The sequence below is a fragment of the Modestobacter sp. VKM Ac-2986 genome (assembly GCF_026967795.1).
GTDB lineage: Bacteria > Actinomycetota > Actinomycetes > Mycobacteriales > Geodermatophilaceae > Modestobacter.
This window is the reverse complement of record NZ_JAPVBH010000005.1, coordinates 124,771-236,677: the sequence shown is the minus strand read 5'-3', so window position 1 is coordinate 236,677 and position 111,907 is coordinate 124,771. Positions and strand designations below refer to the sequence as shown.

General features: G+C 75.7%; 112 protein-coding genes, 1 tRNA gene, 1 pseudogene and 2 riboswitches (1 of these 116 cut by a window edge). Of the genes and pseudogenes, 46 read left to right on the top strand and 68 right to left on the bottom strand.

Going from position 1 to position 111,907, the window contains the following annotated elements:
* The 8 genes from lysS to O2W14_RS14545 all read right to left on the bottom strand — a co-directional run.
* Window positions 1-1,457: the 5' portion of a lysine--tRNA ligase gene (lysS, locus tag O2W14_RS14580; protein WP_269176828.1), read on the bottom strand. The gene continues 124 nt to the left of window position 1, outside the view; the window shows 1,457 of its 1,581 coding nt (coding positions 1-1,457); it begins with the start codon at window positions 1,455-1,457; its stop codon lies beyond the left edge, outside the window.
* 10 nt (window positions 1,458-1,467) lie between these two features.
* Window positions 1,468-2,280, bottom strand: a complete 813-nt coding sequence (locus tag O2W14_RS14575) for a type III pantothenate kinase (RefSeq protein WP_269176827.1) — start codon at window positions 2,278-2,280, stop codon at window positions 1,468-1,470.
* Between the two features lie 3 nt (window positions 2,281-2,283).
* Window positions 2,284-3,195: a carboxylating nicotinate-nucleotide diphosphorylase gene (nadC, locus tag O2W14_RS14570; RefSeq protein ID WP_269176826.1), complete on the bottom strand. Its 912-nt coding sequence runs from the start codon at window positions 3,193-3,195 to the stop codon at window positions 2,284-2,286.
* Window positions 3,196-3,244: 49 nt separating this feature from the next.
* The gene (locus tag O2W14_RS14565; RefSeq protein ID WP_269176825.1) at window positions 3,245-4,891 is read right to left on the bottom strand and encodes an L-aspartate oxidase; all 1,647 of its coding nucleotides are present in this window, start codon (window positions 4,889-4,891) and stop codon (window positions 3,245-3,247) included.
* Window positions 4,888-5,313 carry an aspartate 1-decarboxylase gene (gene panD, locus O2W14_RS14560; RefSeq protein WP_269176824.1) on the bottom strand — a complete coding sequence of 142 codons (426 nt, stop codon included), beginning with the start codon at window positions 5,311-5,313 and terminating at the stop codon, window positions 4,888-4,890. The genes O2W14_RS14565 and panD overlap by 4 nt, the downstream gene beginning before the upstream one ends.
* Window positions 5,310-6,167 (bottom strand): pantoate--beta-alanine ligase, encoded by an 858-nt coding sequence (gene panC / locus O2W14_RS14555; protein ID WP_269176823.1) that lies wholly within the window; start codon window positions 6,165-6,167, stop codon window positions 5,310-5,312. The genes panD and panC overlap by 4 nt, the downstream gene beginning before the upstream one ends.
* Window positions 6,164-7,126: a Rossmann-like and DUF2520 domain-containing protein gene (locus O2W14_RS14550; RefSeq protein ID WP_269176822.1), complete on the bottom strand. Its 963-nt coding sequence runs from the start codon at window positions 7,124-7,126 to the stop codon at window positions 6,164-6,166. Before O2W14_RS14550 ends, panC begins: the two co-directional genes overlap by 4 nt.
* Window positions 7,127-7,369: 243 nt before the next feature.
* Window positions 7,370-9,178 (bottom strand): DUF6779 domain-containing protein, encoded by a 1,809-nt coding sequence (locus tag O2W14_RS14545; RefSeq protein ID WP_269176821.1) that lies wholly within the window; start codon window positions 9,176-9,178, stop codon window positions 7,370-7,372.
* Between the two features lie 91 nt (window positions 9,179-9,269).
* Between O2W14_RS14545 and O2W14_RS14540 the strand changes: the two genes are divergently transcribed.
* On the top strand, window positions 9,270-9,875 hold the full coding sequence (locus O2W14_RS14540) for a DUF1684 domain-containing protein (protein ID WP_269176820.1): 606 nt from the start codon (window positions 9,270-9,272) through the stop codon (window positions 9,873-9,875).
* Between the two features lie 99 nt (window positions 9,876-9,974).
* Here O2W14_RS14540 and O2W14_RS14535 read toward each other — a convergent pair whose 3' ends face one another.
* From O2W14_RS14535 to O2W14_RS14525, 3 genes are all read right to left on the bottom strand, one after another.
* Window positions 9,975-10,991: a glycine betaine ABC transporter substrate-binding protein gene (locus O2W14_RS14535; protein ID WP_269176819.1), complete on the bottom strand. Its 1,017-nt coding sequence runs from the start codon at window positions 10,989-10,991 to the stop codon at window positions 9,975-9,977.
* Between the two features lie 152 nt (window positions 10,992-11,143).
* Window positions 11,144-11,866: an ABC transporter permease gene (locus tag O2W14_RS14530; RefSeq protein ID WP_269176818.1), complete on the bottom strand. Its 723-nt coding sequence runs from the start codon at window positions 11,864-11,866 to the stop codon at window positions 11,144-11,146.
* Window positions 11,863-12,537, bottom strand: a complete 675-nt coding sequence (locus O2W14_RS14525) for an ABC transporter permease (RefSeq protein ID WP_269176817.1) — start codon at window positions 12,535-12,537, stop codon at window positions 11,863-11,865. The genes O2W14_RS14530 and O2W14_RS14525 overlap by 4 nt, the downstream gene beginning before the upstream one ends.
* A gap of 41 nt (window positions 12,538-12,578) precedes the next feature.
* On the opposite strand from O2W14_RS14525, the gene O2W14_RS14520 reads away from it, so the two are divergent.
* Window positions 12,579-13,757 carry an ABC transporter ATP-binding protein gene (locus O2W14_RS14520; protein ID WP_269176816.1) on the top strand — a complete coding sequence of 393 codons (1,179 nt, stop codon included), beginning with the start codon at window positions 12,579-12,581 and terminating at the stop codon, window positions 13,755-13,757.
* 60 nt (window positions 13,758-13,817) lie between these two features.
* On the opposite strand, the gene O2W14_RS14515 is transcribed toward O2W14_RS14520, so the two are convergent.
* The 10 genes from O2W14_RS14515 to dacB form a co-directional block, all read right to left on the bottom strand.
* On the bottom strand, window positions 13,818-14,303 hold the full coding sequence (locus O2W14_RS14515) for a DUF3180 domain-containing protein (RefSeq protein WP_269176815.1): 486 nt from the start codon (window positions 14,301-14,303) through the stop codon (window positions 13,818-13,820).
* On the bottom strand, window positions 14,300-14,791 hold the full coding sequence (gene folK, locus O2W14_RS14510) for a 2-amino-4-hydroxy-6-hydroxymethyldihydropteridine diphosphokinase (RefSeq protein ID WP_269176814.1): 492 nt from the start codon (window positions 14,789-14,791) through the stop codon (window positions 14,300-14,302). Before folK ends, O2W14_RS14515 begins: the two co-directional genes overlap by 4 nt.
* Window positions 14,788-15,150: a dihydroneopterin aldolase gene (folB, locus tag O2W14_RS14505; protein WP_269176813.1), complete on the bottom strand. Its 363-nt coding sequence runs from the start codon at window positions 15,148-15,150 to the stop codon at window positions 14,788-14,790. Before folB ends, folK begins: the two co-directional genes overlap by 4 nt.
* Before the next feature lie 58 nt (window positions 15,151-15,208).
* On the bottom strand, window positions 15,209-16,072 hold the full coding sequence (gene folP, locus O2W14_RS14500) for a dihydropteroate synthase (protein ID WP_269176812.1): 864 nt from the start codon (window positions 16,070-16,072) through the stop codon (window positions 15,209-15,211).
* Window positions 16,069-16,740 carry a GTP cyclohydrolase I FolE gene (gene folE, locus O2W14_RS14495; protein ID WP_269176811.1) on the bottom strand — a complete coding sequence of 224 codons (672 nt, stop codon included), beginning with the start codon at window positions 16,738-16,740 and terminating at the stop codon, window positions 16,069-16,071. Before folE ends, folP begins: the two co-directional genes overlap by 4 nt.
* On the bottom strand, window positions 16,737-18,746 hold the full coding sequence (ftsH, locus tag O2W14_RS14490) for an ATP-dependent zinc metalloprotease FtsH (protein ID WP_269176810.1): 2,010 nt from the start codon (window positions 18,744-18,746) through the stop codon (window positions 16,737-16,739). The genes folE and ftsH overlap by 4 nt, the downstream gene beginning before the upstream one ends.
* Before the next feature lie 223 nt (window positions 18,747-18,969).
* Window positions 18,970-19,569, bottom strand: a complete 600-nt coding sequence (hpt, locus tag O2W14_RS14485; protein ID WP_442928840.1) for a hypoxanthine phosphoribosyltransferase — start codon at window positions 19,567-19,569, stop codon at window positions 18,970-18,972.
* A 4-nt stretch (window positions 19,570-19,573) separates the two neighbouring features.
* Window positions 19,574-20,587 carry a tRNA lysidine(34) synthetase TilS gene (gene tilS / locus O2W14_RS14480; RefSeq protein WP_269176809.1) on the bottom strand — a complete coding sequence of 338 codons (1,014 nt, stop codon included), beginning with the start codon at window positions 20,585-20,587 and terminating at the stop codon, window positions 19,574-19,576.
* A 15-nt stretch (window positions 20,588-20,602) separates the two neighbouring features.
* A complete protein-coding gene (locus O2W14_RS14475) occupies window positions 20,603-21,697 on the bottom strand; it encodes a zinc-dependent metalloprotease (protein WP_269176808.1) in 1,095 nt (364 codons plus the stop codon).
* Between the two features lie 39 nt (window positions 21,698-21,736).
* Window positions 21,737-24,658 (bottom strand): D-alanyl-D-alanine carboxypeptidase/D-alanyl-D-alanine endopeptidase, encoded by a 2,922-nt coding sequence (dacB, locus tag O2W14_RS14470; RefSeq protein WP_269176807.1) that lies wholly within the window; start codon window positions 24,656-24,658, stop codon window positions 21,737-21,739.
* A gap of 300 nt (window positions 24,659-24,958) precedes the next feature.
* On the opposite strand from dacB, the gene O2W14_RS14465 reads away from it, so the two are divergent.
* A complete protein-coding gene (locus tag O2W14_RS14465; protein WP_163611250.1) occupies window positions 24,959-25,447 on the top strand; it encodes an inorganic diphosphatase in 489 nt (162 codons plus the stop codon).
* 89 nt (window positions 25,448-25,536) lie between these two features.
* On the opposite strand, the gene O2W14_RS14460 is transcribed toward O2W14_RS14465, so the two are convergent.
* Entirely contained in the window at window positions 25,537-26,562 is a 1,026-nt protein-coding gene (locus tag O2W14_RS14460; RefSeq protein WP_269176806.1) for an aldo/keto reductase, read from the bottom strand.
* A gap of 111 nt (window positions 26,563-26,673) precedes the next feature.
* Between O2W14_RS14460 and O2W14_RS14455 the strand changes: the two genes are divergently transcribed.
* Window positions 26,674-27,234 carry a TetR/AcrR family transcriptional regulator gene (locus tag O2W14_RS14455; RefSeq protein WP_269176805.1) on the top strand — a complete coding sequence of 187 codons (561 nt, stop codon included), beginning with the start codon at window positions 26,674-26,676 and terminating at the stop codon, window positions 27,232-27,234.
* Window positions 27,235-27,290: 56 nt separating this feature from the next.
* Here the strand turns inward: O2W14_RS14455 and O2W14_RS14450 are convergent.
* The 3 genes from O2W14_RS14450 to tmk form a co-directional block, all read right to left on the bottom strand.
* Window positions 27,291-27,363 (bottom strand) — tRNA-Thr (locus tag O2W14_RS14450).
* 69 nt (window positions 27,364-27,432) lie between these two features.
* Entirely contained in the window at window positions 27,433-28,611 is a 1,179-nt protein-coding gene (locus O2W14_RS14445) for a DNA polymerase III subunit delta' (protein WP_269176804.1), read from the bottom strand.
* 84 nt (window positions 28,612-28,695) lie between these two features.
* Window positions 28,696-31,014 carry a dTMP kinase gene (gene tmk / locus O2W14_RS14440; RefSeq protein WP_269176803.1) on the bottom strand — a complete coding sequence of 773 codons (2,319 nt, stop codon included), beginning with the start codon at window positions 31,012-31,014 and terminating at the stop codon, window positions 28,696-28,698.
* Between the two features lie 225 nt (window positions 31,015-31,239).
* Here tmk and O2W14_RS14435 point away from each other — a divergent pair, with 225 nt between their 5' ends.
* Window positions 31,240-32,040: a trans-aconitate 2-methyltransferase gene (locus tag O2W14_RS14435; protein ID WP_269176802.1), complete on the top strand. Its 801-nt coding sequence runs from the start codon at window positions 31,240-31,242 to the stop codon at window positions 32,038-32,040.
* A 3-nt stretch (window positions 32,041-32,043) separates the two neighbouring features.
* Here O2W14_RS14435 and O2W14_RS14430 read toward each other — a convergent pair whose 3' ends face one another.
* The 5 genes from O2W14_RS14430 to O2W14_RS14410 all read right to left on the bottom strand — a co-directional run bounded on the left by O2W14_RS14430 (window position 32,044) and on the right by O2W14_RS14410 (window position 38,226).
* Complete coding sequence (locus tag O2W14_RS14430; protein WP_269176801.1) at window positions 32,044-32,562, bottom strand: DUF1990 family protein; 519 nt, start codon at window positions 32,560-32,562, stop codon at window positions 32,044-32,046.
* The gene (locus O2W14_RS14425) at window positions 32,559-33,302 is read right to left on the bottom strand and encodes a class I SAM-dependent methyltransferase (protein ID WP_269176800.1); all 744 of its coding nucleotides are present in this window, start codon (window positions 33,300-33,302) and stop codon (window positions 32,559-32,561) included. The genes O2W14_RS14430 and O2W14_RS14425 overlap by 4 nt, the downstream gene beginning before the upstream one ends.
* A 5-nt stretch (window positions 33,303-33,307) precedes the next feature.
* Complete coding sequence (gene topA / locus O2W14_RS14420) at window positions 33,308-36,175, bottom strand: type I DNA topoisomerase (protein WP_269176799.1); 2,868 nt, start codon at window positions 36,173-36,175, stop codon at window positions 33,308-33,310.
* Between the two features lie 195 nt (window positions 36,176-36,370).
* A complete protein-coding gene (locus O2W14_RS14415) occupies window positions 36,371-37,906 on the bottom strand; it encodes an alpha/beta hydrolase (RefSeq protein ID WP_269176798.1) in 1,536 nt (511 codons plus the stop codon).
* Window positions 37,903-38,226 carry a hypothetical protein gene (locus O2W14_RS14410; protein WP_269176797.1) on the bottom strand — a complete coding sequence of 108 codons (324 nt, stop codon included), beginning with the start codon at window positions 38,224-38,226 and terminating at the stop codon, window positions 37,903-37,905. Before O2W14_RS14410 ends, O2W14_RS14415 begins: the two co-directional genes overlap by 4 nt.
* A 223-nt stretch (window positions 38,227-38,449) precedes the next feature.
* On the opposite strand from O2W14_RS14410, the gene O2W14_RS14405 reads away from it, so the two are divergent.
* Window positions 38,450-40,984 carry a DEAD/DEAH box helicase gene (locus tag O2W14_RS14405; RefSeq protein ID WP_269176796.1) on the top strand — a complete coding sequence of 845 codons (2,535 nt, stop codon included), beginning with the start codon at window positions 38,450-38,452 and terminating at the stop codon, window positions 40,982-40,984.
* 150 nt (window positions 40,985-41,134) lie between these two features.
* Here the strand turns inward: O2W14_RS14405 and O2W14_RS19960 are convergent.
* From O2W14_RS19960 to ssd, 7 genes and pseudogenes are all read right to left on the bottom strand, one after another.
* Window positions 41,135-41,533: pseudogene (locus O2W14_RS19960) on the bottom strand (Rv3654c family TadE-like protein); the annotation flags it as partial.
* 26 nt (window positions 41,534-41,559) lie between these two features.
* Window positions 41,560-41,928, bottom strand: coding sequence for a TadE family type IV pilus minor pilin (locus O2W14_RS14395; RefSeq protein WP_269176794.1), 369 nt, complete (start codon window positions 41,926-41,928; stop codon window positions 41,560-41,562).
* Window positions 41,929-41,942: 14 nt separating this feature from the next.
* Window positions 41,943-42,170, bottom strand: coding sequence for a DUF4244 domain-containing protein (locus tag O2W14_RS14390; RefSeq protein ID WP_269176793.1), 228 nt, complete (start codon window positions 42,168-42,170; stop codon window positions 41,943-41,945).
* A 126-nt stretch (window positions 42,171-42,296) separates the two neighbouring features.
* Window positions 42,297-43,022 (bottom strand): type II secretion system F family protein, encoded by a 726-nt coding sequence (locus O2W14_RS14385; RefSeq protein WP_269176792.1) that lies wholly within the window; start codon window positions 43,020-43,022, stop codon window positions 42,297-42,299.
* Window positions 43,019-43,795 (bottom strand): type II secretion system F family protein, encoded by a 777-nt coding sequence (locus O2W14_RS14380; RefSeq protein ID WP_269176791.1) that lies wholly within the window; start codon window positions 43,793-43,795, stop codon window positions 43,019-43,021. Before O2W14_RS14380 ends, O2W14_RS14385 begins: the two co-directional genes overlap by 4 nt.
* Entirely contained in the window at window positions 43,792-44,946 is a 1,155-nt protein-coding gene (locus O2W14_RS14375; protein ID WP_269176790.1) for a TadA family conjugal transfer-associated ATPase, read from the bottom strand. Before O2W14_RS14375 ends, O2W14_RS14380 begins: the two co-directional genes overlap by 4 nt.
* Window positions 44,943-46,034, bottom strand: a complete 1,092-nt coding sequence (ssd, locus tag O2W14_RS14370) for a septum site-determining protein Ssd (protein ID WP_269176789.1) — start codon at window positions 46,032-46,034, stop codon at window positions 44,943-44,945. The genes O2W14_RS14375 and ssd overlap by 4 nt, the downstream gene beginning before the upstream one ends.
* Before the next feature lie 126 nt (window positions 46,035-46,160).
* Here ssd and O2W14_RS14365 point away from each other — a divergent pair, with 126 nt between their 5' ends.
* Complete coding sequence (locus O2W14_RS14365) at window positions 46,161-46,994, top strand: HAD family hydrolase (RefSeq protein ID WP_269176788.1); 834 nt, start codon at window positions 46,161-46,163, stop codon at window positions 46,992-46,994.
* 32 nt (window positions 46,995-47,026) lie between these two features.
* On the opposite strand, the gene O2W14_RS14360 is transcribed toward O2W14_RS14365, so the two are convergent.
* On the bottom strand, window positions 47,027-48,016 hold the full coding sequence (locus O2W14_RS14360) for an aldo/keto reductase (protein ID WP_269176787.1): 990 nt from the start codon (window positions 48,014-48,016) through the stop codon (window positions 47,027-47,029).
* Between the two features lie 61 nt (window positions 48,017-48,077).
* Here O2W14_RS14360 and O2W14_RS14355 point away from each other — a divergent pair, with 61 nt between their 5' ends.
* The 3 genes from O2W14_RS14355 to O2W14_RS14345 are packed head-to-tail and all read left to right on the top strand — an operon-like array spanning window position 48,078 to window position 50,021.
* Window positions 48,078-48,641, top strand: coding sequence for a histidine phosphatase family protein (locus O2W14_RS14355; RefSeq protein WP_269176786.1), 564 nt, complete (start codon window positions 48,078-48,080; stop codon window positions 48,639-48,641).
* 46 nt (window positions 48,642-48,687) lie between these two features.
* A complete protein-coding gene (cobU, locus tag O2W14_RS14350) occupies window positions 48,688-49,254 on the top strand; it encodes a bifunctional adenosylcobinamide kinase/adenosylcobinamide-phosphate guanylyltransferase (RefSeq protein WP_269176785.1) in 567 nt (188 codons plus the stop codon).
* The gene (locus O2W14_RS14345) at window positions 49,251-50,021 is read left to right on the top strand and encodes an adenosylcobinamide-GDP ribazoletransferase (RefSeq protein WP_269176784.1); all 771 of its coding nucleotides are present in this window, start codon (window positions 49,251-49,253) and stop codon (window positions 50,019-50,021) included. The genes cobU and O2W14_RS14345 overlap by 4 nt, the downstream gene beginning before the upstream one ends.
* A 21-nt stretch (window positions 50,022-50,042) precedes the next feature.
* On the opposite strand, the gene O2W14_RS14340 is transcribed toward O2W14_RS14345, so the two are convergent.
* Entirely contained in the window at window positions 50,043-50,417 is a 375-nt protein-coding gene (locus tag O2W14_RS14340) for a VOC family protein (RefSeq protein WP_269176783.1), read from the bottom strand.
* Window positions 50,418-50,478: 61 nt separating this feature from the next.
* On the opposite strand from O2W14_RS14340, the gene O2W14_RS14335 reads away from it, so the two are divergent.
* Window positions 50,479-50,922 carry a MarR family winged helix-turn-helix transcriptional regulator gene (locus tag O2W14_RS14335; protein ID WP_269176782.1) on the top strand — a complete coding sequence of 148 codons (444 nt, stop codon included), beginning with the start codon at window positions 50,479-50,481 and terminating at the stop codon, window positions 50,920-50,922.
* 13 nt (window positions 50,923-50,935) lie between these two features.
* On the opposite strand, the gene O2W14_RS14330 is transcribed toward O2W14_RS14335, so the two are convergent.
* From O2W14_RS14330 to O2W14_RS14310, 5 genes are all read right to left on the bottom strand, one after another.
* Window positions 50,936-51,220 carry a MoaD/ThiS family protein gene (locus O2W14_RS14330; RefSeq protein WP_269176781.1) on the bottom strand — a complete coding sequence of 95 codons (285 nt, stop codon included), beginning with the start codon at window positions 51,218-51,220 and terminating at the stop codon, window positions 50,936-50,938.
* A 22-nt stretch (window positions 51,221-51,242) separates the two neighbouring features.
* Window positions 51,243-52,322: a WD40/YVTN/BNR-like repeat-containing protein gene (locus tag O2W14_RS14325; RefSeq protein ID WP_269176780.1), complete on the bottom strand. Its 1,080-nt coding sequence runs from the start codon at window positions 52,320-52,322 to the stop codon at window positions 51,243-51,245.
* 71 nt (window positions 52,323-52,393) lie between these two features.
* A complete protein-coding gene (locus O2W14_RS14320; protein WP_269176779.1) occupies window positions 52,394-53,890 on the bottom strand; it encodes an NAD(P)/FAD-dependent oxidoreductase in 1,497 nt (498 codons plus the stop codon).
* Window positions 53,891-54,122: 232 nt separating this feature from the next.
* Entirely contained in the window at window positions 54,123-57,746 is a 3,624-nt protein-coding gene (gene cobN / locus O2W14_RS14315) for a cobaltochelatase subunit CobN (RefSeq protein WP_269176778.1), read from the bottom strand.
* Between the two features lie 51 nt (window positions 57,747-57,797).
* Window positions 57,798-57,865, bottom strand: a riboswitch (cobalamin riboswitch).
* A 43-nt stretch (window positions 57,866-57,908) separates the two neighbouring features.
* Window positions 57,909-58,940, bottom strand: coding sequence for an ornithine cyclodeaminase (locus tag O2W14_RS14310; RefSeq protein ID WP_269176777.1), 1,032 nt, complete (start codon window positions 58,938-58,940; stop codon window positions 57,909-57,911).
* Window positions 58,941-59,043: 103 nt separating this feature from the next.
* On the opposite strand from O2W14_RS14310, the gene O2W14_RS14305 reads away from it, so the two are divergent.
* Window positions 59,044-59,475 (top strand): Lrp/AsnC family transcriptional regulator, encoded by a 432-nt coding sequence (locus tag O2W14_RS14305; protein ID WP_269176776.1) that lies wholly within the window; start codon window positions 59,044-59,046, stop codon window positions 59,473-59,475.
* Between the two features lie 3 nt (window positions 59,476-59,478).
* On the opposite strand, the gene O2W14_RS14300 is transcribed toward O2W14_RS14305, so the two are convergent.
* Window positions 59,479-60,030 carry an FKBP-type peptidyl-prolyl cis-trans isomerase gene (locus O2W14_RS14300; protein ID WP_269176775.1) on the bottom strand — a complete coding sequence of 184 codons (552 nt, stop codon included), beginning with the start codon at window positions 60,028-60,030 and terminating at the stop codon, window positions 59,479-59,481.
* Between the two features lie 252 nt (window positions 60,031-60,282).
* Here O2W14_RS14300 and O2W14_RS14295 point away from each other — a divergent pair, with 252 nt between their 5' ends.
* Complete coding sequence (locus O2W14_RS14295; RefSeq protein ID WP_269176774.1) at window positions 60,283-61,206, top strand: epimerase; 924 nt, start codon at window positions 60,283-60,285, stop codon at window positions 61,204-61,206.
* Between the two features lie 122 nt (window positions 61,207-61,328).
* On the opposite strand, the gene O2W14_RS14290 is transcribed toward O2W14_RS14295, so the two are convergent.
* The gene (locus O2W14_RS14290; RefSeq protein ID WP_269176773.1) at window positions 61,329-61,670 is read right to left on the bottom strand and encodes a tetratricopeptide repeat protein; all 342 of its coding nucleotides are present in this window, start codon (window positions 61,668-61,670) and stop codon (window positions 61,329-61,331) included.
* Between the two features lie 194 nt (window positions 61,671-61,864).
* Here O2W14_RS14290 and O2W14_RS14285 point away from each other — a divergent pair, with 194 nt between their 5' ends.
* The 5 genes from O2W14_RS14285 (at window position 61,865) to O2W14_RS14265 (ending at window position 67,240) form a co-directional block, all read left to right on the top strand.
* The gene (locus O2W14_RS14285) at window positions 61,865-62,548 is read left to right on the top strand and encodes a DUF4383 domain-containing protein (protein ID WP_269176772.1); all 684 of its coding nucleotides are present in this window, start codon (window positions 61,865-61,867) and stop codon (window positions 62,546-62,548) included.
* Window positions 62,549-62,609: 61 nt separating this feature from the next.
* Window positions 62,610-63,788, top strand: coding sequence for a precorrin-3B synthase (locus O2W14_RS14280; RefSeq protein ID WP_269176771.1), 1,179 nt, complete (start codon window positions 62,610-62,612; stop codon window positions 63,786-63,788).
* A complete protein-coding gene (locus O2W14_RS14275) occupies window positions 63,788-64,408 on the top strand; it encodes a precorrin-8X methylmutase (protein WP_269176770.1) in 621 nt (206 codons plus the stop codon). The genes O2W14_RS14280 and O2W14_RS14275 overlap by 1 nt, the downstream gene beginning before the upstream one ends.
* The gene (locus O2W14_RS14270) at window positions 64,405-65,901 is read left to right on the top strand and encodes a precorrin-2 C(20)-methyltransferase (RefSeq protein ID WP_269176769.1); all 1,497 of its coding nucleotides are present in this window, start codon (window positions 64,405-64,407) and stop codon (window positions 65,899-65,901) included. Before O2W14_RS14275 ends, O2W14_RS14270 begins: the two co-directional genes overlap by 4 nt.
* Before the next feature lie 97 nt (window positions 65,902-65,998).
* Entirely contained in the window at window positions 65,999-67,240 is a 1,242-nt protein-coding gene (locus tag O2W14_RS14265; protein WP_269176768.1) for an MFS transporter, read from the top strand.
* A gap of 116 nt (window positions 67,241-67,356) precedes the next feature.
* Here the strand turns inward: O2W14_RS14265 and O2W14_RS14260 are convergent, their stop codons facing one another.
* The 4 genes from O2W14_RS14260 to O2W14_RS14245 are packed head-to-tail and all read right to left on the bottom strand — an operon-like array spanning window position 67,357 to window position 71,940.
* Window positions 67,357-68,949 (bottom strand): YfjP family GTPase, encoded by a 1,593-nt coding sequence (locus O2W14_RS14260; protein WP_269176767.1) that lies wholly within the window; start codon window positions 68,947-68,949, stop codon window positions 67,357-67,359.
* Window positions 68,946-70,652, bottom strand: a complete 1,707-nt coding sequence (locus O2W14_RS14255) for a GTPase domain-containing protein (protein ID WP_269176766.1) — start codon at window positions 70,650-70,652, stop codon at window positions 68,946-68,948. Before O2W14_RS14255 ends, O2W14_RS14260 begins: the two co-directional genes overlap by 4 nt.
* 53 nt (window positions 70,653-70,705) lie before the next feature.
* The gene (locus O2W14_RS14250; protein ID WP_269176765.1) at window positions 70,706-71,194 is read right to left on the bottom strand and encodes a hypothetical protein; all 489 of its coding nucleotides are present in this window, start codon (window positions 71,192-71,194) and stop codon (window positions 70,706-70,708) included.
* A gap of 59 nt (window positions 71,195-71,253) precedes the next feature.
* Window positions 71,254-71,940 (bottom strand): HAD hydrolase-like protein, encoded by a 687-nt coding sequence (locus tag O2W14_RS14245; RefSeq protein ID WP_269176764.1) that lies wholly within the window; start codon window positions 71,938-71,940, stop codon window positions 71,254-71,256.
* A 24-nt stretch (window positions 71,941-71,964) separates the two neighbouring features.
* Here O2W14_RS14245 and O2W14_RS14240 point away from each other — a divergent pair, with 24 nt between their 5' ends.
* Window positions 71,965-72,360, top strand: a complete 396-nt coding sequence (locus tag O2W14_RS14240) for a hypothetical protein (protein WP_269176763.1) — start codon at window positions 71,965-71,967, stop codon at window positions 72,358-72,360.
* On the opposite strand, the gene O2W14_RS14235 is transcribed toward O2W14_RS14240, so the two are convergent.
* Window positions 72,345-73,085, bottom strand: a complete 741-nt coding sequence (locus O2W14_RS14235; RefSeq protein WP_269176762.1) for a cobalt-precorrin-6A reductase — start codon at window positions 73,083-73,085, stop codon at window positions 72,345-72,347. The genes O2W14_RS14240 and O2W14_RS14235 overlap by 16 nt on opposite strands.
* A 173-nt stretch (window positions 73,086-73,258) precedes the next feature.
* Between O2W14_RS14235 and O2W14_RS14230 the strand changes: the two genes are divergently transcribed.
* Entirely contained in the window at window positions 73,259-74,341 is a 1,083-nt protein-coding gene (locus tag O2W14_RS14230) for a cobalt-precorrin-5B (C(1))-methyltransferase (protein WP_269176761.1), read from the top strand.
* 20 nt (window positions 74,342-74,361) lie between these two features.
* Here the strand turns inward: O2W14_RS14230 and cobM are convergent, their stop codons facing one another.
* From cobM to def, 3 genes are read right to left on the bottom strand one after another with little or no spacing between them, the layout of a single operon-like run.
* The gene (cobM, locus tag O2W14_RS14225) at window positions 74,362-75,126 is read right to left on the bottom strand and encodes a precorrin-4 C(11)-methyltransferase (protein ID WP_269176760.1); all 765 of its coding nucleotides are present in this window, start codon (window positions 75,124-75,126) and stop codon (window positions 74,362-74,364) included.
* Window positions 75,123-76,343, bottom strand: coding sequence for a precorrin-6y C5,15-methyltransferase (decarboxylating) subunit CbiE (gene cbiE / locus O2W14_RS14220; RefSeq protein ID WP_269176759.1), 1,221 nt, complete (start codon window positions 76,341-76,343; stop codon window positions 75,123-75,125). Before cbiE ends, cobM begins: the two co-directional genes overlap by 4 nt.
* Before the next feature lie 34 nt (window positions 76,344-76,377).
* Window positions 76,378-76,935 carry a peptide deformylase gene (def, locus tag O2W14_RS14215; protein ID WP_269176758.1) on the bottom strand — a complete coding sequence of 186 codons (558 nt, stop codon included), beginning with the start codon at window positions 76,933-76,935 and terminating at the stop codon, window positions 76,378-76,380.
* A 119-nt stretch (window positions 76,936-77,054) separates the two neighbouring features.
* Here def and O2W14_RS14210 point away from each other — a divergent pair, with 119 nt between their 5' ends.
* From O2W14_RS14210 to O2W14_RS14195, 4 genes are all read left to right on the top strand, one after another.
* Window positions 77,055-77,984, top strand: coding sequence for a cobalamin biosynthesis protein (locus tag O2W14_RS14210; RefSeq protein ID WP_269176757.1), 930 nt, complete (start codon window positions 77,055-77,057; stop codon window positions 77,982-77,984).
* Between the two features lie 318 nt (window positions 77,985-78,302).
* Window positions 78,303-78,917, top strand: coding sequence for a PAS and ANTAR domain-containing protein (locus O2W14_RS14205; protein WP_269176756.1), 615 nt, complete (start codon window positions 78,303-78,305; stop codon window positions 78,915-78,917).
* A gap of 99 nt (window positions 78,918-79,016) precedes the next feature.
* Window positions 79,017-79,682 (top strand): lysophospholipid acyltransferase family protein, encoded by a 666-nt coding sequence (locus tag O2W14_RS14200; protein WP_269176755.1) that lies wholly within the window; start codon window positions 79,017-79,019, stop codon window positions 79,680-79,682.
* Window positions 79,683-79,701: 19 nt separating this feature from the next.
* Complete coding sequence (locus O2W14_RS14195) at window positions 79,702-81,186, top strand: cobyric acid synthase (RefSeq protein WP_269176754.1); 1,485 nt, start codon at window positions 79,702-79,704, stop codon at window positions 81,184-81,186.
* Between the two features lie 62 nt (window positions 81,187-81,248).
* Here O2W14_RS14195 and O2W14_RS14190 read toward each other — a convergent pair whose 3' ends face one another.
* Window positions 81,249-81,626, bottom strand: coding sequence for an acyl-CoA thioesterase (locus tag O2W14_RS14190; RefSeq protein ID WP_269176753.1), 378 nt, complete (start codon window positions 81,624-81,626; stop codon window positions 81,249-81,251).
* A gap of 24 nt (window positions 81,627-81,650) precedes the next feature.
* On the opposite strand from O2W14_RS14190, the gene O2W14_RS14185 reads away from it, so the two are divergent.
* On the top strand, window positions 81,651-82,247 hold the full coding sequence (locus tag O2W14_RS14185; protein WP_269176752.1) for an MSMEG_1061 family FMN-dependent PPOX-type flavoprotein: 597 nt from the start codon (window positions 81,651-81,653) through the stop codon (window positions 82,245-82,247).
* 46 nt (window positions 82,248-82,293) lie between these two features.
* Here O2W14_RS14185 and O2W14_RS14180 read toward each other — a convergent pair whose 3' ends face one another.
* Window positions 82,294-82,509 (bottom strand): hypothetical protein, encoded by a 216-nt coding sequence (locus O2W14_RS14180; RefSeq protein WP_269176751.1) that lies wholly within the window; start codon window positions 82,507-82,509, stop codon window positions 82,294-82,296.
* Window positions 82,510-82,745: 236 nt separating this feature from the next.
* Here O2W14_RS14180 and O2W14_RS14175 point away from each other — a divergent pair, with 236 nt between their 5' ends.
* On the top strand, window positions 82,746-83,303 hold the full coding sequence (locus O2W14_RS14175; RefSeq protein WP_269176750.1) for a type II toxin-antitoxin system PemK/MazF family toxin: 558 nt from the start codon (window positions 82,746-82,748) through the stop codon (window positions 83,301-83,303).
* A gap of 95 nt (window positions 83,304-83,398) precedes the next feature.
* Here the strand turns inward: O2W14_RS14175 and O2W14_RS14170 are convergent, their stop codons facing one another.
* Genes O2W14_RS14170 through O2W14_RS14150 form a run of 5 tightly spaced genes read right to left on the bottom strand, consistent with a single transcriptional unit; the run spans window position 83,399 to window position 86,041 of the window.
* Window positions 83,399-83,659, bottom strand: a complete 261-nt coding sequence (locus O2W14_RS14170) for a hypothetical protein (protein ID WP_269176749.1) — start codon at window positions 83,657-83,659, stop codon at window positions 83,399-83,401.
* A gap of 44 nt (window positions 83,660-83,703) precedes the next feature.
* Window positions 83,704-84,762 carry an AbrB family transcriptional regulator gene (locus O2W14_RS14165; protein WP_269176748.1) on the bottom strand — a complete coding sequence of 353 codons (1,059 nt, stop codon included), beginning with the start codon at window positions 84,760-84,762 and terminating at the stop codon, window positions 83,704-83,706.
* Window positions 84,763-84,816: 54 nt separating this feature from the next.
* Window positions 84,817-85,113 carry a transcriptional regulator gene (locus O2W14_RS14160; protein ID WP_269176747.1) on the bottom strand — a complete coding sequence of 99 codons (297 nt, stop codon included), beginning with the start codon at window positions 85,111-85,113 and terminating at the stop codon, window positions 84,817-84,819.
* The gene (locus tag O2W14_RS14155; RefSeq protein ID WP_269176746.1) at window positions 85,110-85,559 is read right to left on the bottom strand and encodes a hypothetical protein; all 450 of its coding nucleotides are present in this window, start codon (window positions 85,557-85,559) and stop codon (window positions 85,110-85,112) included. The genes O2W14_RS14160 and O2W14_RS14155 overlap by 4 nt, the downstream gene beginning before the upstream one ends.
* A 35-nt stretch (window positions 85,560-85,594) precedes the next feature.
* Window positions 85,595-86,041: a hypothetical protein gene (locus O2W14_RS14150; protein ID WP_269176745.1), complete on the bottom strand. Its 447-nt coding sequence runs from the start codon at window positions 86,039-86,041 to the stop codon at window positions 85,595-85,597.
* 77 nt (window positions 86,042-86,118) lie between these two features.
* Window positions 86,119-86,238: riboswitch (cobalamin riboswitch) on the top strand.
* Between the two features lie 37 nt (window positions 86,239-86,275).
* Here O2W14_RS14150 and O2W14_RS14145 point away from each other — a divergent pair.
* The 14 genes from O2W14_RS14145 to O2W14_RS14080 all read left to right on the top strand — a co-directional run bounded on the left by O2W14_RS14145 (window position 86,276) and on the right by O2W14_RS14080 (window position 100,719).
* On the top strand, window positions 86,276-88,348 hold the full coding sequence (locus O2W14_RS14145; protein WP_269176744.1) for a putative cobaltochelatase: 2,073 nt from the start codon (window positions 86,276-86,278) through the stop codon (window positions 88,346-88,348).
* Between the two features lies 1 nt (window position 88,349).
* Window positions 88,350-88,964 carry a cob(I)yrinic acid a,c-diamide adenosyltransferase gene (gene cobO / locus O2W14_RS14140; RefSeq protein WP_269176743.1) on the top strand — a complete coding sequence of 205 codons (615 nt, stop codon included), beginning with the start codon at window positions 88,350-88,352 and terminating at the stop codon, window positions 88,962-88,964.
* A gap of 103 nt (window positions 88,965-89,067) precedes the next feature.
* Window positions 89,068-90,441: a cobyrinate a,c-diamide synthase gene (locus O2W14_RS14135; protein WP_269176742.1), complete on the top strand. Its 1,374-nt coding sequence runs from the start codon at window positions 89,068-89,070 to the stop codon at window positions 90,439-90,441.
* A complete protein-coding gene (locus O2W14_RS14130) occupies window positions 90,428-91,111 on the top strand; it encodes an energy-coupling factor ABC transporter permease (RefSeq protein WP_269176741.1) in 684 nt (227 codons plus the stop codon). Before O2W14_RS14135 ends, O2W14_RS14130 begins: the two co-directional genes overlap by 14 nt.
* Complete coding sequence (locus O2W14_RS14125) at window positions 91,108-91,416, top strand: energy-coupling factor ABC transporter substrate-binding protein (protein WP_269176740.1); 309 nt, start codon at window positions 91,108-91,110, stop codon at window positions 91,414-91,416. The genes O2W14_RS14130 and O2W14_RS14125 overlap by 4 nt, the downstream gene beginning before the upstream one ends.
* Window positions 91,413-92,147: a cobalt ECF transporter T component CbiQ gene (gene cbiQ, locus O2W14_RS14120; RefSeq protein ID WP_269176739.1), complete on the top strand. Its 735-nt coding sequence runs from the start codon at window positions 91,413-91,415 to the stop codon at window positions 92,145-92,147. The genes O2W14_RS14125 and cbiQ overlap by 4 nt, the downstream gene beginning before the upstream one ends.
* On the top strand, window positions 92,144-92,989 hold the full coding sequence (locus tag O2W14_RS14115; protein ID WP_269176738.1) for an energy-coupling factor ABC transporter ATP-binding protein: 846 nt from the start codon (window positions 92,144-92,146) through the stop codon (window positions 92,987-92,989). Before cbiQ ends, O2W14_RS14115 begins: the two co-directional genes overlap by 4 nt.
* A 5-nt stretch (window positions 92,990-92,994) precedes the next feature.
* Window positions 92,995-94,434 carry an Rv2231c family pyridoxal phosphate-dependent protein CobC gene (gene cobC, locus O2W14_RS14110; protein WP_269176737.1) on the top strand — a complete coding sequence of 480 codons (1,440 nt, stop codon included), beginning with the start codon at window positions 92,995-92,997 and terminating at the stop codon, window positions 94,432-94,434.
* Complete coding sequence (gene cobA, locus O2W14_RS14105; RefSeq protein WP_269176736.1) at window positions 94,434-95,684, top strand: uroporphyrinogen-III C-methyltransferase; 1,251 nt, start codon at window positions 94,434-94,436, stop codon at window positions 95,682-95,684. Before cobC ends, cobA begins: the two co-directional genes overlap by 1 nt.
* Window positions 95,685-95,773: 89 nt before the next feature.
* Window positions 95,774-96,934 carry a GTPase HflX gene (gene hflX, locus O2W14_RS14100; RefSeq protein WP_269176735.1) on the top strand — a complete coding sequence of 387 codons (1,161 nt, stop codon included), beginning with the start codon at window positions 95,774-95,776 and terminating at the stop codon, window positions 96,932-96,934.
* A 220-nt stretch (window positions 96,935-97,154) separates the two neighbouring features.
* Window positions 97,155-98,099 carry an ABC transporter ATP-binding protein gene (locus O2W14_RS14095; RefSeq protein WP_269176734.1) on the top strand — a complete coding sequence of 315 codons (945 nt, stop codon included), beginning with the start codon at window positions 97,155-97,157 and terminating at the stop codon, window positions 98,097-98,099.
* Window positions 98,096-98,950: an ABC transporter permease gene (locus O2W14_RS14090; RefSeq protein WP_269176733.1), complete on the top strand. Its 855-nt coding sequence runs from the start codon at window positions 98,096-98,098 to the stop codon at window positions 98,948-98,950. The genes O2W14_RS14095 and O2W14_RS14090 overlap by 4 nt, the downstream gene beginning before the upstream one ends.
* A gap of 12 nt (window positions 98,951-98,962) precedes the next feature.
* Window positions 98,963-99,208 (top strand): helix-turn-helix transcriptional regulator, encoded by a 246-nt coding sequence (locus O2W14_RS14085; protein WP_269176732.1) that lies wholly within the window; start codon window positions 98,963-98,965, stop codon window positions 99,206-99,208.
* A gap of 350 nt (window positions 99,209-99,558) precedes the next feature.
* A complete protein-coding gene (locus tag O2W14_RS14080; protein ID WP_269176731.1) occupies window positions 99,559-100,719 on the top strand; it encodes a serine hydrolase domain-containing protein in 1,161 nt (386 codons plus the stop codon).
* A 62-nt stretch (window positions 100,720-100,781) separates the two neighbouring features.
* Here the strand turns inward: O2W14_RS14080 and O2W14_RS14075 are convergent, their stop codons facing one another.
* Window positions 100,782-101,255 carry a MarR family transcriptional regulator gene (locus tag O2W14_RS14075; RefSeq protein WP_269176730.1) on the bottom strand — a complete coding sequence of 158 codons (474 nt, stop codon included), beginning with the start codon at window positions 101,253-101,255 and terminating at the stop codon, window positions 100,782-100,784.
* Window positions 101,256-101,343: 88 nt separating this feature from the next.
* Between O2W14_RS14075 and O2W14_RS14070 the strand changes: the two genes are divergently transcribed.
* Window positions 101,344-102,222: an alpha/beta fold hydrolase gene (locus O2W14_RS14070; RefSeq protein WP_269176729.1), complete on the top strand. Its 879-nt coding sequence runs from the start codon at window positions 101,344-101,346 to the stop codon at window positions 102,220-102,222.
* A gap of 40 nt (window positions 102,223-102,262) precedes the next feature.
* On the opposite strand, the gene O2W14_RS14065 is transcribed toward O2W14_RS14070, so the two are convergent.
* Window positions 102,263-103,015, bottom strand: coding sequence for a (2Fe-2S)-binding protein (locus O2W14_RS14065; RefSeq protein WP_269176728.1), 753 nt, complete (start codon window positions 103,013-103,015; stop codon window positions 102,263-102,265).
* A 123-nt stretch (window positions 103,016-103,138) separates the two neighbouring features.
* Here O2W14_RS14065 and acs point away from each other — a divergent pair, with 123 nt between their 5' ends.
* The 3 genes from acs to O2W14_RS14050 all read left to right on the top strand — a co-directional run bounded on the left by acs (window position 103,139) and on the right by O2W14_RS14050 (window position 106,828).
* On the top strand, window positions 103,139-105,127 hold the full coding sequence (gene acs / locus O2W14_RS14060) for an acetate--CoA ligase (RefSeq protein WP_269176727.1): 1,989 nt from the start codon (window positions 103,139-103,141) through the stop codon (window positions 105,125-105,127).
* 248 nt (window positions 105,128-105,375) lie between these two features.
* Window positions 105,376-105,876 (top strand): phage holin family protein, encoded by a 501-nt coding sequence (locus tag O2W14_RS14055; protein ID WP_269176726.1) that lies wholly within the window; start codon window positions 105,376-105,378, stop codon window positions 105,874-105,876.
* 19 nt (window positions 105,877-105,895) lie between these two features.
* Window positions 105,896-106,828, top strand: coding sequence for an alpha/beta fold hydrolase (locus tag O2W14_RS14050; RefSeq protein ID WP_269176725.1), 933 nt, complete (start codon window positions 105,896-105,898; stop codon window positions 106,826-106,828).
* Window positions 106,829-106,891: 63 nt separating this feature from the next.
* Here the strand turns inward: O2W14_RS14050 and O2W14_RS14045 are convergent, their stop codons facing one another.
* Genes O2W14_RS14045 through nth form a run of 5 tightly spaced genes read right to left on the bottom strand, consistent with a single transcriptional unit; the run spans window position 106,892 to window position 110,761 of the window.
* Window positions 106,892-108,073, bottom strand: coding sequence for a MarP family serine protease (locus O2W14_RS14045; protein ID WP_269176724.1), 1,182 nt, complete (start codon window positions 108,071-108,073; stop codon window positions 106,892-106,894).
* 51 nt (window positions 108,074-108,124) lie between these two features.
* The gene (locus O2W14_RS14040; protein ID WP_269176723.1) at window positions 108,125-108,613 is read right to left on the bottom strand and encodes a plastocyanin/azurin family copper-binding protein; all 489 of its coding nucleotides are present in this window, start codon (window positions 108,611-108,613) and stop codon (window positions 108,125-108,127) included.
* Window positions 108,610-109,347 (bottom strand): NUDIX hydrolase, encoded by a 738-nt coding sequence (locus O2W14_RS14035; RefSeq protein WP_269176722.1) that lies wholly within the window; start codon window positions 109,345-109,347, stop codon window positions 108,610-108,612. Before O2W14_RS14035 ends, O2W14_RS14040 begins: the two co-directional genes overlap by 4 nt.
* Complete coding sequence (locus O2W14_RS14030) at window positions 109,344-109,928, bottom strand: TlpA family protein disulfide reductase (protein ID WP_269176721.1); 585 nt, start codon at window positions 109,926-109,928, stop codon at window positions 109,344-109,346. The genes O2W14_RS14035 and O2W14_RS14030 overlap by 4 nt, the downstream gene beginning before the upstream one ends.
* Entirely contained in the window at window positions 109,925-110,761 is an 837-nt protein-coding gene (nth, locus tag O2W14_RS14025; RefSeq protein ID WP_269176720.1) for an endonuclease III, read from the bottom strand. Before nth ends, O2W14_RS14030 begins: the two co-directional genes overlap by 4 nt.
* 154 nt (window positions 110,762-110,915) lie before the next feature.
* Between nth and O2W14_RS14020 the strand changes: the two genes are divergently transcribed.
* On the top strand, window positions 110,916-111,215 hold the full coding sequence (locus O2W14_RS14020) for a hypothetical protein (protein ID WP_269176719.1): 300 nt from the start codon (window positions 110,916-110,918) through the stop codon (window positions 111,213-111,215).
* 161 nt (window positions 111,216-111,376) lie between these two features.
* Window positions 111,377-111,907, top strand: a 531-nt coding sequence (locus O2W14_RS14015; RefSeq protein WP_269176718.1) for a Crp/Fnr family transcriptional regulator, incomplete at its 3' end; no start/stop codon positions are given.

Genomic DNA, 111,907 nt, shown 5'->3' with positions numbered 1-111,907 from the left:
AGGGCCTCCAGGAAGTCCTCGTCCAGGGCCATCGCCTCGGCGTCCCCGGCCGCTCCCAGCTGCGACTGCTGGGTGAGCCGCTCCCGCTGGACCACCGGGTCGACGAGCTCGGAGTAGCCGGTGCCGCGCTCGATCCCGCCGATGTAGAGGTCCCACTTCTCGGCCACACCGGGATCGGTGCGGTGGGCGCGGGTCAGCGGCGAGGTGTCGACCGGGTAGTCGATGACGAAGGTCGGCGACTGCAGCGTGTGCTGGACGAGGGCCTCGAACAGCTCCTCGACGACCTTCCCGGGCAGCCACGCGGGGTCGACGCCGATCTCGTGCGCCTCGGCCAGCTCCCGCAGCCGCTCGATCGGCGTCTGCGGGGTGACCTCCTCACCGACCGCTTCCGAGACCACCGAGTACAGCTTGACCTGCGGCCATTCCCCGGAGAGGTCGACCTCGGTGCCGTCGTGGTGCCGGGCGACCTGGTCGCCGAACAACGCCGTGCAGCATTCCTGGATCAGTTCCCGGGTGATGCGCGCACCGTCGGTGTAATCGCCGTAGGCGGCGTAGAACTCCAGCATCGCGAACTCCGGCGAGTGCGAGGAGTCCGCACCCTCGTTCCGGAAGTTGCGGTTGATCTCGAAGACGCGGTCGAGCCCGCCGACGATGCACCGCTTGAGGAACAACTCCGGCGCGATGCGCAGGTACAGATCGAGGTCGAAGGCGTTCATGTGCGTGCGGAAGGGCCGCGCGGTGGCACCGCCGTGCACCGTCTGCAGCATCGGGGTCTCGACCTCGAGGAAGTCGCGGGCGGCGAGCCCGGCGCGCAGCGCGGTCATCACCGCGGCGCGCTGCCGGACGGTGCGGCGGGCCTCGTCGCGGACGATGAGGTCGACGTAGCGACGGCGGACCCGCAGCTCCTCGCTCATCGGCTTGTGCGCCACCGGCAGCGGGCGCAGCGACTTGGCCGCCATCTCCCACGTGTCGGCGAAGACCGACAGCTCGCCGCGCCGCGACGTCCCGACCTCACCGGTGACCAGCACGTGGTCACCGAGGTCGACGTCGGCCTTCCAGGCGGCCAGCGCCTCGGGACCCACCCGGTCGACCGAGAGCATGACCTGCAGCTCGGTGTCGCCCTCGCGCAGCGTCGCGAAGCAGAGCTTGCCGGTGTTGCGGGAGAAGATGACCCGGCCGGTGACACCGACCTGCTCACCGGTCATGGTGTCCGGCTCGAGGTCGGGGTGCGCGGCGCGCACGTCGGCCAGGGAGGTCGTGCGGGCGACGGTGACCGGGTAGGGGTCGGTGCCCGACTCGCGCATCCGGTCGAGCTTGGCCCGGCGGACGCGCAGCTGCTCGGGCAGCTCGTCGTCGGGCAGGCCGGCGGTGGGGTCGGACTCCGCGTCCCGGACCGCGCCTCGCTCGTCCGACGCGGGGGTGGCGGGGCGGTCGTCGGACGGGGGGTGCTCACTCACGGCCACGAGACTACGGGCGCCGGGACGCCGTCCCGCCACCGCTGGCCTGATCGCGCCCGAACGCCAGGCGCAGGCCGTGCACGGTGAGATCGGGCTCACGCACCCCGATCGAGGAGCAGCTGTCGGCCACCAGCGGGTGCAGGCCCCCGGTGGCGACCACGACCGGCTCGGTGCCGAACTGGGCGACCAGCTCCGCGGCGATCCGGCCCACCAGCCCGTCGACCAGCCCGGCGAAGCCGAGCACGAGGCCGGACTGCAGCGCGGCCACGGTGTTCTTGCCGATCGCCTGCGGCGGCACCCGCAGCTCCACCGAGCGCAGCTGGGCCGCGCGGGTGGCCAGTGCGTCGTGGCTGACCTCGACCCCGGGGGCCAGCGCGCCGCCCAGGAACTGCCCGTCGGGGCCGACGGCGTCGACGTTGGTCGAGGTGCCGAAGTCCACGACCACCACCGGCCGCCCGTGCCCGTCGGGTGCGGTGCCGTACAGCTCGTGCGCGGCGAGCGCGGTGACCACCCGGTCCGCGCCGACCTCGCGCGGGTTGTCGACGTGCAGCGGGACGCCGGTGCGCACCCCCGGCCCGATGAGGGTGACCGGGACGGCGAGGGAGCCCAGCAGCTCGCGCAGGGCCGGCAGCAGCGCGGGGACCGTGGAGCAGGCCGCGACCCCGGTGAGCTCGGTGCCGGCCAGCAGCCCACGCCAGAGCAGCCGCAGCTCGTCGGCGGTGGCGTGCGCGTGCGTGGTGACCCGCCAGCCACCGACCCGCCGGTCGCCGTCGAAGGTGGCCAGCACGGTCTGGCTGTTGCCCACGTCGACGGCGAGCAGCACGGCTCAGCCCACCCGCAGGTCGAGCGCGAGGTCCAGGATCGGCGAGGAGTGGGTCAGCGCGCCCACGGACAGGAAGTCGACCCCGGTCTCGGCGTACTCCCGCGCGACCGCCAGCGTGAGCCCGCCGGTGGCCTCCAGCTCGACGTCGCGGTCGCCCACGACCGCGACGGCCTGGCGCAGCTGGTCGGGGGTCATGTTGTCCAGCAGCAGGAAGTCCGCGCCGGCCGCCACCGCCTCGGTGACCTGCGCGAGGGTGTCGCACTCGACCTGCACCGGCACCCGCGGGGCACGCTCGCGCACCATCGCCACGGCCGCGGACACCGAGCCGGCCGCGGTCACGTGGTTGTCCTTGACCATCGCCACGTCGTAGAGGCCCATCCGCTTGTTCGACCCGCCCCCGCAGCGCACCGCGTACTTCTCCAGCGGCCGCAGGCCCGGGGTGGTCTTGCGGGTGTCGAGCACCGTGGCCCCGGTGCCGGCGATCGCGTCGGCCCAGGCGCGGGTGTGGGTGGCGATGCCGCTGGCCCGGCTGGCGATGTTCAGCGCGCTGCGCTCGGCGGCCAGCAGCGCCCGCACCGGCCCGCGGACGGTCAGCAGCACGTCCCCACGCCGCACCCGGTCGCCGTCGGTGGCCGCGGCGGTGAGGGTCGCGCCGGGGGCCAGCCGGCGGAACACCCGTGCGGCCACCGGGAGACCGGCGAGGACGCCGTCCGCGCGGGCGACGAGGTCCGCCGTCCCGAACTGGGTGCCGGGCACGGTGGCGGCGCTGGTGACGTCGTAGCCCACCGCGACGTCGGGTGCGCTGGGCAGCGGCGGGCCGCCGGTGAGGTCCTCGGTGAGCGTGCGCTCGATCAGCTCGTCGACCCAGGCCGCGCTCAGCCCGGTGCCGGTCAGGTCGGTGGGGTGGCTGGTCACGCCGTCCATCCTGCCGGGCACCGCCACTGCGATCCCGCTCCCCGCCCGCTCACCACCGGACGGCGACGGGCTCGCCGACCGGGCGGCGGGCCAGGGTGACCCGCCCGTCGTCGTCCAGCCGGACGTCGAGGTGCACCCGCCAGGCGTCGGCGGCGTCGGGGTGGTCCTCCCGCCAGTGGCAGCCGCGGGTCTCCTCGCGGGCGGCGGCCGCGGCGGTGATCGCGGTGGCCACGGTCAGCAGGTCGGTGGCCTCCCAGCCGGGCACACCCGGGACGGCGGTGGTGCGCTCCTCCAGGCCGGCCAGCTCGCCGGCCGCGGTCGCCAGCCCCGGGCCGGTGCGCAGGGCGCCGACCAGGGCCGACATGGTGGCCGTGAGCGGGCCGCGCGCCGCGGCGTCGACCAGCCCCTGCGGGCGCGGGTCGACCGGTGCGGGGGCGGCCGGGACGGGCAGCTCGCGGGCGAGGGCCTCGCCGATCCGGCCGGCGAACACCAGCCCCTCGAGCAGTGAGTTCGACGCCAGCCGGTTGGCCCCGTGCACGCCGGTGCAGGCGACCTCGCCGCAGGCGTAGAGCCCGGGGACGGTGGTGCGCCCGTGCAGGTCGGTGGCCAGCCCGCCGGAGGCGTAGTGCGCGGCCGGGGTGACCGGGACCAGGTCGGTGACCGGGTCGACGCCGGCCTCGCGGCAGCGGGCGACGATGGTCGGGAACCGCTCAGCGAGGCCCGGGATGCCGCGGGCGTCGAGCCAGACGTGGTCGACGCCGTCGCGCAGCTGCACCCGGGTGATGGCCTTGGCCACGACGTCGCGGGGCGCCAGCTCGGCGAGCTCGTGCGCGCCGACCATGAACCGCTCCCCCGCGTCGTCGCGCAGCACCGCGCCCTCACCGCGCAGCGCCTCGGAGACCAGCGGCTGCTGCCCGCGGGAGTCCGGCCCGAGGTACAGCGCGGTGGGGTGGAACTGGACGAACTCCAGGTCGGTGGCGACCGCCCCGGCCCGCAGGCCCAGCGCGACACCGTCGCCGGTGGACACCGAGGGGTTGGTGGTGGCGGCGTAGACCTGGCCCATGCCGCCGGTGGCCAGCACCACGGCCCGGGCGCGCACGGCCCCGACGCCGTCGGCGCTGCCCTCGCCGAGCACGTGCAGGGTCACCCCGGCAGCCCGGCCGTCGACGTCGGTGAGCAGGTCCAGCACCATCGCGTGCTCGACCAGGGTGATGCCGGGGTCGGCGGAGACGGAGTCGTGCAGTGCCCGCTGCACCTCTGCGCCGGTGGCGTCCCCGCCGGCGTGCACGATCCGGTCGGTGGAGTGCCCGCCCTCGCGGGTCAGCAGCAGCCGGCCGTCGCCGTCGCGGTCGAAGGCCGCGCCCCAGCTGATCAGCTCGTGCAGCCGCTCCGGGCCCTCGGTGACCAGCGCCCGGACGGCGTCGTCGTCGCAGAGCCCCACGCCGGCCACCTCGGTGTCCCGGGCGTGCGCACCGGGGGTGTCGGTCGCGGACAGCACGGCGGCGATCCCACCCTGCGCCCAGCGGGTCGAGCCGTCGTCCACCTCGACCTTGGTGACGACGGCGACCGACAGCCCGGCGGTGCGGGCGTGCAGCGCCACGCACAGGCCGGCCACGCCGGAGCCGACCACGCAGACGTCGGCGGTGAGCTCCCAGCCCGGCTCGGGCGCGCTCAGCCGCGACGGCAGGCCGGTCATCGGACCGGCACGCCCTGCGGGCTCCGCTGCATCTCGTCCGACCCCGGCACCGGGGCCGAGGGGTCCGCGCCCAGCTCGACGACCCGGTTGGCGGCGTCGACGTGCACGACCTTCGGCAGGTACGACTTCGCCTCGGTCTCGTCCATCAGCCCGTAGGTGATGAGGATGACCAGGTCGCCGGGGTGCACCAGGTGCGCGGCGGCACCGTTGATGCCCAGCACGCCGCTGCCGCGCTCGCCGGGGATCACGTAGGTCTCCAGCCGGGCGCCGTTGGTGACGTCGACGATGGCCACCTGCTCACCGGCCAGCAGGTCGGCGGCGTCCATGAGGTCCTCGTCGACGGTCACCGAGCCGACGTAGTGCAGGTCGGCCTGGGTCACCGTGGCCCGGTGGACCTTGCTCTTGAGCATCGTGCGCATCATCGGTGGCTCCCCAGGGTCACGGCGAGGTTGTCGATCAGTCGGGTGCTGCCGGCGCGGGCGGCGACCAGCAGGCGGGCGGGTCCGGCGGCCGGGGGCGGGCCCAGCTCCGGGTCGGTGAGCTCCAGGTAGTCCGGCACCAGGTCCGGTGCCCCGGCGAGCACCGCCCGGGCGGCGGTCAGGACGGCGTCGGCCCCGGAAGGACCGGCTGCCGCCCCGGCGCGCAGCGCGGCGGACAACGCCGCAGCGGTGGCCCGCTGTTCCGCGGACAGGTAGCGGTTGCGGCTGGACAGCGCCATGCCGTCGTCCTCCCGCACGGTGGGGACGCCGACGACGTCGACGCCCAGCGCGAGCTCGCGGGCCATCGCCCGGATCAGCGTCAGCTGCTGGTAGTCCTTCTCCCCGAAGACGGCGACGTCGGGACGCACCAGGCCGAACAGCTTCGCCACCACGGTGAGCACGCCGGCGAAGTGACCGGGGCGGACCGCGCCCTCGAGCACGTCGCCCAGCGGACCGGGGTGCACGGTCACCCCGACGGCGCCCGGCGGGTACACCTCGTCGACCGGCGGGTGGAAGACCAGGTCGGCGCCCTCGGCGGCCAGCGCGGCGAGGTCGGCGTCCCAGGTGCGCGGGTAACGGTCGAAGTCCTCCCCCGGCCCGAACTGCGTCGGGTTGACGAAGACGGAGACCACGACGCTCCCGCCGCGCTCGCGGGCGGCGCGCACCAGGGTGCGGTGGCCCTCGTGCAGCGCGCCCATGGTCGGCACCAGCACGACCGGCCCGGGCAGGGCGGCCCGCAGTCGGTGCAGCTCCGCGGTGGTCTCGGCGACGGCGGGGAGGCCGGACGACGCGCTCATCGGGTGACCTCCTCGGACGGGCGGTGCAGCAGCTCCAGCAGCGGGGCGCCCTCGTGGGGGCGCAGGCGGCCGGCGGCCAGGGCGCGCTCGGTGGTGCGCCGGGCCAGCGCGACGTAGGCGTCGACCGCCGCCGGTGCCCGCTCGCCCAGCGTCTGCAGGTGGCCGCTCACGGTGCCCACGTCCCCGCGGCTGACCGGGCCGGTGAGGGCGCGGTCGCCGCGGCGCAGGGCACCCTCGAGTGCGGCGGTGAGCAGCGGGGTCAGCATCCGGGCGGGGTCCTCGACCCCGGCGGTGCGCAGCAGGTCGGCGGCCTCGGCGACCAGCGTGACCAGGTGGTTGGCGCTGCCGGCCAGGGCCGCGTGGTACAGCCCGCGGTCGGCCTCGGCGGCCCAGGTGGGCTCCCCGCCCATCTCGAGCACGAGGGCCTCGGCGACCGGGCGGTGCTCGGGACGGCTGGTCACGCCGAAGGGCGCGGCGAGCAGGCGGTGCACGTCCTCGGGGGCACCGGTGAAGGTCATCGCCGGGTGCAGGGCCAGCGGCAGCACGCCGGCGTCCTCGGCGGGGGCGAGCACGCCGATGCCGGCCGCACCGGAGGTGTGGAAGGCCAGCTGGCCGCGGCGCCAGGCGCCGGTCTCGGCGAGCCCGGCGACCAGGCCGGCGAGGGTGTCGTCGGGGACGGCCAGCACGACGAGGTCGCTGGCGGCCAGCACCTGGTCGGCGCGCAGCAGCGGGACCCCGGGCAGCAGCCGGGCGGCGCGCTCGCGGGAGGCGGCGGACAGGCCCGAGGCGGCGACCACCTCGTGGCCGGCGGTGGCCAGCGCGGCCCCGAGGACGGCGCCCACCCGGCCGGCGCCGATCACGCCCACGCGCAGGCGGGCGGGGGCCTCGGCGGCCGGGGGCAGCCCGGCGGCGGGCACGGCGGTGGGCGCAGCGGCGGCCGCGCGCGGACGTGGGGACATCCCGGTGCACCTCTCGTTCCAGTCCCGTGCGGGTACCGGACTCAGGTCGCGTCGGCCCACGTCGTCGTGGACCGCTGGGTGGTGCGGGTCGAGCGGGTGCTCGTCGAGCGGGCGGGGACACCTGCTGCAACCACCCGGGCGGGTGTGTCACACACGTGATCCGTCTGTGCCGAGTGTGTTACCGGCACGGGCGGCGCGGCAACGTCCCCCAGGTGTGTCCTGGCTCACCGGCCGGCGGGCGGGTCAGTCGCGGCCGAGCACCCGGGCCAGCACGTCGTCGCCGTCCTCCTGGCCCTCCTCGCGGTAGCGACGCCGCCTCGACCGGCCGCCGCTGGGCGCTGCGACGCCGCTCTCGGCCAGGATCTGCTCCAGGCGGGCGTGGCCGGCGGGCTCGGGTGGTGCGCCGGTCGCCGCGGGAGCGTCGTCCTCGCGGGCGGCTGCGCCCTCGGACGGTCTCCAGGCGGTGCTGCCGGTGCCCGCGTCGTCGGTGCGGGCGTCGCGGTCCAGCCAGGACGGCGGCTCGTGGGCGGCACCCTCCCGGGAGGAGCGCACGTCCGAGGGGCTCTCGTAAGCGGGGCTGTCGTGGGACGGCAGTTCGTACGACGACGGCTCGTACGACGGCGGCTCGTACGACCGCTCCTCGTACGGGGCGGGCTCGTACGCCGGTGTCCCGGACGTCGAGGGCCCGTCGAACGGGTCCGGGTACGCCGGGCTCCGGTCCGACCACGCCCCCGACGGGGAATCGCCGGAGGACGGCACCTCGTCCGGCCCGGTGCCGCGGAGCCGGTCGGTCCAGGAGACGAGGTCGTCCTCGTCGGGCTCGGCAGCACGGCGGTGCCGGCGCGGGGGCTCCGGCGCCGACGACCAGGCCGACGGGCGGTCGGGCACCCCGGCGACCGGCAGCTCACCGGTCGCGTCGCCCGCGCCGACCAGCGACTGCTGGTCCAGCCACTCCCGCGGGGACTGCAGGGCCGGCTCGGCCGGCGGCTCCACCAGCGACTCGCCCACCAGCCACTCGACCGGCGAGGGCGGCCGGTGGCGGGACACCTGCTCCTCGTCGACCACGGCGAAGGTCCGCGTCGGCTCGGCGGGCGGCGGGGTGAGCGGCCAGGAGGCGGGGGCGTCGTCGTCCGCGGCGGGGCCGGCCTCGACGCGGGTGGTGGTCCAGGAGTCGACGTCCCAGCCGCCCGGGCGCAGCGACGGCTCCGCCGGCCAGTCGGGGCTGCCCTCCAGCGTCCGGCCGCCACCGACGGCGAAGGAGTCGGTGGCCTGCGCGGGTCCGCGCACCGACTGGGCGCGCATGACCGTGCGCTCGACCAGCACCTCGCCGGACAGCTGCTCGGTGACCTCGCTGCGCAGCCGCCCGAGCTCGGCCCGCAGGTCGCCGACGCCGGCGAGCTGGGCCCGCAGCTGGGCCAGCCCGGCGAGCTCGCCGCGCAGCTCGCCCAGGTCGTCGAGCTGGGCGGACAGCCCGGTCAGGGCGTGCAGGTCGGCGCGCAGCCGGCCGACCGCGGCGAGGTCCTCCTGCAGGCGGTCGAGGGCGCCGAGCTGGGTGCGCAGCTGCCGCAGCTCCTCGCGCATCGTCTCCTCGGACTCCCGCCGCAGCCGGCCCTCCAGCTCGGCCTCGTGGGCGTGCCGGGCGGCGACCTCACGCTCGAGCTCGAGGTCGTAGGCGGCGCGCAGCTCGGCCTCCCGGGCGGCGGCGGCCACCCGGTCACCGTCCCGGCTGCCCCCGAGGAACGCGGCGACGACGAAGGCCCAGCAGACCGCGAGCAGCACGATCCGCAGCACCAGCGGGTTGTCGGTGAGGAAGACCGCGGCGGTCGCGACGGCGGCCAGCACCAGCCCGACGGCCAGCCAGACCCGACGGCCGGGGCTGGCCGGGTCCGCGACCGCACGGGGCTGCACCCGACGGGGCCGGTCGGGCGCAGCCCGCTCGACCGCGGGCGGGTCGACCACGGCCGGTGCGGGGCGGGGCGGCGGCGGGGCCGGGCGCGGTGGCAGGGCCGGCAGGGCGGTGCGGGCAGGCGCGTCGTCCCGGCGACCTCCCATGCCGTCACTCTACGGTCTGGAGGGGTTCCGGCGAGTGGTTGCCGGTCGAGCCGCGCACCGCCGTCCCGGCGCCCGGTGACAGGGTGGTCCGGTGACGCTCACCCTGCTGGACTGGCGACGACGCGTCGCCGCCCTGTACGCCGACGTCCGGGCGGCCGAGGACCCCGAGTCCGGCTGGACGCTGTGGCGCACCGGCCGCGACGCCCTGCTGGGCACCCACCCGGACTCCCCGCTCGACGCCGCGGCCCGGTCCGGCTTCACCGGGGTGCCGATGGCCCCCTACGACCCGGCGCTGCGCTTCGACGCACCCGTGGACACCGACGTCGAGCCGCTGCAGCTGGGGGTGCCGACCGGCGAGGGCGGTCTGGTGCTGCACCGGGTCGGTCGGGTCACCCTCGGCGACGTCGGCCGGCTCGACGTGTGGTGGACGGGCGGGTACGGCGGCGGGGTGTTCCTCCCGCTGCGCGACGGCAGCGCCGGCACGACCACCTACGGCGGCGGCCGCTACCTGCTCGACACGGTCAAGAGCGCCGACCTGGGCGGCACCGGGGGCCGGCTCGTGGTCGACCTCAACTTCGCCTACCACCCCTCGTGCACCTACGACCCGCAGTGGACCTGCCCGCTGGCCCCCGAGGGCAACCGGGTGTCCACCGTGGTCGCCGCCGGCGAGCAGCTGCCCCCCGGAGGCTGGTACTGACACGACGAGGCCCGCTCCCTTGCGGGAGCGGGCCTCGTCGTGTCGGCCGCCCTGCAGGGCCCCGCCGCGAGCTCGCTCGTGGTGGGGGGCAGGGGGGTCCTACTGCTGGGCGAGGGCGCCGTCGGAGCTGAAGACCAGGCCCATGGCCACGTCACCCTGCTGGATGGCGGCCTTGGTCAGCGGGCCACCGGCGTCGTACTCGCTGAAGCCGGCGAAGGTGAGCCCGTAGGTCTCCTCCAGGCCGAGCTGGCACTGCGGCCGGGTCGGGCACTCGCCCGGGCCGCCGAGGGTCAGCGAGCCGTCGCCGCACTTCTCGGCCAGCTCGGACAGGGTGGTGACCCCGAGGCCCTCGGCGAACGCGGTGGTGACGGCGAAGGCGTTCTGGTCCGTCGCCTCGGCCGGGGTGCCGAACACCAGCCCGTACTGCTGCGCGATCGGCTCCAGCGCGGTCAGCGTCTCGTCGGCGTCGCTGGTGGCGATGCCGGTGGAGGCCGGGTCGACGTTCTTGGCGATGATGTCGGCGACGGTGGCCAGGTACTCGGGGAACACCTGGATCTCACCGCTCTTGAGCGCCGGCAGGTACAGCTCGCGGTTGCCCACGGTCTGCACGGTGGCCTGGAAGCCGGCCGCGTTCAGGGCCTGGGCGTAGACGTTGGCCAGCACCTGGGACTCGCTGAAGTCGGCCGCACCGACGACGACCGGGCCGCTGCCGCCGGTCACGCCGGAGCCCAGCTGGTTCTCCGCGGCGTACGCGGCGGCGACGTCGGTGGCGGTCTGCCGGTCGATGTCGACGGCCTTGTTCATGCCGATCAGGTCGTCCTCGGTGAGGGCGGCCGAGACCGTGTCGAGCGCCTGGACGAGGGCCGGGCTGGCCGCGGCGGCCGCGGCGTTGACCGCCGGGACGACGTTGTCGGCGTTCTGCAGGCCCTTGTCGTCCTCGAGGACGACGAGCTGGTCGCCGGCGACGGGCGCGCAGGCCTCGCCCGAGGCGGACCCGGTGGCGGCGGCCGGGCCGCCGGTGCCCGAGGACCCGGACTCACCGCACGCGGCGGTGGCGAGGACGGCCGCGAGGGCGGCGACGGGGAGGATGGTCTGGAAACGGGGACGCGTGCGCATCAGCTCCGCCTTCTGTGTCCCGTGGCGCCCACTGCTGGACGGCCACGCGTGTCTGGCGGGGGGTGCCCCGCACCGACCACTCAACCCCTGCAGGACCTCCCAGGGCAAGTCCGTCGTGCCCAACCGTTACCCGCCGGTGATCACGGTCCCGCTCAGGGGGTGGCCGCCACCGTCCCGGCGCCCACCTGCCGGGTGCGGACCCGGCCGAACGCGAGCCGCCGCGGGCCGGGGGTGACCGCCCAGGACACCAGGGCCAGCAGGAGCTCGGTGGCCACCGCCAGCAGCGCGACGAGCAGGGCGCCGGCCAGCACGGCGCCGTAGTCCTGCTGCCGGAAGCCGAGGGTGATGATCCGGCCCAGGCCGCCGCCGGCGACCAGCGCGGCCAGCGTGGCGGTGGCGACCACCTGCACCGCAGCCGTGCGGACACCGGTCATCAGCAGCGGCACGGCGAGCGGCAGCTCGGCGCGCAGCAGCACCTGCCGCTCGCTCATCCCCATCGCCCGGGAGGCCTCGACGACGTCCCGGTCGACACCGCGGAAGCCGACGTAGGTGTTCGTGAGCACCGGCGGCAGCGCGAACAGCGCGAGCGCGATCGTGGTCGCCGTGGGCCCGAAGCCGATCGGGGTGACCGCGAAGACCGTCAGCAGGGCCAGCGTCGGCACAGCGCGGGAGACGTTGGACAGCGCGACGGTGAACGCCCCGCCCCGGCCGGTGTGGCCGAGCAGCGCGCCGACCGGGACGCCGACGGCCACCGCGACGGCGACGGCGATCACCGAGATCTGCAGGTGCTGCAGCAGGAGGTCGACGATCCCGTTGGTGCGCGTCCAGTTCAGCGGGTCGTTGAGGTAGCGGAGGGCCGCCTCGAGCTGGTTCATGCCCGCGCCCGCCGGGTCCAGGGGGTCAGCGCCCGCTCGGCGCCGGCCAGCAGCAGGTCCGCGACCAGCGCCAGCAGCACGCAGCCGACGGCGCCGGTGACGATCTGCGCCCGGTAGAAGTTGGCGTTGAACCCGCCGGTGATCAGCTGGCCCAGTCCGCCGTGCCCGACGATCACCCCGACGGTGACCAGCGCGACGGTGGAGACCGTGGCGACCCGGATGCCGGCCATGAACGACGGCAGCGCCAACGGCAGCTCGACCTGCCAGAACATCCGGACCGGCCCGTAGCCCATCCCGCGGGCCGCCTCCTGGACGTCGGCCGGGACCGACTGCAGGCCGGCGAGGAAGTTCCGCACCAGCACGACCAGCGAGTAGAGGACCAGGCCGATCAGCACCGTGGTCGCGGACAACCCGGTGATCGGCGCCACGAAGGCGAACATGGCCAGCGACGGGATCGTGTAGATGAGCGTCGAGAGCCCCAGCACCGGGCCGGCCAGCCAGCGGCTGCGGCGCGCCAGCAGGGCGAGCGGCAGCGCGATCGACGCGCCGAGGAGCACCGCGGCGACCGTCAGCCGCACGTGCTCGCCGAGGTGGGCGAGGATGGTGCTCCAGTTCGACGTCACGTACGAGGGGTCGAACCAGGGGTTCGGCGCCGCATCGGCAGCGAGCACCGCCGCGCTCAGCACCGGGCGCCCGTCAGGAAGGCCACGCCGTGGACGTTAGTGCCAAGCCCGCCGAGACCACAGCGTCCCCCGCCCAGGCCATCCGGCTGGAGGGGGTCAGCAAGACCTACCCCGACGGCAGCGTCGGCGTCCGCGCGCTGGACCTGACCTTCGCCGCGGGCGAGCTGACCGTGCTGGTCGGGCCGTCAGGCTGCGGCAAGACGACCACGATGAAGATGATCAACCGGATCATCGAGCCGACCACCGGCCGCATCCTGCTGGGCGAGGACGACGTGACCCGGGTCGACCCGGTGGAGCTGCGCCGGCGGATCGGGTACGTCATCCAGAACGTCGGGCTGTTCCCGCACCAGACCGTGCGCCGCAACGTCGGCACCGTCCCGCGGCTGCTGGGCTGGGACAAGCGGCGCACCGCCGACCGGGTCGAGGAGCTGCTGGAGCTGGTGGGCCTGGACCCGGCGACCTTCGGGGACCGCTACCCCCACCAGCTCTCCGGTGGACAGCGCCAGCGCGCCGGCGTGGCCCGCGCGCTGGCCGCCGACCCCGCCGTCCTGCTGATGGACGAGCCGTTCTCCGCCGTCGACCCGATCGTGCGCGAGCGCCTCCAGACGGAGTTCCTGCGGCTGCAGGACACCGTGCGCAAGACGATCGTCTTCGTCACCCACGACATCGAGGAGGCCGTGCGCCTCGGTGACCGGATCGCGGTCATGAGCACCGGCGGCAAGGTCGAGCAGTTCGCTGCGCCCGCCGAGCTGCTGGGCTCCCCCGCCACCCCGTTCGTGGCCGACTTCGTCGGCGCCGACCGCGGGCTGAAGCGGCTCGCGGTCACCGGCATCGACATGGCCGACCTCGAGCAGCCGCCGGTGGTGCACGTCGACGACGGCCTGGCCGACGCGCGGGCGGCGCTGCTGCGCGCCGGGGCCCGCTGGGCGGTCGTGCTCGACGACCACCAGGCGCTGCACGGCTGGATCTCCGCCGAGCGCGCCGCGGGCCCGGGCACGGTGCGGGAGGCCTGCAAGCGGATGGAGGCCTGGGTGCCCATCGACGCCACGCTCAAGACGGCGTTCTCCACGATGCTGCAGCTGGAGGCCGGCTGGGTCGCGGTGCTCGACGGCGACCGCTTCTGCGGTGTCCTCACCCCCGAGTCCCTGCACGCGGCCCTGCGCCGCTCCGTCGAGGGCACCGTCCCGGAGACCGCCGGCGCCGTCTAGGCCCCCGTGCACGGGCCCGCCGCGAGCTCGCGAGCGGTGGGGGGCACGGGGGTCCTCCAACTACGTGCGGGCGCCGGCCGGCCCGTCGTCGTCGTCCAGCGGGATCTTGGTGACGTGCTCCAGCCACAGCGCCGCGACGGTCAGCGCGAGGGCGAGGACGACGCCGAGCACCGCGGTGCCGGTGTCGCCGCGGGCGGCGGTGAGCTGGTCGAGCGCGGGGACGGTGTGCAGCAGGACCCCGGCCCAGCAGCCGGCGAGGACCGCGCCGACGTAGGCGCTGGCCTGGGCGAGCACCACCAGCCGGGCGACCAGCAGCGGCTCGACCGGTCCGCCGCCCGGGATCGGACGCCGGTCGCGCTGGGCCGGCAGCCGGGCGCCCAGGGTGCGGGCGGCACCGGCCTCGGCCAGGGCGAGCAGCCCGACGGGGACCGGCAGCCACCAGCGCAGCGCGGGGAGGTCGCCGTAGGCGGCCCGTACGACGAGCCAGCTGGCGACGGCCAGACCGAGGGCCAGGGCGACCAGGTCGCGACGGCTGACCGGGTTCACGCCGGGACCACGGCGGCCACGTCCGCGAGCGGCAGCGCGGCCACCAGGTCGGCGACCGGGCCGTGGCCGGGCAGCGTCGCCGCCGGGTCGAGGGCCAGCCACGGCACCAGGACGAAGGCGCGCTCGGCAGCCCGCGGGTGCGGCAGCAGCAGGTCCGGGTCGTCCGAGTGCACCGGTGTGCCGTCGTCCGCGGTGACGGTGACGACGTCGACGTCCAGGGTGCGCGCGCCCCAGCGCACCTCCCGGGTGCGCCCGGCCGCCCGTTCCAGCTCGTGGGCCAGGGCCAGCCACCCCGCGGCGTCCCGGTCGCCGGTCAGGACGGCGACCGCGTTGAGGTACGGCGGCTGCTCGACCGGCCCCCACGGCGGGGTCTCGTACAGCCCGGAGGCGGCGACCAGCCCGTGGCCGGCCAGCGCGGACAGCGCCGTGTGCAGCGTCGCCGACCGGTCGCCGAGGTTGCCGCCGAGGGACAGGACGGCGGTGGTCACGGCCGGGTGCGGCGGATCGCCACCGTGACGTCGTCGGCGGGCACGCCGAGGTCGGCGTCGGGCTTGTGCACGGTGATCTCCACGGCCTGCACCAGCGGGTCGGCCAGGCACAGGTCGGCCAGCCGCTGGGCGAGGGTCTCCAGCAGGTCGACCGGCTCGCCGACCAGCACCGCGTGCAGCGCCTGGGCCAGCTCGGCGTAGTTGACCGTGCGGGCCAGGTCGTCGGTGGCCGCAGCCGGCGCGGTGTCCAGCTCCAGCGCCGCGTCGACCCGGAAGGTCTGGCCGTGCTCGCGCTCGGTCGGGTAGACGCCGTGGAAGCCGTGGCCGGTGAGCCCGTGCACGGTGATCCGGTCGGGCACGGCCCCGTCCAGAGGCTCGCGCCGAGCCTGCGAGGGGTGAGGGGGACGGGGTCCTTCGTCAGCCACGGGTTCCTCCTGCGGTTCGGGCGGCGCGCACGGCGTCCACGGTGGCGATGGCGTCCAGCGACTGCAGCGGGTCGTGCACGCGCACTCCCCAGGCCCCGGCCTGCGCGGCGAGCACCGAGATCGCCACGGTGGCGGCCTCCCGGCCCTCGACCGGGCGCACCGTGCCGTCGGGGTCGGCCAGCAGCCGCCCGAGGAAGGTCTTGCGGGAGGCCCCGACGAGGACCGGCAGCCCGAGCCCGACGAGCCGGTCCAGCCCCGCCAGCAGCGCCCAGTTGTGCTCGGCGTTCTTCGCGAAGCCCAGCCCCGGGTCCAGCACCAGCTGCGCGGGGTCGACCCCGGCGGCCACGACGTCCTCCACCCGGGCGGTGAGCTCGGCGGCGACCTCGGTGACGACGTCGCCGTAGCGGGCCGCGGCCTGCATCTCCCGGCTGTGTCCGCGCCAGTGCATGAGCACCCACGGCACGCCGGCCTCGGCGACCAGCCGGGCCATGCCCTCGTCGGCCAGCCCGCCGCTGACGTCGTTGACCAGCGCCGCACCGGCCTCCAGCGCGGCGGCCGCCACCTCCGCACGCGTGGTGTCGACGCTGACCCGCACACCGGCGGCCACCAGCTCGCGGACCACCGGCACGACCCGGCGGCACTCCTCGTCGGCGTCCACCCGGTCGGCACCGGGGCGGGTCGACTCCCCGCCCACGTCCACGTAGTCCGCACCGGCGGCGTGCATCCGCAGCCCGTGCTCGACCGCCACGGCCGGGTCGGCGAACGTGCCGCCGTCGGAGAAGGAGTCCGGGGTGACGTTCAGGACGCCCATGACCAGGCAGCGCTGCGGGCGGGGCAGCGGGACGGGTCCGGTCACCGGCCCAGGATGAGGCTCATGGCCTCGCCACGGGTCACCGCGTTGTCCCGGAAGGCACCGCGCACCGCGGAGGTCACCGTGGTCGTGCCGGGCTTGCGCACGCCGCGCATCGCCATGCACAGGTGCTCGGCCTCGACCACGACGATGACGCCCATCGGCTTGAGCACCTCGAACAGCGAGTCCGCGACCTGCCGGGTCATCCGCTCCTGCACCTGGGGGCGCCGGGCGTAGACCTCGACCAGCCGGGCCAGCTTGGACAGCCCGGTCACCCGGCCGTCGGCGCCGGGGATGTAGCCGACGTGCGCCTTGCCGTGGAAGGGCACCAGGTGGTGCTCGCAGGTCGAGTAGACCGGGATGTCGCGCACCAGCACGAGCTCGTCATGACCCTCGTCGAAGGTCGTGGCGAGCACGTCGACGGGGTCCTGCGACAGCCCGGCGAAGGTCTCCGCGTACGCGCGGGCGACCCGCGCCGGGGTGTCGGCCAGCCCCGGGCGGTCGGGGTCCTCACCGATCGCGAGCAGGATCTCGCGGACGGCGGCCTCAATCCGGGGGGCGTCGAACCGGCCCTCGGCCAGGTCGGCGACCGGGTCACCGGTCACCGGGTCCAGGCCGAGGCCGTCGACCTGCGGCGTACCGCCCTGACCTGCTCCCCCGGGTCCGGCGGTCACCGGCCGGGCGTCGGGCTGCCGACGTCCCCGGTCGGGGACGGCGCAGCGCCGTGGCCGTTGGCCGAGACCGCCGTGGCGCCGTTGAGGCCGGACACCTCGGCGGGGGTGAGCACCGGCGGGCGCTGCGACGGGGTGCGCTTGCCGAACCCGTTGTAGGGGGCCATCGACGGGCGCTTGACCACCCCGGCACAGATCCGGTCCATGTCCTCGCGGGACAGCGTCTCCTTGTCCAGGAGCTCGAGCACCAGCTGGTCCAGGGTGTCCCGGTACTCGACCAGGATCTCCCACGCCTCGTCGTGCGCGGTCTCGATCAGCGCACGCACCTCGCCGTCGATGTCGGCGGCGACGGCGTTGGAGTAGTCGGGCCGCGCGCCCATGTCCCGGCCCAGGAAGGGCTCGGAGTCGGTGCTGCCGTACTTGACCGCACCCAGCTTGGCGCTCATGCCGTACTGGGTGACCATCGCCTTGGCCACGGAGGTGGCCTTCTCGATGTCGTTCCCGGCGCCGGTGGTGGGCTCGTGGAAGACGAGCTCCTCGGCGGCGCGACCACCCAGCATGTAGGCCAGCTGGTCGATCATCTCCGAGCGCGTCTGGGTGTACTTGTCCTCGGTGGGCAGCACCAGCGTGTGCCCGAGCGAGCGGCCGCGCGGCAGGATCGTCACCTTGTGCACCGGGTCGGTGTTGGGCAGTGCGTGCGCCACCAGGGCGTGGCCGCCCTCGTGGTACGCGGTGACCTTCTTCTCCTTCTCGCTCATCCCCCGGGTCTTGCGCTCCGGGCCGGAGAGCACGCGGTCGATCGCCTCCTCGAGGGTGGCATCGGTGATCTGCGTGCCGCCGGTGCGGGCGGTGAGGAGCGCGGCCTCGTTCAGCACGTTGGCCAGGTCGGCACCGGTGAAGCCGGGGGTGCGACGGGCGAGCGTGGTCAGGTCGACGTCGCTGGCCAGCGGCTTGCCGGTGGCGTGCACCTTCAGCACGGCCACCCGGCCGAGGAGGTCGGGGCGGTCGACGGCGATCTGCCGGTCGAACCGGCCCGGTCGCAGCAGCGCCGGGTCCAGGACGTCGGGCCGGTTGGTGGCGGCGATCATGATGACGCCGCCCTTGACGTCGAAGCCGTCCATCTCCACGAGCATCTGGTTCAGCGTCTGCTCGCGCTCGTCGTGCCCGCCGCCCATGCCGGCGCCGCGCTGGCGGCCGACGGCGTCGATCTCGTCGATGAAGATGATCGCCGGGGCGTTCTCCTTGGCCTGGGTGAACAGGTCGCGGACACGGCTGGCGCCGACACCGACGAACATCTCGACGAAGTCCGAGCCGGAGATCGAGTAGAACGGCACCCCGGCCTCGCCGGCGACGGCGCGCGCGAGCAGCGTCTTGCCGGTCCCAGGCGGGCCGAACAGCAGCACGCCCTTCGGGATCTTCGCGCCGATCGCCTGGTACTTGACCGGGTTCTGCAGGAAGTCCTTGATCTCGTGCAGCTCCTCGATGGCCTCGTCCGCGCCGGCGACGTCGGCGAACGTGGTCTTCGGGGTGTCCTTGCTGACCAGCTTGGCCTTGGACTTGCCGAAGGCGGCGACGCCCCGGCCACCACCCTGCATCGAGTTGAACAGCCAGAACAGCAGCAGTAGGAGCAGCACGAACGGCAGGAAGCTCACGAGGAGGCTGACCAGGAGGTTGTCCTGGCTCACCTCGGTGTCGAAGTCGACCGGACCGTCGCCGTCGGAGGCGTCGCGGACGGCGGTGAAGACGTCGTCGGCGGCCTCGGCCGGGTAGGAGGCCGTGACCTGGGACGTCCCGTTGACGGGGTTCCGCAGGTCGAGCTCGAGCGTCTGCTCGCGGTCGTTGATCGTCGCCTTGGTGACGTTGCCGTCGGAGAGCTGGGTCAGCGCGGTGGACGTGGGGACCTCGTCGTACTCGCCGTCGCCCTGCAGGAAGCTGGAGCCGACGAGGGCCAGCACGAGGACGATGACGATCCAGAACCAGACGCTCCGGACGATCTTCTTACGTTCCATACACCGTGTCCGGGCACCGGGGCGAGCCCGGCCTTGCCCGTCGACCCTCCTGATCGTCGCAGGACGCGGCCCGCGACCCCGGGTGGCACCCCGCGGCAGGGCGACGTCGTTGGGTCGACGGTACACCGCGTGACCTGTGAGACAGCTGCGTGCGCACCGCCCCGGCCCCGCTGCAGGGTCCCGCCCCGAGCTCGCGAGGGGTGGGGGGCAGCGGGGTCCTCCGTCAGCTGGAGTAGACCTCGGGCTTGAGCGTGGCGATGTAGGGCAGGTCCCGGTAGCGCTCGGCGTAGTCCAGGCCGTAGCCGACGACGAACTCGTTGGGGATGTCGAAGCCGACGTACTTCACCGGGACGTCGACCTTCACCGCGTCGGGCTTGCGCAGCAGCGTGCAGACCTCCAGGCTCGCCGGCGCCCGGCCGCCCAGGTTCTTCAGCAGCCACGACAGGGTCAGCCCGGAGTCGATGATGTCCTCGAGCACCAGCACGTGCTTGCCGGTGATGTCGCGGTCGAGGTCCTTGAGGATGCGGACGACGCCGGAGGAGCTCGTCGAGCTGCCGTAGGAGGAGACCGCCATGAACTCCATCTGCGTGGGCAGCTGCAGCGTGCGGGCGAAGTCCGACATGAACAGCACCGCGCCCTTGAGGACGCCGACCAGCAGCACCTCACGGCCGGCGTAGTCCACGGCCACCTGCGCGGCGAGCTCGGTGATCTTCTCCTGGATCTGCGCCTCGCTCAGCAGCACGTGGTCGATGTCCGGCCCGTAGCCGTGATCGTGGCCCAGTGGTCCGGCGGCCTGCGCTGCGGGGGTGGCGGGCTCGGTCACGGGCTCAGGGCTCCTCAGGGGGGACGGCGGTGGTGGGGTGGGGCGACGGGCGGGTGGCGCCGCGCTGCACCACCACCAGCCTGCCAGACGTCCTGACCACCCCCGTACCGCCCGGCAGGTCCGCCTGCCCCTGCCCCCTCCAGCGGGTGAGGAGGGCGTCGACGGCGGCCAGGTGCACCGCCTGCAGGTCCCGGACGCCGGACCGGTGCAGCCAGCCGCGCAGCACCCGCCGGCGCAGGGCGGCGGGCAGCGCGGTCAGCGGCCCGGCCGGCAGCGCGCCGTCCGGGCCCTGCACGGCGTCCAGCTCGGTGGCGGCCAGGGCGTCGAGGGCGTCCAGGTCCTCCCGGAGCATCGCCGCGGTGCGGCCCAGCGCCGGGGCGACGCCGCCGCCGAGCACCTCCTCGAGCAGCGGCAGGACCTCGCTGCGCAGCCGCACCCGGGTGTAGGCCGGGTCGGTGTTCCACGGGTCGTCCCAGACGGGCAGCTGCTGGGCGTCGCACGCGGCGCGGGTGGTCTCCCGGCGCAGGCCCAGCAGCGGGCGCCAGAACGGCGGGCGGTGCTCGACCATGCCGGCCACCGACCGGGGCCCGGACCCGCGGGCGAGCCCGAGCAGCACCGTCTCGGCCTGGTCGTCGAGCGTGTGACCCAGCGCGACCGTCGCCCCGTGCTGCCGGGCCGCTGCGGACAGGGCGGCCGACCGGGCGTCCCGGGCGGCGCCCTCGGGTCCACCGGCGGCGCCGACGGTCACCGGCACCACGAGCACCGGCGACAACCGCAGCGACCGGAGCAGCTCCGCGGTGCGGTGCGCCTGGTCCGCCGAACCGGTCTGCAGCCCGTGGTCGACGGTCACCGCACCGACCGCCCGCCCGGCGCGGGGCGCCTCGAAGGCCAGCGCCGCCGCCAGGGCGACGGAGTCCGCTCCCCCGCTGCAGGCCACCAGGACCGGGCCGGTGGTCGCGGCCAGGCCCGGCCGGACGGCGCTGCGCAGCGCGGCGACGGCGGGGTCGGGACCGGCCATCAAGTCGGGGTGCGGTCAGCCCGGGAAGGCCGGCCGGGTCTCCAGCACCCGGGTGACCCAGCGGGCGGGCTCGGTGAGCTCGTCGCGGTACGGGAGGTTCGCAGGCTCCGCCCACACCTGGTTGAACCCGTCCATGCCGACCAGGTCGACCACGCCGGCGACGAACACCCGGCCGTCGGCGTACTGCTGCATCTTCTGCTCCAGGCCCAGCAGCCGGCGCAGCACCCGGTCCAGCGGGCTGCGGCCCTTGCGGCGCTGGGCGAAGCGCTTGCGCAGCACGCGCACCGACGGGACGACGTCCGGCCCGACGTTGTCCATCACGTACTCGGCGTGCCCCTCGACCAGGCTCATCACCGCGGTGATCCGGTCGAGCACGGCGCGCTGCTCGGGGTGGGTGACCAGCGCCATCAGCCCCTGCGGCGCGTCGGCGTCGGTCTCGCTGCCGCGCACGGCGCCGACGACGCTGCGCAGGACCTCCTGCAGCCGGTCGAGCAGGACGTCGGAGTCCAGGTCGGTGGCCTCGGCGAAGAGCGTCATCTGCTCCTCGAGGTAGCCGCGCAGCCACGGGACGGCGGTGAACTGCAGCTGGTGGGTGGCCTCGTGCAGGCAGACCCAGAGCCGGAAGTCGGTGGGGTCGACGCCGAGCCGACGCTCGGTCTCGACGATGTTGGGGGCGACCAGCAGCAGGCGGCCGCCGCTGCCGAACACCTCGTACTGGCCCAGCACCCGGGAGCACAGGAAGGCCAGGACGCCGCCGGCCTGCGCGCCGGTGACCCGGGAGCCGACCGCGGTGGCCAGGGCGCCGGGCGTCTTGCCGGTGGCGGCCTGGATGCCGGCGGCCAGCGGGTCGAGCAGGGCGCTCATGCCGGCGGTGTTGGCGTCGACCCAGCCGGGGCGGTCGACGACGGCGACGGTGGGCTGCGGGCCACCGGGCACCGGGCGGAGGCCGGTCAGCCCCTCGACGTGCGCGACGGCGGTGGCGGCGGCGCGGTGCAGCTCGGCGACGACCGCGGTGGCCTCGGTGCGGGTGGTCTGCGGACCGGGCTTCACCAGGCGGCGGGCGGTGCGCCCGGCGAGGTCCCAGTCGACCAGGGACGAGGGGCGGCTCATGGTCCGACCGTACCCACCGGACCTGTGCCCGGCGCCCCGTCAGCGGCAGCCGCAGCCGGCCAGCGCGGCCACCACCCGGTCCAGCGCCGTCTCGCTGGCGACCAGCCCGCCGGTCGTGCCGTCGGCGAGGACGGCGAAGGCGAGCAGCCGGCCGTCGGCGGTCAGCACGGTGCCGGCGAGGTCGTTGACGCCGCCGAGGGTGCCGGTCTTGGCCCGCACGGCGGCGGGCGCGCCCGCGCCGTCGGCCGAGCGCTCGGCCAGGGTGCCGTCGTACCCGGCGACCGGCAGCCCGGACAGCAGCGCGTCGACGCCGGGGATGCTGCCGGCGGCGGCGCCGCGCAGGACGTCGACCAGCAGGCGGGCCGGCACGCGGTCGTCACCGGAGAGCCCGCTGCCGTCGGCCAGCGAGACCCCGGTCGTGTCCAGGCCGGCCTCGGCGAGCGCGGCGGTCACGGCCTGGGCGCCCCCCTCGAAGCTCGCCGGCAGGCCGCGGCGCAGCGCCACCTGGCGGGCGAGCGTCTCGGCGAGCAGGTTGTCCGAGGCGGTCAGCGCCTGCTCGACCAGCCGGGAGACCGGTGCGGACTCCACCCGGCCCAGCGTGCGGGCGCCGGCCGGTGCGGTGCCGGGCTCGACGGACACGTCGGGGGCGCCGAGGGCCGCGGCCAGCGCCGCGCCGGCGTCGGTGGCCGGGTCGCCGCTGCGCGGGTCGCGGCCGGGGCGGACCCGGGCGCCGTCGACGGCCGCGGCGGTGACCGGTGCAGCGTAGGTGGAGGGCGCGTCGCCGGGACCCCACCCCGGGGCGGTCTCCGGGCCGGTGAACAGCGAGGTGTCGACGACGACGCGGATGACCGGGGCGCCGCCGAGCGCGGCCTGCACCTGGGCGGCGAGGTCGGCGACGGTCGCCGCGCCCGGGTAGTCGGCCGAGGGCACGGTGGTCGACAGCGTGGGGTCGCCGCCACCGACCAGCACGACCTCACCGGGGGCGCCGCCGGCCACGACGGTGGTCGGGATCGTGTCCGTCGGCTCCAGCGTGGTGAGCGCGGCCAGTGACGTGAGCAGCTTGTTGGTCGACGCCGGCGTGCTCGGGTCGACGGCGTCCCGGTCGAGGAGCACCTGGCCGGTGGCGACGTCCACGACCTGCGCGGACAGCCCGCTGCCCAGCGCCGGGGCGTCCAGCAGCGGCGACAGGGTCGCCGACAGGGCCGCCGGGTCGGGCACCGGTGCGGTGCTGGCGAGGGCGGCGAGGACCGGCTGCGGACCGGTCAGCTCGGGCAGGACGGCGTCGGGCACGGGCTCGGCCTGCGGGGCCGCGGGGCCACTGCCCCGACCGCCGGTGAACTCCAGTGCCAGCAGCACACCGGCGGCCACCAGCACGGCGGCGAGCAGGGCGGCGACCAGGACCCTGGCCCGCCGCCCGCGGCCCCCCGCTGCCGCCGCACCGGCCCGGCGGCGACCCCGGGCCGGGGCCGCTGTCGCCCCGCGCTCGGCCGGCCGCGGCGCCGGTACGGACCGGGCAGCCTGCCGCGTCCGCCGGGCGGCCCGCCCGGCCGCGGCCTGTCCTGCTGCGGCCTGCTCGGCCGCTGCCTGGTCCGCTGCTGCCTGCTCCTGGGCCGCCCGCCGGGCTGCGAGCTGCTCGGCGGCGAGCCGGTCGGCGTTCTCCCGCTCGCGGGCCGCCTGCTCGGCCGCCGCTGCGGCGCGCTCGGACTCGGCCTGCTGCGCGGCGGCCCGTTCGGCGGCCAGGCGGTCGACCTCGGCCTGGGCGGCTGCGGCCTGCGCAGCCGCGGCCCGGTCCTCGGCGTCGCGCTCCGCGGCCCGCCGGCCGGCCTCGATCCGCTCGACCGCTGCCCGCTCGGCTGCTGCCTGGGCGGCGGCGGCCTGCTCCTCGGCGGCGCGCTGGGCCGCCCACTCCCGGACGGCGGCCAGGTCGGCCGCGGCCTGGGCTGCGGCGCGCCGCGCGAGCTCGGCCTCGTCCGGGACCGTCTCGTCCGCGGCGGCCTGCTCTGCGGCGGCCTGCTCCGCGTCGGCCTGCCCCGCCGCGCGGCGGGCCGCCCACTCCTTCACCGCGGCCAGGTCGGCGGCGGCCTGGGCCGCGGCGGCGGCGCGACGGGCGGTCTCCTCGGGGTCCTCCGGCGGGACCGGGTCGACTGCGGGCGGGACGGCGTCGGCCAGGGACGCCGAGGCAGGCGACTCGTGTTCGTCGTGCCCGTGCTCGAGGTGTCCGTGCTCGAGGTGTCCGTGCTGGACCGGCTCGTGCTCGACCGGCTCATGCCCGACCGGCTCGGCGCTGGCACGGTCGAGACCGTCCGGGCCAGCGCCGTGGACGTCGTGGCCGTCGTCGTCGCCGTAGAAGTCGTGCTCGTGGTCGCCGTAGACGTCGTGGTCGTGGACCTCGTGGTCGGACACGAGTGGCGCGGCCTCGGGCTGTTCGACGGCGGACGTCGCGGAGCCGATGGCTCCTGCCTCGCCTTCGGGCACCTGGGTGAAGCCGACGTCGGCCGACGTGTCCTCGGCGGCTGCAGGTCCGGCCGACGGGTCCTGCTCGGCAGCGGGCTCGCCCGCCGTCGCATCTCCGGCGACGTCCTCAGGCGTGGCGGCGGGCTCGGCGGGTGCGACCTCGACGGGCACGTCGTCCACCGGGGTGTCCTCCCCGCGCACGTCCTGAGCGGGGAGGACCTGGGCGCGCGCGTCCTCGGCAGTCAGGTCGACGCCGGTCAGGTCCTCGGCGGCTGCATCCGGCACCCCGGTTGCGGCCTCCTCGTCCTCGGGCACGCCATCGGCGAGCACGTCGTCCGGGTCGGCGTCGTCCGCGAGCACCTCGTCGGAACGGGCGCCCTCGTCCGGCCCGTCGTCCGGCGACGTGTCCTCGCCCGGCAGGTCGCCGGCAGGCGCGTCGACGGTGTCGGCTCCCTCGACAGGGGCGTCCGACGGCTCGCCGGTCGTGGGCTCGCCAGTCGAGTCCACGTCGTCCACCGGCTGCGACACGCCGTCGGCGGATCCCGCTCCGGCGGCCGTCGCCCCGGCGGGCAGCACGTCGGGGGTGGGCGGGGACGGGTCCGCGGCGGGGGTCCCACCGTCCTGCGGACCGGGGTCCACCGGCGCGGCGACCTGGGCAGGGGACGTCACGGCCGACTCGGGAACGGTCCCATCGACACCCGACCGGGTGACGTCCGCGGGCTCATCGCGCGGGCCTGACGAGATCTCCTCCACCCCCTGGGGTGACCTCCGCCCACACGACGGCCGGTCGTAGGTCACACTATCGGCGTGCAGTTCGACGTGACGGTAGAGATCCCCAAGGGCCAGCGGAACAAGTACGAGCTGGACCACGCCACCGGACGCATCCGGCTCGACCGGATGCTGTTCACCTCGACCCGGTACCCCGCGGACTACGGGTACATCGAGGAGACGCTCGGGATGGACGGTGACCCCCTGGACGCGCTCGTCCTGCTGGAGGAGCCGACCTTCCCTGGGTGCCTCATCACCTGCCGGGCCATCGGGATGTTCCGGATGACCGACGAGGCGGGTGGGGACGACAAGGTCCTCACCGTCCCGGCGACCGACCCGCGGGTGGCCCACCTGCAGGACATCACGGACGTCTCCGAGTTCGACCGGCTGGAGATCCAGCACTTCTTCGAGACCTACAAGGACCTCGAGCCGGGCAAGTCCGTCGAGGGTGCCGAGTGGGTCGGCCGGGCCGAGGCCGAGGCCGAGATCGAGGCCTCCCGCAAGCGCGCGCTCGACGCCGGCTACTGACCTCTCGGCGGACCCTCCGCCGAACGCGCACCGACCAGACGGCGGCGCACCCCACCGGGGTGCGCCGCCGTTCCGCATCTCCGGGCCGGTCAGGCGGCGGCGCGCTCGCCTGCCGACCGACGGCGCAGCGCGACCTGCTGGACGGCGGGCGGGTCGTAGGCCATGTCGAGCCGGCCCACGTCGGTACCCGGCGGCACGATTGCGTCGATCGCGTCCAGCAGGTCGTCGGTCAGGACGACGTCCACGCCGGCGAGCAGGTCGTCGAGCTGGTCCATGGTGCGCGGACCCATCAGGGCCGACGTGACGCCCGGGTGCGCGATCGCGAAGGCCATCGCCAGGTGGGTGAGCGAGATGCCCGCCTCGGCGGCGACCGGGACCAGCTGCTCGACCACGTCGATGCGCCGCTCGTCGCTCAGGTGGCGGAACCGGGTCGCGCGTCGGAGGTCGGTCTGCTGCCCCCTGCGCACCCGTCCGGTGAGCATCCCCTGGGCGAGCGGGCTGTAGACGATGGTCCCCATCCCGTACCGCTGGGCGACGGGCAGGACCTCCCGCTCGATGCCACGGGTCAGGATCGAGTATGTGGGCTGCTCGGCGCGGAACCGTTCCAGGCCGCGGCGCTCGGACACCCACTGCGCCTCGACCATGTCCGAGGCCGGGAACGACGACGTGCCGATCGCGCGCACCTTGCCGCTGCGCACCAGGTCGGTCAGGGCCGACAGCGTCTCCTCCACGTCGGTGACCGGGTCGGGCCGGTGCACCTGGTAGAGGTCGATGTGGTCGGTCTGCAACCGGCGCAGGGAGTCCTCGACCGCGGTCATGACCCAGCGCCGGGAGTTCCCGCGCCGGTTGGGGTCCTCCCCCATCGGCAGGTGGAACTTGGTGGCCAGGACGACGTCGTCCCGACGGCCCTGGAGCGCCTTGCCGACGATCTCCTCCGACTCCCCGTGGGAGTACATGTCGGCGGTGTCGACGAGGTTGATCCCGGCGTCGAGGGCCCGGTGGACGATCCGGGTCGCCTCGCCGTGGTCGGGGTTGCCCATCGCGCCGAACATCATGGCGCCGAGGGCGTAGGGGCTGACCTGGATGCCGGTGCGGCCGAGCGTGCGGTACTGCATGAGACCTCCAGGCGACACCGCCAGGTGCCGTAGAGTGGGGTGAAGTGGGACGTCGTCCCGGTACGTCCAGGAACATACGGGACAGTGTCCCGTTTCGCCAGGAGGTCTCCCGTGCCCCGCGTCGACGCGCAGCGCAACATCGACGCCCTCGTCGAGGCGGCCAAGCAGGAGTTCGCCGCATCGGGCGTGGACGTCAACGTCCGGGCCATCGCCGCCCGGGCGGGCGTGGGGACGGCGACCCTCTACCGGCACTTCCCGCTGCGGTCGGACCTGGTGGCCGCGGTCTTCCGCCGCGAGGTCGACGCCTGTGTGGCCGAGGCGCCCCGGCTGGCCGCGAGCCACGCACCCGGCGAGGCCCTGGAGCTGTGGCTGCAGCGGTACACCGAGTTCGTGGCCACCAAGCGCGGCCTGGCCGCAGCCCTGCACTCCGGCGACCCGGCCTTCAACGGTCTGAGGGCCTACTTCGAGGACAGCGCCGGCCCCGCACTGCGGACGCTGCTCGAGGCCGCCGCCGCCGCCGGCGCCGTCCGGTCAGGAGTGGACCCCCTCGACCTGCTGGGGGCGGTGTCGAACCTGAGCGTCTCCTCACCCAGGACCGAGGACGCCGCGCGGGCCCACCGGATGGTCGCGCTGCTCGTCGACGGTCTGCGGTACGGCGCAGGGAGCCCGTGACCGACCGGGAACGACACAGCGGCCCCGCCCGGGAGGGGCGAGGCCGCTGGGGTGAGAGCCGCCTGTCGGAATCGAACCGACGACCTTCTCATTACGAGTGAGACGCTCTACCGACTGAGCTAAGGCGGCGGACTGCGCGGGTGAGCTTACGGCACCGCCCCGGCCCCGCTGCGACGCCCCCGCCGGACCGGGCGCGCCTCAGCTGGGCAGCCGGAGCGCCACGGTGAGCGCCTCGACCGCGATCTGCGGCTTCACGTTCTGCTCCAGCGCGGTGCGGGCGGCCAGGACGGCGTCGATCCGGCGCAGCGCCCCGTCCGCGCCGATCCGGCGGGCCAGCTCCACCGCGTCGGCGCGCCGGTCGGGGTGGGCCAGCGGCACGGTCAGCTCGACCGAGGCCGCCGACGCCGCGCTGACGACCAGGGCGTCGCGGTACATCGCCGCTAGGTCGACCAGCGCCCGGTCCAGGGAGTCGCGGCCGATGCGGGTCGCCCGGGACTTCTGCCGCTTCTCCAGCTCCTTGAGCTGACCCGCCCCCCGGCTGGCCGCAGCCACCCCGGGTCCGCGGGCGCCCATGCCCAGGCTCGCCTTGACCGCCTCGGTCTCCGGGACGTCGACCTCGGCCACGGCCTTGTCGGTCTCCTCCTTGGCGGTGCCGACCAGGTCGTCGGCGGCGTTGAGGCAGGCGGCCAGCGAGACCAGCGACAGCGGGATGTCCAGCACCGCCTTGCGGGCCAGCCGGGCCGACTCGTCGCGGGCCAGATGCCGGGCGCGGCCGACGTGACCGGCGGCGGCCGCTGCGGCCCAGGCCGCCAGTGCGGGGTCGACGCCGTCCCGGCGGACGAGCACCTCGGTGACCGCCTCGATCGTCGGGGTGCGCAGCGGCACCACCCGGCAGCGCGAGCGGATGGTGACCGAGACGTCGTCGGGGTGCAGCGAAGGCGCGCAGAGCAGGATCACCGCGCGCGCCGGCGGCTCCTCCAGGGTCTTGAGGACGGCGTTCGACGCTGCCTCGGTCATCCGGTCGGCGTCCTCGACGAGCACGATCTGCCAGCGCCCCCGCGACGGCGCCCGCGCGGCGGTGCCGACGATGGCGCGCACCTCGGCTGCGCTGATCGACAGCCCCTCCGGCACGATCCGGTGGACGTCGGCGTGGCTGCCGGCCAGCACCGTGCGGCACTCGTGGCAGGTGCCGTCGCCGCCGTTGGGGCACTGCAGGGCGGCGGCGAAGGCGCGGGCGGCCACCGAGCGGCCCGAGCCGGGCGGCCCGGTGAACAACCACGCGTGGGTCATCGCCGACGGTGACGCCACCGCGGCCTGCAGCTCCGCCACCACCGCCGGCTGGCCGACCACGTCGGCCCACACCCCAGTCGCCGTCACGCCCTCATCGTCCCTCAGCCGGTTGCGGCCCCGTCCCGAGGCTCGCCCCGAGCGCGCGAGGGGTGAGGAGGACGGGGTCCTTCATCAGGGGTGCAGCTGCGGGGTCGTGCCGGTCTGGACGACGTGGTCGGCGTGCCGGCGGCTGCGGGGCACCTGGGCGTCGGGCGGGAGCTGCTGCAGCGGCAGCCCCTCCAGCAGGACGCTGACCCGGACCCGGATGGCCGCGGCGATCTCCTCGGGGGTCTGCCGGGCGTCGAGCACCAGGTAGCGGTCGGGCTCGGCCTCGGCCAGGGCGTGGAAGGTGTGCCGCACCCGCAGGTGGAAGTCCAGCGACTCCGACTCCAGCCGGTCGGCGGTGGCGCGCCCGCGGGCCCGGGCCAGTCCGATCTCCGGCGGCAGGTCCAGCAGCACGGTGAGGTCGGGCCGCAGGTCCTGGGTGGCCCAGCGGGAGATGGACCGGACGTCGTCCATCGGGATGGTGCGGCCGGCGCCCTGGTAGGCCAGCGAGCTGTCGACGAAGCGGTCGGTGATGACCACCTCGCCGGCGTCCAGGGCCGGGCGCAACACCTCGTGCACGTGCTGCGCGCGGTCGGCGGCGTACATCAGGGCCTCGGCGCGCGGGGAGATCCCGGTGCTCGCCGGGTCCAGCAGCATCGCGCGGATCTTGCCGCCCAGCGCCGTCCCGCCCGGTTCCCGGGTGGTGCGGGCGACCAGGCCCTCCTCGGTCAGCCACTCCTGCAGTCGGCGGACCTGGGTGGACTTGCCCGCGCCCTCGCCGCCCTCGAAGGCGATGAAGACCCCGCCCCCGGCGAGGCGGCGGCGGGCGGTGGTGTCCCGGCGCAGGGCGGTCATCACGTCGGCGACCAGCGGCACCGGCCGGCCGTCGTCCATCTGCCGGTAGGCCAGCAGGCCGACGAGCACCGCCAGCAGCCCGGCCACGAGCAGCATGACCCGCTCCCCCGTCACCGGGACGGTGAACGCGCCCAGGTCCAGCCGGTGCTGGCCGATCAGGCCGACGCCGAAGGGCGCCAGGCCCAGGGAGAGGATCAGCGCCGCCCGCACCAGGGACTGCACCAGCGCGAAGGTGCGGCCACGGACGGCGTCGTCGATCTCGGTGCCCAGCAGCGTGAAGCCCGCCAGGTAGGCGACACCGGCGAAGAAGCCGGTCAGCACCACCAGCAGCAGGGCGATCCACAGCGCGACGGCGGCGCCCAGCAGCAGCAGGGATGCCCCGGCACCGACGATGGCGATGCCGAACATCCGCTCCCGGGGCAGGTCACGCGCCACGCTGGGACCCAGCACGATGCCCAGTCCCAGGCCGACGAAGACCGCGCCGAACAGGACGCCGTAGGCCGCCTGCCCGCCGCCGAGGGCGTTGACGAAGGACTGGCCGGTGGCGATGACGACGCCTGCGGCGACGAACGCGCCGGTGATGCCGACGACCAGCCCGCGCACCAGCGGGGTGTGGCCGGCGAAGGAGAAGCCCTCGCGCAGTGAGCCGAAGAAGCTCTCCCCGGTCACCTGCACGCCGGCCGCGCGCCGCCCGCTGATCGAGGGCAGGTTCCAGATCACCACCGCGGCGACCAGGAAGGTCAGCGCGTTCAGGTAGAGCGCCAGGTCGACCTCGTCGACGCCGGGCAGCAGGTCGCCGAGCCTGCCGCCGACGGAGGTGAGGAGGGCGAAGACGGCCGCAGCGAGGACCGGGGACAGACCGTAGGTGGTGACCAGCGACAGCTGGTTGGCCGGCTCCAGCTGGTCCTTGCGGAGCATGTTCGGGACGGCGGCCTCCTTGGCCGGGATCCAGAACAGGCTGATCGCCTCGATGAGGAACTGGGCGATGAACAGCCACACCAGGTCGTCGACGATCGGGATCGAGGCGAAGAGCCCGAAGCGCAGGACGTCGGAGACCACCATCGTGCGGCGGCGGTCGAACCGGTCGGCGAAAGCCCCGGCCAGCGGCCCGAGCACGATCGCCGGGAGCAGCCGGAAGAGCAGGACGCCGCCGAGGGCGAAGTTGGCCGCGGCGAAGCCCTCGACCAGCGAGGTCGCGGTCGCGGTGATCGCCAGCAGGCCGAGCCAGTCACCGAAGCTCGACAGCGACATCGACAGCCACAGCCGGCGGAAGTCGCGCACGCGCAGGACGGCGCGGACCTTGGCCGCCAGACCGACCGCGACGGCGTCGTGCTGCTCCTCGCCACCGGTGCGACCCGGCTCGGCAGGGGCGGCGCCGGAGCGGTCGGGCACGGGGGCGCTGCCGTCGAGCAGGCCGGCCAGCGGGACGCCGGCGCCGTCGGGCGTGGGCGTGCCGGCCGGCGGCAGCCCGTCGGCGGGCACGGCGCCGGAGGAGGTGGGCTGTGGGGCCGAGGCGGGGCCGGCGACCCCACCGGAGCCGGCGCCGGGCATGGCGCTGCCGGGAGCGGGGCCGGTGGCCGACGGGCCGTCAGCCTGGTCGGAGCTGATCGGGACCCCCCGGGGTGTGGGTGGCGCACGGGCGCGCTGGGCCCGGCCGGGTCTCGGCCGGACCCGGCCACCGTACCGGCCGGGTCGGACGGGACGGGGTCGTCGCGACCCGGGGCGGGGCGCGTGCAGCCGCCGTTCCACCCGGACGCGGGCCGTTACCCTGCCGAGGTGGACAGCGCCGCGGGGTGGGACCCGACCACCTACCTGCGCTTCGCCGACGAGCGGGCCCGGCCCTTCGCCGACCTGCTGGCCCGGGTCGGGGCGCTGGCTCCCGACGTGGTGGTCGACCTCGGCTGCGGGGACGGCTCGGCGACCGCGACCCTGGCCCAGCGCTGGCCCGACGCCCGGGTGAGCGGGGTCGACAGCTCCTCCGCGATGCTCGCCGCCGCGGCGGCGTTCGCGGTGCCCGGCCGGCTGGAGTTCACCGCCGGCGACGTCCGGGAGTGGCGGCCGGGCGCACCGGTCGACGTGCTGGTCAGCAACGCGGTGCTGCACTGGGTGCCCGGGCACCCGCAGCTGCTCACCCGGTGGGCCGGGGACCTCGCCCCGGGCGGCTGGCTGGCGGTGCAGGTGCCCGGCAACCAGACCGCCCCCACCCACGCGCTGCTGGCCGAGCTCGTCGCCGCGCCGCGGTGGGCCACCCGCCTGGCCCCGGGCGAGGACACCGCGCTGGACCCGGACGCCGTCCTGGACCCCGTCGGCTACCTCGACGTCCTCACCGCCGCGGGGCTGACCGCCGACGCGTGGGAGACCACGTACCTGCACGTGCTGACCGGCACCGACCCGGTGCTGCGCTGGGTGTCGGGGACCGTGCTGCGGCCGGTGCTGTCCCGGCTCTCGGGCGGTGACGCCGACGAGTTCACCGCCGAGTACGCCGACGCCTTGCGGAGGGCCTACCCGGCGCGCCCCGACGGGACGACGGTGCTCCCGTTCCGCCGGGTGTTCGCTCTCGGCCACCGGCCGGACTGACGCTCAGAGACCGCGGAAGGCGCGGAGGTAGCGCCGGCGGTACCAGCGCTGGGCGACCAGCAGCGCCGGGAACAGCGGCCGCCACACCCCCGCGGAGGGGCGGGTGAGCGAGCGGAGGGTCAGCGACACGGTGCCGTCGGGCGCGCGGTGGACGACGAACGCCTCCTCGCCGGCCACCGGGTGCCCGGTCAGCGTGCCGTAGGCGAAACCGCAGCGGTCGGGCCCGTCGACGACGGCGACGACGCGCACCGGCTCGCGGACGCGCAACGGGCCGACCGAGGCGACCAGCCAGGGCTCGGCGTCCGGGGCGACGCGGCGGCTGCCGCCGGCCGGGTCGACGGCGAACCCGCTGCGGGTCTTCACGCCCCACTCGAGGACCTCGGCCGAGACCGCGGCCCAGTGCGCGGCGCCGGAGCCGGTGACCGCCGTGCGCTCGTACCCGCGCCAGCCCGGCGGTGGGGTCCAGTGCGCGTCGGCGGGCCGGGTGGAGCCCGCGGGTGGGCCGGTGAGCGGCGGGCTCACCGGGGGGCGAGCCGGTACGCCCGGGTCGTGTAGGGCAGGTCCAGCCGCTCGCGGCCCCGGGTGTCGGGGTGGGTGGCCAGCAGCTCGCGGACCCGGCCGAGGAACTCCGCGCGCCCGGCGGCGTCCTTCACCGCGACGTAGCTGCGCGTGCCGATGCCGCCGACCACCTGCTCGGGCGTCAGCGACTGGACGACGGCGGAGTCCAGCACCTCGACGTCGGCCGGCAGCGCGGCAGCGAACCGCGCCACCACGCCCTGGTCGGCCTCGTGCCCGCGCGCCTCCTCGACGATCAGCTCACCGAGGGCCCGCACCCAGGGCACCCGCTCGTCACGGGTGTTCCAGACCAGGCCGACGACGCCACCGGGCCGCAGCACCCGGCGCAGCTCGGCGGCGGCCGGCTCGACGTCGAACCAGTGCGCGGCCTGCCCGGCGACGACCGCGTCGACGGAGCCGTCGGCCAGCGGGACGGCCTCGGCTCCCCCGACCTCGGCCCGCACCTGCGGGAGCCGGGTGCGCAGCTGGTCGAGCATGCCGACGGAGACGTCGACGGCGACCACCTCGTGGCCGGCCTCGAGCAGCCGGTCGGTGAACAGCCCCGTGCCGGCGCCCAGGTCGAGCACCCGGCGCGGGGCCGGGCCGAGCAGGAACGGCACCACGTCGGCCGGATAGCCCGGCCGGAGCGCGGCGTACTCCGCCGCGACCCCGCCGAACGAGGTGCGGAACTCCTGCCAGCCGGCCACCGCCGTCAGCTCGCGCCGGCCGGCTCGGTGACCGCCGCGGCGGCGCTCTTCTTGGTGGCCGTGGCCTTCTTCGTCGTCGTCGTCTTCTTCGCCGCGGTGGTCTTGGCGGCGGCCTTCTTGGCCGGGGCCTTCTTCGCCACGGTCTTCTTGGCCGCCTTCTTCTTCACCGGCGCCCGCTCGCGGCGGTCGGCCAGCAGCTCGGCCGCGCGCTCCAGGGTGAGCGTCTCGATCTCGTCGCCCTTGCGGAGGCTGGCGTTGTGCTCGCCGTCGGTGACGTAGGGGCCGAACCGGCCCTCCCGCACGGTGACCTGGCCCTGGCTGACCGGGTCGGGACCGAGCTCCTTGAGCGGGGGCTTCGCGGCCGCGCGACCCCGCTGCTTGGGCTGGGCGAAGATCGCCAGCGCCTCGTCGAGGGTGACGGTGAACAGCCGTTCCTCGCTCTCCAGCGAGCGCGAGTCGGTGCCCTTCTTGATGTAGGGCCCGTACCGGCCGTTGAGCGCCTGGATCTCCTCGCCGTCGGCGTCCTTGCCGATCGTGCGCGGCAGGGTCAGCAGCTGCAGGGCCTGCTCCAGCGTCACCGTCTCCGGCGTCATCGTCTTGAACAGGCTGCCGGTGCGCGCGGGCTCCTTGCTGCCCTCGGGCACCACGGTGGTGACGTAGGGGCCGTAGCGGCCGGCCTTGACCGCCACCGGGAACCCGGACTCCGGGTCGGTGCCCAGCTCCCGGTCCGAGGACGGGGCGTCGAGCAGCTCGGTGACCTTCTCGCTGGTCAGCTCGTCGGGGGCGATGTCGTCGGGGATGCTGATCCGCGCGCCCTCCTCACCGCCGGCCTGCAGGTAGGGCCCGTAGCGGCCGACCCGGACGACGACGGGCTCGCCGTTGGGCGTGACCGCGCGCAGCGGGATGGAGTTCACCCCGCGGGCGTCGATCTCCTCCAGGCGCTGACCGACGACGGACTTGAGGCCACCGGAGGCGCCGATGCCGCCGGCGTGCCCGCCCGCGCCACCGAAGTAGAACTCGGTGAGCCAGTCGACCCGCTGGAGCTGCCCGGCGGCGATCTCGTCGAGCTCGCGCTCCAGCAGCGCGGTGAAGTCGTAGTCGACCAGGGCGGCGAAGTGCTGCTCCAGCAGGTTGACCACGGCGAAGGCGATGAAGGTCGGCACCAGCGCCGAGCCCTTCTTCCACACGTACCCGCGGTCCTGGATGGTCTGCATGATCGACGCGTAGGTCGACGGCCGGCCGATCTCCAGCTCCTGCAGCCGGGCGGTGAGGCTCGGCTCGGTGTAGCGCGCCGGCGGGCTGGTCGTGTGGCCTCGGGGGTCCAGCTCGCGCGTGTCCAGGGTCTGACCGCGCTCGACCCGGGGCAGCCGGCGCTCGCTGTCGTCGGTCTCGGCGTCGTCGGTGTGGTCGTCGTCCTTGCCCTCGACGTAGGCGCGCAGGAAGCCGGGGAAGGTGATCGTGCGGCCCGAGGCGGTGAACTCCACCGCCTCGCCGGTGCTGGAGCTGCCCGCCAGCCGGATGCTCAGCGTCTTGCCCACGGCGTTGGCCATCTGGGAGGCGATGGTGCGCTGCCAGATCAGCTCGTAGAGCCGGAACTCGTCGCGGGCCAGCTGGGAGGCCAGCTGCCCCGGGGTGCGGAAGGAGTCACCGGCGGGCCGGATGGCCTCGTGCGCCTCCTGCGCGCCCTTGGCCTTCTTGTCGTAGCGGCGCGGCTCGGTGGGCACGTAGGCGTCGCCGTAGAGCTCGGCGGCCTGCCGGCGCGCGGCGGTGATCGCCTCGTTCGACAGGTTCGTCGAGTCGGTGCGCATGTAGGTGATGTGGCCGTTCTCGTACAGCCGCTGGGCCACGCGCATCACCTGGGCCGAGGACCAGCCGAACTTGCGCCCGGCCTCCATCTGCAGGCTCGAGGTGATGAACGGGGCGTAGGGCTTGCGCGTGTAGTCGCGCTCGTCGACCCGGCTGACGGTGACCGCGCGGCCCTCGAGCCGGGCGGCCAGGCCACGGGCGCCGGCCTCGTCGAGGTGAACCACGTTGCTGGTGACCGTGCCGGTGTCGGCGTCGAAGTCCTTGCCGGTGGCGACCCGGCTGTCGTCGACGCTGACCAGCCGGGCGCGCAGGGTCGTCGGCTCACCGTCGTCGGCACCGGCGCGCTGCTGGGCGACCTCGAAGAGGCCGTCCAGGCTCCAGTAGTCGGCGGCGGTGAAGCGCATCCGGGCCCGCTCGCGCTCGACGACGATGCGGGTGGCCACCGACTGCACGCGGCCGGCCGACAGCTTCGGCAGGACCTTCTTCCACAGCACGGGGCTGACCTCGTAGCCGTAGAGGCGGTCGAGGATGCGGCGGGTCTCCTGGGCGTCGACCAGCGCGGTGTCCAGCTCGCGCGGGTTGGCCACCGCGCGGGCGATCGCCTCGCGGGTGATCTCGTGGAAGACCATCCGGCGGATGGGCACGGTCGGCTTGAGGGCGTCGATCAGGTGCCAGGCGATGGCCTCGCCCTCGCGGTCCTCATCGGTCGCGAGGTAGATCTCGCTGGCCTCCTTCACCAGCTGCTTGAGCCGGGTGACCTGCTGCTTGCGGTCGGGGCTGACCACGTAGAGCGGCGCGAAGCCGTGGTCGACGTCGACGCCGAGCCGGGCCCAGGACTCGCCCTTGTGGGCGGCGGGCACGTCGGCGGCGTTGCGCGGCAGGTCGCGGATGTGCCCGACGCTGGCCTCGACGACGTAGTCGCTGCCCAGGTACCCCGCGATCTTCGTCGCCTTGGTGGGCGACTCGACGATGACGAGGGGCTTGCCCCCGGCCGCGGCGGCGGCGCGCTTGCGCGGCGTGGCGGTACCGGTGGTGGCGGCGGACTTCGCGGTCTTGGTGGGCGGCACGGTGCTCCTGTCGGGGTGCTGGTGCAGACGCCGGGAGGACCCGGGCGCACACGGGGGCAGTGGGGACTGCACCCGCTCGGCGAGGCCACGGTAGGCCACCGCCCGTAGAAGAGCCCGGGCGGCGACGTCGACCGGGCGCGCCGTTGCCCGTCCAACGGACGGCGACGGCAGCTGTTCCCGGGCGCTCACCGGGCCTCATCCCGACGCCCGGGTGCCGGCCACGACCTGGCCGATCGCGGCCAGGGTGGGGCGGTCGCGGTCGTAGTACCGGGTGTGCCCCTGGGTCGGGTCGGTGGGCAGGCCGACGTCGCCGAAACTCGGGTCGAACGGCGTGGGGCCGAACCGCCGCAGCTGGGAGACGACGTCCACGGGCGTCCAGGCGCCGTGCACCTCCTCGACCTCCAGGTCGCCGGCCCGCCCGGCGGGCACCCCGGGGCTGCCCAGCAGGACGACGGCGTCGGCAGCCAGCCGCCCGGGGGCCTGCACCGCCCGTCCGGTGACCACCGTCCCGTAGCTGTGCGCCAGCACGGTCGTCCGTGGCGGCGCCGTGGAGACCGCCGTCCGTGCCGCGGTGGCGCGGGCGGCGGCCAGCCCGTCGAGCGCGCGGTCCAGCACCGGCCCGCCGCGGTCGGCGGCGCCCGACGACCAGGACGTGCGCCAGCCCGGCGTCCGGTAGCCCAGCCAGGCCACGGTCGCGACCGCCAGCCCGGGTGCGGCGGCCACCGCGGCGGCCGCGACGTCCCGCGCGTCACCCACCAGGCCGCGCAGGTCGTCGGCCGGGGTGGTCTCGATGCCCGGGACCAGCACGCCCACCGCGCCCGCGGTGTCGACGTCGCCCACCGACAGGGCCACGAGGTCCGCGGCCGGGTCGAACTGCAGCAGCTGGGCGACCGCGCCGGCCTCCTCCACCTCGGCCAGCTGGGCGTGCACGGCCGAGGCGGTCGCCCAGCCGGCCGATCCGGGTGGGAGGTGCTGCAGCGCCGCCGCCAGGCCCAGCCTGTTCGCCTCGTCACGGGCCCAGCCGGGCAGCCCGTCGAGCGCGCCGACCGCGCCGGGCTGCGTGCCGATCGCCGCCCGCTGCTGGGTCGCCGTCAGCGCCGACCACCAGCTCGCCGCTTCCTCCGGGTCGCCGCCGACCGGGACCGGGGGCGGCGTGGTGCCGGGCAGCCGGGCCACCAGCTCGGGGAACGCGACCGGCCCGGGCGCCCCGAGCACCCCCAGCGGCTCGGCCGCCGCCCGCGCGCACTCCCCCGCCCGGGCCGCGGCGTCGGAGGCACCCTCCGCGGCCGCCTGAGCCGACGTCGCCGCGCGGGCGGCGGCTGCGACGTCGGCGGCCTGGTCGGCGGACATGAGCGGGTGCGGGAGCGGCACCCCGACGGCCCGGCCGCCCTCGTCGAGCGCGAGGCCGGCCGAGGCGGCCAGCGCCTGCGCCCGTTCGGCCAGCTCCTGAGCCTCGGCCGCGGCGGCGCCGAGCCCCTGCAGGTCCTGCAGCGAGCTGCTGAGCGCACCCGTGACCCTGCTGGCCGCCGAGGACAGCTCGACGAGCGCCGCAGCCGCCGCCGACCCGGCCGGGCCCGACCAGCACTCGGCGTCCCCGATCCGGCGGCCCAGGTCGTCGAGCCGGTACCGCCAGGGCAGCAGCCGCTCGGCGACGAGGTCCAGCGTGCCCACGGCGCCGCGCAGCAGTGGCACGTCCCAGCCGGCGACCACCGGCAGCGGGGCGGCGGTCACCGGGGCACCGGCACCCGGCCGGCCCAGCCCGGGTCTAGCTGCCCGGCGATCCCCGCGTCGGCGGCCCGGTAGCTGGCGACGGCGGCCTCCAGGGCTGCTGCGACCGCCAGGGTCCGGGCGGCGAGCGCGGTGACCAGCCCGGTCCACCCGGCGCCGGCGGCCCCGGCGTCGGCGCCGACCGGGCCCTCGAGCGCAGCGGCCAGCGAGCGGCCGGTGGCGCTGCAGAGCTGACCCTCCTGCTGGAGCTCGACGCCCAGCGCGGACAGCTCCGCCAGCAGCGCCGTGAGGGCGTCGAGCTGGACGGAGATCAGGTGGGACACGGGGCCTCCCGGCGCGGCAGCGGCCCCTGGAGGGGACCGACGACGAGGACGCTAGGAACGCGCCGGGGCCGCTCGGGACCCGTCGTCCACACTCGGGACCGCTCTCCACAGCGCCCTGCTGGACCGCCCCGCGGGGGTCTGCGCTGTGATCTCGTCGACAGCGGGCGGGCATCTGCCCAGGACGGCCGTGCCGGCGGTTGCGCGGCGGTGTGAGAGTGGTGGGGTGACGTCCACGCGCCCCGCCGGCCCGGACGCCGACGCCGACCCGGCGCAGGCCCCGGCCGCACTTCCCGGCACCGAGCTGCTGGACGCCCTGCTCGCCGGCACCGACCCCGACGACGACCCGGTCACCCACGTCCACCGGCTGCCGGCGCGCCCCAGCCGGACGGCGGAGTGGCCGTCCTGGGTGTCCGCGCCGCTGCGGGAGGAGCTGGCCGGGCGCGGGGTGCTGGCGCCCTTCAGCCACCAGGTGGCCGCCGCCGAGCTGGCGCGCGCCGGGCAGCACGTGGTGGTCGCGACCGGGACGGCGTCGGGCAAGTCGCTGGCCTACCAGCTGCCCGCGCTGACCGCGCTGGCCGAGGACCCGCGGGCCTGCGTGCTCTACCTGGCACCGACCAAGGCGCTGGCTCGCGACCAGCTGGCCTCGGTGGCGGCGCTGGCCGACCCGTCGGTGCGCCCAGCGGCCTACGACGGGGACACGCCGCAGGAGGAACGGGAGTGGGTCCGGCGGCACTCGCGCTGGATCGTCACCAACCCCGACATGCTGCACCGCGGGATCCTGCCCGCCCACCAGAAGTGGTCCAGCACGCTGCGCCGGGTGGCCTACGTGGTCATCGACGAGTGCCACGCCTACCGCGGGGTCTTCGGCTCCCACGTCGGGCACGTGCTGCGCCGGCTGCGGCGGATCTGCCGCCGTTACGGTGCCGAGCCGGTGTTCGTGCTCGCCTCCGCGACCGTGGCCGACCCCGCGCTCGCCGCAGGCCGGCTGGTCGGCGCCCCCGTCACGGCGGTGACCGATGACGGCTCCCCGCGGCCGGGGGCGACGTTCGCGCTGTGGGAGCCGCCGCTGACGGAGAAGACCGGGGAGCACGGGGCACCGCTGCGCCGCTCCGCCGCCGCGGACGCCGCGGGCCTGCTGGCCGACCTGGTCGAGCAGAACGCCCGGACGCTGGCCTTCGTGCGGTCCCGCCGGGGTGCCGAGTCCGTCGCCGAGCAGGCGCGGACCATCCTGCGGTCCCGCGGCCGGGCGGACCTGGTGTCCCGGGTCGACTCCTACCGGGGCGGCTACCTGCCCGAGGAGCGGCGGGAGCTGGAGCGGTCGTTGTCGACCGGGAAGCTGCTGGGGGTCGCGACCACCAACGCCCTCGAGCTCGGCATCGACATCGCGGGCCTGGACGCCGTGGTGCTCGCCGGCTACCCCGGCACGCTGGCCTCGCTGTGGCAGCAGGCCGGGCGGGCCGGGCGGGCGCAGACGGAGTCGCTGGTGGTCTTCGTCGCCCGTGACGACCCGCTGGACCACTACCTGGCTCACCACCCCCGCGCGGTCTTCGGCCGCCCGGTCGAGGCGACGGTGACCGACCCGGCCAACCCCTACGTGCTCGGCCCGCAGCTGTGCTGCGCGGCCGCCGAGCTGCCCCTGGTGCCCGCCGACCTGGCCGACTTCGGCGGTGAAGTGGCCGTCGCGCAGATCGAGGAGCTGGTCGCCGACGGGCTGCTCCGCTCCCGCCCGGCCGGCTGGTACTGGGCCGGCCGGGGGCGCCCGGACGTCGACATCCGGGGCAGCGGCGGGGCCGCGGTCTCGATCATCGAGGGCGCGACCGGCCGGCTGCTGGGCACCGTGGACGGCGACGCCTCGCACGCCACCGTGCACACCGGGGCCCTCTACGTGCACCGCGGCGAGACCTACGTCGTCGACGAGTTCGACGTGGAGGACGCCTGCGCCGTCGTGCACCCGGAGAGCCCGGAGTGGACGACGGTCGCCCGCGACACCGTCGACCTGTCCATCGTGTCGGTCGACCGGACCCGCCGGCTGGGCGCGGTCACCGCGCACACCGGTGTGGTCGACGTGACCAACCAGGTGGTGGCCTACCAACGGCGGCGGCTGGGGACCGGCGAGGTGCTCGCGGAGTTCCCGCTGGACCTCCCCGCCCGCCAGCTGCGCACCCGCGCCGTGTGGCTGACCCTCGACGACCGGGCCGTGGCCCGCGCCGACGTGGACGACGTCGCGCTGCCCGGCTCGCTGCACGCCGCCGAGCACGCCTCGATCGGCATCCTGCCGCTGCTGGCCACCTGCGACCGCTGGGACCTCGGCGGGATCTCGACCGCGCTGCACCCGGACACCGGCGCGGCGACGATCGTCGTCTACGACGGCCACCCCGGGGGCGCGGGCTTCGCCGAGCGCGGCTACGCGGTGCTGCGGGACTGGCTGCAGGCCACCCGGGCCACGGTGGCCAGCTGCGAGTGCGAGTCCGGCTGCCCCTCCTGCGTGCAGTCGCCCAAGTGCGGCAACGGCAACGACCCGCTGGACAAGGGCGGCGCGGTGCGGGTGCTGGACGTGGTGCTCGACGAGCTCGCGCGCGCCCCGGAGCTGACGCCCGAGGAGGCGGCGATGACCCGGCCGCCGGCGCCGCGCTCGGGGCTGTTCGGCACCTCCGGCCCGGCCGCCCCGGCGGCCGACACCGCCGACGACCCCGGTGCGGCCGATCCCGTGGCCCCTGAGCCCGAGCCGCAGCCCGACCCCGAGGACCTCGTCTTCTGAGCCTCCCGGCCCGGCGCCGGGTACCTCGAGGCCGCCGCCGGACGTCCCGGGGCCGACGCCGGACGGTGCCGGGCCGGCGTCCGGCGGCGCCGGGCCCGCCCGGGCCCGGGCCCGGGCGTCGAGCACCCCGAGCGGGCCCAGCCGGACCGGGACGCGGACGTGCAGCTCGACCACCGCACCGGCGGTGACCGTGCAGGAGTCGAGCGTGGCCTCGTTGGCCGCCGCGACCTCGCCGGCGACGGCACAGGCACCGGGGTCGCCCTGGACGGCGGCGCCCGCGGCGGCGAGTGCGGCCAGGTCGGCGGCCGCCGTCGCCCGGTGCCGGGCGACGACCGCGGTGCCGACCAGCACCACGGACGCGCCGACGAGCGCCAGGACGGCGGCCAGCGCGACGGTCCAGACGGTGGCCGAGCCGCGCTCCGCGCCCTCTCCCCCGGCCGCGACGTGGCCGACACCCGGGCCACGCCGGCCGAGGTCGGAGACGGCCGGGACGGGGCCGACACCTGAGCCGCGCCGGCCGACGTCGCCGCCGGCCGGGACGGGGCCCACACCTGGGCCGCGCTCGCCGTCGTCGGTCACGGCCGGGCCGCCGGTTCGAGCACGCCGGTGGCGGTCGCGGACACGTCCAGGTGCCAGGGCAGCGGACCGAGCGGGGACACCGTCGCCGACACGGTGACCTGCACGGTCTCCCCCGCCGTCGCCACGCCGGTGACCGCGCCCTCCGGTGCCGCCCGGCCGGCGACGTCGGTGACCACGCCGGCCGGCTCGCCGCGGGCCGCCGCCCGGGCCCCCTCCCGGGCAGCGTCCACACAGCGGAGCTGGGCGCCGACCACCACCACCGCGGCGACGGCGCCGGCCAGGACCATCAGCAGGACGGGGAGGACGACCGCCGTCTCGGCGGTGACCATCCCAGCCTCCCGGTCGGGGTCGGTGCGTGTCGACATGACGACAGGTCGACTCAGGACAGCGTGCTCAGCGCCGACTCGACCAGGTCGCCGAGCGCCGCGACCACCGAGCCGCCGGTGACCACCCGGTAGAGCACCGCGGCGAAGGCACACGCCGCGACCGTGCCGACCGCGTACTCCGCGGTGCTCATGCCGTCCTCGTCGGTGGCCTGGGCCTGCGCCCACCGCCGGGCCAGCGCCGCCCGCAGCGACGTCGTACCGGTCTGTCGTCCCTCGTCCATGTCCCCACCTCTCGCGGACCGCCTGCCGGTCCGTCACCGACGACCCTGCTGGGGCCGCGGCCTGCTCTCCAGGGGGCGGCCGCAGCTGTGGAACGGGGCCACCGGTGTGGACGGCGGGCAGCACGCTCAGAACACGTCGGCGGCGATGCCGAGCACCAGCGGCACGACGCCCAGGCAGAGGAACGCCGGCAGGAAACACAGCCCGAGCGGTGCCAGCACCCACACCCCGGCCCGGCGCACGGCGGCCTCGGTGCGGCTGCGCGCGGACCCGCGCAGGTCGGCGGCCAGCCGCTGCAGCGCCGGCACCACCGACGACCCGGACTCCCCCGCCCGCACCACCGTGCGGGCCAGCGCGTCCACCGGCGGCGGCACCCCGGCCCAGGCCCGCTGCGGGGACGCCCCCAGCCGGTACAGCCCGCCCACGCCGGTCAGGCGCTCCCCGAGCGGACCGGGCACCGAGTCGGCGACCGCGGCCACCGCAGCGCCGACCGGGGTGCCCGCCTGCAGGCACACGGCCAGCAGGTCGCAGGCCACCGGCAGGTCGCCGGCCAGCAGCTCGCCGTCCTCCGGTGGCGCCCCGGACCGCCGCAGCAGCCGTTCCAGCCCGGCGACCACCCCGGCGGCCACCAGCGCTGCGGGGAGCCCACCGCCGAGCAGCAGGAAGGCGGCCAGCCCGCCGGCGGCCGCCTCGGCCCAGCGCCGCCGTGCACCCGGGGGCGCACCCGGGGGGCGGCGAGGGCGGTCGGCCACGGAGGCGGGCAGCAGGGCACGCAACCGGTCCCGGCGGGCCGTCGCCGCGGACGGCCAGGCCAGCAGTCCGGCAGCGAGCAGGAGAGCTGCCGCGGCGCTCACGCGGTGACCGCGCGCCGGACCAGCCGGCCGGTCCACGTGATGCCGGCCAGCTCCAGCGCCACGCCGAGCACCAGCAGCACCGTGCCCGGGCCGGTGGTGGTCAGCACCCGCCACGGGTCGGCGCCGACCCCGCTGCCCATCAGCAGCCCGAGCACCGGGAGCCCGGCGAGCACGGTCGCACTCGCCCGCGGCCCGGCGACGGCCGAGCGCAGCTCCTCCTCCGCGCGCAGCCGGGCCCGCAGGTCGTCCTCCACGGCCGCGGCCACCCCGGCCAGCGAGCAGCCGGTGCGGGCGCTCAGCCGTACCGCGGCCGCGATCCGGACGAGCGTGGGGTCCGCTCCCGGAGGCGCTTCGCCCAGCCGCAGCACCGGACCCAGCCCCCGCGCGACCCGCGGGTCGGGGCAGCCGTCGACGGCCGTGGCGGTGGCGTCGCCCAGCGGCCGGCCCGCGCGGAGCTCGGCGACCAGGACACCGAGGGCCTCGACCAGTGCCCGGGTGCCGCGCTCGACGGCGGCGGCGCGGGCACGCTGCTGCACCGCGCGCCCGGCCACCGCGGCGCAGCCGGCCGCCAGCCCGGCGACGACCGGGGTCGACAGCACCAGCCCGCCCGCCGCGACCCCCAGCGCGGGCAGCAACAGGCCGGCGCGCCCGGTGAGCAGCCGTGCGGCGTCGGGGCGGCGACCCGGTGCGGGCACGAGCCGACGCGGACGACCGCGCCCGACCGAGGGCCACACCAGCAGCGCACCGACGAGGCACAGCAGCGCCGCGATCACGTCGGGACCCGTGCACCGAGCAGGGCGGCGAGGTCCTCGCGCGCGGGGCAGTCCCCGCCGTCGGCCCGCCAGCCGGCCGCGACCTCGATCAGCTCGCCACGGCGGCGCACGACGCCGAGCTCGGCCACGTGTCGGCCGGCGTCCGTGCGCTGCAGGTGGACCACCAGCGACAGCGCGGCCGCGGCCTGGCTGTGCACGGCCGCGCGCCCCAGCCCGGCGGCACCGCCGAGCGCCTCGAGCCGGGCGGGCAGGTCGGCGGGGCGGTTGACGTGCACGGTGCCGCAGCCGCCGTCGTGCCCGGTGTTCAGCGCGGCGAGCAGGTCGACCACCTCCGCGCCACGCACCTCCCCCACGACCAGCCGGTCCGGGCGCATCCGCAGCGCCTGTCGGACCAGGTCGCGCAGGGTCACCGCACCGGCGGCCTCGACGTTGGGCGGGCGGGTGAGCAGCCGGACGACGTGCGGGTGCCGCGGGGTGAGCTCGGGGGCGTCCTCGCACAGCAGCAGCCGCTCGGCGGGGTCGGCCAGCCCGAGCAGCGCAGACAGCACCGTGGTCTTGCCGGTGCCCGTCCCGCCGGTGACCAGGAAGGCCAGCCGGGCGCGCACCGCCTGGCGCAGCAGGTCCGCGGCTGCCCCGGGCAGCGCGCCGCGGGCGGCCAGGTCGGCGAAGGACAGCTCGGCCCGGGTCAGCACCCGCAGCGACAGGCAGGTGCCCGACCCGGAGACCGGCGGCAGGACCGCGTGCAGCCGGGTGCCGTCGGGCAGGCCGGCGTCCACCCAGGGCGAGGCGTCGTCCAGCCGGCGCCCGGCCGCGGCGGCCAGCCGGACGGCGAGCCGGCGGACCGCGCCCTCGTCGGGGAAGCGCACGTCGACCGGCTCCAGTCCGCCGCCCCGGTCGACCCACACCGAGGCCGGGCCGTTGACCAGCACGTCGGTGACCCCGGGCAGCCGCAGCAGCGGTTCGAGGACCCCGGCCCCGGCCAGCTCGTCGGTGGCGGCCCGGACGGCGGCGAGCACCGCCCGGTCGCCCAGCAGCCCACCGGACTCCTCCCGCACGAGGGCCGCCACCGCCGCGGCGCTGGGTGCGCCGGCCGACGCGGCGAGCCGCGCGCGCACCCGCTCCACCAGCGGGGACGCCGACTCCCCGCTCACGCCGCCCGCCCGGCCAGCTGGGCCAGCAGCTGACGGCTCAGCACACCCAGCGGCGAGCGGGCCGCGACCGAGGGCGGTTCGCCGCGCTCGCTGCGGGCGACCGCGGACCGGTCGGCGGCGAGCTCGGCGAACACCGGCCGGCCCAGCAGTGCCGCGACGTCGGCGCGGGACAGCCCGCCGGGCACCGGCCGGCCGACCACGAGCGCCGACGCCCACGGCCGGGACCCCTCGAGCAGGGCGCGCGCCGCCGCGACCGCCCGCAGCCGGGCCGGGACGACGAGCACCGCCAGCTCGGCCTCGGCCAGCAGCGGCTCGGCGGCCGCGCTGCGCGCCGGCAGGTCGACGACCACGCCGCAGCCACTGTCCCGGGCCCCGGCGCCGACGGCGAGCAGCGCCTCGGTGGGCACCTCCTGCGGGTGCTCGCGGGAGGCCGACAGCACCGCGACACCGGCGGCCTCGGGCAGGGCCGCGGCCAGCGCCGGGCCGGACACCCGGCCGCTGGTGCCGGCCAGCTCGGGCCAGCGCAGCCCCGGCGACTGCTCGGCGCCCAGCAGCAGGTCCAGCCCGCCGGCCCACCCGTCGCCGTCGACCAGCAGCACGTCGCCGTCCTCAGCGGCCCGCGCGGCCAGCGCGAGCGCGGTGGCCACGGTGCTCGCGCCGGAGCCGCCGCACGCGCCGCTGACCACGGCCAGCCAGCCCGGCGACGACGGGGTGCGCACCGCGGCCGCCACCCGCTCGACCAGCCAGGTCTCGTCCCGGGGCAGCACCACGACGCGCTCGGCACCGAGCTCGACCGCGGCCGGCCAGACGTCGGCGGACGGCTCGGCGGAGGCGACGACCAGCAGGCCGGGCCGGCGTGGCAGCGCCCGCACCGGCGCGCTGCCGACCACCTCGGCGCCGAGGAGGACCAGCGGTGCGTTGCGGTGGGCCCGGCGCAGCGGACCCCCGCCGGAGGTGAGCTCCCCGGTGCTGCCGGCGGCGGCGAGCAGCCGGAGCAGGTCGTCGAGCAGGACCGGGTCGGTGCTGACCACGAGGGGACGGGCGGGGGCGACCGCCCCGGGGACGGAGGCGCGGGAGGCATCGGACACGCTCCCCAGCGCAGCGGCCGGTGGCGACCGCCGGAAGGGCGCCGCCGGATCTGTGGACGACCCCTCCGGGTGTGGACGGCGGTGCGCGACACCTCCTGTCCACCCGGTCCGCTTACCGTGTGAGCCGTGACCCGCGCTGCGGCGTTCTTCGACCTGGACAAGACGGTCATCGCGAAGTCCAGCACCCTGGCCTTCGGACGACCGTTCTTCCAGGGTGGGCTGATCAACCGTCGGGCGGCGCTCAAGGGCGCCTACGCCCAGTTCGTGTTCTCGCTGGCCGGTGCCGACGCCGTCCAGATGGAGCGCATGCGCAGCCAGATCGCGGCCATGACCACCGGCTGGGACGTCGCCGTGGTCCACGAGATCGTCCGGGAGACCCTGCACGGGATCGTCGACCCGCTGGTCTACGCCGAGGCCGCCGACCTGATCGAGGGGCACCGTGCGGCCGGCCGGGAGGTCGTGATCGTCTCCAGCAGCGGTGCCGAGGTGGTCGAGCCGATCGGCGAGATGCTGGGCGTCGACCGGGTGGTGGCCACCCGGATGGTGGTGCGCGAGGGCGTCTACACCGGCGAGATGGACTTCTACGCCTACGGGGAGAACAAGGCCGCGGCCATGCGCGAGCTGGCCGCCGAGCAGGGCTGGGACCTCGCCGACTGCTGGGCCTACAGCGACTCCGTCACCGACCTGCCGATGCTGGACGCCGTCGGGCACCCGACCGCGGTCAACCCCGACCGCGGGTTGCGGAAGGCCGCGGCCGAGCGGGGCTGGCCGGTGCTCGCCTTCTCCCGCCCGGTCTCGATGCGCGCCCGCTTCACCGGCACCCGGCCGCCCGTGGTCGTGGGCGCGGCGCTGAGCGCGGCCCTGGTCGGGGTGGCCTGGTACGTGCGCCGGCGGGCGGTGCAGCCGGCACCGCTCGTGATCGCGCCCGCCCCGGTCGTCCTCCTGCGCCGTCGGGCCTGACCGTCGGGCCGGCGGGCCCGACGGTCCGCGGCTCAGATGCCCAGGCGGCTGCGCAGCCGGTCGGCCTGCTCCCGGACCGTGTCCCCGGCCGTCCGCACCGCGGACGCCGGCGTGAACGCCCGGGCCGCCGCGGTGAGCGCGGTGCGCTCGCCCTCGGTCAGCACCAGGTCGGCCGCCGCGACGTTGGACTCCAGCTGCTCGACGCTGGACGCGCCGGGGATGACCACGACCTGCGGCTGGGCGATCAGCCAGGCCAGCGCCACCTGCGCGGGCTTCGCGTCGTGGGCGTCGGCCACCTCGCGCAGCACCGCGAGCAGCGGCTCGACGCGGCGCAGGTTCTCCGTGCCGAACAGCGGGTTGGTGGCCCGGACCCCGCCGGGGCGGTGGTCGACGGAGTAGCGGCCACCGAGCAGCCCCTGGGCCAGCGGGCTGTAGGCGATGACCAGGCGGCCCTCCCGCTCGGCGAAGGGCACCAGGTCCTCCAGCGGACCGGCGGTGGCGAGGGAGAACCGCACCTGGTTGCTGACGACCGGCCGGCCGAGCGCGGTGTCGGCGGCGCGCCAGCGCTCCAGCGGGTAGTTGGAGACGCCGACGGCGCCGATCCGCCCCTCGTCGAGCAGGCTGCGCAGCCCGGGCATGACCACCGAGTCCGGCACCAGCGGGTTGGGCCAGTGCACCTGGTACAGCGGGATGCGGTCCAGCTGCAGCCGCCGGGCGCTGCCCTCGGCGCGGTTGCGCACGACGGCGGGCAGCGGCGCGACCGGGAAGAACTTGCTCGCCACGACCACCGAGGCCCGGTCCGCGCCGAGCGCCTCGCCGAGGATCCGCTCGCTCCTCCCCGTCCCGTAGACCTCGGCGGTGTCGAACAGGGTGACGCCCAGCTCGCGTGCCCGGCGCACGATGTCCCGGGCACCGCCGGAGGCGTAGGTGTCGCCGTAGCCCCACTCCCGGGAGCCGAACTGCCAGGTGCCCAGGCCCACCCGGCTGACCTGACCGAGACCGTCCACGTCGAGGAAGCGCATCGCCCCAGTGTCGGGGCTCCCGGCCCGGACCGCTGGCCCGACCACCTACGCTGCGGGGACGATGCCCGCACCACTGACCCTCCTGCTCGTCCGGCACGGCCAGAGCGAGTGGAACGCCGCCGGGCGCATGCAGGGCCAGACGGCCGGCATCCCGCTCACCGAGCTCGGCCACCAGCAGGCCGCGGCCGCCGCGGCCGAGCTGGCCGCGCTCACCCGCGACGGCGCCGGCCCCGGGGCCCTGGTCTCCAGCGACCTGCTGCGGGCGGTGCAGACCGCCGAGCACTGCGCGGCCGCCACCGGACTGCCCTTCACCACCACCCCCGAGCTGCGCGAGCAGGGCTACGGGGTGCTGGAGGGCCGACCGTCCCGCGAGCTGTGGGACGTCGTCGACTGGACCGACGTGCACTGGTCCGCCGAGGGCGGGGAGAGCCTGGCCCAGCTGCACGCCCGGGTCTCCGGCCACCTCACCCGACTGCGGGCCGACCCGCCGGCCGAGGTGGTCGCCCTGGTCACCCACGGGGACACCATCCGCGCCGTCCAGGCGGTCGTCGCTGGGGTCGGGCCCGACGCCATGCCCGCGGTCACCCCGCACAACGGCACGGTCACCCGACTGGTGCTGGCATGAGCGTCGCGGCGGCGACCGAGGAGCGGGACGAGTCCGGGGACCGGCCATGAGCCGGGTGCTGGTCCTGGGCGGCTCGCGGTCGGGGAAGTCGGCGCACGCCGAGCAGCTGCTGGAGGGCTGGGACGAGGTCACCTACCTGGCCACCTCGCAGGTCGACGCCGCCGACGCCGAGTGGGCCGCCCGGGTCGCGACCCACCGCGCCCGCCGCCCGGCGCACTGGCGCACGGTCGAGACCACCGCCCCCTCGGAGCTGGTGCGAAGCGGGGCGGTGCTGGTCGACAGCGTGACCACCTGGGTCGCGGCGCTGATGGACGAGACCGGCATCTGGGACGTCGCCGACGACGCCGGGGCGCACGCCGCCGACCGCTCCCCCGCCGACGCCGTCGCCGCACGCGAGCGGCTGGCCGAGCGCTGCGACGCCCTGGTCAGCAACTGGGTGATGACCCCGGCGCACGTGGTGGCCGTCAGCGACGAGGTGGGCCTGGGCGTGGTGCCCGAGACCCGCGCGGGCCGGCTGTTCCGGGACACCCTGGGCGTCGTCAACCAGCGGCTGGCCGCGACCGCCGACGAGGTGTGGTTCGTGGTGGCCGGGCTGCCCCAACGGCTGCGATGACCGGCCGCCGCCCCTGGACCGGGCCGGCCGAGTCGTTCGCCATGCTGTCCGTCGCCCGGGTGCCGGCGGCCGAGACCGCCCGCGGCGTGCTGCCCTGGGCGCCCCTGGTCGGCCTGGTGCTGGGTCTGTCCGCGACCGCGGTCGGCTGGCTCACCGCCCGGTACGGCGAGCCGCTGATCGGCGCGGTGCTCGCCGTCGCCGTCCTGGCCGCCCTGACCCGCGGCCTGCACCTGGACGGGCTGGCCGACACCGCCGACGGGCTCGGCCCGCTGCGCGGCCGGGAGAGGGCGCTGGCGGTGATGCGCGCCGGCGACGTGGGCCCCTTCGGCGTCGTCACCCTCGTCCTCGCCCTGCTGCTGCAGGTCGCCTGCCTGGCCCCGCTGCTGGCCACGGACGGCGGCTGGGCCGCGCTGCCCGCGGCCACGGTGGCCGCCCGCGTCGCGATGGCCCGCACCGGTCTGGCCGGCACCGCGATCGCCGCCGGCTCCTCGCTGGGTCAGGCCGTCGCCGGCACCGTGTCCCGGCCGTGGCTGGTCGGCAGTGCCCTGGTCACCCTCGCCGGGGCCGCGGCGGCCGCCGGCGGGCTCATGGACGCAGCAGCGGGGGCCGGGCTCGCGGTCGCCGTCGTCCTGGGCTGGGTCGCCGCCGAGCTGCTCCGCCGGCGGGCCGCCGCCCGGCTCGGCGGGGTGAACGGCGACGTGATGGGCGCGCTCGGCGAGGTCACCGCCACGGTGACCCTGCTGGCCGCCGCGGTGCTGCTGACCTGAGCCACGGCGACCCGGGCACCGTCAGGCGTGGTCGTGCACGGTGACGGCGTAGCCGTCGGGGTCGGCGAAGGTGAAGGTGCGCCCGAACGGCCCGTCGACGGGCGCGACCAGGATCGGCACCCCGGCACCGGCCAGGGAGTCGTGCAGCTCCTGGGCGTCGTCTGCGTGCAGCCACACGGCGACGCCCACCCCCGGCCGCGGCAGGGCCGCGTCCAGGTCGACGCCGGGCAGGGGCTCGCGCACGGCGAAGGCGATCGGGGCCATGGCGAACACGACCCCGTGCGGCGGGCTCACCGGGGCGCGTCGCAGCCCCAGCCGCTGCTCGTAGAAGGCGGCCGACGCCGCCAGGTCGCGCACCTGCAGGGCGATGAAGTCGGGTCCGGTCACGACGGCCATGGGTCCTCCTCGGGTAAGTGTCAGGTTCCTGACATGTCACAGCTTATGTCAGACTCCTGACATGGCGCAACGAGAGGTCGACCTCGACTCCTCCGTCGGCTACGCCCTCAAGCAGGCGGCCACGGCACTGCGGGCGGAGATGGAGGCCGCACTCGAGCCGCTGTCCCTCACCGTCACCCAGTACTCCTGCCTGGAGCTGCTGGGCCAGCGCCCGGGCCTGTCGGCCGCCGAACTGGCCCGCGGGGTGTTCGTCACCCGGCAGTCGATGCAGTCGGTGCTGCAGGGCCTGCAGGAACGCGGCCTGCTGAGCCGTTCCACCGTCCCCCAGGGGCGCGCGCTGCCCACACAGCTGACCCCGGCGGGCACCGACCTGCTCGGCCGCGCCAGCCGGGCGGTCGCCGCCGTCGAGAGCCGCATGCTCCAGGACCGCTCGGCTGCCGAGGTGGCCCGTCTGCGGGCGGACCTCGCCGCCTGCGTCGCAGCCCTGGAGGCGCCGCAGCCCTGAGGGCCGGACCCCGTCAGCCGCCGGCGACGGACTGCACGACCATCACCTCGACCCCGACCGGCACCTCGGTGGCCAGCCCGGACAGCCGGCGCACCTCGTCCCCGCCGACGTAGACGTTGACGAACCGGCGCAGCGCACCGGTCTCGTCCCGCACCCGCCGGTCGAACACCGGGTGCTCGGCGGCCAGCGCGTCCAGCAGCGCGCCGACGGTGACCGGTGCCGGCAGGTCCAGCGACACCGACGTCCGTCCGCCGCTGACGTCGGCCAGCATCCGCGGGAGCCGCACCGGCACGATCACGACGCCACCCCGCCGGGTGCGGTCACGGGAGCACCGCGGCCCGCACGCACAGCACGTCGGGCAGGTGCCCGGCGACGTGGGTGAACGACTCCCCCTCGTCCGCGCTGGCGTAGACGTCGCCGCCGCGGGTGCCGAGGTAGACCCCGACCGGATCGCCGGCGTCCACGCACGCGGCGTCACGCAGCACCGCGTTGAACTCCACGTCGGGCAGGCCGGTCCGCAGCTCCCGCCAGGTCTCCCCTGCGTCGTCGCTGCGGTGCACCGCGAGCCGGCCACCCGGCGGCACCCGCTCGCCGTCGGCGACCAGCGGCACCACCCAGATCGTGCCGCCGCGGGAGGGGTGGGCCAGCATCACGAAGCCGAAGTCCGAGGGCAGCCCGTCGGCGATCGAGGTCCAGGTGTCGCCGTCGTCGTCGGAGCGGTACACGCCGTGGTGGTTCTGCGCGTACAGCCGCCGCGGGTCGGCGGCGTCCCGGGCGATCTTGTGCACGCACTGGCCGAACTCCGGCGCCGGGCCGGGCATGAAGTAGGCGCCGATGCCGGCGTTGCGGGGCCGCCAGGAGCCCCCGCCGTCCGTCGTCCGGTAGACGCCGCCGGTGCTCATCGCCACGTGCACGGTGGCGTCCGGCCCGGGGACGACGGAGTGCGCGGCCGCCCCGCCGTAGCCGGCACCCCACTCGGTGCGGTGCGGGTGGTCCCACAGCCCACGGACCAGGGAGAAGGAGGCACCGCAGTCCTCGGAGCGCCACACCGAGATCGGCTCGCACCCGGCCCACACGACGCCGGGGCGGTCGGCGGAGTCCGGCTGCAGCTGCCAGACCCGCTCGACGGCGGCGCCGGTGTCGGCGGGGAACCGGATGGCCCCGCCGGCCGGCTCGTCCCAGGTGGCCCCGAGGTCGTCGGAGTGCACGACCGTGGGACCGAAGTGCTCCGAGCGCACCCCGACCATCAGGCGGGTGCGCCCGGAGCGGACGTCGATGCCCACGCTGGGCACCTCGGTCATCAGGAAGTGTGGCGCGGAGAGCGACCAGCGGCGCCGGTCCTCACTCGTCGCGAGCCAGAGCCCCTTGCGGGTGCCGATCGCCAGCAGCGTGGTCGTCATGCACCACCAGACCGCCGGAGCCGACAGAAGTCATCGGTCGGCCCTCCTGCAGGAGGCAGGAGGGCCTCCCCTCAGCGGTCGGCCTCGCGGTCGGCCGGCCCCTGCTCGTGGTAGTCCTCCTCGACATTGACGTCCCACACGTCGTGGTGCGCCCCGTCGGCGATGTTCTGCACGGTCAGCTGTGCGGTGAGCATCGAGTGGTCCTGGTTGTTGTAGCGGAACATGCCGTTGCGCCCGACCGGGTGCAGGTTGGGCGTGTTCGCCTCGATCCAGCGGCGGATGACCTCGACGTTGGCCTTGTAGCCGGCGTCGTAGAACGGGTAGGCCTTCGGCATCCGGACGACGAAGCCACGCTCGACGTCCGCGGCCTTCGCCAGCCCGAGGTGCTCCAGCTCCCGGCCGCCCTGGGCGATGAGGTCGGCGTCCGACCGGTTCCAGGTGTCGTCACCGACGTTGACGAAGTACTCCATGCCCAGGCAGGTGCGGCCGTCCTTGACCAGGTACGGCGACCACGACCCGAAGTTCTGGATCCGCCCGACCTCTACCTCCGGGGAGTGGATGTAGATCCAGTTGTCCGGGAAGCCGGCCTCGACCGGCAGCACCACGGCGACGGTGAGGAAGTCGCGGTACTTCAGCCCGTCGGCGGCGGCGAGCACCTCGGCCGGCGGGGCCGGGTCCAGCGCCCGCACCAGCGAGGAGAACGGCATCGAGGAGATGACGTGGTCGGCCGGGTAGTCCTTGTGCGCCCCGATGTCGGTGCGGGTGGCCTCCGGCGCGCCCGCGCCCGGGCCGTACCCGCCGGTGACCACGGAGGTCAGGCCGGTGACGCCGCGGCCGGGCTCCCAGTGGACGGTCTGGACCTTCTCCTCCAGGACGACGGTGCCACCGCCGGCGGTGACCTTGTCCGCGGCGGCCTCCCACATCATCCCGGGGCCGTACTTGGGGTACTGGAACTCCTCGATCAGCGAGGTGATCTGGGTCTGCTTGCGCTTGGGGGTGAGCGCGTTGATCACCGCACCGGTGAGCGAGAGGTTCTTGATCCGCTGGGCGGCGAAGTCGGCCGGCAGCTTGTCGACCGGGACGCCCCAGAGCTTCTCGTTGTAGGTCTTGAAGAAGTGCTCGTACAGCCGCCGGCCGAAGCGGGCGACGATCCAGCCCTCGAGGGTGTCCTCCTTCGGCGGGCGGACCTTGGCCGCCGCGTAGGACGCCACCGACCGCAGCGCCTCCACCGGGCCCAGGTTGCGCAGGGCGTTGGAGGCCTTGAGCGGGTAGTCGTAGAGCTTGCCGTCGTAGAAGATCCGGCTCATCCGCGGCCGGAGCAGGAAGTCCTCGTCGGGGAGGATCTCGTGCCACAGCGCCTCGACCTCGGGCACCTTGGTGAAGAAGCGGTGCCCGCCGATGTCGAAGCGCCAGCCCTCCCGCTCCGCGGTGCGGCTGATCCCGCCGACCATCGCGTCGCCCTCGACGACCGTCACCGGCACGTGGCGCTTGGTGAGCTCGTAGGCGGCGGTGAGGCCCGCCGGGCCCGCCCCGATCACCACCACGTTCATCGGATCGGCCTGCTCCATGCGTTGCGTTCCCCTCGGTAGTGCGGACCGGGTGCGACCCACCCGGTCCTGCCCGGTTCCCCCGGGCGACGGTGTCCAACGTAGCGATGACGGCTCCGCGACTCTCCGCGGACGCGTCGGTGCGGCGCTCAGCGTGGACCAGGTCACCTGATCACCGTCTGTCCTCCCTCACCAGCGTTGGTGAGGGAGGACAGAGTCTGATCAGGTCACCTGATCCACGTCCGGACGCCGGTCAGGTGCGGGCGCCCGCCTGGGCGGGGGTGTCCCCGCCCTCGAGGTCGCCCTCGGTGTCCAGGTATGCCTGCTGCAACTCGGCCAGCAGCGCCGGGTCGGGCTCCGCCCACAGCTTCCGGTCCACCGCCTCCAGCAGCCGCTCGGCGATGCCGTGCAGCGCCCAGGGGTTCGACTGCTCCATGAACGCCCGGTTCTCCGGGTCGAGCACGTAGGTCTGGGCGAGCTTCTCGTACATCCAGTCGGCGACCACGCCGGTGGTGGCGTCGTAGCCGAACAGGTAGTCCACCGTCGCGGCCATCTCGAAGGCGCCCTTGTAGCCGTGCCGGCGCATCGCGGCCAGCCACTTGGGGTTGACCACCCGCGCCCGGAACACCCGTGAGGTCTCCTCGACCAGCGAGCGGGTGCGCACGTGCTCGGGCCGCGTGGAGTCGCCGATGTAGGCCTTCGGCGAGCTGCCGGTCAGCGCGCGGACGGTGGCGACCATGCCGCCGTGGTACTGGAAGTAGTCGTCGGAGTCGGCGATGTCGTGCTCGCGGGTGTCGATGTTCTTCGCCGCGACCGCGATCCGCCGGTAGGAGGTCTCCATGTCCGGCCGCGCCGCGACGCCGTCCAGGCCGCGGCCGTAGGCGTACCCGCCCCACACCGCGTAGACCTCGGCCAGGTCGGCGTCGGTGCGCCAGTCCCGGCTGTCGATCAGCGACAGCAGACCGGCCCCGTAGGCGCCGGGCTTGGAGCCGAACACCCGGGTGGTGGCCCGCCGGCGGTCGCCGTGCTCGGCGACGTCGGCGTCCACGTGCGCACGCACGAAGTTCTGCTCCGGCGTCTCGTCCAGGCCCGCGGCCAGGGTGACGGCGTCGTCGAGCATGGTCACCACGTGCGGGAAGGCGTCCCGGAAGAACCCGGAGATGCGCACCGTGACGTCGATCCGCGGCCGACCCAGCTCCCCGAGCGGGATGGCCTCCAGCGTGGTCACCCGGCGCGACGCCTCGTCCCAGACCGGACGGACGCCGATCAGCGCGAGCACCTGCGCGACGTCGTCCCCGGAGGTGCGCATGGCCGACGTGCCCCAGACCGAGAGGCCCACGGACGCCGGGAACGAGCCGGTCTCGGAGACGTAGCGCTCCACCAACGACTCGGCCAGCCCCTGCCCGGTCTCCCAGGCCAGCCGGGAGGGCACCGCGCGCGGGTCGACGGAGTAGAAGTTGCGCCCGGTCGGCAGCACGTTGACCAGCCCGCGCAGCGGCGAGCCCGACGGGCCGGCGGGCACGTACCCGCCGTCCAGGGCGTGCAGGGCCATGTCGATCTCGTCGGTCGTCCTCGCCAGCCGCGGCACGACCTCGGCGACGGCGAAGTCCAGCACCCGGCTGACGTCGGCGTGCGGGCCGCCCAGCACCTCGGTGACGGTGGGCTCGACGGCGTCGGCGGTCCAGCCGGCCGCCTCCATCGCGGTGACCAGAGCAAGCGCCCGCGCCTCGACCTCGTCGGTCTCGTGCAGCCCGGCCGAGCCGTCCTCGACCAGGCCGAGCGCCTCGCGCAGGCCCGGCATGGCGACCGAGCCGCCCCAGATCTGCCGGGCCCGCAGGATCGCCAGCACCAGGCCGACGCGGGCGTCGCCCTCGGGCGGGGAGCCGAACACGTGCAGGCCGTCGCGGATCTGGCTGTCCTTGATGGCGCACAGCCAGCCGTCGACGTGCAGGATCATCTCGTCGAACTCGGCGTCGTGCGGGCGGTCGTCCAGCCCCAGGTCGTGGTCGAGCTTGGCGGCCTGGATCAGCGTCCAGATCTGCTGCCGGACGGCGGGCAGCTTCGGCGGGTCCATCGCGGCGATGTTGGCGTGCTCGTCGAGCAGCTGCTCGAGCCGGGCGATGTCGCCGTAGGTCTCCGCGCGGGCCATCGGCGGCACCATGTGGTCGACGAGCACCGCGTGTGCCCGGCGCTTGGCCTGGCTGCCCTCGCCGGGGTCGTTGACCAGGAACGGGTAGACCATCGGCAGGTCGCCCAGGGCCGCGTCCGGCGCGCAGGACGCCGACAGCCCGACGGTCTTGCCCGGCATCCACTCCAGGTTGCCGTGCTTGCCCATGTGCACGACCGCGTGCGCGCCGAAGGAGGAGCGCAGCCAGTGGTAGGCGGCCAGGTAGTGGTGGCTGGGCGGCAGGTCGGGGTCGTGGTAGATCGCGATCGGGTTCTCCCCGAACCCGCGCGGGGGCTGCACCATCACCACGACGTTGCCGGCGCGCAGCGCGGCGAAGACGATGCAGTCGTCGGTCGGGTCGACGAACAGCTCACCCGGCGGCGGGCCCCAGTGCTCGACCATCCGGTCGGCCAGCTCGGCGGGGAGGGTGTCGAAGAAGCGGCGGTACTCCGCGGCCGGGATGCGCACCGGGTTGCCCGACAGCTGCTCGGCCGTCAGCCAGTCCGGGTCCTGGCCGCCGGCCTCGATCAGGGCGTGCACCAGCGCGTCGCCGTCCAGGTCGGCGACGCCGGGGAACGAGCCCTCGCCGTCGAACGCCCCGATGTCGTAGCCCTGCCCGGCCATCGCGGCCAGCAGCCGGACCGTCGAGGCGGGGGTGTCCAGGCCGACCGCGTTGCCGATCCGCGCGTGCTTGGTCGGGTAGGCGCTCAGCATGATCACGATCCGCCGGTCGGCGGGGGCGGTGTGCCGCAGCCGGGCGTGCGCGACCGCGGTGCCGGCCACCCGGGCGGCCCGCTCCGCGTCGGCGACGTAGGAGGTCAGGCCCTCCTCGTCGACCTCCTTGAAGGAGAACGGCACGCTGATGATCCGGCCGTCGAACTCGGGGATGGCGACCTGGTTGCCCACGTCCAGCGGGGAGAGCCCGTCGTCGTTGGCCGCCCAGGTGGCCCGCGGGGTGCCGAGCACCAGTCCCTGGATCACCGGGACGTCGAGCCGGGCCAGCTCGCCGACGTCCCAGGCGCCGTCGTCCCCACCGGCCGACGCCGTGGCCGGCTTGGTGCCACCGGCGGCGAGCACGGTGACGACCATGGCGTCGACGGTGCGCAGCACGTCGAGCATCTCCGGCGCCACCGACCGCAACGAGGCGGTGTAGACCGGCACCGGCACACCGCCGGCGTCCTCGATGGCCTCGCAGAGCGCGTGCACGAACGCGGTGTTCCCGGCCAGGTGGTGCGCGCGGTAGTAGAGGACGGCGACCCGCGGCCCGGTCGCGGTCGTGGGGCGCTCCAGCAGGCCCCAGTCCGGCGCGACGGCCGGGGCGTCGAAGCCCTCGCCGTCCAGCAGCACGGTGTCGGCCAGGAAGCGGTGCAGCTGCACGATGTTGTCCGGTCCGCCCTGGGCCAGGTAGGCGTGCGCCTCGGTGGCCACGCCGATCGGCACCGTCGAGAGCTCCATCAGCTCGGCGTCGGGCAGCTGCTCGCCACCGAGCACGACGACGGGGACGCCCAGGGCCAGCAGCGGCGCGACCATGTCCTCGTACTTGCGGCGCGACCCCAGGATGCGGACCACGACGAGGTCGGTCCCGGCGGCGAACTCGGCGAGGTCGCCGGCGCGGTAGGGGTTGCCCAGCTTCCAGGACGAGTCGCTGGCGCGGGCCGACAGCAGGTCGGTGTCGGAGGTGGAGAGCAGGGTGAAGGTGCGTGGGCTCACGGTGGTGCCTCCCTCGGGGTCCGCGCCCCGGGTCGTCGGACACGGCAGCCGAGGTGTCTGGCTCCCTCCGTGAGGAGGTCACAGTGGCGGGACCGCGCCGGTGTCGCACCGGCTTCCCTGCTGCACTGCCGTGGTTGCTCCAGACGCTACCCGGCGGCGCCCTCAGACCCCGATCGGCGACAGCGCGCTGACCATCCCGAACAGGTCCTTGGGGTCCTCCGGCTCGGCCACCAGGTCGATGGAGGAGACCCAGGGCGTGCCGCGGACGGCGTCGCGGACGTACCGCAGGGCGGCGAAGTCCTCGATGGCGAAGCCGACGGAGTCGAAGACGGTGACCTGCGCCGGGGACGTGCGCCCCGGTGCCCGCCCGGTGAGCACCTCCCACAGCTCAGTGACCGGGGAGTCGGCCGGCAGTGCCTGGATCTCGCCCTCGACCCGGGTCTGCGGCTCGAACTCCACGAACACGTCGGCCCCGAGCAGGATCGCCGGGTCCAGCTCGGTCTTGCCCGGACAGTCGCCGCCGATCGCGTTGACGTGCGTGCCCGGCTCGAGCCACCCGTCCTCCAGCACCCGCGCCCGGGTCTTGTCCGCGGTGCAGGTGGTGACCACGTCGGCGCCGCGCACGGCGTCCCGGCCGGAGGTGGCGACCCGGACGTCGAAGCCCAGCGGGGTGAGGTTGCGCGCCAGCTTGGCCATCGCAGCCGGGTCGGTGTCCCAGACGCTGACCTGCTCGATGCCCAGCGCGCCGCGCATCGCCAGGGCCTGGAACTCCGACTGGCTGCCGGCACCGATCAGCGCGAGGCGCCGGGAGTCCGGGCGGGCCAGGGCGCGGGCGGCGACCGCCGAGGTGGCCGCGGTGCGCAGCGCGGTCAGCAGGGTCATCTCGGCCAGGAACACCGGGTAGCCGTTGTGCACCTCGGCCAGCGCACCGAACGCGGTCACGGTCTGGAAGCCGCGGGCGGGGTTGTCCGGGTGGCCGTTGACGAACTTGAAGGCGTACAGCTCGCCGTCGCTGGTGGGCATCAGCTCGATGACGCCGAAGGGCGTGTGGCTGGCCACCCGCGGGGTCTTGTCGAAGGACTCCCAGCGGCGGAGGTCCTCCGCCACGTACCCGGCGATCCCGGCGACGACCTGCTCCACACCGGTGGCCGCGACCCACCGGACCATGCTGCGCACGTCCACGAACTCCGTCATGGCGCAACGCTAGGGAGCGGGACGGGGGACCGTCGATGGACGGACCGCGCGTTTCGCGGCACCGGACCGACCACCCTGCGCAGCCCGTCTCTACCTTCTGCTCATGACGCCGCTGACCGAGCTGGACCGCCGGCTCCTGGCGGTCCTCCGCGAGGACGGCCGCGCCCCGGTGGCCGAGCTCGCGCGGCGCCTGGGGGTCACCCGCGCCACGGTCACCGCCCGGCTGGACCGGCTCGTCGCCACCGGGGTGGTCGTCGGGTTCACCGTGCGGGTGCGCGAGGACGCCACGACCGGCGGGGTGCGCGCGATCTCGCTGATCGAGGTGGCGGGCCGCTCGACCGACGCCGTCATCACCGCGCTGGGCGGGTTCCCCGAGATCGAGTCGCTGCACACCACCAACGGCGCCTGGGACCTGGTCGCGGAGGTCCGGGCAGCCGACCTCGCCGCCTTCGACGCCCTGCTGGCCCGCATCCGGTCGGTGCCCGGGGTGGCCAACAGCGAGACGAGCCTGCTGCTGACCTCGGTGCTGCGCTGAGGGTCAGCCGGCCGAGACCAGGTCGATGACGAAGATGAGCGTCGCGCCGCCGGGGATGGGGCCCTGCCCGGCCGGGCCGTAGCCGAGCTCGCTGGGGATGGTGACCATCCGGCGGCCGCCGACCTTCATGCCCTCGATGCCCTGGTCGAAGCCGGGGATGACCCGGCCGGCGCCGACGGTGACCGGGAGGGTCTCGTCGTCCCCGCGCGACCACGAGGAGTCGAACTCCTCGGCCTGCTCGTAGAAGGCGCCGACGTACTTCACCGCGGTGTCGGTGCCCGCGACGGCCTCGGCACCGGTGCCGACGACGACGTCGCTGACGACCAGGTCGGTGGGGGCCGGGGCGGAGTAGCAGGGGGCCTCGGGCTTCACCGCCAGGTCGGTGGACACCTCGGCCGGCGCCTCGGTGGTGGGGGCCTCGGCCAGGCAGCCACCGGCTGCGGCAGCGGTCTGCTCCGGCACCTGCGGGGCGGCCGCGTCCGTTCCGCCACAGGCGGCCAGGGACAGCGCGGCGGCAGCGGTGAGCAGCAGGCGGGGGGCGGTGCGGCGGGTCATGGCAGGTCTCCTGGCCGAGCGGTGCTCGAGTGCTGGGGCGGTGCCTCCAGCACACCACAGCCGCCGGGTGGACCCCGGCGGGGCCTGCGTCCGGGCGACGTCCCGTCGGCGCACCAGTCGCCGCCGCGTCCCACTGCGGACACGGCGTCCGGGGCTTGCGGAGGGCTCGGGTCCATCGCAAGGTGCTCCGGTGACCGACGTCGGTGCCACTCCCGCTGCCCGCACGCCGGCGTCCCCTGCGGGGCCGGCGTCGTGAAGGTCGTCGTGGCCGGCGGGTCCGGTGCGCTGGGACGGCGGCTGTGCACTGACCTGGTCGAGCGCGGGCACGACGTGGTCGTCCTCTCCCGGAGCCCGCGCCCCGGGCCGGTCCGGCAGGTGGCGTGGGACGGCGTCACGGTCGGCCCGTGGGCCGCCGAGCTGGCGGGTGCCGCAGTGGTCAACCTGGCCGGCCTGCTGGTCGACCGGCGGCCCACCGCGGCGAACACCGCGCTGCTCACCAGCTCACGGGTACAGCCGACGCTCGCCCTCCGGGCTGCCGCCGCTCAGCTCGACGAGCCGGTGCCGGTGTGGCTGCAGGCGAGCACGGCCGCCGTCCACGGCGACGCCGGCGAGACGCTGGTCGACGAGGACACCCCGCCGGCCGACGGCCCGCCGCAGATGGCCGGGGTCGCCCGCGCCTGGGAGGACGCCGCCGTCGGCGCGCACGCCGTGCGGCAGGTCGTGCTGCGCACGAGCGTGGTGTTCGACCGGCACACCCCGGCGCTGGACCGGCTGGTGCTGCTCACCCGGCTGGGTCTCGGCGGCCGCATCGCGAGCGGACGTCAGTGGACCAGCTGGCTGCACGTCGAGGACTGGCTGGCGATCGCCCGGTGGTGCCTGGGCGTCGACGAGCTCGCCGCTCCCCCGCCCGAGGGCGTGCTGCTGGCCACCTCCCCGGACCCGGTGCGCAACGCCGAGCTGATGGCGACGCTGCGGGCGGTGCTGCACCGGCCGGCCGCGCCGCCCACCCCGGAGCTGCTGGTGCGGGTGGGCGCGGTGCTGCTCCGCACCGACCCCGGCCTGGCGCTCACCGGTCGCCGGGCGGTCTCCCGGCGCCTCGCCGATGCAGGGTTCGAGTTCCGCCACCCGGACCTGCACGAGGCGCTCACCGACCTGCTGCGCAGCCCGTCCCCGTAGCTCGCCGGAGGTGCCCGGCGGCGGGGCGGGGGCACCGCCCACGAGGGTCGAGCCCTGCCCCCGGTCGGGGGCAGGGCTCGACCGTCCTGCAGTGGGTGCCCACCGGACCGGAGGGCGTGGGCTCAGGCCGCGCCGAGGGCGTCGGCCACCCGGTGGTGCGCGACGGCCTCGAGCGCCCGACTCTGCCGCTCCAGCGTGCGGGCCAGCGCGCGGCGGGCCCAGCCGTTGGCCGGGGCGAGCTCGACCAGCCGGACGAGGGCCTCCTCGGCGCGGGTCAGCTGCGCGGAGCGGAAGTAGCTGCGGGCCAGCAGCTCGAGCGCGGCCTGGTTGGCCGGCTCCGCCTCGACCAGCGGGGCGAGGACCTTGGCGGCCTCGACGGGCTGGTCGACGGCGAGGAACAGGTCGGCGCGCAGGTACTCCGAGTGCAGGTCGACGGGGCGGTGCTGGGGCGTGGGGTTGGTCATGACGCTCCTTCCACCGGCCGCCAACAGCCGGGCGGCCGCCGAGCTTCCCGGGGCGCCCCGACCACGCACCGAAGTCGTTCCTGTACGCAACGACATTTCTCTGGCGAGTCGCTGAGTTGTGTGCCACGGAAGTGGGTAGGGACCGCCCGCCGACGCCGACCGGCCCGGCGCCCGCTCCTCCCCCGGAGTTCGTGATGACCCACACCCTGCACATGCCGAAGTGGTCCTCCCCCGCCGAGGAGAAGACCCGCGTCACCGTCGTCCACCGGATCGGTGCCCTCGTCGTCGCCGCGGTGATCGCCACGTTCGGCGTCCTCGGGCTGCTCGACGGCCTCGCCTACTTCTCCACCGACGGCGAGCGCATCGCCGGCCTGTCGTCCAACGGCCTGCTGTCGACCATCTCGCTGGTCACCGCAGCGGTGCTGGTGGTCGCCGCCGTCCGCAGCTCCCGCACCGCCTCGACGATCATGCTGGTCATCGGCGCCCTGTTCATCGCCTCGGCGCTGATCAACCTGGCGCTGCTGGAGACCGACTGGAACTTCCTGGCCTTCTCCGTCGCCAACGTCATCTTCTCCGTCTGTGCCGGCCTGGTGCTGCTGACCCTGGGCGCCTACGGCCGGGTCAGCGGCAACCTGCCCGACGACAGCCCCTACCGCGGCGCCCAGGGTGCCGGCGCGGAGGTCATGGAGAGCCCGGAGCTGCCCGAGACCCCGGCCGAGGAGGCCGCGGAGCGCGCCATGCGCGAGGCCGAGCTCGCCGTGATCGAGCACCGCGCCACCGGCGACCAGCTCGCCCGCGTGCAGGCGATGGCCAAGGTGCGCAGCCGCTCCGCCCGCCGCACGGTGTGGATGTCCTACGACCGGCCGATGGTCGGCTGAGCCACCCTCCGCCCACGGGCCGGCGGCGGGGTGGCGGGGTGGACGTAACCTCGCGGACGCCATGTCCTCCCTCCAGCCCCCCGCCGTCGCGCCCGTCCGCGACCGGGTCGACGCCTGCCCCGGGGCGCTGCAGACCCACTCCGCCGCCGACGGCGAGCTGGCCCGGGTCCGCGTCCCCGGCGGGGTGCTGACCGCCGCCCAGCTGCGCGTCCTCGCCGCCGCCGCCCGCGAGCTGGGCGACGGGCACCTCGAGCTGACCAGCCGGGGCAACCTGCAGCTGCGCGGCCTGCAGCCGGGCACGCAGGACCAGCTCGGCGCCCGGCTCGCCGACGCCGGGCTGCTGCCCAGCGACACCCACGAGCGCGCCCGCAACGTCCTGGCCAGCACCCTGTCCGGCAGGGACGGCGAGGGGCACGCCGACGCCGGTCGCTGGGTGACCCTGTTCGACGCCGGCCTGCGCGCCGACCCCTCGCTCGCCGAGCTGCCCGGGCGCTTCCTGGCCACCTTCGACGACGGCCGCGGTGACGTCGCCGGGTTCGCCGGGGACGTCGGCCTGCTGGCCCTGTCCCCCGACCGGGTCGCCCTGCTGGTCGGCGGCACCGACACCGGCCTGCGCGCCACCGGCGACGACGCCGTCCTGCTCGCCCTCGCCGCCGCCCGCGCCTTCCTCGCCGAGCGGGCCGCGCAGGGCTCGACCGCCTGGCGGGTCACCGAGCTCACCGACGGTCCCGCCCGCGTCGCCGCCCGCCTCGACGGGCCGCGCGAGACCCCGGTCGACGTCCCGCCCGCGCCGGTCGTGGGCCCGGTGGGCGCGGCCACCCAGGTCGACGGCCGCACGGCGCTGATCGGCGTCCTCCCGCTGGGCCGGCTCACCGCCGCGCAGGCCGAGCTGCTGGCCGACCGCACCGGCCAGGTGCAGCTGACCCCGTGGCGCAGCGTCGTCGTCCCCGACCTCGCCGAGGACACCGTCGACGACACCGCCGTCGACCTGTTCCGCACCGGCATGGTGTTCGACGAGGCCAGCCCCTGGCTGCGGGTGACCACCTGCGCCGGTCGCGGGTGTGCCAGGTCGCTGGCCGACGTGCGCGCCGACGCCGTCGCCGCCGTCCGCGCCCGCGCGCTGCCCGCCGACGGCGCCCGCCAGCACTGGGTCGGGTGCGAGCGCCGATGCGGTCGGCCCCAGGGCGACGTGGTCGACGTCGTCGCCACCACCAGCGGTTACCGGATCGAAGAGGGCTGATGTACGAGTACGAGCACGACGGCGCGGAGATCTACCGCCGCTCCTTCGCCACGATCCGGGCCGAGGCCGACCTGTCGCGCTTCCCCGGGGACGTCGCCCAGGTGGCCGTGCGGATGATCCACGCCTGCGGCCAGGTCGACCTGACCGAGGACATCGACTTCTCCCCCGACGTCGTCGCCCGCGCCCGGGAGGCGCTGGACGCCGGCGCCCCGGTGCTGTGCGACGCGCAGATGGTGGCCTCCGGGGTGACCCGCAAGCGGCTGCCCAAGGACAACGACGTCGTCTGCACGCTCAACGACCCGCGCACCCCCGAGCTGGCCCGCGAGCTGGGCACCACCCGCACCGCCGCCGCCATGCACCTGTGGGGCGACCGGCTCGACGGCGCCGTGGTGGCGATCGGGAACGCGCCCACCGCGCTGTTCCACCTGCTGGAGATGGTCCGCGACGGCGCCCCGCGGCCGGCCGCCGTGGTCGGCATCCCGGTCGGCTTCATCGGTGCGGTCGAGTCCAAGGACGCACTCGCCGAGGCCGACCTGGAGTTCCTCGTCGTCCGTGGCCGCCGCGGTGGCAGCGCGATCACCGCCGCCGCCGTCAACGCGATCGCGAGCACCGTCGAATGACCGGCCGGCTGTACGGGGTCGGGCTGGGGCCCGGCGACCCGGAGCTGGTGACGGTCAAGGCCGCCCGGCTGATCGGCGCGGCCGACGTCGTGGCCTTCCACGCCGCGCAGCACGGGCGCTCGGTCGCCCGCGCGCTGGCCGCCCCCTACCTGCGCGAGGGCCAGGTCGAGGAGCTGCTGGTCTACCCGGTCACCACCGAGACCACCGACCACCCCGGCGGCTACCAGGGCGCGATCGACGAGTTCTACGAGGCCGCCGCCGCCCGGCTGGCCGCGCACCTGAACGCCGGCCGGGACGTCGTCGTGCTGGCCGAGGGCGACCCGTTCTTCTACGGCTCCTACATGCACATGCACAAGCGGCTCGCGCACCGGTACGAGACCGAGGTGGTGCCCGGCGTGACCAGCGTCAGCGGGGCCGCCGCGGTGCTGGGCCGGCCGCTGGTGGAGCGCGACGAGGTGCTCACCGTGCTGCCCGGCACGCTGCCCACCGACGAGCTCGCCGAGTGGCTGGCCACCACCGACTCCGCCGCGGTGATGAAGCTGGGCCGCACGTTCACCAGCGTGCGCGAGGCCTTCGACGCCGCCGGCGTGCTGGACCGGGCCTTCTACGTGGAGCGGGCGACCACCGACCGGCAGCGCATCCTGCCGCTGGCCGAGGTCGACCCGGACACCGTGCCCTACTTCTCCCTGGCGCTGCTGCCCAGCGAGCTGACCGGCCCGGGCAACGACCCCGAGCGCACCGAGGACGCCGAGCCGCGCGCCGGTGAGGTCGTCGTCGTGGGCCTGGGCCCCGGGCAGCGCAGCTGGACCACGCCCGAGGCCGCCGAGGCGCTCGCCGGCGCCGACGACCTGGTCGGCTACGGCCCCTACCTGGACCGGGTGCCGGCCAACCCGCGGCAGACCCGGTACCCCAGCGACAACCGCGTCGAGGCCGAGCGATCCGCGCACGCGCTGCAGCTGGCCCGGTCCGGACGGCGGGTCGCCGTGGTCTCCAGCGGCGACCCGGGCGTGTTCGCGATGGCCGCGGCGGTGCTGGAGGTCGCGGCCGAGGACTTCCCCGACGTGCCGGTCCGGGTGCTGCCCGGGCTGACCGCGGCGCAGGCGGTGGCCTCCCGCGTCGGGGCGCCGCTCGGTCACGACTTCGCGGTCATCTCGCTGTCCGACGTCCTCAAGCCCTGGGACGTCGTCCTGGACCGGCTGCGCGCCGCGGCGTCGGCGGACCTGGTGCTGGCGCTGTACAACCCGCGGTCCAAGGCCCGCCCGCACCAGCTGGGCGAGGCGCACCGGGCGCTGCTGGAGGTGAAGAAGCCCGACACCGTGGTCGTGGTCGGCCGGGACGTCGGCGGGCCCGAGGAGACGGTCACCGTCACCACCCTCGGCGAGTTCGACCCCGAGACGGTTGACATGCGCTGCCTGGTGATGATCGGCTCGACCCAGACCCAGGTCACCGCGACCGGCCGGGTCTTCACCTCCCGCCGCTACCCGGGCGCCTGATGCGGGCCGGCCCGGCGCTGCTGCTCCTGGCGGCGCCGGGCCGGCTGACCACCTGAGCGTGGGAACAGCCCCGGCTCGTTGCTCCTTGCACCGGTCCGTGCCCCGTCGTCGACTCGGTCGACCCGCCGCCTTCTGGACGGTCGCCGTCCTGCTGGTCCTCGTGCTCGCCGCGTCCGGGGTGCCGTCGCCGCTGTACCGCGTCTACGCCGAGGAGTTCGGTTTCGGCTCCGCGGTGCTGACCGTCGTCTTCGCCGTGTACGTCCTCGCCCTGCTGGTGTCGCTGCTGGTGGTCGGCGGGCTCTCCGACCACGTGGGCCGCCGTCCGGTGCTCGCCGCGGCGCTGGTGCTCGAGGCGGTGTCGATGGTGCTGTTCCTCGCCGCCGACGGGGTCGGCTGGCTACTGGCCGCCCGGGTCGTGCAGGGCCTGGCGACCGGGGCGATGACCGGGGCGTTCGGCGCTGCGCTGCTGGACCTGCAGCGGAGCGAGAAGCCACTGGGCCCGCTGGTCAACGCCGCGGCCCCCGGCTTCGGGCTGTCGGTGGGCGCGGTCGGCGCCGGGATGGCCGTCGAGTGGCTGCCCGCCCCGACGAGCTGGGTGTTCGGCACCCTCACCACGCTCTGCCTGGTGGCCGCGGTCGGCGTGCTGGTGTTCCTGCCCGAGACCTCACCGCGCTCGGCGGGCGCGGTGGCATCGCTGCGGCCCAGCGTGCACGTCCCACCGGCGCAGCGCCGCGCGTTCGTCGTCGTCCTGCCCTGTCTGCTCGCGACCTGGGCGCTCGGCGGGCTCTACGCCTCGCTCGGCCCGTCGCTGGTCTCCACCGTCTTCGGCGTGCAGGACCACCTGATCGGCAGTCTGGTGATCCTGGCGCTCAACGGCACCGGCCTGATCGGCTCGCTCGGGATGCGCGGCGTCGCCCCGGCCCGGGCGATGATCGCCGGCGCGCTGGTCTTCGCCGCCGGGGTGACCGGCACGGTGACCGCGCTGGCGACCGGCTCGCTGGCGTTGTTCTTCATCGCCGCGGTGGTCTCCGGTGCCGGCTTCGGCAGCGCCTTCCTGGGCGCGATGGCCACGGTGACCCTGGGGGTGGCACCGGGCGCGCGGGCCGGGCTGCTGGCCGCGGTCTTCACCGTCAGCTACCTGGGCTTCAGCCTGCCGGCGATCGCTGCGGGCATCGCTGCCGGGCACGTCGGCCTGGAGCGGACCGCGCAGGTCTACGGCGCCGGCGTCATCGTGCTGGCGCTGCTGGCCGTGGCCGGGCTCGTGCTGCACGCCCGCCACCCGGTCGCCGGAGCCACGTCGACGCCGGCCCCCGACCGGGTCCCCGCCTCCAAGAGCTGATCCCTGGACGATCCCCTCGGGCGCCGTCCTCGCGCATCCAGTTCAGGGGGCGAAAGTGGCCACTTTCGCCCCCTGCGGCCTCACGTCGAGGGGCCATGTTCGCGAACATGACCCACTCAGCTGCCGGCGCGGGTCACCGCGGTGCAGAACCGGCCGTGGTCGGCGCGGGCCTCGCTGAGCGGCTCGACGACCTGCGCGTCGGCGACCTCCCCGACCCGGTCCAGCAGCCGGCGGCGCACCTGCCGTGCCCGGCGTCTGGCACCCATCGCGACCAGCGGTCTGGCCACCAGCGCCAGCAGCAACCCGGCCAGCAGCCCGCCGACCAGCAGCAGCGTGGGCAGCGGGATCCCCTCGACGCGGGGCAGTGGCACGACGTCGTCCAGCTGCAGCAGCCCCAGCCCGACCAGGCCGAGCAGCCACAGCGCCCCGGCCAGCGCGATCAGGACCAGCACCCACTGCAGCCCGCCGACCGCGCGCTGCCAGATCGGTGTGCGGTCGGGGCCGAGGTCGGTGCCGGCCACGGCGCGGTCCAGGTCGTCGGCGAGCCGGTCCTCCGACACCTCGGCCGTGCGGCGCAGCTCGTCGCGCCACGCCTGCGGCAGCCCTTGCCCGGCGGCGTCCCGGGCCCGGCGCAGCGCGGCACCCAGCGCGGCCTGCTGCACCGCCCCGGCCGCGGGCAGCGACGTCCGGGACGACTCGTTGCCCAGGTGCAGCCGGCTCAGTGGGTCGGCGCGGAGCTTCGACGTCCAGCGCAGCACCGGCCAGCCGGTGTGCTGGTTGCCCCGGCGGCGGGCCGAGCGCTCGACCGCGCCCACCACCGCGGGCACGCCGGCGGCATCGGCCAGCGCCGCGGTCAGGCCGTCGCGCTCGCTCTGGTCGCGGCTGCGGTCGGCGCCGGCGTCGGGCGCGCAGTGCTCGGCCAGCGCCCCGGCCGCGGCCCGCGCGTCGGCGGCGAGCCGGTCGGTGGCGGCCCGGCGGGCGGACACCCGGCGGGCCAGCTCGGTGCGCAGCTCGGGCAGCCCCGCGCCGGTGCGGGCCGCGGTGGCCAGCACCGGGGTGGACGCCAGCCCCTCACGGTCCAGCAGCCCGCGCAGGTCGGCCAGGCAGGCCCGGGCCGCGGCGTCGTCCAGCCGGTCGACCTGGTTGAGCACCACGACCAGGACGCCGGAGTGCCCGGCCAGCGGGGCGAGGTAGCGGGAGTGGACCGCGGCGTCGGCGTACTTCTGCGGGTCGAGCACCCAGACCAGGACGTCGACCAGCTCCACCAGCCGGTCGACCTCCAGCCGGTTCTCCAGCCGCACGCTGTCGTGGTCGGGCAGGTCGAGCAGCACCAGCCCGTCCAGGGCCGGGTCGCCGGACTCGACCCGGTTGCGGCGGGGCACCTGCAGCCAGTCCAGCAGCCGGTCGGACCCGTGCTCGCCCCACACGCTGGCGTGCGCGATCCCGGTGGTCGGGCGGCGGACGCCGGGCGTGCTCACCTCACTGCCGCTCAACGCGTTGAACAGCGTGGACTTGCCGCTGCCGGTGGCCCCGGCCAGCGCCACGACGGTGGCGTCACCGAGCGCCTCGCGGGCACCGGCCTTGGCCAGCAGCGCCCGGGCCTGGCCGACCTCGGGCACCTCCAGCCGCCCGTCGGCGACCTCGACTGCCTCGCGCAGCGCGGCCAGCCGGTCGGTCAGGGACAGCTGCTCGCGCTTCCCCAGCCTCACGCGCGCACCTGCCGGGCAGCGGCGAGCGCGGCGACGGCGGCGCGCAGCTCGTCGTCGGTGCCCGGCTCCGGGGCGGCGTCGTCGAGCAGCTGGTCGAAGCGGGCCTGTTCGGCGGCCAGCAGCCGGGCGGCGCGCTCGTCGAGGTCGGCGCGGGCGCGGGCGGCCAGCTCGCGCACCGCGGCGTCGCCGAACACCGCTTCCAGCACCCGCTGGCCGATCGCGGTGGTGCCACCGGCGACGACGACCTCGATCCCGGAGAGCCCGGCGGTGGAGGCGAACACGGCCACCATGACCACCGCGCCGGCGCCGTTGACGCCCCAGGACAGCAGCCGGGCCTGCGAGCGCTTGCCCGCGCCCTCGTTGCGCACCAGCTCCAGCACGTAGCCCTGCCAGCCGCGCACCTCGTCGGCCGAGGCCCCGGCGAAGGCCGGTGAGACGCCGTCGAGCTCGGTCTCCCGGCCGTCGAGCAGGTCGATGCCGCCGGGCAGCGAGCGCCAGCTGGTCACCGTCTTCTCCGCGGCCCGGTCGGCCTCGGCGCGCAGCAGCGTCTCCACCCCGGACTCGAGGGCCCCGGTCAGGTCGGTGACCGGCGCGGGCCGGCCGGTGAGCGCCGCGGTCAGCCGGTCGCGGAGCCGGCCGACCTGGCCCTGCAGGCTGCGCATCCACTCGCCGGTGCCGACGAACTCCTGCCAGCGGGACAGCACCTCACCGCGCAGCAGGCTGCCGTTGCCGACCGCCTCGTCGATGCTCGCGCGCGCCCGGGCGTAGGCGGCGTCGGCGGCTGCCCACAGCGCCTCGGCGGCGGTCTCCTGCTCCTGGACCCCGGCGACGACGACGTCGACCCGGTCGCCCAGGCTCTCCAGCGCACCGGCCAGGGTCTGCCGGACGACGGCGGCCCGCTGCTCGGCGTCGGCGGCCAGCCCGTGCAGCCAGGCGCGCAGCGGCGCCACCTGGTCCTCGGGCAGGAAGCCGTCGACCAGCGGCCGCTCCTCGATCACGAACAGCCGGGCGCTGGACAACCGCGCCTTGGTCAGCATGGTGGCGAGGTCGTCGGCCACCTCGCGCACGGCCTCCGGGGGCACGCGGTCGAGCACCACGGCCAGCGCCGTGCCGCGCTCCTGCGCCGTGCGCAGCAGGTCCCACGGGACGGCGTCGGCGTAACGGGCCGCGGTGGTCACGAAGACCCACAGGTCGGCGGCGGACAGCAGCTGCCCGGCCAGGTCGCGGTTGGCCTCGACCACCGAGTCGACGTCGGGGGCGTCGATGAGCGCCAGCCCGGCCGGCAGGCCCTCGTGCACGACCAGCTGCAGCCCACCCGGGCCGGCCTCGCCGCCGGTGGTGCGCGCCAGGCCCGGCAGCACGCGGTCACCGGCGAAGGACGCCCGGTCGGCCGGTGCGCAGACCAGGACCGGGGCCCGCGTCGTCGGCCGGAGCACGCCCGGGGTGGTGACCCGCGCCTGCAGCACGCTGTTGACCAGCGTGGACTTGCCGGCGCCGGTGGAACCGCCGACCACGGTCAGCAGCGGGGCGTCGAGGTCGCGCAGCCGGGGCAGCAGGTAGTCGTCGACCTGGTCGACGACGGCGCGGGCGGTGCGGGCCGCCTCGTCGCGGTTCTGGGTGGCCAGGCCGAGCGGCGCGGCGGCGACCCGGTCACGCAACAGCTGCAGGGCGTCGGGCAGCCGCGTCTCGGCCGAGCTGGTCATCCGTGGATCTTGCCCAGAACGACCCCCGCTCACCCGTCGGGCCGCAGGTGCGCTCAGTCGCGCTGCGGCCAGGCGACGACCGGGCCCAGCAGCGGGCCGTCCTGGGACAGGCCGTCGCCGTCGCGGAGCACGTCGTGGTGCTCGTGACTGCCTGCAGCGTGGGCCAGCGCGGCCAGCAGCAGGGTCAGCTCGCCGCGGTCCAGCCCGGCGGTGAGGTCGGCCAGGTCGACCGGCTGCCCCTCGGCCAGGCTCGCCGCGGCGCGCAACAGCCGGCGCTCGCCGCCGGTGCCGCTGATCCGGCCCGCGCGCAGCGCGCCGTCGAGGTCGCCCCACTGCACCGCGGCCCACGGGCCGCCGTCGACCGCGTCGCCGTCCAGCGCGATCGACACCAGCCCGGCCGCCTGCAGCCGGGGCAGCCAGTGGCCGGAGTCGGCCAGCAGCAGCACCGCCGCCTCGGCCGCGTAGTCACCCACCGCGGCGCGCAGCAGGGCGCTCTCCAGGTCCAGCAGGTCGAGGTCGACCGCCTGCGGGTCACCGAGCACGGGTGCACCTCCTGTCGTCGGCGTCCACTGTGCACCCGGGGTACGACAGTCCGCCGCGGTCACAGGGCGGCGAGCGCCGCTCTCACCCCGGCGGGGGTGGCGACGACCGCCGCCGCACCCGCTGCCGCCAGCTCGCCGGTCGGCGCGGGACCCCAGCCCGCGCCGAGGCAGGGCACCCCGTGGACCCGGGCGCCCAGCACGTCGTGCAGCCGGTCACCGACGAGCACCGGCGCGACGCCGTCCGGGTGCGCGGCCAGTGCCGCGGCGACGACCTGCTCCTTGTGCCGGACGGCGCCGTCCAGCGTCGCCCCGTGCACGGAGTCGAAGGCGGCCAGCAGCCCCACGTGCTCGAGGATGCGGACGGCGAACGGCTCGGGCTTGCTGGTCGCCACGGCGAGGACGGCACCGCCGGCGCGCAGGTCGGCGAGCAGCTCCGGGACGCCGGGGTACACCGTGACGTCGAACATCGCGCCGGCCGTGTAGTGCGCCCGGTAGGCCAGGACGGCCCGCTCGACGTCGGCACCGGTCAGCCCGAGGGCCTCGGCGAACCCCTCCGCGAGCGGGGGCCCGACCATCGACCGCAGCTGGCCCGGGGTCGGCTCGGGCAGGCCCAGCCGGGCGGCGGCCACCTGGATCGAGGCCCAGATGCCCGGGGTCGAGTCGACCAGCGTGCCGTCGAGGTCGAAGAGCACCAGCCGGCCGGTCTCTTCCCCAGGAGCACCGGAGCTGGTTGTATGAAGTCTCAAGTAGTTCTCCTCGAAGGGACCCCGATGACCCGGACCGCACCCACGCCCACCCGGAGCGCCAGCACCATCCGGGCCGTCCAGGCCGGCGCCGCGCTGTCGGTGGTCGTGCTGCTGTTCCAGTTCGTCACGGCCGGCCAGATGCTGTCGGAGAACAGCGGGGCCCGCGACGGCCACGGTGCCGGCGCGATCGCCCTGCACGTGGTCGGGCTGCTGCTCGTGGTGGCCACCCTGCTGCACGCCCGGGCCGGGGGCGCGCGGTGGCCGGTGGTCGTGTCCGCCGCCGTCTTCGTGGCCGGCTTCGTGCAGGCGGCCGTGGGCGACGGCGGGAACATGGCCGCGCACGTGCCCGGCTCGCTGGTGCTCGCCGTCGGCACGGTGTGGGTCACCGCCTGGGCGTTCACCCGTCAGCCGGTGGCCTGAGCCCGCAGCCAGGCCAGCGCGTCGGCCACCGTCGCCACCGTCTCGACCCCCGGGGGCAGCGGTGGCCGGCGCACCAGCACGACCGGCAGTCCCAGCTCGCGGGCGGCGACCAGCTTGGCCTCGGTGAGGTGACCGCCGGAGTCCTTGGTGACCACGACGTCCACGGCGTGCTCGCGCATCAGCGCCAGCTCGTCGGCGACGCTGAACGGCCCGCGGTCCAACAGCAGCGTCGCCCCGGCCGGCAGCGGCTCGTCGGGCGGGTCGACCGAGCGCACCAGCACCCGGCCGGGCAGCGCGGCGAACGCGGCGACGCCCTGCCGGCCGGTGGTGAGGAAGACGCTCGCGTACCCGGCGACCGCATCGGCGGCCGCGGCCAGCGAGTCGACATGTCGCCATGTGTCCCCCGCATGCGGCGTCCAGCCGGGACGCTGCAGCCGCAGCAGCGGCGTGCCGGAGGCGACTGCCGCGGTGGCCGCCGAGTCGGTGATCTGCGCGGCGAACGGGTGGGTCGCGTCGACGACCGCGCGCGGGCGGTGCTCGGCCAGCCAGCCGGCCAGGCCCTCGGCGCCACCGAACCCGCCGACCCGCACCGGCCCCTCGGGCAGCACCGGGTCGGCGGTGCGCCCGGCCAGGCTGGAGAGCACGTCCACGCCCTCGGCCACCAGGGCCGCCGCCAGGGCCCGCGCCTCGCCGGTACCGCCCAGCACCAGCACCTGCCCGGTCACGCGTGCACCATGTGCAGGATGAGCGAGCTCGCGAGCTCATCAGGGGGCACAGCAGCCCCACGAACGCGGGCGACGAGCGCCAGCGAGGAGCACAGGATGAGCGAGCTCGCGAGCTCATCAGGGGGCACAGCAGCCCCGCGAACGCGGGCGACGAGCGCCAGCGAGGAGCACGAGTGAGCAGGGACGGCAGCGCGGGGCTGCGGCACGGCTGGACGACGGGCGCCTGTGCGACCGCGGCCACCACCGCGGCCTACACCGCACTGCTGACCGGCGAGTTCCCCGACCCGGTCAGCATCGACCTGCCGAACGACAAGCACCCGACCTTCGCCCTGGCCCGGGAGTCCCTGGCCGCCGGCGAGGCGACCGTCGGCATCGTCAAGGACGCCGGCGACGACCCCGACGTCACCCACGGCGCGGTGGTGTCCGCGCGCGTGCTGCTCGGCGAGCCCGGCAGCGGGGTGCGCTTCCGCGCCGGTGAGGGCGTGGGCACGGTGACCAAGCCGGGCCTGCCGCTGGCCGTGGGCGAGCCGGCGATCAACCCGGTGCCCCGCCGGCTGATGACCGAGCACGTCGCCGCGGTCGCCGCCCGCTTCGGCGGCACCGGCGACGTCGTCATCGAGGTGTCGGTGGAGAACGGCGCCGAGCTGGCCCGCAAGACCTGGAACCCGCGGCTGGGGATCCTCGGTGGGCTGTCGATCCTGGGCACGACCGGGGTCGTCGTCCCGTACTCCTGCTCGTCCTGGATCGACTCGATCCGCCGGGGCATCGACGTCGCCCGGGCCGCGGGGCGCGAGCACGTGGCCGGGGCCACCGGGTCGACCAGCGAGCGGGTCGCCCAGGAGCTGTACGACCTGCCCGAGGACGCCCTGCTGGACATGGGCGACTTCGCCGGCGCGGTGCTGAAGTACCTGCGCCGCCACCCGGTGCCGCGGCTGACCGTGGCCGGCGGCATCGGCAAGCTGGCCAAGCTCTCCGAGGGCCACCTCGACCTGCACTCCGGCCGCTCGCAGGTCTCCTTCGCGGTGCTCGCCGACCTGGTCGCCGGCGCCGGGGGCGACGCCGCGCTGGTCGAGGGCGTGCGCGGGGCGAACACGGCGCTGGACGCGCTGCGGCAGAGCCAGGCCGCCGGTCTCCCGCTGGGCGACCTGGTCGCCGCCGGCGCCCGCCGCACCGCCGAGGGCGTGCTGCTCGGCGCCCCGGTCGAGGTCGACGTCGTGGTCATCGACCGCGCCGGCGTCATCGTCGGCCGTGCCTAGGTGGAGTGGATCCGTCGCGCTCACGCCGACGGATCCACTCCGCTCGAGCGTTCCCGCGTCGTCGAGTAGAGGTGGCTGTCGGGGAACTCGCCGGCGGTGAGCACCCGGCCGACGACGACGATCGCCGTCCGCCGGACGCCGGCCTCGGCCACCTGCACGGCGATGTCGGCGAGCGTGCCGCGCAGCACCAGCTCGTCGTCCCGGCTGGCCTTGGCGACCACCGCGACCGGGCAGTCCTCGCCGTAGTGCGCGGCGAGCTCGGGGGCCAGGACGTCCAGGCGCTGCACGGCCAGGTGCAGCACGAGCGTCGCGCCGGTCGCGGCGTACGCGGCGAGGGTCTCCCCCGGCGGCATCGGCGTCGAGCGCGCCGACGTCCGGGTGAGGACGACGGTCTGCGCCACCCCCGGCACGGTCAGCTCGCGCTTGAGCGAGGCGGCCGCGGCGGCGAACGAGGGCACCCCCGGGACGACGTCGTAGGGCACCCCGGCCGCGTCGAGCCGGCGCATCTGCTCGGCCATCGCGCTGTACACCGACGGGTCACCGGAGTGCAGCCGGGCGACGTCGTGTCCGGCGGCGTGCGCGGCCACCAGCTCGGCGGTGATCTGGTCGAGGTCCAGGTCGGCGGTGTCGACCAGCCGGGCGCCGGCCGGGGCGCTGTCGAGCAGCTCGCGCGGCACCAGGGCCCCGGCGTAGAGGCAGACCGGGGACGAGGCGATGAGCCGGGCCGCCCGCACGGTGACCAGGTCGGCGGCGCCGGGGCCGGCGCCGATGAAGTGGACGGTCACCGGGTCACGCTCCAGATCGTCACGGGCATGGCCGGCTTCCAGCCGGTGAAGCCGCCGACCGGTGCGGCCGTGGCGACCTGGATCCGGGTCAGCGAGCCGCCGACCCGCTCCCGCCAGTGCGCGAGCACGACCTCGCTCTCCACGGTCACCGCGTTCACCACCAGCCGGCCGCCCGGTGGCAGGGCGTCCCAGCAGTTCTCCAGCACGCCGGGCACGGTCGCCCCGCCGCCCACGAAGACCGCGTCCGGGGCGGGCAGGTCGCCCAGCGCCTCCGGTGCCCGGCCGCGCACCACCTGCAGGCCGGGGACGCCGAGCCGGGCGGCGTTCTGCCCGACCCGGTGCGCGCGCTCGGGGTCGGACTCGACGGCGACCGCGCGGCACGAGGGGTGCGCCCGCATCCACTCGATGCCGATCGAGCCGGCGCCGGCGCCGACGTCCCAGAGCAGCTGCCCGGGCAGCGGGACCAGCCGGGACAGCGTCACCGCGCGGACGTCGCGCTTGGTCAGCTGCCCGTCGTGGCGGTAGGCGTCGTCGGGCAGCCCGGGCACGGTGGCCAGCGGCACGGTCCCGGGGTCGGCGACCGCCTCGACGGCGGTGATCGTCAGCGGGTCGGTCTGCACGTGCGGCCAGTCCGCCGCCGTCCCGGTGGACCGCTGCTCGGTGGGCCCGCCGAGCTGGGACAGCGCGGTGAGCCGGCTGGCGCCGTACCCCCAGTCGGTGAGCCGGCGGGCGACCTCGGCGGGGGTGCTGCCGTCGGCGCCGAGCACCAGCAGCCGGCGGCCCGGGGACACCTGCGCGGCCAGCAGCTCGACCGGCTTCCAGACCACCGAGACGACGGTGGTCTCCTCGACCGACCAGCCCATCCGCGAGCAGGCCCAGGTCACCGACGAGGGGTGCGGGACGACGTCGACGGCGGCGGCACCGAACCAGCGCACCAGGGTCGTGCCGATCCCGGAGTACATCGGGTCACCGCTGGCCAGGACGACGACGCGGCGGCCGGGGTGGGCGTCGGGCAGCTCGCGCACCGCCAGCGCCATCGGCGAGGGCCACGGCACCCGCTCGGCGGGGACCCCGTCGGGCACCAGGGACAGCTGGCGACTGCTGCCGCGCAGCACCTCGGCCCCCTCGACCGCCCGCCGGGCCGCCGGGGACAGCCCGTCCCACCCGTCGGCACCGATGCCGACGACGGTGACCGTCCACCCCTCGGGCGCGCTCATGCCCTGGTCCGGACGCGGGGACGGGCCTGGGCCCTCACGCGGGCAGCTCGCCCTCGGGGCCGGCGGCCTCGGCCAGCAGCAGCTCGCGCTGCTCGGCGGGCAGCAGGTCGACGTAGACGGTGCCGTTCAGGTGGTCGACCTCGTGCTGCAGGCAGCGCGCCGCCATGCCGGTCGCCTCGATCGACACCGGGTCACCGTGCACGTCGACGCCGTCCACCCGGGCGCGAAAGGCCCGTTCCAGCTCGGCGTAGGGCCCGGGCACCGACAGGCAGCCCTCGTCGGTGACCTCGACCGCGGGCTCGCCGTCCACCGGCTCGAGGACCGTCAGCACCGGGTTCACCACGACCCCGACGACGTCCTCGCCGTCGGCGTCGGGGCAGTCGATGACGAAGACCCGGGCGTCCACGCCGATCTGGTTGGCCGCCAGCCCCACGCCGTCGGCGGCGGCCATGCTGGCGAACATGTCCAGCACCAGGTGCCGCAGGTCCTTGTCGAAGACGGTCACCGGAGCACAGGCACGGTGCAGCACGGGGTTGCTGCCGTAGGTGACGATCGGGCGGGCAACGCCGTCGTAACGGCCGGGCAGGCGCATGACCGCTGATCCTAGGGTCGCGACGCTGCCCTACCGTGGCCGCCGATGCCCACCGCCGCCGCTCGAGCCCTGCCCCCCACCGGGGGCAGCCCCCGACGTCGCACCGGGACGGCCGCCCGGTGAGCCGTGCGACCGCCGCCGGCCTGGCCCTCGGTGCCGCCGCCGACCTGCTGGTCGCCGACCCCCGCCGCGGCCACCCGGTCGCCGGCTTCGGGCAGGCTGCCGCCGCCCTGGAGCGGCGGATGTGGCGCGACTCCCGCGCCGCGGGCGTCGCGTACGCCGGCTTCTGCGTCGGGGCGGCGGTCGGGGTCGGGACGGCGACGTCCCGGCTGACCGCGCAGCACCCGGTGGCCCGGACGGCGGCGACCGCCCTGGCCACCTGGGCGGTGCTCGGCGGCACCTCGCTGGGCCGGGCCGCGGACACCATGGAGCGGCACCTGGCCGCCGGCGACCTGCCCGCCGCCCGGGCGCACCTGTCGACCCTGGCCGGGCGCGACCCCAGCGGGCTGGGCGAGCCGGAGCTGGTCCGGGCCACCGTCGAGTCGGTCGCGGAGAACACCTCCGACGCCGCGGTCGCCCCGCTGTTCTGGGGTGCGGTCGCCGGCCTGCCCGGGCTGCTGGGCTACCGAGCGGCGAACACCCTGGACGCGATGGTCGGGTACCGGTCGGCGCGGTACGCCCGCTTCGGCTGGGCCGCCGCCCGGTTCGACGACGTCGTCAACTGGGTGCCGGCCCGCCTCACCGCCGTCCTCACCGTGCTCACCGCGCCGCTGGCCGGCGGGTCGCCGTCGGGCGCGTGGCGGGTGTGGCGGCGGGACGGCGCCGCCCACCCCAGCCCGAACGCCGGCCGGTGCGAGGCCTCGCTGGCCGGTGCGCTGGACCTGCGGCTGGGCGGGCGCAACGTCTACGGCGCCCGGGTGGAGGAGCGGCCCGTGCTCGGCGACGGCCGACCGCCGGCGCGGACCGACGTCGCCCGGGCCGTCCGGCTCTCCCGCGCGGTCTGGGTCGCTGCGGCCGCGCTGGCGGCGGCGAGCCGGCTCCGCCGTTGACCGATCGCGTGCAGCTGCACGGTCGGTGACCGGGCGCGTACCAACCGACGCGCCATGCGGTTGCGCACGACCGCCTCCGGTCTCGGGTGCATGTGCACCGATCCGGCGGTAACTTGCTGGGGACTGGAGCGGTCGGTCCCGAGGGGCCGATGGGTCGTCACGGTCGAGCGCACGGCTCGGCGGCCCCACCCGAGACGAGGGTGCGTCAGCAGAGATCGGTCGAACACGATGTCCTCCACCTCGGCACTCCCTCGTGCGGCTGAGCCGGGATCCCGCCGGGTCCACCGGGCAGCTGCTCCTCCGGCCGGCACCACCCGGGTGGCCGGCCGCTTCCGCGGCGACCTGACCACCGGGACGTGGTGGTGGTCGCCCGAGCTGCACGACCTGCTCCAGGTGCCCGTCGGCGCGGTGCAGCCCACCGTCCAGTTGCTGCTGTCCCACGTGCACGCCGACGACCGTCCCGCCCTGCAGGAGGCACTGGCCGCCGCCGGGACCTCGGGCGCGCCCTTCGCCCGCGAGTGCCGGGTCCACCGCGGCGACGGCACCGGCCGGACGGTGCTGGTCGTCTGCGAGCCGGAGGCCGACCCGGCCGACGGGGTCCTGGCGCTGTCCGGCCTGGCCGTCGACGTCACCGACGAGCGACCGGCGGGCAGCGACGACGTGGTTCGCCACCTGCAGACCGAGGTGGAGCAGCTCCGCAGCGCGATGGCCAGCCGCGCGGCCATCGAGCAGGCGAAGGGCGTCCTGATGGTGCTGATGAGCTGCGGCGACCAGGTGGCCTTCGACCTGCTGGCGCACATCTCCAGCCACACCCACCGCAAGGTGCGCGACGTCGCCGTCCTGATCATCGACTCGGCCAGCGGACGCAACCCGCTGCCCGACGACGTCCGCGAGATCCTGCACGACGCCTCGCCCCCGCCCCACCCGGCCTGAGCACGCTCCCCCGCCCGTCCTGGTCCCGCGCACGTCGGGCAGGATCGACCGGACCCCGCACCGGTGCGGGCGCGGGACGGGACGGGGGATGACGGCGCGGTGTTCTACCTGCTGGTTCGGTTCGTGCTGCGGCCGCTGGTCTTCGTGGTCTTCCGGCCCACGGTCGTCGGCCGCGAGAACGTGCCGCTGACCGGCCCGGTCATCCTCGCCAGCAACCACCTGTCCTTCATCGACAGCATCGGCATCCCGCTCGTCGCGCCGCGCCGGGTCGCCTACCTGGCCAAGGCCGAGTACTGGCGGGGCCCGGGGTTCAGCGGCTGGGTGTCCCGCACGCTGTTCACCGCCCTCGGCGCGCTCCCGGTCGAGCGCCAGGACCACCGCGCCGCCCAGGCCGCGCTGGACACCGCGATGGGCGTGCTCCGGGACGGCGGCGCGTTCGGCATCTACCCCGAGGGCACCCGCTCCCGCGACGGCCGGCTGGCCCGCGGCAAGACCGGCGTCGCCTGGCTGGCGCTCACCGCCGACTGCCCGGTCGTGCCGGTCGCCGTCATCGGCACCGACCGGGTCCAGCCGATCGGCGCCCGGTGGCCACGCCCGCACAAGGTGTCGGTGACCTTCGGCGAGCCGCTGGTCTTCCCCGAGCACCGCGGCCAGGCCGGCAGCAACCGGGCCCGGCGCGAGGTCACCGACCGGGTGATGGAGTCGATCGCCGCGCTGTCCGGGCAGGAGAAGGCCGGCTGGGGCGAGAAGCCCGACGCGGCGTGACCCGTTCCAGAGCTCCCCGATGAGCGGCGCGCTGCTCGTCGCCGGCACCACCTCCGACGCCGGGAAGTCGGTCGTCACCGCCGGCATCTGCCGCTGGCTGGCCCGCGAGGGCGTGCGGGTGGCGCCGTTCAAGGCGCAGAACATGAGCAACAACTCGATGGTCACCGCCGACGGCGCCGAGATCGGCCGCGCCCAGGTGATGCAGGCCGCCGCCGCCCGGGTCGAGCCCGAGGCCGCGATGAACCCGGTGCTGCTCAAGCCCGGTGGCGACAACGCCAGCCAGGTCGTCGTGCTGGGCAAGGCCGTCGCCGACGTGACGGCGCTGAGCTACCGGCCGATGAAGGCCGCGCTGCTGGAGCAGGCGCTGGCCTGCCTGGCCGACCTGCGCTCCCGGTTCGACGTGGTGGTCTGCGAGGGCGCCGGCTCCCCCACCGAGATCAACCTGCGCGCCGACGACATCGCCAACATGGGCCTGGCCACCGCCGCGCACCTGCCCGTGGTCGTGGTCGGCGACATCGACCGCGGCGGGGTGTTCGCCGCCCTCTACGGCACCGTCGCGCTGATGCCGCCGGCCGACCAGGCGCTGGTGGCCGGGTTCCTGGTCAACAAGTTCCGCGGTGACGTGCGGCTGCTCGCCCCGGGTCTGGACCAGCTGGCCGCGCTCACCGGCCGGCCGACGCTGGGCGTGCTGCCCTGGCAGACCGGCCTGCACCTCGACGTCGAGGACTCCCTCGGGGTCGGCGTCGCCGAACCGGCCGGGCCCCCGCACGGGGAGGACGTGCTGCGGGTCTCGGTCGTCCGGCTGCCGCGGCTGTCCAACTTCACCGACCTCGACGCGCTGGCCGCCGAGCCGGGCGTGCTGGTGCGCTACGCCACCCGCCCGGAGGAGCTCGCCGACGCCGACCTGGTGGTGCTGCCCGGCACCCGGGCCACGGTGGCCGACCTGCGGTGGCTCCGGGAGACCGGCCTGGCCGACGCCGTGGCCCGCCAGGCCGCCGAGGGCCGCGCGGTGCTGGGCATCTGTGGCGGGCACCAGATGCTGGCCCGCACGATCACCGACGACGTGGAGTCCCGGGCCGGCGCCGTCCCGGGCCTGGGACTGCTGCCCACCGACGTCCGGTTCGCCCCGGACAAGACCCTGGGCCGCCCGCTCGGGGCGGCGCTGGGCCACCCGGTGCGCGGGTACGAGATCCACCACGGCGTGGTCACCGTCGACGGTTCCGCGGAACCGTTCCTGGACGGCGCCCGGTCCGGGGCGGTCTTCGGGACGACGTGGCACGGCGCGCTGGAGAACGACGGTTTCCGCCGCGCCTTCCTGGCCGAGGTGGCCGGGATCGCCGGCCGCAGGTTCACCGCCGCGCCCGACACCGACTTCGCCGCCGTCCGCGAGGCCAGGCTGAACGCCCTGGGCGACCTGGTCGTCGAGCACGCCGACACCGACGCCCTGTGGCGGCTGGTCGAGGAGGGCCCGCCGACCGGGCTGCCGGTGATCGGCCCGCACTGACCGGCGCGAGACCTGCGTCCTCGTGGCCTCCTGGGCCGCGGGAGACCACGAGAACGCAGATGTCAGCCCTGCAGCAGGGTCCGCACGTGCTCCGGCCACGGGACGGCGACCCCGTCGGCCACCGCGACGTAGGTCGAGCGCACGACGCAGCAGACCCGCTCGCCCACCCGGACGGTGAGGACCGCGGTGAAGCTGGTGCTGCCCATCCGGTCCAGCTCGGCGTCGACGGTGACCGTGTCGCCGTAGCGGGCCGAGGAGCTCCACTCCAGCGACGCGGCCTTGATCCGCTGGTCCAGGCCGGTGTCGGCGAAGGGCAGCCCGAGCGCGGTCCACCACGCCTCGACCGCCTCGTGCGCCCAGGTCAGGTAGTGGCCGTTGAAGACCACCGCGCCCTGGTCGCACTCGGCGAAGCGGACGGGGGAACTCCAGACGTCGCGCACGCCACGGCACGCTACCGTCGCGGGGTGGACGACTCGACGGTGCTCGCCTCCTACCGCCCGCCCTCGCAACTGGTGCTGGACAAGGAGATCGACCACGTCGACGCGCACTGCGCGGCGTTCATCGGCCTGTCCCCCTTCGCGATGCTGTCCACGGCCAGTGCCGACGGCTGGCCGGAGATCTCCCCGCGCGGCGGCGGCCGGGGCTTCGTGCACGTGCTCGACGAGCACCGGCTGGCCATGCCCGACCGCACCGGCAACAACCGGCTCGACAGCCTGCGCAAGGTGGCGGCCAACCCGCGGGTGGCGCTGCAGTTCTTCGTCCCCGGCTTCGAGGAGACGCTCAAGGTCTACGGGACGACGACGCTCGTCGAGCCCGACGCCCTCGGCATCGACCTCACCGAGTTCGGCAAGCCGCCGCGCTCGGTGATGGTCGTGCAGGTGACCGGCGCCTACTTCCACTGCGCCAAGGCGGTCATGCGCGCGGGCCTGTGGGACGCCGACGCGCAGGTCGACCGCGCGACGTTCACCCCGTTCGGCCAGGTGCTCCGCGACCACTGCGCCCTGGACACCCCGCTCCCCGACGACGCGACCATCCGCGCCGACCTCGCCCAGGAGCTCTAGGCCCGCCTGCGGGGACCCGCCGCTCAGCTCGCCGAGCGGGGGGCCTTCAGGGCTCGGTGGGGTGTTCCCGCTCGGCCTTGCGCTCGGCGACCGCGCGCTGGGCGAGCACGCGCCGGCGCTCGTCGCGGCGACGTCGTTCCGGAGCCCGGTAGCGGGCGTCCTCCACCAGCTGGAACGCCGCGAGCGCACTCGCGCGGACCGCTGGCTGCGCCAGCGCGGTCACCGGCACGTGGACCGGGACGACTGGCTGCACTGTGGTCATCGTTCGACCCTCTCCCCCGAAGCGCCGCCGTGGTGGGGGTCGCCGATAGGAGTGTGGCCCGCCACGGCCCCGCTCAACCGCGGGTGTGACCAGGTCCTCTCCCACCGAGACCGTCCACGGCGAGGATCACACGCGTGTGCTCTCGCAGGTCATCGACGCGCGAGAGGGCGCGGCGCGGCGGCGGCGTGTCGATGGCGGCACGCCGCCGTCCCCCGGGGGCCTATACCGTGACGGCCGTGGCGGGCAGCAACTGGAGAGCACAGCTGGGACGGCTGGCCGTGGCCGTCGTCCGCGAGGGCGTTCGGACCCTGGGCCGCGGCGGGGGGCACAGCGACGGGCCGACCCCCACGCGGGCCCCGCTCCCGGCGCCCGGCCCGATCGCCACCCGGCCCGGTCCGGTCACCGACCACGCCGGCCCGGTGCGGATGGAGTACGCCCCGGTCGACGACGGCGCGCCCGACCCCGGCGAGATCGTCTGGGCGTGGGTCCCGTTCGAGGAGAACGACGGCCGCGGCAAGGACCGCCCCGTGCTGGTGATCGGCCGGGACGGCGGCGCGCTGCTCGGGCTGATGCTCAGCAGCCAGGACCACGACCGCGACGCCGCCGACGAGGCACGACGCGGCCGGCACTGGGTGGACGTGGGCACCGGCCCCTGGGACAAGCAGGGCCGTCCCAGCGAGGCGCGGGTGGACCGGGTGCTGCGGATCGAGCCCGGCGACGTCCGGCGCGAGGGGGCGGCCCTCAGCCGCGCCCGCTTCGACGAGGTCGCCGCCGAGGTGCGCCGCCTCCGCTGATCGGGACCCCGTCGCCCTCCCACCGCTCGCACGGGCGCGGCGGGCCCCTGCGACGGGGCCGCCCGTCGGCTGGATCAGCCCGCCCGTCGGCTGGATCAGCCGCTGTGCCGGCTGCGCAGGTGGTAGACGCCGGCGGAGTCGGTCAGCGGGTGCAGGTCGTAGCGGTGCACGACCTTGGGTCCGTCGTGCAGGTGCACGTGGGTGATCGTGGGCAACGGCTCACCGTGCCGCGCCGCCCGGATGTCCACCCGCCCGTCGAGCGGCCCGCCCACGAAGAGCAGCACGGCGTCGTCCTCGCGCGTGGGGCTCATGGCGTTCTCGGACAGCGGTGCCTCCTCGGTCGGCTGGTCGCGCACCCGGACCAGGGTAGGCGTGCACATGCCGTTCCGGGAGGCCCTGATCAGGACGCGCGTGGACGCAGCAGCCGGGCCAGCAGCGGGGCGGAGAACAGCATCACGAACAGCCGCAGCACCTGGACGGCGAGCACGAACGTCGCGTCGGCGCCGCTCCCCCGGGCCGTGGCGAGCACCGCGTAGAGCCCGCCGGGGGTGGTGGCCAGGTAACCGTCGAGCGGACTGACCCCCGCCGTCCGGGCCAGCACCGCACCGAGCCCCGCGCAGGCGACGACCGCACTGACGATGAGCAGCAGGGCCAGCGGCAGGGCGCGGCCGACCAGCCGCAGGCTCGCCCGGGTGAAGCCGAGCCCGACCTGCAGGCCGATGGCCAGGAACCCGGCGGCCTCCAGCAGCCCGGGCAGCGTCGCGCCCTGGGAGAGCCCGGTCAGGTCCAGGACGGCGGCCACCGCCATCGGGCCCAGCAGCGCGCCCACCGGGATCCGGCTGACCCGGCCCAGGGCCACCCCGACGACGACGCAGACGACGGTGAACAGCAGCCCGGCCGGCCAGCCGGGCCCGTCCTCGGCCGGCGCCGGTCCACTGCCGGCCGACGCGCCGTAGACCGTGGTGGCCACGATCGGCATCGCCACCACGATGAGCAGCACTCGCAGGTACTGCAGGACGGCGACCACCTGCTCGTCGGCGCCGAGGTCGCGGGCCATCGCGGTGATGCCCGAGGCCCCGCCGGCGATCATCGAGAACGCCCCGGTGACCGGGCTGATCCCGCGCTGCAGCCGCATCAGCTGCCCGGCGACCAGGCTGACCCCCAGCGTCGCGACGGTGACCAGCAGGACCGAGAGCCAGTGCTCGCCGATGGTGCGCAGCGTGTCGGTCTGGATCAGCGCGCCGATCGAGACGCCGATGACCGCCTGCGCTCCGGTGCCCGCGTGCCTCGGCAGGGCCAGCCGGGTGCGGCCCAGCAGCGCCCGGCCCAGACCGGCGACCAGCCCGCCGAACAGGGCCGCCGACGGGACGCCGAGCAGGTCGAACGCCACGGCCACCCCGACGCCGACCGCGAGCACCAGCGCCCAGTCGAGCAGCCGCCGTCGCCGTCCGTCGTCCATCGTCGTCCACTCTGCCCGGCGGCCCCGGCTCCGCTGCAGGGCGGGGCGGCCCGCCTACAGGCCCTCGGTGATCCGGCGGAGCTCGGCGACGTGGGCGGCGAAGGCCGCCTTCCCGGCCTTCGTCAGCGCCAGCGAGGTGCGCTGCCGCGAGGCGATGGTGGCCTTGCCGACCTTGACGTAGCCGGCCTCCTCGAGCTGCTTGACGTGCTTGGAGAGCACCGAGTCACTGACGCCCACGGTGTCCCGGACGGCGGCGAAGTCCATGGTGTCGACGGCGGCCAGCAGCCCGCAGATCTGCAGCCGCGGCGGGGCGTGGACGACGGGGTCGAATCGTGGCGCGACGGCAGTCACAGCTGTCCGCGCAGTTCGCGGACGTACAGGGCGCCGAACCAGCGGCTGGTCACCGCTGCGGTGACGCCGGCCACCGCTCCGGCGGCCACCAGCGGCCACGAGCGGTCGTACGCCAGGTGCAGCACGAGCGCCGGGACGACGAACGCGACGTAGACCACGAGGTAGACGTAGGCCGCCTTCCGCGTGCTGCCGCGCCGGAAGCCGTCGACCCAGAAGCCGGTGATCCGCTGGTAGGCGCTGACCAGCCAGCGCAGGCCGGCACCGAACAGCGCCACTGCGGGCAGCAGCATGAACACGTTGCCCACCGCCACGGCGGACAGCAGCCCGAAGACCAGCAGGCCGAGCGCCACGTCGTACCACCAGGGCTGCATCGCCCGGTCCGCCATCGCGGCTCGGTCCGCCTGCAGCGCAGCGAGCTGGGCGGCCGCCGCGTGCGCGTCGGTCACGACCGCGTCGTCCGCTCCGCCCAGCGCACCGCCGGTCACCGCTGGCCCCGCAGCTCGGCGGCGTACGCCCGGTTCCAGTGCCGGCCGAGAAGGGTGACCACGACGCCGAGCACGGCTCCTGCGACCACCATCACCCAGTGCTGGTCGAGGCTCTTCTGGATCACGAAGGCCGGCCCGAGGACCACCAGGACCACCGCAGCCCAGACCCCCAGGTGCGGGCCGTCGATGCTGACCCAGACACCGGTGATGCGCTTGTAAGCCGCGACCAGCGCACCGAGCCCGGCGCAGAACAGCACGACCGCCGGAAAGGTGACCCACAGGGAGTCGAACGCATAGCTGGCCAAGAAGCAGAACAGCAGCACGCCCAGCGCCGGGTCGTACCACCACGGCGGCACGACCCGGTCGGCCAGCGCCGCACGGTCGGCCTGCAGCACGGCCAGCTGGGCCGCGGCGTCGTCCCGGTCGAGCCGGTTGCTTTCCATGTCGGAAAGAGTGGCGCATCACTTTCCATCCCGTCAAGACGTCCCGCCCCTGTCCTGCGCCGGGTCGCCGTGGTCTGATGGACGCGAACTGCGACGGCAGTGGAGGAAGCCCGGTGCGACTCCGGCGCGGTCCCGCCACTGTGAGCCGGCTCCCGAGCCGGTGAGTCAGGAACTCCCGCCGTCGCCTCCTGCCACCTCCGGGCGTGGACACCCGGGGAGAGGACCTGTGCTCTCTTGACCTACCCCTTCGGTGCCGTCGTCGGCATGGACGACCTGCGCCTGGCCCTGCTGCTCAACGCCGTCTCCCCCGCCGTGGGCGGCGTGCTGGTGCGCGGCGAGAAGGGGACGGCGAAGTCCACGACGGTGCGCGCCCTGGCCGCGGTCCTGCCGCCGGTGGACGTCGTCGCCGGCTGCCGCTTCGCCTGCGACCCCGCCGCCCCGGACGCCGAGTGCCCCGACGGCCCGCACTCGGTCGACGACCGCTCGATCACCCGGCCCGCCCGCCTCGTCGAGCTGCCGGTCGGCGCCTCGGAGGACCGGCTGGTCGGCTCGCTGGACCTCGAGCGTGCGCTCACCGAGGGCGTGAAGAGCTTCGAGCCCGGACTGCTGGCGGGCGCCAACCGCGGCGTGCTCTACGTCGACGAGGTCAACCTGCTGCACGACCACCTGGTCGACCTGCTGCTCGACGCCGCCGCCCTGGGCCGGGCCTACGTCGAGCGCGAGGGCGTCTCGGTGCGGCACGCCGCCCGGTTCCTGCTGGTGGGCACCATGAACCCCGAGGAGGGCGAGCTCCGCCCCCAGCTGCTCGACCGGTTCGGGCTCACCGTCGAGGTCGCCGCCCCGCGCGACCCGCAGCTGCGCGCCGAGGTCGTCCGCCGCCGGTTCGGCTACGACGCCGACCCCACCGGCTTCGCCGCCGCCTGGGCGGAGTCGGAGACCGAGCTCGCCTCGCAGATCGCCACCGCCCGCGCCCTGCTGCCCCAGGTCGTGTTGAGCGACGCCGCGCTGCGCCAGGTCACCAGCGTCTGCGCCGCCTTCGACGTCGACGGCCTGCGCGCCGACATCGTCACCGCCCGCGCCGCCATCGCGCACGCCGCCTGGTCCGGGCGCACCGAGGTCACCGAGGACGACGTCCGGGTCGCCGCCCGCCTCGCCCTGCCGCACCGCCGCCGCCGCAACCCCTTCGACGCCCCCGGCCTGGAGGAGGAGACGCTGGAGCAGGCGCTGGCCGACTCCCGCCCCGAGGACGGCCCGGACGACGACCCCACCCCGCCCGAGGGCACCGACCCCACCGACGGCGGCCCCGACGGCTCCGGCCCGGACGGCGGCGCCCCTCCCGAGGGCCATGTTGGCGAACACGGCCCCTCGGACGGCGACCCGTCGGACGGCGGTTCGGACGGCGGCGGCTCGGACGGCGAGCAGGGGCCGACGACGGCGCCGCGGGGTGAGGGCGGCGGGCACACCGACGCCGCACCCGCGCCGGACCAGGCCGCCGTGACCCCGGACGCGCCGTTCCGCGTGCAGCGGCTCGAGGTGCCGGGCATCGGCGCGGGCGCGTCGGGCCGGCGCTCCAAGGCGCGCAGCGAGCGCGGGCGGGTGGTCGGCTCCCGCCGTCCCGAGCACGCGGTCACCAAGCTGCACCTGGTCGATACCGTGCTGGCCGCCGCCCCCCACCAGCGGGCCCGCGGCCGCAACGGCACCGGCCTGCTGGTCGAACGCACCGACCTGCGCCAGGCCACGCTCGAGGGCCGCGAGGGCAACCTCGTGCTGTTCGTCGTCGACGCCAGCGGCTCGATGGGCGCCCGCTCGCGGATGGCCGCGGTGAAGGGCGCCGTCCTGTCCCTGCTGATGGACGCCTACCAGCGCCGGGACAAGGTCGGCCTGATCACCTTCCGCGGCGGCGAGGCCGAGCTGACCCTGCCGCCCACCTGGTCGGTGGAGGCGGCAGCCGCCCGGCTCACCAGCCTGCCCACCGGCGGCCGCACCCCGCTGGCGGCCGGGCTGCTGCGGGCACACGAGACCCTGCGGCTGGAGCGGGTCCGCGACCCGCAGCGCCGGCCGCTCGTCGTCGTCGTCACCGACGGCCGGGCCACCGGCGCCCGCGGCACCGACTCCCTCGGTGAGTCCCGGCGCGCGGCCGCGCTGCTGGCCTCGACCGGGGTGGCCAGCGTCGTCGTCGACTGTGAGTCCGGCCCGGTGCGGCTGGGCCTGGCGGCGTCCCTGGGCGCGGTGCTCGGTGCGCAGACGATGCGGCTGGAGCAGCTGGGCGCCGAGCAGCTCGTCGCCACCGTCCGAGAGGCGGCCTGACATGCCCCAGGGACAGGTGACCGCAGTCCCGGTCGACGGGCTGACCACCCGGCAGCGCCGCAACCGGCCGCTGCTGGCGGTGCACACCGGGGAGATGAAGGGCAAGTCCACCGCCGCGTTCGGCATGGCCATGCGCGCGTGGAACCAGGGCTGGTCGATCGCGGTCTACCAGTTCGTGAAGAGCGCCAAGTGGAAGGTCGGCGAGGAGAACGTGCTCGCCGTCCTGGGCCGGGTGCACGAGGAGACCGGCGAGGGCGGACCGGTCGTCTGGCACAAGATGGGCGCGGGCTGGTCGTGGTCGCGCAAGGCCGGCGACGAGACCGACCACGCCGCCGACGCCGCGGAGGGCTGGGCGCAGATCAAGCGCGACCTGGCCGCCGAGGCGCACCGCTTCTACGTGCTCGACGAGTTCACCTACCCGATGAAGTGGGGCTGGGTCGACGTCGAGGACGTCGTGGAGACCCTGACCAACCGGCCGGGCGCCCAGCACGTCGTCATCACCGGGCGCGCCGCCCACCCCCGGCTCATCCAGGCCGCCGACCTGGTCGTGGAGATGACCAAGGTCAAGCACCCGATGGACGCCGGCCAGAAGGGCCAGCGAGGCATCGAGTGGTGACCCGCCCCGCCGGGGCGAAAGTGGCCACTTTCGCCCCTCCGCACCGACCGTCACGTCCCGACCGACGGGCGAAAGTGGCCACTTTCGCCCTCTTGAGGCTCCGATGAACATCCCGCGGATCGTCGTCGCGGCGCCGTCGTCGAACGCCGGGAAGACGTCGATCACCACCGGGCTGATCGCGGCGCTGACCAACCGCGGGCTGCGCGTCAGCCCGCACAAGGTCGGCCCGGACTACATCGACCCCGGCTACCACGGCCTCGCCGCCGGGCGCCCGGGCCGCAACCTGGACAAGTGGCTGGTCGGCGACGACCGGGTCACCCCGCTGTTCCTGCACGGCGCCCGCGGGGCCGACGTCGCGGTCGTCGAGGGCGTGATGGGCCTGTTCGACGGCGCCGCGCACGCCAGCGTCGAGCCCGGCTACGGCTCCACCGCCCAGATCGCGACGCACCTGCAGGCCCCGGTCGTGCTGGTCGTGGACGCCGCCTCGCAGGCCCGCAGCGTCGCCGCGCTCGTGCACGGGTTCGCCACCTTCGACCCCACGGTGCGGATCGGCGGCGTCGTCCTCAACCGGGTCGGCAGCGACCGGCACGAGGCGATCCTGCGCGAGGCGCTGGGGTCGGCCGGCGTGCCGGTGCTGGGTGCGGTCCGCCGGATCGCCGAGCTGCAGACGCCGTCGCGCCACCTGGGCCTGGTGCCCGCGGCCGAGCGGTCGGCGGAGGCCATCAACACCGTGCGTGCGCTGGGTGCGGTCGTCGAGTCGAGCATCGACCTGGACGCCGTCCTGCGGCTGGCCCGCACCGCTCCCGACCTGGCGGGTGAGCCCTGGGACCCGGCCGCCGAGGTGACGCGGGTCGAGGGCCGCCCGGTGGTCGCGGTGGCCGGTGGACCGGCGTTCACCTTCGGCTACGCCGAGACCGCCGAGCTGCTCGCCGCGGCCGGTGCCGACGTGGTCACCGTCGACCCGCTCCGGGACGACGCCCTGCCCGCGGGCACGCGGGCGCTGGTCGTGGGCGGCGGGTTCCCCGAGGTGCACGCCAGCGCGCTGGCCGCCAACGTCGGGCTGCGGACGGCGATCGCCGAGCTGGCCCGGGCCGGCGGACCGATCGCCGCCGAGTGCGCCGGGCTGCTGTACCTGTCCCAGGAGCTGGACGGCGAGCCGATGTGCGGCGTCCTGCCCACGACCACGGCGATGCACCCGAAGCTGACGCTGGGCTACCGCGCGGCGGTCGCACTCACCGACAGCGTGCTGGCCCCGGCCGGGACCCGGGTGCGCGGGCACGAGTTCCACCGCACCACCGCCGGCCCCGCTGCGGGCGCGACCCCGGCCTGGCAGTGGAACGCCGACGGCCCGGAGGGGTTCGTCACGGCCAACGTGCACGCCTCCTACCTGCACCTGAACTGGGCCGGGTCACCCGGGATGGCCACCCGCTTCGTGCAGGCCGCGGCACGCCACGAGGTGCTCAGTGCACATCGCTGAGGGGTTCCTGCCCGCCCCGCACGCGCTGGGCTGGACGCTGGCCGCCGCCCCGTTCGTCGTCCACGGCGCCCGGTGCGTGGTCAAGGAGGTGCGCGAGCACCCCGAGTCGACGCTGCTGCTGGGTGCGGCCGGCGCGTTCACCTTCGTGCTGAGCGCGATCAAGCTCCCCTCGGTCACCGGCAGCTCCAGCCACCCGACCGGCACCGGACTCGGGGCGGTGCTGTTCCGGCCGCCGGTGATGGCGCTGCTGGGCACGATCGTGCTGCTGTTCCAAGCGCTGCTGCTGGCCCACGGCGGTCTCACCACGCTCGGCGCCAACGCCTTCTCCATGGCCGTCGTCGGCCCGTGGGTCGGCTACGGCGCCTACCGCCTGGTCACACGCCTCGGCGGCGGCCTGCTGCCCGCCGTGTTCGCCGCGATGGCGCTGTCGGACCTGGCCACCTACGTGACGACGGCGCTGCAGCTGGCGCTGGCCTTCCCCGACGCCGAGAGCGGGTTCCCCGGCGCGGCGGCGAAGTTCCTCGGCGTCTTCGCGGTCACCCAGGTGCCGCTCGCGATCGGTGAGGGGCTGCTCGGCGTCCTGCTGTTCCGGGTGCTCACGGTCAACGCCCGCCCGGAGCTGGTGCGGCTCGGCGTCCTGCGCCCCGACCCCGAGCGGGCCGAGCCGTGAGGCGGCACCTGGTCACCGCACTGCTGGTGCTCGCGGTCCTCGCGCTGTTCGCCGTCCCGCTGCTGACCGGCGGCGACCGCGAGTACGCCGGCACCGACAGCCAGGCCACCGCGCTGATCGAGGAGTCCCGGCCGGACTACCAGCCGTGGTTCGACTCGGTGTTCTCCCCCGGGTCCAGCGAGGTCGAGTCCGGGCTGTTCGCGCTGCAGGCCGGCGTGGGCGGCGTGGTGCTGGGCTACGTGCTGGGCCGGCTCCGCGGCCGCCGGCTGGCGGAGCGGGCTGCTATACCGCCCCTCGAGCCGTGACCGGTCTCGCCGTCGACGACGCCGCCTGGGCCAGCGCCTGGCGGCTGCGCTCCCCCGCCGACAAGCTGCTGCTGTCGGTCGGTCTGGTGCTGTGCGCGCTGCTGCTCCCCGTCTGGCCGGGCAGCCTGCTGGTCGGGCTGACCGCCGTCGTCCTGGCGCTCGGCCCGGCCCGGGTGCCGGCGCGCACCTTCGGCCGCGCGGTGCGGGTGCCGCTGGCGTTCATCGCGCTCGGCGCGCTGACCACGGTGGTCGAGGTGGGCTCCGGTGGCCTCGGCTGGGCGCCGGACGCCGCCGCCCGCGCCGGGGGCCTGGTCGGCCACGCGGTCGCCGGCAGCGCCGCCGTCCTGCTGCTGGCCACCACCACGCCCATGTCGGACCTGCTGCCCGCGCTGGCCCGGCTGCGGGTGCCCGCCGCGGTGATCGAGGTGGCGTCGGTGACCTACCGCATGCTGTTCGTCCTGCTCACCAGCCTGTCGACCATCCGCGAGGCACAGACCGCCCGGATGGGCCACGCGGGCCTGCGCGCCTCCTACCGCTCCTCGGGGATGCTGGCCGCCGCGGTGCTGACCCGCTCCTGGGACCGGGCCCGCCGGCTGCAGGACGGGCTGGCCGGCCGCGGCATGGAGACCGGGCTGCGGGTGCTGCCGGAGGCGCTGCCGTCGTCCTCCCGGTTCGTGGCCGGCACGGTCGCCGGGCTGGCCGCCCTCGCTGCCGTGAGCGTGCTGGCGTGAGTCACCTGACCCTGCGGGCGGAAGCGCTGGTCGCCGGCTACGAGCGCGGCGCCCGGGTGCTGGACGGCGCCACGCTCACCGTCCCCGCCGGACGCCGGCTGGCGCTGCTGGGCGCCAACGGCTCGGGGAAGACGACGCTGCTGCGCTGCCTGTCCGGCGCCCTGGAGCCCGCCCGTGGCCGGGTCACCCTCGACGGTGCCGAGCTGCGGCACACCCGTGCGGGCCTGCGGGCACACCGGCAGGAGGTGCAGCTGGTGCTCCAGGACCCCGACGACCAGCTGTTCAGCGCCTCCGTCGCCCAGGACGTCTCCTTCGGCCCGATGAACCTCGGCCTGACCGAGGACGAGGTGCGCGCCCGGGTCGCCGAGGCCCTCGACCTGCTCGCCGTCACCCACCTCGCCGGGCGCCCGACCCACCAGCTGTCCTACGGCGAGCGCAAGCGGGTCGCCATCGCCGGCGCGGTCGCCATGCGGCCCTGCGTGCTGCTGCTCGACGAGCCGACCGCCGGGCTCGACCCGACCGCGGTCGGCGAGGCGCTGGCGGCGCTGCACCGGCTGCAGCAGGCCGACTCCACCGTGGTGATGAGCACCCACGACGTCGACCTGGCGCTGCGCTGGGCCGACGAGGTCGCCGTGGTCGTCGACGGCGGCGTGGTGCAGGGCGCGCCGGACGTCGTCCTGGGCGACGACGCGCTGCTCGCCCGGGCCCGGCTGGACCGGCCGTGGGCGCTCACCGTCGGCGCCCGGCTGCAGGCCCTCGGGCTGCTCCCCGACGGCGCCCTCCCCCGCGACGCCGACGCCCTGGTCGCCGCGCTGCCCGACCGGCCGGGGGTGCGGACCTGATCGTCGTGGGCGTCGGCGCCCGCCGCGGGGTGAGCGCGGCAGAGGTGCTCGCCGCCGTCGACTCCGTGCTGCCCGCCGCGCCCGGGCCGGTCCGGCTGGCCACCCTCGACACCCGGGCGGCCGACCCCGGCATGCGGGAGGCCGCAGCGAGCCGGGGCTGGCCGCTCACCGGGCACGCCGCCGAGACGCTGGTCACCGTGCCGGTGCCCACGCCGTCGGACCGGGTCGCGGCCGCGGTCGGCACCACCTCGGTCGCCGAGGCGGCCGCGCTGCTCAGCGGCGGCCGGCTGCTGGTGGCCAAGACGGTGCACGGCCCGGTGACCGTGGCCGTCGCCGAGGACGGCGAGCCCGCGGACCTCGAGCCCGCGGACGTCGACCTCCGGCACCACGGTGACGTCGAGGCGACCGAGGGACTGGTCGACCTGGCCGTCAACGTGCGGGCGGGCACCCCGCCGGCCTGGCTGCGCACCGTGCTGCACGACGCGGTCGACGCCAGCGCCGCCTACCCCGACGCCCGCCCGGCCCGTGCCGCGGTCGCCGCCGCCCACGGCCGGCCCGAGGCCGAGGTGCTGCTGACCGCCGGGGCAGCTGAGACGTTCACCCTGCTGGCCCGGGCGCTCACCCCGCGCCGGGCGGTCGTCGTGCACCCGTCCTTCACCGAGCCCGAGGCCGCGCTGCGCGCCGCCGGCCACGCCGTCGAGCGGGTGCTGCTGGCCCCGCCGTCCTACCGGCTCGGCGACGTCCCCGAGGACGCCGACCTGGTGGTGCTGGGCAACCCGACCAACCCCACGTCGGTGCTGCACCCGGCCGGCGACGTGGCCGCGCTGGCCCGGCCGGGACGGGTGCTGGTGGTGGACGAGGCCTTCGCCGACACCGCGCCCGGCGAGCCCGAGTCGCTGGCCGGCCGCACCGACCTGCCCGGCCTGCTCGTGGTGCGCAGCCTGACCAAGACCTGGGGGCTGGCGGGGCTGCGGGTCGGCTACGCGCTCGGCCCGGCCGACCTGGTCGCCGCGCTCGCCGCGCAGCAGCCGCACTGGCCGGTCTCCACGCCCGCGCTCGCCGCCCTGGTCGCCTGCACCACCCCGGCCGCCCGCGCCGAGGCCGAGGCCGCCGCCGTGCAACTGGAGGCCGACCGGGCTGCGCTGCTGGCCGTCCTCCCGCCGGGCGTCGAGGTGGTGGGAACACCGCGGGCGTCGTTCGTGCTGCTGCGGGTGCCGGACGCCGTCCGGGTGCGCGCGCAGTTGCGGGACCGGGGCTGGGCGGTCCGCCGCGGGGACACCTTCCCGGGGCTGTCGGCCGACCACCTGCGGGTCGCGGTGCGGGACCCGGGCACCTCGCGTGCGTTCGCCGCGGCACTGGCTGCGATCCTGGTGCCCGGTCCGCAGCGTCGCGATCCGCTCTCCGCTCCCCCCAGCCCCGACCCGACCGACGACGAGACGAGCTGATGACCGCACCCGCAGACCCCGGCGCCGTCTACCCGGTCGGCCTGCGCCTGGCCGGACGGCGGGTCGTCGTCGTGGGCGGCGGCCAGGTCGCCCACCGCCGCGTCGCCGGCCTGCTCGAGGCCCGGGCGCTGGTCACCGTGGTCAGCCCGGAGGTCACCCCGGCCCTGGAGGCGCTGGTCGCCCCCGGCTCGGTCACCTGGCACCAGCGCGGCTGGGCCGACGGCGACCTGGACGGCGCCTGGTACGCCGTCGCCGCCACCGACGACCCCGCGGTCAACGCCGCCGTCGCCGCCGAAGCCGAGCGTGACCGGGTGTTCTGCGCCCGCGCCGACGACCGGGGGCTGTCCAGCGCCTGGACCCCCGCCGTGGGCCGGCAGGGCGACCTGGTCGTCGGCGTGCACGGCGGTGGTGACCCGCAGCGGGCCGTCGGCGTCCGCGACGCGGTGCTCACCGGGCTGACCGACGGCTCGATCGCCGACCGCACCTCCCGCACCGCCTCGGTGGCGCCGGGCAGCGTCGTCCTCGTCGGGGGCGGGCCCGGCGACCCCGGGCTGGTCACCGTGCGCGGCCGGCAGGCGGTGGCCAACGCCGACGTCGTCGTCGCCGACCACCTCGCGCCGCAGGCGCTGCTGGCCTCGCTGCCGGCCGACGTCGAGGTCATCGACGCCTCGAAGCTGCCCCGCGGGCGGTCCATGGCGCAGGAGCAGATCAACGAGCTGCTCGTCTCCCGCGCCCTGGCCGGCAAGCGGGTGGTGCGGCTCAAGGGCGGCGACTCGTTCGTCTTCGGCCGCGGCTACGAGGAGCTCGAGGCGTGCGCCGCCGCGGGCGTGCCGGTCGAGGTCGTCCCCGGGGTCACCAGCGCGATCGGCGTCCCGGAGCTGGCCGGCATCCCGGTCACCCACCGCGGGATGACCCACGAGTTCGTCGTCGTCTCCGGCCACGTCCCGCCCGGCCACCCCGCCTCGCTCGTCGACTGGGCGGCGCTGGGGCGGCTGCGCGGGACGATCGTCGTGCTGATGGGCGTGGACACCGCACCGGCCATCGCCGCGGCCCTGGTCGAGCACGGCCGGGCCGCCGACACCCCGGTCGCCGTCGTCACCGACGGCGCCACCCCCGCCCAGCGCACGCTGCGCACCACGCTGGCCGGGCTCGCGCAGACCATCACCGACGAGGGCGTGCGGCCCCCGGCGGTGTGGGTCGTCGGCGACGTGGTCTCCCTGGGCGCCGGTGCCCGGGCGCCCGGCGCTTAGGCCACCAGCAGCCGGGTAGGGGGTCGCGACCGGGTGAGCCCAGTCCGGCCCCCGGGGTCCGCACGGATCCCCCGGTGAGAGGGGCACCGATGCCCGGTCCCTGGCTGGTCCGCTCCGGCGGTACCGAGATGCTCGATCGCGACCACCCGGATGCCGGGCGGGAGGAGACCGCTCCGCAGGCCGTGCTGGTCGGCCTGGGCGGCGACGACCTGACCAGCGGTGGGCTCGACGAGTTGGAGCGGCTGGCGGAGACCGACGGCGTCGAGGTCGTGGGGCGGCTGACCCAGGCGCGCGACAAGCCCGACCCGGCCACCTACCTCGGCTCAGGGAAGGTGACCGAGCTGACCACGCTGGTGGGCGAGCACGGCGCGCGACTGGTCATCGTCGACGGCGAGCTCAGCCCCGCGCAGGTGCGCAACCTGGAGGAGCGGGTGGGTGCCCGGGTCGTCGACCGGACGGCGCTGATCCTGGACATCTTCGGTCAGCACGCCCGCAGCAGCGAGGGCAAGGCGCAGGTCGAGCTGGCCCAGCTGGCCTACCAGCTGCCCCGGCTGCGGGGGCAGGGCGTGGAGATGTCCCGCGTCGGCGGTGGGCGGATGGCCGGCGGTGCGGGCACCGGTGTCCGCGGTCCGGGTGAGCAGCGCCTGGAGACCCAGCGCCGGCACCTCCGTCAGCGGATGACGACGCTGCGCCGGCAGGTGGCCGAGACCGGGCGGCGGCGGGAGCGGACCCGCAGCCGCCGGCGCGGCAACCAGGTGCCCTCCGTGGCGATCGCCGGGTACACCAACGCCGGCAAGTCGGCGCTGCTCAACCGGCTCACCGGGGCCGACGTGCTGGTGCAGGACGCCTTGTTCGCCACCCTGGACCCGACGGTGCGCCGCACCCGCCTGCCCGACGGCCGGGACGTGACCCTGACCGACACCGTCGGCTTCGTCCGGCACCTGCCCCACCAGCTCGTCGACGCCTTCCGCTCGACCCTGGAGGAGGTGGTGGACGCCGACCTGGTGCTGCACGTGGTCGACGCCTCGGCGCCGGACGCGATGGCCCAGGTGACCACCGTGCGCGGAGTGCTCTACGAGATCGGCGCCCGCGACCACCGGGAACTGCTGGCGCTGAACAAGGTCGACGTCGCCCCGCCCGAGTGGGTGACCGCGCTGCGCAGCGCCTACCCCGACGCCGTGCCGGTGTCCGCGCTGACCGGGGAGGGCGTCGACGAGCTGCGGGCCGCGATCGACCGACACCTGGGCTGAGAGCGGGACGTCCGGCCACCGCGTCACCGACCGCGGCCGCTCGGCGGGTGGGCAGCACGCCCACCCGCCGGGCGGTCGTCGGCGACGTCGTCCCGCTCGCTGCCCGATCCCGGCTCCGGCCGTCTCCCCACATACCCGCGCATGTAGTACTTGTGCTACGTCCATAGCAGTCCTACTGTCTACGGCATCAGCTCCGTCCCTGCGCGAGGAGTGGTGCTCCATGACCGCGACACCCGTCCCGCACGATCCCGACGGCTCCCTCGCCGTCCGGGTCCGCGACCTGCGGATGAACTACGGCGACCACGAGGTGCTCACCGGCGTCGACTTCGACGTCCGGCTGGGTGAGGTGGTCTGCCTGCTCGGCCCCAACGGGGCCGGCAAGACGACCACCATCGAGGTGCTCGAGGGCTTCCGGCTCCCGTCGGCCGGCACGGTCGAGGTGCTCGGCGTCGACCCGGCCACGGGCGACGACGCCTGGCGCGCCCGGGTCGGGGTGGTGCTCCAGTCGTGGCGCGACCACCCGCGCTGGACGCCCCGGCGGCTGCTGCGCTACCTGGCCGGCTACTACGCGCCGTACTCCACGCCCACCCACCCCCGACCGTGGGACGTCGAGGAGCTCCTGGCCACCGTCGGCCTGGTCGCCGAGGCCGACCGCAAGATCGCCACCCTCTCCGGGGGCCGGCGGCGCCGGCTCGACGTCGCGGTCGGGTTGATCGGCCGGCCCGAGCTGCTGTTCCTCGACGAACCGACCGCGGGCTTCGACCCGCAGGCCCGCCGGGACTTCCACGACCTGGTGCACCGGCTGTCGGACCTGGAGGGCACCAGCATCCTGCTCACCACGCACGACCTGGGCGAGGCCGAGCGGCTCGCCGACCGGATCCTCATCCTCGCCGACGGCCACATCGTCGCCGACGGGAGCGCCGAGGCGCTGACCCGGCAGGTGGCCGGCACGAGCGAGGTCCGCTGGTGCCGGGACGGCGAGCGGTTCGTGCACGCCACCGACGAGGTGGTGCCCTTCGTCCGCCGGCTGCTGGCCCAGCACGGCGACGCGCTCACCGACCTCGAGGTGCGCCGGTCGAGCCTGGAGGACACCTACATCGCGCTGGTGCAGCGCTTCGAGTCCGCCTCCCCGGCCGGCCGGCACCTGGCGGAGGTGGCCCGGTGAACGCCCTGCGCAACGCCGTCCGGCAGGGCCTGCGCCGCGGCTGGACCGAGTTCGAGCAGAGCCTGCGCAGCCCGCAGGACCAGGCCTTCTACGTGTTCACGGCGCTGATCACGCTGTCGGTGCTGTGGGTCAACCGGGACGACGAGGTGGGCGACACGGGCCTGATGTACCCCACGTTCGCGCTGCCCAGCATCCTGGGCGCGCTGCTCACCTTCGGCGTGGTCATCGGGCCGGCGTACTCCCTGGCGATGGAGCGGGAGGACGGCACGCTGCTGCGGCACAAGGCGCTCCCGCAGGGCATGCCGGGCTACGTCACCGGCCAGCTCACCTACCACTCCCTCAGCCTGGTCCCCAGCCTGCTGGTGGTGCTGGTGCCCAGCCTGCTGCTCTTCGACGGCGTCATGCACGGCGGCGTCGCCGGCTGGGTCACCGTCGTCGGCCTGATCGTGCTGGGGCTGTTCGCCACCCTGCCCTGGGGCATCGTGCTCGGCTCGGTCGTCCCCGGCGTCCAGAAGGTGGGCACGTGGGGGATGCTGCCGGTCCTGGTGCTGATCACGATCTCCGGCATCTTCGTCCCCGTCCAGACCATGTGGGGCTGGGTGCAGGCGGTCGCCCAGGTGTTCCCGGTCTACTGGATCGGGCTGGGCATGCGCTCGGCCTTCCTCCCGCCGGAGGCGGTCACCGCCGAGCTGGGAGACTCCTGGCGTACCGGCCCGATGGTGCTGGTCCTCCTGGCCTGGACGGTGGCCGGCCTGCTCCTCGCCCCGCGGGTGCTCCGCCGGATGGCCCGGAGGCAGTCCGGCTCGGACGTCGAGGCGGCACGGGAGGCGGCTCTGCAGTGGATCAAGTGAACGGGTGAACGGGTGAACGACGGGGTCTTCAACCGGATCGCCCTGCTCCGGGCCGAGCAGGGCGTCAGCCGGCGGGAGTTGGCCGACGCCCTGGGCGTGCACTACCAGACGGTCGGCTACCTGGAGCGCGGCGAGTACAGCCCCAGCCTGCAGCTGGCGCTGCGGATCGCGGAGTTCTTCCAGCTCCCGGTCGAGACCGTCTTCTCCACCCGGCCGTTCCCGCGGGTGAGCGACGGCCGGGCGGCGTCCTCCGGCTGAGCTCCGGCGTCCTGACCGCCGACCGCTCGGCCCTCCACCGTGTCGTCCTCGCCGGCCTCGGCGGACTGGTGGGACTCGCCGCCACAGGGTGGCCAGGGCGGCCGCCGGTCACCGTGCTGCGGGACTCCACGGTCGCGTCGACGTCGATCGCCGGGACGGCGGGAGGTGGTGCCTGTACCACCTCGGGTGTCGGGCTGGCGGGATCGTCCGGGGCGGCGCCGCGACCGACGCTGGAGGAGTCCGCACACCACCTCCGTCCCGAGGAGCTCCACCCCGTGACCGGTACCCGTGCACTCCCCTCCCGCCCCCGTCCCCGACCGCAGACCGGTCGCCGGCCCCGCCGGAGCCTGATGGCCACCGGCGCCGCGCTGGCCGCCCTGGTCGGCACCGGGCTGCTCGCTCCGGCGACCGCCTCCGCGACCCCGGGGCACACCCCCGCCCCGCTCACCTCCGTCCAGCAGGACATCGACGCCCTGGTGAGCGAGGGCGGCTTCCCGGCGGTGCTCGGCTCCGTGGTCGACGGGCGCGGGCGCATCCGCGACCTGGCAGCCGGCGTCGCCGACGTCACCACCGGCGAGCCGGCACCGGTCAACGGCCGGGTGCGGATCGCCAGCAACACCAAGACCTTCACCGCCACCGTGGTGCTCCAGTTGGTCGCCGAGCGGCGGATCGGCCTCGACCAGACCGTCGAGCACCACCTGCCCGGGCTCGTGCGCGGGCCGGGCGGCGACGGTCGGGAGATCACCGTGCGCGAGCTGCTGCAGCACACCAGCGGCCTGCCCGACTACGACGACGTCGTCTACCCGGAGTGGGTCGGGACCGGGCTGACCGGGCACTTCACGCCCCAGCAGCTGGTGGCGGCCGGGCTGGGCGAGCCGGCCACGCCGCAGGGCGTCTTCTCCTACTCCAACACCAACTACGTGCTGGCCGGCATGGTCGTCGAGGAGGTCACCGGCCGGTCGATCGCCGACCAGATCGATCGCCGCATCATCAAGCCGCTCGAGTTGAAGCACACCTACTGGCCGGCGGACGACGACCTGACCATCCGCGGCACGCACCCGCACACCTACACCCAGGCCGAGGCCGGCGGCCCGCTGACCGACGTCACCGAGCTCGACCCCTCGATCGGCGGAGCGGCCGGCCAGCTGATCTCCACGCCGCACGACCTGGCCGTCTTCTTCGGCGCGCTGCTCGACGGCGAACTGCTCCCCCCGGCACAGCTGGCCCAGATGACGACCACCGTCCCGGCTCCCGACCTCTCGCTGCGCGGGATCGAGATGGAGTACGGCCTGGGGCTGGCCAGCCACGAGCTGCCCTGCGGCGTCGAGGCCTGGGGCCACGGCGGTGACCTGCCGGGCGTGCACACCCGCAACGCCTTCACCGAGGACGGCCGCGGCGCCACCTTCACCGTCACCGGCGAGCCGGCCAACGCCGACCCGGAGGACCTGCACCAGTACGTCGACTGGGAGGACGCGGTCGACGACGCGGTCTGCGCCCAGCCGCTGCGCTGACCCGGCACACCCCGAGGGCCCCGGTCGCCGCAGCGGCCGGGGTCCTCGCACGTGCTGGGGGCTCAGTCCGGCGAGGAGCCGCTGAGCCAGCCGGGGGCGTCGAGCCGGGTGGGCACCTGGATCCCGAGCTCGGTCAGCGCGGTCTCGAGCTGCTCGAGCTCGGCGGCCCCGATGCGCTCCGCCCACCGGTCCCGGAGCTCGTCGAACACCTGCTGACCGGTCCGCACCAGGTCGTGGCCCCGCTCGGTGACGGTGAAGCGCCGACGGCGGGTGTCGCGCTCGTCGGTCTCCCCCGCGACGTAGCCCTCGGTCTCCAGGAAGGCGACGGTCTTGGCGACGGCCTGCTTGGTGATGCCGAGCTCGCGCGCGAGCGCCGACGCGGTGTCCGCCCCGCCGAGGATCGAGTGCAGCGCGAAGTCGTGGACCGGGCGGATCCGCGCGTAGCCGTGCGCGGCCAGCTCGACCGTGCCCGCCTCGGCCAGGGCGCGGAAACCACCGAGCAGCAGGAGGGCGAGGTCGGCACCGGATCTGGGCACACAGGGAGTCTAGACAGCTTGGTTGACTGAATCGACAACGTGGTTGACACTAGTTCGGCAACCGAGTTGTCGAACCGAGGAGCCCGCCATGTCCACGACCACCGCCGGCGCCTCGATCCCCGAGGTCACCCACCACTCCGTCCCCGCCGCCGGCGCGGACCTCCACTACGTCACCGCCGGGGAGTCGGGCAGCCCGGTGCTGCTGGTCCACGGGTTCCCCGAGTCGTGGTGGGCCTTCCACCGGCTGATCCCGCTGCTCGCCGCCGAGCACCGCGTCGTCGCCGTCGACCTGCCGGGGTTCGGCGACTCCGGCACCGCCCCCGGCCCGGTCACCAGCGCGTCGTCCGCGGCGAGCCTGCGCGCGCTGGTCGAACACCTGGACCTGGGGCCCGTGCACCTCACCGGCCAGGACATCAGTGGTGTGAGCACCTACCGGCTGGCCGCAGAGCACCCCGAGCTCGTCCGCAGCCTCACCGCGATCGAGACCACGCTGCCCGGCTTCGGCTTCGAGGCCCTCGCCGACGTGGCGCACGGCGGCGCGTGGCACGTCGGCTTCCTCGCGGCACCGGGGATCCCGGAGATGCTGCTGGCGGGGCGGGAGCGCGAGTTCCTGACCGGCTTCGCCTTCCCCGCCATGACCGGGACCCCGGGCGCGGTCAGCGACCGGGACGTCGAGGAGTTCACCCGCGTCTACGCCCGTCCCGACGGGCTCCGCGGCACCGTCGGCTTCTACGGCTCGGTGCTCACCGAGGGCGACGAGATCCGGGCGATCGCCGCCCGCGGCCCGCTGCGGGTGCCCGTCCTCGCCGTCGACGCCACCACCGGCGACTTCACCCGCGACACGATGACCCGGGTCGCGGCCGACGTCACCAGCAGGAAGCTCGACGGGGTCGGGCACCTGGTGGCGATGGAGGCCCCCGAGCGCCTCGCCGCCATGCTCCTGGACTTCCACCGCCGGCTGGACTGAGCCGGACCGCCCCGCAGACCGCCCCGTCCCGGGCCGGTGGTCAGCCGGTCCGGGGCCGGCCCACGGCGAGCGGGCTCCACACCTGGGTGGCGGCTGCCGCGTCCTCCAGCAGCACCTGGCGCTCGAACGGCGTCCGGTGCGGGCAGGAGGTGCAGCGCACCTCGTGCGGCACCCGGTCCAGCAGGCAGCACGACGCCCGGCGGGTGAACCGGGTGCCGCGCACGTCGACGTAGCGGGGCGCGGGCAGCGGTTCGCCGACCGCGGCGGCCAGCGGCGCAGCCAGCGCCGTGACCGCGCCGACGTCGCCGACCGCCCGACCCAGCGCGAGCAGCCGGTTGGCCAGCGAGTCGGTGGCGATCGCCCACAGCGGCCGCTCCCGCATCCCGCCCGCCTCGGCGACGGCGGCCACGACCGCGGCCACCGAGCCGCGCAGCTCCCCGGCGAGGTCGGTCCCGGAGCCGGCCGTGGTGGTGGCCGCGATCGGGGTGTGGCCGGCGAGCAGGTGGACCGAGGTGTCGGCCAGCCGCGCCGACAGCCGGACCCCGGTGACCAGCCCCGCGAGCACCGGGGTGAGCAGCACGCTGGAGGCCGAGTACCACCACAGCGTCGCCAGGACCCGGCGGTCGCGGGTGCGCTGCCGCCGGGCCCGGTCGTCGAGCACCTGCGCCGTCCAGTCGGGGTCGGCCAGCCGGACGGCGGGGAGGGCGAGGGCGCCCGGCGGGGCCACCAGACCGAGCACGGCGGCGCCCGGGAGACGGGCCACGACCGCACGCTGGGCCCCGTCGGTGGTCACCGGGACAGTCTGCCGTCCACCGCCGCGCGGTCCGGCCTGACGGGAGGGTGACGGGGGCCATAGGTTGTCCCCCGAGGCAGCGCCGCCTCGACCATGGGCGGCGCCCGGACCCCGGAGGTGCGCGTGAGCGAGACGACCGACGAGCAGACCCCGTCCACCGAGCAGAGCCTGTCCAGCCGCGTGCCGGCGGGCGGCTTCCCGCCGCCGGCCGACTTCGCCGCGACGGCCAACGTCGGGCCGGACGTCTACGAGCGGGCCGCCGCCGACCGGCTCGGCTTCTGGGCCGAGGCGGCTGCCCGGCTGGACTGGGCCGAGCCGTGGACCGAGGTGCTGGACTGGAGCAACCCGCCGTTCGCGAAGTGGTTCGTCGGCGGGAAGCTCAACGTGGCGGTCAACTGCGTCGACCGGCACGTCGACGCCGGCCACGGCGAGAAGGTCGCCTACCACTGGGTCGGCGAGCCCGGCGACACCCGCACGATCACCTACGCCCAGCTCAAGGACGAGGTGTGCCGCACGGCCAACGCCCTCACCTCACTCGGCGTGGCCGCCGGTGACCGGGTGGCCATCTACATGCCGATGATCCCCGAGACGGTGTTCGCGATGCTGGCGTGCGCCCGCATCGGCGCCGTCCACATGGTCGTCTTCGGCGGCTTCTCCCCCGACGCGCTGGCCAGCCGGATCAGCGACGCCGACGCGAAGGTCGTCATCACCGCCGACGGCGGCTACCGGCGCGGGGCACCGAGCGCGCTGAAGCCGAACGTCGACGAGGCGCTGACCAAGGTCGGGGGCGTCCGCAGCGTGCTCGTGGTCAAGCGCACCGAGCAGGACGTCGAGTGGACGCCGGACCGTGACGTCTGGTGGCACGAGCTGGTCGCCGCCCAGTCGGCCGAGCACGAGGCGCAGGCCTTCGACGCCGAGCACCCGCTCTACATCATGTACACGTCCGGGACGACGGCGAAGCCCAAGGGCATCCTGCACACCTCCGGCGGCTACCTGACCCAGATCGCCTACACGCACTGGGCGACCTTCGACCTCAAGGCCGACACCGACGTCTTCTGGACCGCCGCCGACGTCGGCTGGGTCACCGGCCACAGTTACATCGTCTACGGGCCGCTGGCCAACCGGACGACGTCGGTGATGTACGAGGGGACGCCGGACACCCCGCACCAGGGCCGCTGGTGGGACATCGTGGCCGAGTACGGCGTCACGATCCTGTACACCGCACCCACCACGATCCGCACGTTCATGAAGTGGGGCGCGGAGATCCCGGCCGCCGCCGACCTGTCCTCGCTGCGGCTGCTCGGGTCGGTCGGTGAGCCGATCAACCCCGAGGCCTGGCTCTGGTACCACGAGAACATCGGCGGCGGCCGCTGCCCGATCGTGGACACCTGGTGGCAGACCGAGACCGGCGGCCACATGATCACCCCGCTGCCCGGCGCCACCTCGCTCAAGCCGGGCTCGGCGCAGAAGGCCTTCCCCGGGATCGGCGCTGCGGTGGTCGACGAGGAGGGCAACCCCATCGCCCCCGGCGCCACCGGCTACCTGGTGCTGACCGAGCCGTGGCCGTCGATGCTGCGCACCATCTGGGGCGACGACGAGCGCTACAAGGACACCTACTGGTCCCGGTACGGCGAGGGCGTCTACTTCGCCGGCGACGGCGCCAAGCTCGACGAGGACGGCGACATCTGGCTGCTCGGCCGGGTCGACGACGTCATGAACGTCTCCGGGCACCGCATCTCGACCACCGAGGTCGAGTCGGCGCTGGTCAGCCACCCGACGGTGGCCGAGGCGGCGGTCGTGGGCGCCACCGACCCGACGACCGGTCAGGGCATCGTGGCGTTCGTGATCCTGCGCGGGGACGCCGTCGACTCCGGCGAGGACCTGGTGAAGACGCTGCGCCAGCACGTCCGCAAGGAGATCGGCCCGATCGCCAGCCCGCGGCAGATCATGGTCGTGGCCGAGCTGCCGAAGACCCGCTCGGGCAAGATCATGCGCCGGCTGCTGCGCGACATCGCCGAGAACCGGGAGCTGGGCGACGTCTCGACGCTCACCGACTCCTCGGTGATGGACCTGATCAGCGCCAAGCTCCCCGCCACCTCCAGCGAGGACTGACGGAGGACCCCCTGCGGCCCCCGCTGCAGGGGGCCCAGGGCTCCACCCGCCCGAACGCCCGCGCCCCGTCGCCTCCCCGGTGACGGGGCGCGGGCGTGGTGCGCGGCCCTCCGGCGGCGGCGTCACCGGACGTGGTGACGCGAGATGCGCCACGAGCGGGTGATCCGGACCGGCGGCGCCGGCGATCATGCGGCACGATCACCGCAAGGAACGCGTCGCACCCGGCGCAGATCAGAGAGGAGCCACCCGTGGCCCACAGTGTCTCGACGACCCAGTTGGCGGGTCGGCCCACGGGCCCGGCCGAGCCCTCGGTGGGCACGCTCGCCAAGAGCGCGGCAGCCGACGTGTCCACGCTCATCCGCGCGGAGATCGAGCTCGCCAAGACCGAGCTGACCACCTCCGCCAAGCGCGGCGGCATCGGCGCGGCCGCCTTCGCCGCAGCCGGCGTGATGCTCGCCTTCGCCGCCTTCTTCTTCTTCTTCTTCCTGGCCGAGCTGCTCGCGGAGTGGCTCCCCCGCTGGGCCGCCTTCCTGATCGTCTTCGCCCTGCTGGTGCTCCTCGCCGGCGTCGTGGCCTTCATCGGCTACCTCCAGGTCAAGAAGATCAAGAAGCCGGAGAAGACCCTGGAGACGCTGCACGACCTGCCCGACCTGGCCCGCCGCGAGGCCCCCGGCCAGCGTCAGCACGACCTGCCGACCGTGCGCGACGGCAAGGTCGTCGTCGCCGACCCGCACGCGCCGCTGCGCTGAGCACCACCTCCGCACGACCGTGACCGACCCAGGGGCCGGGCAGCCCGACGCCACCAGCGTCCTGCTGCCCGGCCCCTGGGCGCACCGGGACGTGTCCGCCAACGGCGTCCGGCTGCACGCCGCGGAGGCCGGCAGCGGCCCGCTGGTCCTGCTCCTGCACGGCTTCCCCGAGTTCTGGTGGACCTGGCGGCACCAACTGACGGGGCTGGCCGAGGCTGGTTTCCGCGTCGTCGCCCCGGACCTCCGCGGCTTCGGGGCCAGCGACAAGCCCCCGCGCGGCTACGACCTGCCCACCGCCGCCGCGGACGCCGCCGCGGTGGTCCGCGCGCTGGGCGAGACCGAGGCCGTCGTCGTCGGTTCCGACTGGGGTGGACTGGTGGCCTGGACGATGGCCGCCCTGCACCCGCGCAGCGTCCGCCGGCTGGTCATCGTGTCCGCGGCGCACCCCCGCCGGCTGCGGTCCTCGATCACCGACCCCCGGCAGCGGCGGGCCCTGGCCTACGCGCTGCGCTTCCAGCTCCCCCGGCTGCCCGAGCGCCGGCTCACCCGCGCCGACGACGACCCGGTGGCCGACCTGATGCGCCGCTGGGCGGGGCCCGCCTGGGCCGGCACCACCGACTTCGCCGAGGCCGTCGGGCGGTACCGCTCGGCCGCCCGCATCCCCCAGGCCGCCTACGGCGCCATGGAGTACTACCGCTGGGCCGGGCGGTCCCAGCTGCGCCCCGACGGCCTGCGCTACGCCCGCCGGATGGCCGCCCCGATCACCGCCCCCACCCTGCAGCTGCACGGCGCCGCCGACCCCTACGTGCTGCCCTCGACCGCCACCGGCTCGGGCCGCTACGTCGCCGGCGCCTACGAGTGGCGCGAACTCCCCGGCATCGGCCACTTCCCGCACGAGGAGTCCCCCACCGAGGTCACCGCCGCCATCGCCGACTGGGCCCGGGTGACGTGATGGAACGGCCCTGCTGCAGGGGCCCGCGCTGAGCTCGCGAAGCGTGGGGGCAGCAGGGTCCTTCTACTCGCAGGAGCCGGTGTCCACCGGTGCGCTCGAACCGGCGCCGGTGGTCGCCGCGGTGGTCACCTGCGCCACGGTGAGCGCGTAGCCGGTGTCGGGGTCGTCGATCGCGGAGGCGAAGACGACGCCGAGCACGGTGCCGTCGGGGGCGATGAGCGGGCCACCGGAGTTGCCGGCCCGCACCTGGCCGAAGAGGGCGTAGACGTCGCGCTGCACGGTGCCGGTGGAGCGGAAGTCCGGGCCGCTGATCTCGCCGCGGTCGCGCACGCGGGCCGACCCGACGTAGAAGGGCCCACCGCCGGGGTAGCCCATGACGATCGCGTCGGCCCCGGTGTCGACCGGCGACGGGGCGAAGGACAGCGGGACCTGGGGCAGGCCTGGGACGGCGAGCACCGCGACGTCGGTGGCCTCGTCGACGTAGACCGCGGTCGCGTCGTAGACCTCCCCCTCGGCGGTCACCTGCGGGTCGGTCACCCCCGCCAGCACGTGCGCGTTGGTCATCACCCGCTGGTCGGCGTACACGAAGCCCGAGCCGTCGATCTGCTTGGCGCACGAGGTGGCGATCCCGCGGATCTGCACCACCGACCCCTGCACGGCCGCGACCACCGGGCTGGCCAGCAGCGCCGGGTCCGGCGCCGGGACGTCCCGGGCCTCGGTGGGCGTGAGCGGGTCGAGCACGTCGGGCAGGCCGTTGCGGTCGATCGCCTGCCGCAGCGAGTCGTAGAGCGACCGCACCTGGGTGGGCACGGTGTGGTCGACCGCCTGGACCAGCGCCGACTGCCGCACCTGACCGGCGACCCCGGGCAGGGGCGAGCTGGCCAGCGGGGTGGCGACCATCCAGGCCACCAGCAGGACGGCGGCCGCCGAGACCACCGCGCCGGCGACGGCGTCCACCAGCTTCGCCGGCTCCCAGGTGACCCGTTTGCGCACGGCCCGGCCGACGATCCCGGTCAGCAGCTGGCCCAGCAGCGCCCCGGCGAGGACGACGACCAGCGCGACGAACACGCGGGTGACCGAGGAGGTGGCGAGCTCCTCGGAGACCGGCCCGGACAGCTGCGCCCCGACGACCGCTCCGCCGAAGAAGCCGACGAAGGAGGCCGCGGAGACGATCACGCCCTGCCGGAAGCCGGAGAGCGCGAAGACCAGTGCCAGCACGATCAGGACCAGGTCGACGAGGGACACCTCAGGCAGCTCCTGTCCCCGACCCGGCCGCCGGCCGCCCTCCGCCGGGGGTCACGGGGCGCTCACCGTCATGGTGCCGACCTGGCCCAGCGCGAGGTGGAAGCTGCACTCGAAGGGGTAGTCGCCCGGGGCACCGGCGGTGAACTCGATCGTCTTGCTGTCGCCGGGACCGAGGAAGGGGATCTGCTCGGCGATGTCCGCCGGCCCCTTCCCCTTCGTGAAGAGGAAGTTGTGGGTGAGCTGCTCAGCCGTGTTGCGCACGGTCAGCCGCACCGGCCCCGGCGCCACGGTGAAGGCGGCCGGCGTGAACGCGTAGTCGTCACCGGTCTCCAGGGTGATCTCCTGGACGCCGTCCGGCGCGGTGCTCACCACCCCGGCGTCCGCGGACGTCGCGCGGGTCACCTCGGGCAGCGTCGGCTCGGAGTTCGAGCACCCGGTCAGCACCGCGAGCACCAGCGCACCGCTGAGCAGGGCGCCTGCCGGGCCCCGGCGCGGGGTGGTCCGGCGCGCCCCTCGGGTGCGGTCTGCGGCGGAGTTCATGGCCCCGGAACCGTACGCGTGACGACCCCGGGGGCGGTGTCGTCGCCGTCCGTCGGCGCGGCGGCACGGGGGCGCGCCGGCTCCGGTCCACCGGCCGGCGTGGCGAGCGGGCGGACGTCGGTGGTGTCCCAGGGGCGGTCCAGCCCGGCGGCGACCAGCACCGAGTCCAGCAGCATGGCGGTGAAGCCCCAGACGACCATGCCGGCGACGCCGAACGCGGGGCCGACGTAGCCGGTGGAGATGCGCACCCGGAAGCGGTGGGCCGGGTCGACCAGGTCCGCCAGCGGCACCCGCGCGACACGGGCGACCTCACGGGGGTCGCCGGTGGCCACCTCGCGCGGGTCGTCCCACCAGCCGACCACGGGCACGACGAGGTTGTCCGAGTGCCCCAAGAACAGCTCCGGGAGCACGGCGAGCACGCGGACGCCGTCGGGCTCCACCCCTGCCTCCTCGTGGGCCTCGCGCAGCGCCGTCCCGACCGGGAACTCGTCGCCGGGGTCGGCGCCGCCGCCGGGGAAGGCCGGCTGTCCGGCGTGGCTGCGCAGGTGCGGTGACTTCTCGATGAGCAGCACGTCCGGTCCGGCCGGGCCCTCGCCGAACAGGATGAGGACCGCTGAGCGCCGGGCGGTCGCCGAGGGCCGCTCCGTGCGCATCCGCGGCAGCTGCCCGGCGTTGGTCACCAGCCGCTGCACGTGCTCGGGCAGCCCGGCGAGGTCGGCGGCCGGCACGGTCACAGCTGCACCCCGAGGTGGGTGGAGACCAGCTCCCGGAACTCCTCGAGCGAGCGCACCGGGCCGACCTTGACGAAGGCGACCGAGCCGTCGGCGGCCAGGAACGCGGTGAGCGGCAGGTTCTTCACGCCGAGCCCGGTCATCACCTCGGCGGTGCCGTCGAAGGCGCCGGGGAACGTGACCCCTGCGTCGGCGGCGAACGAGGCGGCCTGCGGGATGCCGTCCTGGGTGATCACGCCGACCACCCGGACCTGCTCGCCTGCGACCTCGGCCAGCTCCTGGACCAGCGGGAGCTCCTCCCGGCACGGCCCGCACCAGCTGGCCCAGAGGTTCAGCACGGTGGGCACGCCGGGGGCCTTCGTCAGGTCCAGCGTCCCGCCGCCGAAGCACTCGATCGCCACGGCCGGCAGGTCGCTGGGCGCCGCCGGGGTGTCCGGCTGCGCGGGGCAGGGCTCGAGGTCGGTGGCGACGTCGGCGACCGCCTGGGTGGGCGGGTCGGCCTGCGCGTCGTCGGAGGTGCACCCGGTGAGCAGCGCCAGACCGACCGCCAGGACGGCGACCAGGGCGCGTGGGCCGCGGCTCACTCGGTGTCCGAGGCGGCGGGGGTCTTGACCAGCTTGGCGGCGACCTCGGGGTCCAGCGGGCCGATGCCGTACGAGGGGCACCAGGCCGCCAGCCCGCACGCCCCGCAGGCCGGCTTCTTGGCGTGGCAGACCCGGCGGCCGTGGAAGATCACCCGGTGGGAGAAGTCGGTCCACTCCTTCTTCGGCACGAGCTCGGCGACCTCGGTCTCGACCTTGACCGGGTCCTCCTCGGCCGTCCAGCCGAAGCGGCGCACCAGCCGGCCGAAGTGGGTGTCGACGGTGAGCCCGGGGACACCGAAGGCGTTGCCCAGCACCACGTTGGCGGTCTTGCGGCCGGCGCCGGGCAGCGTCACCAGGTCCGCCATCCGGCCCGGGACGACGCCGTCGAAGCGCTCCACGAGGGCCTGCCCCAGCCCGATGACGGAGTTGGCCTTGGCCCGGAAGAACCCGGTCGGCTTGAGGATCTCCTCCAGCTCGGCCCGGTCGGCCCCGGCGTAGGCGGCGGCGTCGGGGTAGCGGGCGAACAGCGCCGGGGTGACCTTGTTGACCGTCTTGTCGGTGGTCTGCGCCGACAGGACGGTGGCCACCAGCAGCTCCAGCGGGGTGGTGAAGTCCAGCTCGCAGTGCGCGTCGGGGTGGATGACGGCCAGCTCGCGGGCCATCCGGCGGGCCCGGCGGGTGCGGGCCAGCGGGCTCTCCTGCGGGTCGAACGGCGAGACCCCCAGCCGCGCGACCGGACCGGGACGACGGGCCCGGGTGGGCCGCGTGCAGGTCGACGGGTCGGCCGGGGACTCGGCGGACTGGCTGGCGGGCGGGGGGACGGGCCGGGACACGCGTGTGAGGGTAGGCGTCGGGCCTGAGCACCGGCGCCCGTCATACTCGGCGCAGGTGCGTGCTCCGCCACCCGGCCGGAGCGTCCCGACCGCACGACGACGTCGCCCCTCCCGGGCCCTGCCGCCCGGGACGCGCTACCCGGAGGAGGTGCCCGTGGTCGCCCTCATCGTCATCCTGTTCCCACCGTTGCTGATCGCCTTCCTGCTCGTCATGGAGCGGGTGGAGGAGCCGCTGCGGCGCCCCACGTCCCAGCGCGAGGTCGAGGACTTCCTCGGCAGCGCCACCGACGCCGAGGTCAGCACGCTGGCCCACTCCGGCATCCGCCGGGCGATGAGCCGCTGGCGCACCCGCCGCCGCAGCCGGCCCCGCACCGCCCCGCGCCCGGTGCTGACCGACCGGCACGCCGAGCGGGCACCCGAGGAGTCGACCGAACGAGGCCGGCACGCCGGCTGATCTGCAGGCCGGTCACCCAGGAGATGTACATCTCCATGTTCGTCTGCCACTCAGAGTGGGCAGTCCGGTGACTGAGTGCAGTGGTGAGGCGGGCCACAGGCCCTAGACTCATTCAGACGCGGGTCGCCATCGCACCCGTGAGGACGTTGCGAGAGGTGAGCGTGGACGAGGTCCTTGCCCAGTCCGGTCTGTTCCAGGGGCTGTCGGAGGAGGCTGCCGAGCCGGTGGCCAGCGCCCTCGAGACGGTGACGCTCCCCCGCGGCCGGGTGGTCTTCAACGAGGGCGAGTCGGGCGACAGCCTCTACGTCGTCCTCTCCGGCAAGATCAAGCTGTCCCGGCGTGCGCCGGACGGCCGCGAGAACGTGCTGGCCGTCATGGGGCCCTCCGACCAGTTCGGTGAGCTCTCGGTGTTCGACCCGGGCCCGCGCACGGCGACCGCCACGGCCGTCACCGACGTGCGCCTGGCGAAGATGCCCAACCACATGCTGCGCCCGTGGATCACCGCGCACCCGGAGATCGGCGAGCAGCTGCTGCGCGTGCTGGCCCGCCGGCTGCGCCGCACCAACGACTCGGTCGCCGACCTGATCTTCACCGACGTCCCCGGCCGGGTGGCCAAGGCGCTGCTGCAGATGGCCGACCGCTTCGGCAGCCGCGAGACCGACGGCCTGCGCGTGAAGCACGACCTGACGCAG

What these genes read in the sequence shown, in the direction of transcription:
- O2W14_RS14290 (WP_269176773.1), bottom strand. Translation starts at nt 61,670, where the DNA reads ATGACCAACCCCACGCCCCAGCACCGCCCCGTCGACCTGCACTCGGAG.
- O2W14_RS14095 (WP_269176734.1), top strand. Translation starts at nt 97,155, where the DNA reads ATGACCGCGACACCCGTCCCGCACGATCCCGACGGCTCCCTCGCCGTC.
- O2W14_RS14240 (WP_269176763.1), top strand. Translation starts at nt 71,965, where the DNA reads ATGACCCGGACCGCACCCACGCCCACCCGGAGCGCCAGCACCATCCGG.
- O2W14_RS14535 (WP_269176819.1), bottom strand. Translation starts at nt 10,991, where the DNA reads ATGCGCACGCGTCCCCGTTTCCAGACCATCCTCCCCGTCGCCGCCCTC.
- O2W14_RS14275 (WP_269176770.1), top strand. Translation starts at nt 63,788, where the DNA reads ATGTACGAGTACGAGCACGACGGCGCGGAGATCTACCGCCGCTCCTTC.
- O2W14_RS14395 (WP_269176794.1), bottom strand. Translation starts at nt 41,928, where the DNA reads ATGTCGACACGCACCGACCCCGACCGGGAGGCTGGGATGGTCACCGCC.
- O2W14_RS14565 (WP_269176825.1), bottom strand. Translation starts at nt 4,891, where the DNA reads ATGACCGGCCTGCCGTCGCGGCTGAGCGCGCCCGAGCCGGGCTGGGAG.
- def (WP_269176758.1), bottom strand. Translation starts at nt 76,935, where the DNA reads ATGCGCCTGCCCGGCCGTTACGACGGCGTTGCCCGCCCGATCGTCACC.
- O2W14_RS14460 (WP_269176806.1), bottom strand. Translation starts at nt 26,562, where the DNA reads ATGCAGTACCGCACGCTCGGCCGCACCGGCATCCAGGTCAGCCCCTAC.
- O2W14_RS14300 (WP_269176775.1), bottom strand. Translation starts at nt 60,030, where the DNA reads ATGACCCGCCGCACCGCCCCCCGCCTGCTGCTCACCGCTGCCGCCGCG.
- O2W14_RS14355 (WP_269176786.1), top strand. Translation starts at nt 48,078, where the DNA reads ATGCCCGCACCACTGACCCTCCTGCTCGTCCGGCACGGCCAGAGCGAG.
- O2W14_RS14305 (WP_269176776.1), top strand. Translation starts at nt 59,044, where the DNA reads ATGACGCCGCTGACCGAGCTGGACCGCCGGCTCCTGGCGGTCCTCCGC.
- O2W14_RS14475 (WP_269176808.1), bottom strand. Translation starts at nt 21,697, where the DNA reads ATGAGCCGCCCCTCGTCCCTGGTCGACTGGGACCTCGCCGGGCGCACC.
- O2W14_RS14180 (WP_269176751.1), bottom strand. Translation starts at nt 82,509, where the DNA reads ATGACCACAGTGCAGCCAGTCGTCCCGGTCCACGTGCCGGTGACCGCG.
- O2W14_RS14270 (WP_269176769.1), top strand. Translation starts at nt 64,405, where the DNA reads ATGACCGGCCGGCTGTACGGGGTCGGGCTGGGGCCCGGCGACCCGGAG.
- O2W14_RS14390 (WP_269176793.1), bottom strand. Translation starts at nt 42,170, where the DNA reads ATGGACGAGGGACGACAGACCGGTACGACGTCGCTGCGGGCGGCGCTG.
- O2W14_RS14340 (WP_269176783.1), bottom strand. Translation starts at nt 50,417, where the DNA reads ATGGCCGTCGTGACCGGACCCGACTTCATCGCCCTGCAGGTGCGCGAC.
- O2W14_RS14550 (WP_269176822.1), bottom strand. Translation starts at nt 7,126, where the DNA reads ATGTCCCCACGTCCGCGCGCGGCCGCCGCTGCGCCCACCGCCGTGCCC.
- cobA (WP_269176736.1), top strand. Translation starts at nt 94,434, where the DNA reads ATGACCGCACCCGCAGACCCCGGCGCCGTCTACCCGGTCGGCCTGCGC.
- cbiE (WP_269176759.1), bottom strand. Translation starts at nt 76,343, where the DNA reads ATGAGCGCGCCCGAGGGGTGGACGGTCACCGTCGTCGGCATCGGTGCC.
- O2W14_RS14070 (WP_269176729.1), top strand. Translation starts at nt 101,344, where the DNA reads ATGTCCACGACCACCGCCGGCGCCTCGATCCCCGAGGTCACCCACCAC.
- O2W14_RS14325 (WP_269176780.1), bottom strand. Translation starts at nt 52,322, where the DNA reads ATGACGACCACGCTGCTGGCGATCGGCACCCGCAAGGGGCTCTGGCTC.
- O2W14_RS14335 (WP_269176782.1), top strand. Translation starts at nt 50,479, where the DNA reads ATGGCGCAACGAGAGGTCGACCTCGACTCCTCCGTCGGCTACGCCCTC.
- O2W14_RS14135 (WP_269176742.1), top strand. Translation starts at nt 89,068, where the DNA reads ATGAACATCCCGCGGATCGTCGTCGCGGCGCCGTCGTCGAACGCCGGG.
- hflX (WP_269176735.1), top strand. Translation starts at nt 95,774, where the DNA reads ATGCCCGGTCCCTGGCTGGTCCGCTCCGGCGGTACCGAGATGCTCGAT.
- panC (WP_269176823.1), bottom strand. Translation starts at nt 6,167, where the DNA reads ATGAGCGCGTCGTCCGGCCTCCCCGCCGTCGCCGAGACCACCGCGGAG.
- O2W14_RS14530 (WP_269176818.1), bottom strand. Translation starts at nt 11,866, where the DNA reads ATGAACCAGCTCGAGGCGGCCCTCCGCTACCTCAACGACCCGCTGAAC.
- O2W14_RS14310 (WP_269176777.1), bottom strand. Translation starts at nt 58,940, where the DNA reads ATGACGGAGTTCGTGGACGTGCGCAGCATGGTCCGGTGGGTCGCGGCC.
- tmk (WP_269176803.1), bottom strand. Translation starts at nt 31,014, where the DNA reads ATGCCCGGCGCCGGCTCCGGTGGGGTCGCCGGCCCCGCCTCGGCCCCA.
- O2W14_RS14280 (WP_269176771.1), top strand. Translation starts at nt 62,610, where the DNA reads ATGTCCTCCCTCCAGCCCCCCGCCGTCGCGCCCGTCCGCGACCGGGTC.
- ftsH (WP_269176810.1), bottom strand. Translation starts at nt 18,746, where the DNA reads ATGGAACGTAAGAAGATCGTCCGGAGCGTCTGGTTCTGGATCGTCATC.
- O2W14_RS14320 (WP_269176779.1), bottom strand. Translation starts at nt 53,890, where the DNA reads ATGGAGCAGGCCGATCCGATGAACGTGGTGGTGATCGGGGCGGGCCCG.
- O2W14_RS14360 (WP_269176787.1), bottom strand. Translation starts at nt 48,016, where the DNA reads ATGCGCTTCCTCGACGTGGACGGTCTCGGTCAGGTCAGCCGGGTGGGC.
- O2W14_RS14165 (WP_269176748.1), bottom strand. Translation starts at nt 84,762, where the DNA reads ATGGACGACGGACGGCGACGGCGGCTGCTCGACTGGGCGCTGGTGCTC.
- cobO (WP_269176743.1), top strand. Translation starts at nt 88,350, where the DNA reads ATGCCCCAGGGACAGGTGACCGCAGTCCCGGTCGACGGGCTGACCACC.
- tilS (WP_269176809.1), bottom strand. Translation starts at nt 20,587, where the DNA reads ATGGCCGGTCCCGACCCCGCCGTCGCCGCGCTGCGCAGCGCCGTCCGG.
- O2W14_RS14545 (WP_269176821.1), bottom strand. Translation starts at nt 9,178, where the DNA reads ATGGGAGGTCGCCGGGACGACGCGCCTGCCCGCACCGCCCTGCCGGCC.
- panD (WP_269176824.1), bottom strand. Translation starts at nt 5,313, where the DNA reads ATGATGCGCACGATGCTCAAGAGCAAGGTCCACCGGGCCACGGTGACC.
- O2W14_RS14080 (WP_269176731.1), top strand. Translation starts at nt 99,559, where the DNA reads ATGGCCACCGGCGCCGCGCTGGCCGCCCTGGTCGGCACCGGGCTGCTC.
- O2W14_RS14285 (WP_269176772.1), top strand. Translation starts at nt 61,865, where the DNA reads ATGACCCACACCCTGCACATGCCGAAGTGGTCCTCCCCCGCCGAGGAG.
- O2W14_RS14150 (WP_269176745.1), bottom strand. Translation starts at nt 86,041, where the DNA reads ATGGAAAGCAACCGGCTCGACCGGGACGACGCCGCGGCCCAGCTGGCC.
- O2W14_RS14195 (WP_269176754.1), top strand. Translation starts at nt 79,702, where the DNA reads ATGAGCGGCGCGCTGCTCGTCGCCGGCACCACCTCCGACGCCGGGAAG.
- O2W14_RS14040 (WP_269176723.1), bottom strand. Translation starts at nt 108,613, where the DNA reads ATGAACTCCGCCGCAGACCGCACCCGAGGGGCGCGCCGGACCACCCCG.
- cobU (WP_269176785.1), top strand. Translation starts at nt 48,688, where the DNA reads ATGAGCCGGGTGCTGGTCCTGGGCGGCTCGCGGTCGGGGAAGTCGGCG.
- O2W14_RS14345 (WP_269176784.1), top strand. Translation starts at nt 49,251, where the DNA reads ATGACCGGCCGCCGCCCCTGGACCGGGCCGGCCGAGTCGTTCGCCATG.
- O2W14_RS14255 (WP_269176766.1), bottom strand. Translation starts at nt 70,652, where the DNA reads ATGACCAGCTCGGCCGAGACGCGGCTGCCCGACGCCCTGCAGCTGTTG.